Origin of the sequence: Streptomyces sp. ME02-8801-2C (genome assembly GCF_033793965.1) — a bacterium.
Classification (GTDB): domain Bacteria; phylum Actinomycetota; class Actinomycetes; order Streptomycetales; family Streptomycetaceae; genus Streptomyces.
Map to the genome: position 1 here is coordinate 1 of NZ_JARAXP010000003.1, position 112675 is coordinate 112675.

Genomic DNA, 112675 nt, shown 5'->3' on the forward strand with positions numbered 1-112675 from the left:
GGACGACACGGCGTACGCGATCTCACGCGAACTCGACTCCTCACGATCGAACATCGAGGTAACGCTCCGCGACGGCGCCCCAAGATCTGTGCCAGAACCCAGGAAGGAGGAGTAGGGGCGGTCGGAGACACGGGGGGGGTGACAGCTCTAAGGGCTTGCCGGGAAACAAGTCGTGGCTTCCAGCTGCGGGGATCGTTGTTCTGGTATGGGGAGACCGGAGGGGATCGAGGCGGTCCTGGCTGCGAAGTTCCAGGCGTTGTTGCCGCATTTGGACGAGCGTCAGCGCCGGCTGGCCATAGGGGCGGAAGCACGGTCACTGGGGCATGGCGGGATCAGGCTCGTTGCCGCTGCGGCCGGGGTCCGGGAGGGCACGGTCTCGCGTGGGGTGGCTGAACTGGATTCCGGGCAGGCCCCGTTGGGGCGGGTCCGTCGTCCGGGTGGAGGCCGGAAGAAGGCGACCGAGTTGGATGCGGGGCTGCTGCCTGCGCTGCTTGCGTTGGTGGAGCCCGACGAACGGGGCGATCCGATGTCGCCGCTGCGGTGGACGACGAAGTCGACCCGGAAGCTGGCAGCGGAGCTGACCCGGCAGGGCCACCGGGTCTCGGCCGACACGGTCGCCGGCCTTCTGCGGGAGGAAGGCTTCAGTCTGCAGGCCAACGCCAAGACCATCGAAGGCGCCCAGCACCCGGACCGGGACGCCCAGTTCCGCTACCTCAACGAGCAGGCACGCGACCACAGGGACGCCGGAGACCCGGTGATCAGCGTGGACACCAAGAAGAAGGAACTGATCGGCGACTACAAAAACGCCGGGCACGAATGGCGGCCCGCAGGGCAGCCCGTGAGGGTCAACACGCACGACTTTCCCGGCCAGGCCGAGAAGGCGATTCCGTACGGGGTCTATGACATGGCCGCGAACACCGGCTGGGTCACCATCGGCACTGATCACGACACGGCGGCGTTCGCCGTCGCCTCGATCCGCCGCTGGTGGCAGGCTCGCGGGCGGCACGACTACCGCCGGGCACATCGGCTGCTGATCACTGCCGACGGTGGGGGCTCCAACGGCTACCGCACCCGCTGCTGGAAGACCCACCTGGCCGACCTCGCCGCCGAGACCGGCCTGGAGATCACCGTGTGTCACCTGCCGCCAGGCACATCGAAGTGGAACAAGATCGAGCACAGGCTGTTCTCCCACATCACCATGAACTGGCGTGGCAGGCCCCTGACCAGCCATGAAGTCATGCTCCAAACCATCGCCGCGACGACCAGCCGCACCGGTCTGACGGTGCATGCCGAACTCGACCGCGGTGAGTACCCCACCGGCATCCGCGTGAGCGACGAGGCCATCGCCGCCCTGCCGATCACACGCCACCGCTTCCACGGAGACTGGAACTACACCTTTCACCCCGCAGATCACCGACCGCCCCCGGACCTTCCCCGGCACGGCGGGCGGTCAGCCTGCGGCTCTCACTCCCTCACGGACCACGACCTGAGGCACCCCGAGTTGACCGGCATGTCCCGCAAGCAGCTCAGCGACCTGACCCACACCTTGATTCCCGGGCTGGAAGAGCGCCGCGAGCAGGCCCGTCACGCAGCCCGCGGCCGGCCACGCCGCGTCGCCCGCGGAACAGGCCGCAAACCCACACTCACTCCCGCCGACCAGATCCTGGTCACCATCCTCTACCTGCGGAAACACGCTCTTCAGGAGCTCCTCGGCCAGCTCTTCAACACCACCGCCATAACCATCAGCCGTGCGGTGAAGGACGTCCGCCCGCTTCTCGAAGCCCACGGCGTCTGCATCCCCGCCTCAACCGCCCGTTTCCGCACGCCGGACGACATCACCCGATTCCTCGCCCCCGACAAAACCAAGATCAAACCAACGTGTTGATTTCCGGCAAGCCCTAAGGGCTTGCCGGGAAACAAGTCGTGGCTTCCAGCTGCGGGGATCGTTGTTCTGGTATGGGGAGACCGGAGGGGATCGAGGCGGTCCTGGCTGCGAAGTTCCAGGCGTTGTTGCCGCATTTGGACGAGCGTCAGCGCCGGCTGGCCATAGGGGCGGAAGCACGGTCACTGGGGCATGGCGGGATCAGGCTCGTTGCCGCTGCGGCCGGGGTCCGGGAGGGCACGGTCTCGCGTGGGGTGGCTGAACTGGATTCCGGGCAGGCCCCGTTGGGGCGGGTCCGTCGTCCGGGTGGAGGCCGGAAGAAGGCGACCGAGTTGGATGCGGGGCTGCTGCCTGCGCTGCTTGCGTTGGTGGAGCCCGACGAACGGGGCGATCCGATGTCGCCGCTGCGGTGGACGACGAAGTCGACCCGGAAGCTGGCAGCGGAGCTGACCCGGCAGGGCCACCGGGTCTCGGCCGACACGGTCGCCGGCCTTCTGCGGGAGGAAGGCTTCAGTCTGCAGGCCAACGCCAAGACCATCGAAGGCGCCCAGCACCCGGACCGGGACGCCCAGTTCCGCTACCTCAACGAGCAGGCACGCGACCACAGGGACGCCGGAGACCCGGTGATCAGCGTGGACACCAAGAAGAAGGAACTGATCGGCGACTACAAAAACGCCGGGCACGAATGGCGGCCCGCAGGGCAGCCCGTGAGGGTCAACACGCACGACTTCCCCGGCCAGGCCGAGAAGGCGATTCCGTACGGGGTCTATGACATGGCCGCGAACACCGGCTGGGTCACCATCGGCACTGATCACGACACGGCGGCGTTCGCCGTCGCCTCGATCCGCCGCTGGTGGCAGGCTCGCGGGCGGCACGACTACCGCCGGGCACATCGGCTGCTGATCACTGCCGACGGTGGGGGCTCCAACGGCTACCGCACCCGCTGCTGGAAGACCCACCTGGCCGACCTCGCCGCCGAGACCGGCCTGGAGATCACCGTGTGTCACCTGCCGCCAGGCACATCGAAGTGGAACAAGATCGAGCACAGGCTGTTCTCCCACATCACCATGAACTGGCGTGGCAGGCCCCTGACCAGCCATGAAGTCATGCTCCAAACCATCGCCGCGACGACCAGCCGCACCGGTCTGACGGTGCATGCCGAACTCGACCGCGGTGAGTACCCCACCGGCATCCGCGTGAGCGACGAGGCCATCGCCGCCCTGCCGATCACACGCCACCGCTTCCACGGAGACTGGAACTACACCTTTCACCCCGCAGATCACCGACCGCCCCCGGACCTTCCCCGGCACGGCGGGCGGTCAGCCTGCGGCTCTCACTCCCTCACGGACCACGACCTGAGGCACCCCGAGTTGACCGGCATGTCCCGCAAGCAGCTCAGCGACCTGACCCACACCTTGATTCCCGGGCTGGAAGAGCGCCGCGAGCAGGCCCGTCACGCAGCCCGCGGCCGGCCACGCCGCGTCGCCCGCGGAACAGGCCGCAAACCCACACTCACTCCCGCCGACCAGATCCTGGTCACCATCCTCTACCTGCGGAAACACGCTCTTCAGGAGCTCCTCGGCCAGCTCTTCAACACCACCGCCATAACCATCAGCCGTGCGGTGAAGGACGTCCGCCCGCTTCTCGAAGCCCACGGCGTCTGCATCCCCGCCTCAACCGCCCGTTTCCGCACGCCGGACGACATCACCCGATTCCTCGCCCCCGACAAAACCAAGATCAAACCAACGTGTTGATTTCCGGCAAGCCCTAAGAACCACTAACGAAATGAGTGACGGGGAACCCTAGGCTCATTGGCATGAGTCAGAGCGGTTCGTCAGAGCGGAGTGGTCTGGTTTGTTCGGGATGACGAGGGAAGCCCGGCTCCCTGCTCCACGGACAGCACGCGAAGTCTTCCCTACTGGTCGACCTCAGCCCGGGCCCAGAGGGCGGCGAAGATCTGGGGGCATGGGCTACGTGTTGAATCCATGTCCCTTGATGCCTGGCGCGATCGCGATCTGTCTGAAGCCGCCCGAGAGGGATACATGATCGGCATCAACTGGAGCGGACCGCGCCTCGTCGGCTGGAGCTTCACCCCGATGGAAGTTCTCAACCGACTGGCAGCGGGTGACTAGCCCACGGCGTCGCTCCCCAGGGAGCGCAGTCGCCGTCAGCAGATGAGTGCGCATCCGAGGGTGAGGAAGGCTTCGTGGATGTCGTCGCGTATCTCCCAGCGGATCCGCAGGCGGCGGAACCAGTGCAGGTGGGCGAACGCGCGCTCCACGACCCAGCGTTGGGTGCCGAGCCCGGAACCGTGAACCCGCACCGATGAGAGGGCGCAAGCGTCCTGCGAGCAACGGCGCGGTCCGGCCAGGGACTGAGAGTCCGGTGTTTATACCTTGTTCGCGACCACCAGGTAGTTCTCGGCTTCAAGATCGAACGTGCTCAGTTCCGTCTGGAGTCCGACCCGGTGCAGCTCGACTTCGAGTTCCTCGTACCGGTAGGGCCAGCAAGACAGCAGTTCCGAGCGGACAAGAACCAACCCGGTCGCATCAACTTGTGCGATCGCAATCTCGATGTGGTGCTCCTCCTCCCAATGCGGCGCAATCTCCCAGCGGTAGACCACGACGGCATCGCGACCGTTCCGGCGGACGAGTCGGTCACTGATCTCCAGCCGGGACCCTCTGGCCCTCACGAGTTCCCAAGTGCGGGATGTGAGAACCAAGGCCCCGCCGGGGCGCAGAAGCCGTGACATCGACTCCAGAGCAGCACCCCTGCCTGTCGCGCCCGTGGCATGGTGGAGCGAGTTGCCGACGCAGAACACCATGTCGAACGTGTTGTCCTGGAAATGGTCGGGCAACTCCTCCCAGTTCGCCCGTACGGCCCGGACGGACGCCCCGAACTCCTCGGACAACTCTGCAGTCCGACGAACCATCGCCTCGCTGGCGTCAGTTGCGACAACCTGCATGCCACGACCGGCGAGGCCAACCGCCAACTGTCCGGTTCCGCACGAACAGTCGAGGACGTGAGCGTTCGACGGCAGGAGGTTGAGGACGTCGTCGAACGACGCAGCGAACTCGGCTGGCGGCAACTTGGCATCCGAGATGAGCCATTCGTACACCTCGGCAAGCACGTCATAACCTGTCATAATCACCACCTCCGTCACGCGGCAGACTCACGGTAGGACGCCAGTCCATCAGCGGAGCAAGCCGGGCACCAATGATTTTCGCAAGGATGGCTCTGATGGTGTTTGTGGGTTGTCAGTTGTCCTTCTGAGTGGATGTCATCGGCTGGTCAGCTGGGAAGTTGTTCGTGAGAAGTAGTGTCACTCGCGGGGTTGCGGTGGCAAGGTGAATGTGCTCAGTGAAGGAGCACGCCGATGCCGCCTGGCCAGTCGAAGGTCAAGTTGCATGCCGCGCTGCGGCGTGACGCTCGCGAGGGCACGTCGAACCGGGCGCTGGAGCGCAAGTACCGGGTGGGCTGGCGGACTGTTCAGAAGGCGCTGAGTTCAGCATGGCCGCAACCTCGGGAACTGTATGCGCCTCGCCGTTCCAAGCTGGATCCGTTCAAGCCGGTGATCGACCAGTTGCTGCTGGCTGATCTGGATGCGCCGAGGAAGCAGCGTCACACGGTGGTCCGGATCTATCGCCGGTTGATCAACGAGCACGCGATGCACGACGTGTCCTGCCAGGTCGTGCGCGCCTACGTCGCCAAGCGGAAGCCGGATATTCGGGTCAAGACCGGCCGTGGTCCGGCGCAGGTATTCATCAAGCAGTCGCACCTGGCCGGCGCCGAAGCCGAGGTCGACTTCAGCGAGGTCGCGGTCCGTATGCGGGGCGAGCTGGTGAACCTGTCAACGAGGGAGATAACCAAGGACTGACCCCCGGTCAGAGTTCGTAGGGGTAGACAGCGATCTTCTCGCGCTCGATGAAGAGCTCGACCCAGGTGCCGACAACACCGTCGGGCAGCGGATCGGCGAGACCCAACAGGATGGTTGCGCCGTTCAGGTCCAGCATGGCAGCACCGTCCTCTGTGAGGCTCAACTGGCCCCGCACCACAACGCAGTGCCCGCCAGTCCAGAGCCCAGGACCTATACCAGCAGCCGACTTGGCGTTCCGCCCCCAGGCGATGTCCTCGTCGATGGTCCACTCGACGTGGTACTCGCCAGGCTTTGCCGTGCGGTCCCCGCACCAGCGGACTGCAGTGTGACCAAACGCGGTTCGGACGTCGGCCAGCCAGGAGGTTCCGGGAAACATCGCGACCTTCACCAGTTCGATCAACACGGGTCGATCATGCAGTATTCGAGGTGCCATCGGAACCTGTACCCCTGTGAAGTCTCGCCGCTGCCTGGCACAGGTTCGCCGGAACATGTGCGCTTTGCCGAACGACTCGTCGGAGGCGATGGCGATGGCCTTGTTCTGCCCCCGTTCCGTCAGCACCTGGAACATCTACTCGGCGCCGTGAAGGGCGAGTTTCGTGTAGCCCAGCTCCTCAACGCACAAAAGATCGACGCGCCCGTAGCGGGCGAAGCTCCTGGTCAGCTGCTTCTCGTCAGCGTCCTCGACCGGTTCGTTCGGGGCCCGTTGCCGTTCCTGGACGCCGCCAAGGAAGTGCTCGGCATCCCCGAAACCTCGCATTGCCGCGTGGTTGCTGACAACTGGTGCGCCTGTCATCCTGTCGCCACATCGCGCTCAGGGGGAGAGCCAATGGCGTCAACACCTTCTTCACCAACGCCCAATACGCAGCCGCCTTCACCCGGACCCAACCCCGACCGTGGGGCTCTACTTCAAGGATGGGCAGCTGTCGCGGCGGTGGTCCTGGCTGCGCTGGGTACAGTGCTGGGTTTCTTTGGTCTACCCGCCGCCGGACTGAAATCACCGACGGGAACGGAGGCCACCGTTACTGCCACCGTTACTGCCACCGTTACTGCCACGGTCACCGCTACCGAAACGGTTGCTGCCACTGGCGAGACGGACGATGGGGCAAGTGGTAGTCCGGGATCGGCGGACGCTGATCCCGCGGTGCGTTGGCAAGGACCGCTACTCATAAATTACAACTTCGACCTCGACAGGAAACCTCCCGAAAAGGGGACGATTAATGAAAGGGATATCCTCATGAACGAAAAGACCAATGATGGCAGCGCTGACCTCTACGGCCCCCTGGCGATGATGCCTGCGGGCAGGACGCCAAGCGAATCCGAGTGCAAACTGGCGGCCAAAACACAATCGCAGGACGAAGTCTTTGTACCGCCGGGTGGTTCGGTCTGCCTGATCACGGACGAGGACCGGACGGCGCTGGTAGTAGTCACGGCAGTGCAGGACAACGACTATGTACAAACTGAGGCAACAGTCTGGGAGAAAGCTGGGAGATAACTGCGCTTCGTTATCGCGCTACGGATCGGAAATCCTGCCCGCAGCAGGCCGCAACGCAAGTCTCATCCATTATGCGGGCGAAGGCGTGCTCGACGCACGCGAACCTTGCGGCGGGAGACATTGTGAATCCTGTCGTAAGATTTCTGTGCCCCTCACCTCCGAAATCACTGCGGCAGGCCAATCTCGGCCGCCCGGCGGAAAACGTGCCCGCACGCGGGTAACCGTATCGGCGCGCGTTCGGCGAGGACGAGCAGTGCATGGCGCAGTTCTGTGCTCAGCTGGGTGAGCCGGTGGCTGTACTGGCCGCCCCTGTAGATGTGAAGGCGGAAGACGTTGACGGCGTTTCCGTCACGGTCGTCGGCGAAGGTTTTCGGGAGGCCGGCGAGCAGTTCGTAGTCGCGCCTACCAGTCGCCGCCTCGGCTACGGCCTTGAGGGACAGATCATCCAATTCTGCTGCGGAGAATGAAGTGTCGACTGCGACAGCATGGGTCACCAGGGCCGCGAAGATCTCGATCAGTCGCTCGCCTGCTGTCGTGTCGATGCCCCAGGCCTGCAGGTTCTCGTGGCGACGAGCCTGCCGCCAAGGCTCCTGGTCCACCAACGGCAGCAGGACACGACCCAGATGAGCGCAACGAGGCCACAGCATGTCGTCGTCGGGGGTCACGGTGGATCCTCTCGACAGCGAGTTGAAGGCCTGGAGCAGAGGACCAATTCGACGACCACCAGGCCCTCTAATTTCACACTACGTGCAGGGCGCGTAAAGAGCGTCGCTGTATGCGGTGCCGCTCGCGGCCACGAAGGTCCCGTACGTGGTGGTGCGCAAGGCACGGTTTGGGTCACCGGTGTGGTTCACGCGGGTTGCTGCGCTGCAGGTGCTGGCCGGACTGCCGCAGCCCGAGGCCGCCGACGGGCGCCTGGTCCTCGCGGCCGACGTCAGCAACTGGGTCCGCCCCGATGTGCCGACCAGCGCCGACCGCCGCGTCTACGGCCGCAGCGGCCGGTCCTCGGACCAGTTCATCCCCGGCTGGCCGTTCTCCTTCGTCGCCGCCCTCGAATCGGGCCGGACCTCCTGGTGCCAGTTCCTGGACGCCGTCCGTCTCGGACCCGAGGACGAAGTCACCGAGGTCACCGCCACCCAACTCCGCCGTGTGGTCACGGACCTGATCGAGATGGACCGCTGGCACTTCGGCGACCGCGACATCCTCATCGTCTTCGACGTCGGCTACGACGCCCCGCGCATGGCCCACCTCTTGTCTGCCTCCCGGTCGAGGTGCTGGGCCGGATGCGCTCCGACCACGTCATGCGACGGCAGACGCCCACGCTCAGCCGGCGAGGTCCTTCAGCGCGGCCTGCGCGGCTTTGACGCCTCCGGGATTGAGGATCTGGCTCAAGAAGGTCGTAGTCCATGAGTGGGGTAAAGCGATCAGCCCATGGATCAGGTCCGGGTTTTGGAGCGGACACTGCATGTCACCTCGTACATCGCGCTCCCTCTCCTACGCGGTCATGCCGCGCCGGATGATCGCCTGATGGACGGTGGCGGCGGGTCCCATAGGGCAGAGATTCGGTGGGTGCCGGGCATCATCAGCATGTCCTTGTGGGTGTGTTCAGGCGATCAGCCGCAGCGAGTCAGTGGAGGCCGGGGTGTCGAGGGGATGGATAAGGACATCGACAGAGGTGGTGCACGAAGGGCCGTTCATCTCGCTGCACCGGGACGAAGTGCTACGTCCGGACGGCGCCGCCGGCGTCTACGAGCACGTAGTCGTCAAGGACAGCGTGCGTGTGGTTGCCCTGGATGACGAGGGCCGGGTCGTTCTGGTCGAGGACGACTTCTACCTCCAGCAGCGGCGTGTCCTCCACCTGCCGGGCGGCGGCTGTGCGGGACAGGACCCGCTTGACGCGGCCCGGCGGGAGCTGGAGGAGGAGACCGGGCAGGTCGCCGGCGACCTGCGTCTGCTGGCGAGTGTCGATCCGCTGCCCGCGACGACGCGTGCGAAAACGCATCTGGTCGTGGCCACGCACCTGCGGCCAGGAACAGTTCAACGGGAGGGCACAGAGACCGGTATGACGGTGGAGTGGTGGACGCTGGACGACGCCGTCGCGGCGGCCCGAACCGGCCGGATCACCGAGGCCGCAAGCGTCATCGCGCTTCTCCTGACGGAACACGCACAGGCATAAGGTGACAGGCGTGGACGAGGATCCGGAGGTACGCCGTTCTGCGTTCGACCTGTACCTGGCGCTGCACCATCTGTTGGAGAGCCAGACCCTCGGCCTGGTGATCACCTCTGTCCGGGACACGAAGTCCGGTGCCACCCACGACGCCCTCGCGCAACTGGACCAGCGCCAGGACGTAGTAAAGCGGCGACATCCCGACCTGCTGAAGACGGCCCACGACGCTGTCATCTCACCGCCTGGGGTGACGATCGGTCCGACCGGCTCGTACAGCTCCCGCTCCTCGATGCGTCGGCCGCAATTTCCAGATCGCTCCTTCCGCTCCAGTGCTCTGACCGGGAAGGTTCACCGGGTCGTTGGCGTGATGAAGGGCGGGCCTGGCGAAGAGACTGGTTGCGGGGGCTGGGGCATGCCTGGCACGGTGCGGGTTTCCGTAACACCCGTGAGGTTCGTGTGACGATTTACTTCTATGGCGCCGGTGAAGTCCCTTATGGGTGCTTCTCGAACTTCTCCGATCACGGCTTTGACCTCGACGGGCTCTGGTGGTCAACATCGGAGCACTACTTCCAGGCGCAGAAGTTCAAGGGCACCCGCCATGCGGATCTCATCCGGCGGGCGCGCACGCCGCTGCGGGCAGCGGAACTGGGGCGTGACTCGTCCAAACCTCTGCGGAGGGACTGGGAGCGGGCCAAAGACGACGTGATGCGCCGTGCGGTGGCAGCCAAGTTCCGGGCGCATGCCGATATCTGTGACATTCTGCTGTCCACCGGTGACGAAGAGATCGTCGAAGACACCACCACCGATCACTACTGGGGTCGGGGCAGGACCGGGAACGGCAAGAACATGCTCGGGCGGATTCTGGTGCGCACCCGTAGCCAGTTGCGCGCCGAACTCGCCGAAACTCCCTGCGGCGACGGCCGCCGTCCGAGGCGGTGATCCGGGAACCGTGCGTGTCGGTGCCGCATGCGCAGGACGGCTCAGGCCGCCAACTCGAGGATGGGGTGCTCCCCAGCTGATGCCTTTCTCACTGCGGGTGCGGGCGGGTTCCCGGCGTTGTGCGGCGAGTATGTCGGGGTGGCGGGCGTTGGCGTTGCGCCGGCGCAGGTAGGCGTGCGGGGCCCGGCCTGGACGGTGTGGTTGGGGTGGTGAGAGTTGGCGATGGCGAACTGCCTCAGTGGTCCGAAGTGCGCCTCGATCGGGTTGGCCCAGGAGGCGCAGGTCGGGGTGAAGCACAGTTCGACTTTGTGTTTCGGGCCCAGCGGCGCATATCGGTGCCCTTGCGGCGGAGAGGTTGTCCATGATCACGTAGATCGGGGCGCCGTCGGCCGGGCGGCACGGATTGATGTCAGCGCGGCCAGCGTGTCGGCGGCACCCTTCCTGCGGCGGTTGACGCCCCACAGACGGTCCTACCCGACCGAGTAGCAGCCGTGGAAGTACCGGACTCCGTGCGTGCGGTGGTTGGTGGCTGGCAACCGGTCGGGGCGTCGCTCGCTCGTCGCCCCGGCCCAGGAAGCCGGCGTCCCGCGCAACGCACTCACCCAGCGCCACCCGGACCTCAGAAACGAGCTTCTACGCGCAGGTCAGGGCGCGCGGGCAGACGCCGGACTCCGAGGTCCGTCTGCGGCAACAGTATCGTCACACTCTCCCCTCAGCGGCCCACGCCGACGTGTACGGCGGTCTCATCAGGGGTGGTTCGACCGCCGGACGCGCGCCGGATGAGCGGTCCGTGGATCGGGCCCTTGCCGCGGGACAGGGGCAGGCCGGTGGTGTCGTTGGCGTGGGAGATGATCTCCGGGGTGATGGAGACGGCTGTCTCCTCGGGTGTGCGGGCGCCGAGGTCGAGCCCGATCGGTGAGCGCAGCCGGGCCAGTCGGGCGGGCACACCGGCCTCGCGCAGACGGTGCCGCCGTTCCTCGTGGGTGCGCCGGGATCCCATCGCGCCGACGTAGCCGACGGGCAGGTAGAGGGCCAGTCACAGGAAGGGGATGTCGAACCTGGCCTCGTGGGTGAGGACGCGGATCGCGGTGCGGGCGTCGACCTCGGTTCGTTCCAGGTACCGGTGAGGCCAGTGGACCACGACCTCGTCCGCCTCCGGGAAGCGGGCGGCCGTGGCGAAGACGGGGCGTGCGTCGCACACGGTGACCCGGTAGCCCAGGAAGTGTCCGATGCGGCTGAGGGTGGCGGCGAAGTCGACGGCGCCGAAGATCAGCATGCGCGGGCAAGAACCAGCAGATCCGGGACTACATCACCCGGTTCTGGCCCAACTCCCTCAACAGCAGGAACCAGGCGCCCCCCGGGGCGACCAGCACCGTCGTCCTGAGCATGCAGCGCGACGCCGAAGGCGACAGCACGGTGGGCCGGCTGTCGGACAGCGTGAAGTCGGTTCACGCCTCGTACAGCACGGACAACGGAGCCCACTGGCACGCCTCCGCGACGAAGCTGTCGGGCGGCCGTTGGACCACCACCGTCCACAACCCGGCGTTCGGCGGCCGAGTCGGCCTGCGCTCAACGGTCGCCGACACCCACGGCGACCGTGCGACGACCACCGTGTACACCGCGTACGCGGTGAGCTGACAACGGCCTCACGCCTCGGCGAGAAGACGCTCGGACAGTCCTTCTCCCCCGGCCTCCCTTCTCGTCGGTCGTGAAGGGGGGTTCCAGTGCCGCGTACTTCGTGCTTGCCTGCCGACGCCACGCAGCGGGCGAGGAGCACGACGTGGTGGAGGGCGGCGGCATCGTGCTTGCCGGTGGCAGGCGCCGACATCGTCCGGACGTCGCCGCGCCGTCACCTGCACGTGAGCAACAGCCCCCGCGATCCGCCGCTTCTGGCCTGCGGAATATCGCCGTCACCCACAGGCTCACGGTCCGTCGCTTTCCACCACCGTCTCGGACTCGTCGGGCAGCGCCTCCACAAGCGCGGCCGGCCGCCGCACCACGAGGTGCTGGACCTCGTACGACATCTCCTTAACCTGGGGAGCCGGTGGCGGGTGATAACGGCCCGCACACACCGAAAGGTTGACGATGAGGTAGGCGTGCCAGGCGCGCCCCACCCCTCGGCGGTCGGCGAACACCCGGTTGCCGTTCACCCACCAGACCACGGACCTCGGGCCGAACTCAACACGAAGGTCGACCCACGCGCCCGGGCCGATCGCGGCGTCGCGGTAGTAGAGGTTGCCGCCACGGACGTGGTTGGTCAGTTCCAGGAGGTCGGGGTTGTCGGGGTGGTACTCGAAGACATCGATCTCCTGGCCGCCGTCCCGCCAGGTCCAGATGGCCGGCCAGGCCCCGGTCTCGTACGGCAGTCTGACCCGCGCCTCGAGCACATCCCCCGCCCGGACGGTGAAGGCCTCCTCGCTCCCCTCCGTGGTGAGCAGGCCCGTGTCCCACCGGCCGTCTCTGCGGAGGGTGGCACGAAAGGTGCCCGAGCGGCTGTACGCGGGGTCCGCCGTCAGGTGATCCAGTTTGTTGTCGCCCGGGTTGACGGGTCCACCGTTCGGATATGCCCACGAACGCCCTGCCACCCATTGACCGGTAGACGCGAAGTCCGCCGTGAAGACGACCTCCGGTCCAGACAAAATCCCCTCCGCCGACGGTGTCCCGTCGCATGCAGCATTCTCCATGCACGGATACTGCTCCGCATACGGCTTCGGCATGCAAATGCCGGTTAACCGACAGAAGGGACAACTCGGACGAGTGAATCCCTGTTGCCAAACCCGGTCCCAGTTACGGAGCCTTCCCACCTGGACATGCTGGGTGTCTTCACCCGACGCCTCGGTGGACGGATGGGTGAACACCTCGGCGGTCAGGTCCTCGATCACCTGTTACGAGACGGTCCGCTGAGGCCGACGAAGTCGCTCCCGGTCAGACCGTGTTCCGCACAGGTGCGCGGCCACGGCTCGTCGGGGCTCCGGTCCGGCGGAAGGCCGCAGCAGCCGCCAGAGCTGCGATCAGTCGCCGCCAGGATGCTGCTGCCTGCCGGTCGATACACATTCGCTTCTCCTGGCCGCTCGTGGTGACGCGGATCCTGCCCGATCCGCAGATCAGACAGGGCAGCCGGCAATCCCCTACCTGATCAGACGCCCGTTTCGGTGCTCCGGCGACATCCGCCCGCCCACCTGCCGTATCGCACCAACCTTGCGCCGCCGTCCAGCCGCCCTCTGCGGTCGCGGCCGGGCCGATCGCGTCGGTTGCGTCCTGGGAAGTGGTGTACAGGTTCGACCTGATCCGGGGGTTCGCGCGCGTCAGGCGGGCAAGGAGGCAAGCCAGTGGGTCAGGGACCGGTTGATCTCCTCGGGGCGTTCCTGCTGAATCCAGTGGCCGCAGCCATCCAGAATGCACGAAGAGACCAGGCCGGGCAGAGTGGTGGGGTACGCCTTGATCGCGTCGGCCATCCAGGTGGTCGTAGCATCCAGGGCTCCGCCCACGAACAGCGACGGCTGGGTGATGGGGGTGCCGTTGTACTCGGCCAGGTCCTCCCAGTCCCGGTCCATGTTCCGATAGCGAGCCAGTGCCCCTGCCATACCGGTCCGTTCGAACTCAGCGGCGTAGACATCGAGGTCGTGCTCGCCCAGCCAGGACGGCAGCCGACCGGCCGGGAACCGGTCACGCAGCCTGCCGCCGTGGCCGACGAAATGAGGATCCGGCGCGCCCGGTGCGGGCATGGTGTCGGCAGACAGGGCGGCGTAAAAGCCCGCGAGCCAGCCGCGCACATCGGGCTCGATCTCCGCCTCGGCGCGGCCCGGATGCTGAAAGTAGGAGACGTAGAACTCCTCCGCCCCGCCCATCTGCGCGAATGCCTCGCTGGGCCTCGGTCCGCCGGGCGGAGCGTAGGGCACGCTGAGCAGCCCGACCGCCCGGAAGACATCGGGCCGGATCAGCGCGGAGTTCGCGGCTATGGTCGCTCCCCAGTCGTGCCCGACGATCACCGCCGTCCGCTCCCCCAGAGCGTGCACCACGGCAACGCCGTCCTCCACCAGGTTGAGCATCCGGTACGCGTCCACCGCTCCAGGCCGGGAGGAGCGACCATAACCGCGTACGTCCACAGCCACCGCGCGATAGCCCGCCGCGGCCAGGGCCGACAGCTGATGGCGCCATGAGTACCAGGACTCCGGGAACCCGTGCACAAGGAGAACCAGCGGCCCGCTGCCCTGCTCCACCAGGTGGATTCGGCCGGCAGGTGAGGGCACCAGACGGTGGGTGAGGCCGGCGGCGGTCTGTGGCATGGATCCTCCTGGGCACAGCACGGATGGACGGTGCCGGCGGCCGGACCACACCACTGCTGCCAGGCTCCGGGCAAGGACACCGACAACGATCCTTCAGTGGGCACCACACCATGCGCGACTCCCGTTGCCGGTTCGGCAAAAGCCGATGGTCCCCGACCCGGCATCCTGTGCTGCCTCGGCCGGACGGGTACAGCGAGGCAACCGACAGGTTCTTGGCGGCTCACCAACGGTGCCATCGGTGTGACGTGGTTCACATTGGTGACCTGTCACGTCCGGGGCGGGTTGCTTGTCCCATGGGCGTCACCGACACAGAAGTCGGTGCCCGACCTTGGGAGATGCCATGAACAGCGGCCACCGCACAGTCGTCATCGGCGCCGGCTACACGGGCTTGTTCACCGCCATCCGACTGGCCCACCGCACTCGCCGGACCGGCGTGAAGATCACCCTGGTCAACCCCTCCAGCCGGTTCGTCGAGCGGCTGCGGATGCACCAGATCGCCGCCGGGCAGGAGCTGGCCGACCACCGGATCCCCGATCTGCTCGCCGGGACCGGCGTCACGTTCGTCCGGGGCGCTGCCACCGCCATCGACCCCGAGGCCCGGCAGATCACCGTCGACGGCGCCCAGACACTCGGGTACGACACGCTCGTCTACGCGCTGGGCAGCTCGGCCGACACCCGCAAGGTCCCCGGCGCCGACACCCAGGCGTTCACCCTCGACAACCCGGAGATCGCCGGCCGGTTCGCGGTGCGGCTCACCGAGATCGCCGCGGCCGACGGCACGGTCACCGTCTGTGGCGGCGGCTTGACCGGCGTCGAGGCGGCCACCGAGATCGCGGACAGCCACCCCGGCCTGGACGTCAGGCTGATCAGCGTGGACGAGCCCGGCGGCATGATGGGTGCCAAGGCCCGCGCCTACCTCTACGGCGCGCTGGAGCGCCTCGGTGTCACTCTTGAGACCGGCACCCGTGTCACCAAGGTGCTGCCCGACGCCGTGGAACTGGCCGACGGCCGGCTCGTCCGCTCCGACGCCTGCCTGTGGACCACCGGCGTCAAGGTGTCGCCGCTCGCCGCAGACGCCGGAATCGCCACCGACGACCGCGGCCTCATCCTGGTCGACGCCACCCTGCGTTCGGTCTCCCACCCGGAGATCCACGCCATCGGCGACGCCGCCGCCGTCCGTCTGGCCTGGGGACAGATCCACGGCACCTGCCAGAGCGGCCTGCCCACCGCCCAGTACACCGCCGACACCATCGCGCGGCTCGTGCGCGGCAAGCCCGTCAAGCCGTTCCGCTTCGGCTACTTCCACCAGCCGGTCAGCCTCGGCCGCCGTGACGCCGTCATCCAGTTCACCAAGGCCGACGACACCCCCCGCCGCATGCACCTCACCGGCCGGATCGCCGTCGCGTACAAGGAGACGGTCAGCGGCAGCCCGCTCACGACCTACCGGCTCAGCAAGCGTATGAACGTCACCACCATCGTCTCCAAGGGCGGCCACGCCACCCGCAAGCCCGCGGCATGACGGGCGCATCGGCTGGCGGCGCCATGATCCCGGGCCTTGCCGCCCTGGTCACGGTGCTGGCAGCATGACCCGATGGTCGACGCCAGGGACGAGCAGGACCCGTACATCGAACACCGCAGGCTGCTGTTCGCCACCGCCTACCGCATGCTGGGCAGCGTCACCGACGCCGAGGACGTCCTTCAGGACACCTGGCTGAGCTGGAGCACCACGGACCACGATGCGATTCGCCACCCCAAGGCCTACCTGGTGCGCACGGTCACCAACATCTCCTTGAACCGCCTCACCTCCGCACGGGCGACCCGCGAAACCTACGTCGGGCCGTGGCTCCCCGAGCCCCTGCTGACCTCCCCCGACATCGCCGCGGATGCCGAACTGGCCGACAGCGTCTCCACCGCGATGCTGGTCGTCCTGGAAACCCTCAGCCCCGTCGAACGCGCCGTCTTCCTGCTCCGCGAAGTCTTCGGCTACTCGCACGCCGAGATCGCCGAGACCCTCGAACGCCCCGAGCCGACGGTCCGCCAGATCGCCCACCGCGCACGCGAGCACGTCCAGGCCCGCCGCCCCCGCTTCGACGCCGACCAGGCCCGGCGCCGGCAGGTCACCGCCCAGTTCATGAAGGCGTGCGCAGGCGGCGACCTGAACGCCGTCATGGAACTGCTCGCCCCCGAGGTCACCGCCTGGTCCGACGGCGGCGGCAAGGTCACCGCCGCCCGCCGCCCCCTCCACGGCACCGACCACGTCGCGCGCTGGCTCGTGGGTTTCCTGGCCAAGCCCGAACTGGCCGCCCTGACCATGGAGCCGGCCGTCATCAACGGCGAGCTCGGTGTCCTGGCCACCCTCGGCGGACACACAGTCGGCGCCCTCTCGTTCGACCTCGTCGACGGCCGCATCCAGAACCTGCGCTTCCAGGTCAACCCCGAGAAGCTCAGCGGCCTGACCCTCGACAACAGCTTGGCGCTGCCCCGAAGCGGTCAGTTCTGAGGCATTACCGAGGGCCCCCTGGGCCGAGACGAGCCGCCGGAAAGGGCGCTACCCGTCGCTTACGACGCCGAAAGCGCCCTTGACGGAGCCGAGTTGCCCCGAACCCCTTCACCTGCGGGCGAATCGGCCCCAGTTGACCAAGGCAACGCGGCCTGGGCAGTGAAGGGCCGCCAGTTCGGCGTAAGCCCGGTGCGGGAGCGGGCCGTGGAGCGTCGTGGCCGTAGACGCGGCCGCGCAACCGCTGATCGTCTCCGCCCATCTGATCAGCGTCGCGGCCTCCCCTGACAACGCGGGCCCGCCCAACATCACCGTGGGCTGCCTGCGCCGCCCACGGAAAGCCGGCCCGGGTCAGGTGCGCCAGCATCCGAGCCAGCCGCCAGCCTTCCGCGCGGCCTGCTCGGCTTCCTCCTCATGGTGGAGCGATCCTGCTCCTGATGCTCAACCAGCGCACACGCCTCGTCCCATTTCCCAGCCGACCTCGTCTCGTCGATCAATGAATCTGGATAGCGGCGGCGACCACGAAGGCGTTGAGAGTGTCCTGCAACTCTTGTTCGCGTTCAGCCAGTTCGGTTCTCGTTGCTGCCGTACGGATCGGGCCAATGGCCTCGGAGGCCGATGCAGCAAGCCTGACAAGCGAGTCGTCTTCGGCGAGGAGCCGGACTCTGAACTGAGCGTTTTCTGCGGCGGCGCCAAGCCGGTCGCACTCGGTGAAGGCTTGTCGGGCCTCAGGGCTGTCGGCGTCTCTTCGCAGGCTGAACCACAGGGCAACTGTCCCCTGCTTGAGTGCCGTTACCGCTCCTGCGTAGGCACTGTAGGTCGTCAAACGTTCCTGGCGCAGTTGCAGGGAGCGGGCGAAAACCTCCGCTTGCGCACTGGAGCGGCGCTGGAAGGTAAAAGTGATGACGGATCCGAGCAGCGTTCCAGCAACAGCGATCAAGCTCGCCAGCACAGACTCCATATCCGCATCTCACCACCCAGGCGCACCCGCGTACAGCCATGGTTCCCGCGAGCGCCTCCCCGGCTGCCGCGGCAACTTCCCTCCGACAGTGCCCTCTTGCCTCATGAGTCCCGCACGGCACCGGTCGGCCGGGGCTCTCCGCTACCGTCGAAGTGGTGTCGGCTCAAGACCGGGGGAACACATGATCGGACCGAAGGTCAATCCACAAACCCCGTCCACGAAACCTGAGCCGGCATCCTCCCGGCCACCCTCTGCGACTCGACGGACGACGGACTCCTCGTCTCCTCGTGGGCAGGCACCAGTGGCACAACCACGCCCGGACCCGCCTGCGCGCGGGGCCAGTGCCCCGGCTCGGCCGGTGGCCGCAGAGACCGTCCGCGGCGGAGCCCTGAAACCTGTCAGGCCGCCTGTCGACCTGCGCGGCATGCGCAACGCGGGGCCGGGTCCGGAGCCGGGGCAGGAACGGAGCCGGGTGCAGCAGGCACGACCAAGGACGGCGGCCCCAGAACCCGGCGGACGTGTCGATGCTGCGCCGCCGGCACCGGACGTCCGCATGTACTTTTTCGGCGCGATCTCCCACAGCCAGGTGGTGATCGGCAGCGGAACGGTCACACAGACGCAGGTGAACCAGTTCAAGGAAACCTACATACGGGGCACGGCGCGCACACCCGCTGAACCAGAATGTGCCTCCCCTACCGGAACGCCCGCCCCACCTCGCCGTTCGGCCGCGCAGCCGGTGGCGGCAACGCTCCCGCAGCAGCCCTGCATCAGCGCCGAAGTCTTCTGTCGCGTCTATCTGCCGCTGACGCTTGCCGAACTCCGGGCGCAAGTAGCAGCGCTGGGTCTGAGCCGCAAGGCCAGAAAAGCCCTACTGCAAGACATCGACGATCTGAGCCGCGCAGCGCACAGCATTCCTGTCGACATGACGGCCATCAACGCGGGGCTGAGTCGCGTCGAGAAGATCCTGTCGCCGACGCCACAGGTTGATGTCCCGCCTCCGGGCACGGGGCAGAGTACGCCGAAGCGGGGTGAGGACTCGTGACGGGAATGAACGGGCCGCAGTTCCACGGATCCATCCACGGAAGCCAGATCGCCATCGGCAACCACGACGTCTCACAGAGCCAGTACCTGCCCGCGAGCCCCGGGGTCGGCGACCTGGCCGAAGCGGTCGGCGCCCTCCTGGACGCGCTGGGACTCCTGGGCCTGCGTGCCGATGACGAGAGAGGTGTGCGTCAGGACGCGGAGGCGGCGCTGGACGAAGCGGCTCAGCAGGAGCCGGACGCCGGCCGCCTGCGCGGCCTGCTCGAGCGGATCCGGACAGTCCTGGTGCCCCTCGCGGCGGGCGCCACGGCGGGTGCCGCCGCCGGAGTGAACAGCGGGACCGCACAGTTGGCCCAGAGCCTCCTCGCCAGTCTCCAACAAGCCTTGCCCTGAGTGACGCTGTCGGCGACATCCCTTTTCTGGACGCCTCCGGCAAATGAGCCTCGGCAGCTGTGTACACGCTGCCGAGGCCCATATATCGAGCGTTGCCCGGCCCTGCGCTAGAAGGTCAGGTTCCAGGCGTCGATCTTGCCCGTGTCGGAGGCGGCGTTGTCGTTGACGCGCAGCTTCCAGGTGCCGTTCGCGACCTCCGAGGAGGCGTCCACGGTGTACGTCTGGGCGATGTTGTCGGCGCTGCCGCCGGCGTGGTTGTGCAGCGTGTAGACGGTGCCGTCCGGTGCCACCAGGTCGACCTTCAGGTCACCGATGTAGGTGTGCTTGATGTCCACACCCACCTTGAGGGTGGCCGGAGCGTTGCCGGTCACGCCGGTGACGGCGATCGGGCTCTCGACGGTCGCGTTGTCGTTGACGGCGAAGTCCGCGAGGTTCTCGAAGTACTTGCCGGGCGGCGGGGTGGCTCCGACGGCCTTGAGGGCGTCGACCTGTCCCTCGCCGAAGAACGCGTTGTTGGCCGTCGTACCCGTGCAGCGGCTGTCCGAGGGGCAGGCGATGTCGTTGGCCTGCGTGGCCAGCTTGGCGCGGATCTGCGCCGGGGTGATGCCCGGGTTGGCGCTGGCGATGAGCGCCGCCACGCCGACCACGTGCGGGGTGGCCATCGAGGTGCCGCTCTTGCTGCCGTAGCCGCCGCCGGGGACGGTGGAGTACACGTTGCTGCCCGGAGCCGCGACGTCGATGACGCCCTGCCCGTAGTTGGAGAACGAGGCCTTGGTGACGCCCGTACCGTTGGCCGCGACGGTGACCACGCCCGGCAGCTCGGTCGGGATGTCGAGGCAGGCGTTGGTGATGGTACGGGTGACCGGCGTCGAGTCGTTCGGGCTCGCGGAGTCGGTCGTCTTGTGGGCGAGGTCGTAGTTCTCGTTGCCCGCGGCGGCGATCTGGAGGGAGCCCTTGCTCTCGGCGTACTCCTGGGCGCGCTTGACGCCCTCGATGATGGCGGCCTGGTCGATGTTGTCCGGGCAGTTGAACTGCCACGGGTCCGTGTAATAGCTGTTGTTGGTGACCTTGAAGCCGTGGTCACCGGCCCAGACGAACCCGCAGATGGTGTTCTCGGCGAAGAAGAAGGAGTTGCCCGGCTCGGCGACCCGCACCGCGGCGATCGTCACCCCTGGGGCCACGCCGACGACACCCTTGCCGTTCTTGGCCGCGGCGACGGTGCCCGCCACGTGGGTGCCGTGCGTGTCGACGTCCCGCCAGGCGCCGGCCCGGGTGTCGGGCTTGCCGTAGGCGCAGGAGACCGAGTCGGCCGCGTCGAAGTTGGGCGCCAGGTCCTGGTGCTGGTCGTCCACACCGGTGTCCAGGATGCCGACCTTGACGGAGGCGGAGCCCGGGTTCACGGCCCAGGCCTGGTCGGCCTTGATCTGGCTCATGTCGGCCCGGACCGGTTCCCCGGCCGGGGTCGAGGCCTGAGTCGGATTGGCCGGGAGCGCCGGGTCGTAGGCGGCGGCCGGGACGTCCGAGGTGCGCGTGGCGCCGACCTGCTGCACGCCGGCGACGCCGCGCATGGTGGCGGCGAAACCGCTGGACGCGGAGTGCGCGACGATCACGCCGATCGCGTCGAAGCTCGAGAAGACGGTGCCGCCGTTGGCCTCGATCGCGGAGCGGACCGCGGAACTGTCACCGGGGGCGGTGATCACGAGGTAGGCACGGGTGCCGGCCACCCAGGTCGCACTCCGGGCAGCCGCCACTGCGGCCGAAGCGGGGGCCTTGGCGGCCGGCGCGGGGGCCTTCGCGGCCGGCGCGGAGGGGGCGACGGGGAGCGTGCCCGCGAGGGCGCCCGGGGCACCCAACGCGAGGGTGGCGCCGAGGGTGGCCGCCAGCACCAGCGTGCGTCGGGATCGGCTGGATCTGTGGGGTATCAATGCGTCCTCCGAAGACGGCCCGGCCGTGCTGGTGGCACCGGCCGGACCGTACGTAACGAGTGGTGGATGCAAGATGTCAGGTGCATGCTCCTGTACGGAAGTACCTTTCCGTGCAGGGAAGTCATAAGGGCATGGCTGAAAAGTGACCTACCCCGGCTATCGGGGGGTCGGTTTACACCGGGAGGTCGGCGACGCCGAGCGCTCAGCCGGCCCGAAGACCGACCGCCAGCGTCAGTTCAAGGACCCGCTGCGGCGACCCGAGATCCGGAAACAGCTCCCGCAGCTGCGACATGCGGTACCGGACGGTCTGGGGATGGACGAACAGCGCCGCCGCCACCTCGTCCCGCCTGCCGTGGTGCAGCAGCCACGCGCGCAACGTCTCCTCCAGCCGCCGCGCGGTCGCCACCGGCAAGGCCCGCAACGGTGCGAGGGCTCGGGCACGCAGATCTGCGAACGCGTCCATGTCGGCGCTCAGCACCAGCTCGGGCAGGTGGTCCTCGGTGTCGCGGATATCCGAGGAGAGGGAGCGCGCGCGCAGGGCTCGTGCGTACGAGGCGGACGCACGCGTCCATGGCCGGGCCGGGCCGACCACGGCGTTGCGGTCGGTCAGCTGCCTCAGGAGATGTGGTCGGTCGGCATCGGGAACGAGCAGTACGCCGACGGCGTCGGGCAGATCGTCGAGGACGAGGGTGCCCGGGTCGAGCGTGCGGTAGGCAGGCCGGGCCTGGGCGGCGGGCAGCAGGACCGCGGTCAGTGAGACCGGAGGCTGCCACCCCGCCAGTTGAACAGAGGCCAGCAGCACGTCCGGGCTCGCGCCGGTGAGGAGATCACGGACCAGTTGTTCCAGGTGGCGCTCATGAGCCCGCCCCCGGGCGCCCAGTTCGTCGGCGTGGCCCGCGGCGCTCGCGGCGGAGAGCTCGTCGATGTAGGCGAAGGTCAGCTCGGCGAACTTGGCGACCTCGGCGGCGGGCAGACCCGCGGGGACGGCACCCGCTGCCAGGCATCGCCAGGCCACGCGGGCCCCGACGCGGTAGGCGCTGAGCAGGGCGTCCATCGAACGGCCGTCACGCACCTCGCCGCGACCAAGCTCGTACGCCGCGTCACCGGCGTCGCCGCCCGTGGCGTTCCCGCTTGCGAGGTCCAGGTAGTGGCCCAGGGCGGTGCGGACGGCCCGGCGGATAGTGGCGCCCATGCGGCCCGAAAGGGCGTTGGCGTAGGGAGGGACCTCGTCGATGATCGCCTGGACGATCTCGTCGGCGGTGGACCTCAGCGCGGCCCGAAGTACGGTGACCGTCGTCTCATCCAGGGCCAGTTCGGTGGCTCTTCGCATCACATGGCTCATTTTTTGTTCCCTGCGAACAATTCTGCCGACCAGATTCACGTCCTGCGGACAGGACTTTACGCCCTGAGGCGCAGCAAGCTGGACTCATGACGAGTACAGCCCTCCGCACCAGGGCGTGGAAACTGCTGGAGATGGTCACGACGCCGCTGCTGCCGTCGGACTACCTCGACCTGGTCAGCCCGCTGCGTGCGGGCGCCGACCTGCGGGGGCGCATCGAGGCCGTTCACCCCGAGACACGTGACGCCGCGACCGTCGTGATCAGACCGGGACGGGGCTGGCGCGGCCACACGGCCGGTCAGTACGTGCGGATCGGGGTCGACGTAGACGGCGTGCGCCTGTGGCGTGCCTACTCGCTCACTTCGCCGACGAACCGCCGGGACGGCCGCGTCACGATCACCGTGAAGGCGATCCCGGACGGCAAGGTCAGCAACCACCTGGTTCGCAGGGCGGAACCGGGCACGCTGATCCACCTCGACCAGGCCACCGGGGACTTCGTACTGCCGCAGGCGAAGCCCGCCAAGGTGCTCTACCTGACGGCCGGCAGCGGCATCACGCCGGTGATGGGCATGCTGCGCGACAACGAGTTCGACGACGTGGTCTTGGTCCACTCCGCGCCCCAGCCGCAGGACGTGATCTTCCGCAGCGATCTGCACGACCTGGTCGCGGACGGGAAGCTGCGTCTCGTCGAGCTGCACACCGACACCGACGGCATGCTCGACATCGCCCGTCTCGACGAACTCGTGCCCGACTGGGCCGAGCGCGAGACCTGGGCCTGCGGGCCCGCGGGCCTCCTCGACGCCGCCGAAAAACACTGGAGCGGTCACGGCGTACCGGAGCGCCTGCACACCGAACGCTTCCGCGCCGGCATCGCCGTCGACGGTGGCGGTAGCGGTGGCGAGGTCACGTTCAGTACCACCGGCAAGACCGTCGACGCGGACGGCGCCACGCCGTTGCTGGACGTCGGCGAGGAGGCCGGCGTGCTCATGCCGTCCGGGTGCCGCATGGGCATCTGCTTCGGCTGCGTCACACCGCTCAAGGCGGGCGCCGTCCGCGATCTGCGCACCGGCGAGATCACCGAGGCCGAGCCGGGCGTCCTCATCCAGACCTGCGTGTCCGCCGCGGCGGGCCCCTGCGACATCGAACGGTAGGAACACCTTGACCGCCATCGACCCCACCGCCCACCTGACCGCGGAGCAGATCGAGGAGCTCGGCCGCGAACTGGACGCGATCCGCGACGAGGTGATCGCCGACCGCGGCGAGAAGGACGCCGCCTACATCCGCAAGGTCATCTCGGCGCAGCGCAAACTCGAGCTGGTCAGCAGGGGTGTCCTGTTGTTCTCGATCTTCCCGCCCGCGTGGTTGATCGGCACCGCCGGTCTGTCCGTGGCGAAGATCATGGACAACATGGAGATCGGCCACAACATCCTGCACGGCCAGTGGGACTGGATGCGGGACCCGAAGATCCACTCCACCACCTGGGAGTGGGACCACGTCTCGCCGGCCGACCAGTGGAAGCACTCGCACAACGAGCTGCACCACACGTACACCAACGTGATCGGCAAGGACAACGACCTCGGCTACGGCATCATGCGCGTCGACGAGGACCAGAGGTGGTACCCGTTCCACCTCGGCCAGCCACTGTGGAACTTCATCAACGCCTGCTTCTTCGAGTACGGCATCGCCGCGTACGACCTGGAACTCGGCAAGAACCTGCGCAAGCGCCGCCGCAACAACCCGGAGTTCCGCGCGCGGGCCAGGGCCGTGGGCCGCAAGATCCGCAAGCAGGTGCTCAAGGACTACGTGATCCACCCGCTGCTGTCGGGCCCGTCGTTCCTCCCCACGCTCGCCGCCACGTTCACGGCGAACCTGGTCCGCAACATCTGGACCCACTCGGTGATCATGTGCGGGCACTTCCCCGAGGGCGTGCAGGTCTTCGAGCGCCGGTCGATCAAGGGCGAGACGCGCGGTCAGTGGTACCTGCGCCAGATGATGGGCTCGGCGAACATCAGCGGCAGCAAGGCCATGCACTTCATGAGCGGCAACCTGTCCCACCAGATCGAGCACCACCTCTTCCCGGACCTGCCGAGCAACCGGTACGCCGAGGTCGCGGTGAAGGTGCGCGCGTTGTTCGAGAAGTACGAGCTGGAGTACGTCACCGGGCCGCTGCCCAAGCAGGTGTTCTCCGCGTGGCACAAGGTCTTCCGGCTCTCCCTGCCGAACAAGAAGCCCAAGGACACGACGCCGGACCGCGAGCAGGAGCTCGTCGCGGCCTGATACCCAGACCGCGACAAGTTCACCGGGGTGAGCCGGCGGCGGCACAAGCCGCCGCCCGCGGCGACACCCCGGTCTCCGCCGTCGTCACCGTCCGGCTGCTCAGCTCAGTTGCTCGGCCAGTCCGACGATGACTCCCTCCGGGCCGCGGACGTAACAGAGCAGATGACTGTCCTCGAACCGGGCGATCCCGCCGAGGAGTTCGGCGCCATGAGGGCGCAGTCGGGCAACGGTGTCCTCGATGTCGTCGACGGCGAACATGACCCGGTGCGTGCCCAGAACGTTGTGCGGCCGGTTGCGCGGCCCGGCGCTGATCGCCGCGGGGCTGCGGTACTTCGCCAGTTCGAGCCGGCTGTGACCATCCGGGGTCCGGACCATCGCGATGTCACAGCGGACGCCGTCGAGTCCGGTGCACTGGTCGGCGAAGAGACCCTCGATCTGTGCCCTGCCCTCCAGCTCCATACCGAGTTCCACGAAGAACGCGATGGCGGCATCCAGGTCCTCGACGACGATACCTACGTTGTCCATCCGCTCAATCGCCATGCGATTTCCTCCTTCTTCGCCGCTGTTGTCCCCGGGACGGAACCGGTGGCACGTTCTCGACATCCTGGGACCGTTCGACTCCGAAAAACCTGAACCACGCCTCAGCGTCCCTGGATCAGACGGCTTTATTCGGTTGCCGTTCCTTGTGTCCGCCCCTCACCATGGGCGCGACACCGGGAGCCGCCCGGTGCTCCACGAGAGGAGGCACGACCGTGACCACGACTGTCCTCGGCCTGCCCGCAGACCGCTTCCGTCTCACCTCATGGAGCACCTCCAGCGATGTCTCACGACAATCTCTCGCAGCACCCGCAGCACCTTCAGCGCCCTGAACACCCGGCATTTCCTGGCGCCTTCGGCGACGACGGCCACCGGCACATCGCGCCGTCGGACGACCTGAGCGACGTCGACCCACGGTTCGTCTTCGACTTCCGTTCCTACGACGAGCTCGAGGACGGCCAACGCTGGTCGACCTGGCTCAGCGTCGAACCCCTCTGCCGAGGCCCCGAGCCTCTCCCGGACTGGGTGGTGACCTCGCAGGGCGCGATCGACACCGAGCTCGGCGTCCTCAAGACCGGCAAGGAGGCCGACGTCCACCTCGTCGAGCGCTCCGACCCGCTCGACGCCGCTGCCGGCGTGGTCATGGCGGCCAAGCGGTACCGGTCCCCCGAGCACCGCAGCTTCCACCGCGCCGCGTCCTACACCGAGGGCCGCTCGATGAAGCGCTCACGGGACGAGCGGGCCGTCAAGCGCAAGAGCACCTTCGGCCGACAGGTCGCGGCCGGTGAGTGGGCGGTGTCCGAGTGGGGTGCGCTGGTGCGGTTCTGGAATCTCGGGCTGCCGGTCCCCTACCCGGTCCAGATCGACGGCACCGAGATCCTGATGGAGTGGATCACCGTCGTCGACGAGGACGGCACCGTCGGGACCGCGCCCCGACTCGCCCAGACCCGGCCCTCACCCGAGCTGCTGGCGGCGTATTTCGAGCAGCTCACCGACGCGCTCGCGACGATGGTGCAGAACGGTGTCGTGCACGGCGACCTCTCGGCGTACAACATCCTGGCGGCGGGTGAGCGGCTGGTCATCATCGACCTGCCGCAGATCGTCGACCTGGTCGGCAATCTCAACGGGATGGGCTTCCTCCAGCGTGACTGCGCCAACATCTGCGGCTGGTTCCGCTCGCGGGGCCTCGATGTCGACGAGCAGGCGCTGTTCGCGGAGCTGATGGCGCACGCCTTCTGAACCGGGGCGTGGTGCGGGTCGGGTGGCCGACCGGCCTCGACTGCGGGTCGAGGCCGGCGCCACACCACGAGTCCGCCAATTCGCTTCCCACGAACGTGGGTTCAGCGAGTCGAACGCTGGATCAGTTCGTACATGGCCGACGTGGACTCTCCGGTGATCATTGAGTAGGAGCCGACCGACCAGAACTTTCCGGCGCGGCCTGTCGGCGCCAGGGCCTCGACGTCGTACGCCTGGGTCTGGCCGCCGGGGACGGCGTCACCCTCCACTGAGGTCCAGACGCCGTCGCGCAGGCGCCAGTAGAGGGCAGTGCCCTCGTAGCCGTACGGGTCGCCCGAGACCCAGACGGTGCCCTTGCCGTCGCCGGTGACGGCATTGGCCCACAGTCCGTCGACCGGGCCGGTGACGTCCCGCCAGGTGCGGCCGTTCCAGTGGAGCACCCGGGTCTTCTGCGGTTCGTCCTCGACGTACGGGGCCAGGGCGGTGACCCAGACGCTGCGGGCGGACTCCTGGTACACGGCCGTGACCAAGAGGTCATTGCCGGCGGGCGCGGTCTCGGTCCACGAACGGCCGTCCCAGTGCATGAGCACGGACCGGCTGGGCTGGCCCACGTACGCGAACTGCCCGACCGCCCAGGCGTCGTCGGAGGTGCGCGCCTCGATGGCGTTAATGAAGAGGCCGTCCGGGAGAGGTGTGCTCTGCCAGACGCCGTGCGCGTAGGAGTTGATCGCGGTGTCGCTCACCAGCCAGACCCGGCCGGGGGCGGCGGCCAGTTTCGCGTTGCCGTAGCCCTTCTCCTCGGGCAGCGGCGCCTCCTTCCACTGCTTGCCGTCGAAGTGCGCCAGCGTCTCGCCCTGCTGGTCCCAGCCGTAGGCCCACACATCGCGCGCGGACACTCCGTCCACGGCATGCCATACGCCGGTCTCTCCCACGCCGGGGGTCGACTGCCGCTGCCAGGAGCTGCCGTTCCAGCGCAGGATCACGCCCTTGCCGACTGAGCTGACGTACTGGATTCCCACCGCCCAGGCGTCGTTCGGGCCGACGGAGGCGATGTCGAAGAGCGCGGACTCCTTGAGTGTCCCTGCCAGAGAGGTGTGCCAGGCCGGAGCCGAGGTCCGGCCGGCGGCGGGTGGTGCCGCGGATTCCGGAACGTCCGCCGCCGAGACGGCGGCTGGGGCGACGGTCACGGTCGCCCCCGTGAGCGCCGAGACGACCGCGATCTTCAGATAGGTGCCTGTCTTCATGACTGCTCCCCGTTGTCAGCGAGGGTGCCCCCGTGAACCCTGTGAGCCGCCCCCGTCACTGCCCGCTCACTCATGAGACCGTCCACTCCGGCGGACGGTTGTATCAGCGGCACGCGTAAATCGGCACGGCAGCTGGAAAGCACGAAGCGTCGGTGGAAGTGGAAATTGTGGGATCATCGGTCGCATGATTGAAACTTCACCGCGGAAGGGCGACCAGCGCCCCACCCGATGACGTGGCCGGACGAGGCCGTGGCCGACGGTACCGCCACGACGCCCGCCCACCCCGCCCGTGTCGCGCTCTTCGAGGCCGTACGCGCCGAACGCACCGGCTCCGTCGCCACCCGGCTGCTCCAACTCGCGCACGCGGACAGCCCCTTCGTCCGCCGCGAGGCCTTGGATCTCCTCGATTCCATGGCCCACGAGCGGCCCTGGCCAGAGGCGGTCAACGCCGCAGAGGCCCGGCTCAGCGACCCCGACGACGAGGTGCGGCGCCGAGCCGCGTACCTCTTCGGCCGCTGCGGGCAGGCCGGCCTGGTTCTGTCGGCCCTCGTCGAACTCGCCGATCCTGTCGTACGGACCATCCTGGCCAGGGCGCTTGGTCCGGCCGCCGCCCACCTGACGGACGATGACCTCGCGTCGGTCCGCTTCCTCGCGCACCTGGAAACGCTGCGGTCGGCACCACCCACGCGATGGCGTGCCCTGGACGCCGCGCTCCTCCACGACGCCAAGGAGGCAGCCCACCACCTGGAGGACGCCGGGCACCTCTGGGGGGAGGCCCTGTACCGGCTGAGGCGCGAGCATGCCACGTACGCCCTCGTGCCCCGGCTCCTCGCCGATCCCGCCACCCGGGACATCGGCGCCGATCTGGCCCGCGAGGCGTGCCACGACTGGCGGGCGGCCCCGGTCAGGCTGCTGCCGCTCCTCGTCCGCCACTACCGCCATCGGCCCACGCCGGCTCTTGACGCGGCGCTCGTGACAGCCGAGATCTCCGAGGCAGCGAGGCGGACGCACGGCGCGCTCCTCACCGAAGTCCACCGCACGCCCTCCCCGAGGGCCCGCCGCAGGCCGTCCACCACACCGGCGTACGACAGTGTGTCCGCCGCCGCGCTCCTCGCCGCCAAGCCTGTGGGCACTACCCGCCGCGCTTCTCGCCGCCAAGCCTGTGGGCACTACCCGCCTCGCTCACGCCCCGGAGATTTTCGCTGCCCTGCTGGACGCCGGTCCGCTGTCCTTCCGGCAGGCGGCGCAGTTGTACAACCTGACCTTTCGTCACCCCGGGCGCTCGCAGGCGGAGTGCGCCCCGTTGTGGCTGCGGCACGCCGGTCCGTCCGCGGTGTCCCGGGTCCTCGCGCTCATGACGCCGCATCTGGCCGACTACGGGTTCGGCGAGTACTACCTGGCGGGTCTCGCCCGGATGGGCGCTCACGCACGACCCGCGCTGCCGGCCGTGACGGCGCTGATCGACCGGCGTACCCGCATCCCCGTCAACGACTCCACCCGCGACGCGGAGATGAGACTGGACGAAAGCCTGCTGGCCGCCGCTCTCGACACGCGCTGTGCGATCCTCGGCCGGGCCTCTCCCTAGTGGCCGCCGCCTCAGGTGGGTTCCCACGGACCGGTGGCGGCACTCACGCGTCGCGGGTGAGCGCCGCCGCGGCGCTGTTCACAGCGCGCGCTATCCCCTCGCCTTCTCGTACTTGAGGGACCTTCCCTCGTTCAGGCGCTGGATCAGGTCGTAGGCGGCGAGGGCGAGAGGCATGAGGTCAGCGGTGTGCAGGTCCGCCTTCATCCTTCGCAGCTCGGCGACCAGGGCGACCTCCTCCTTGCCCGACCTGCCCACCCTGTCGTCCACCGAACCGAGCGCGCCGAGTGAGCCGTGGATGTGGTCCCAGTCGTCCTTGCGGTCGCCGACCTGGTTCTTCTCCGCCTCGGTCAGGTGCTTGTAGTTCCGCAGCAGGTCCTTGCCGACCGGTATGCCCTTGAGCCATTCGGCGCGGGTCAGCGGGATCTCCCGCTGCTCGCGATGGCCGGCGTCCCCGTGTTCGACGGCCCTGGAGTACAGCTGGTCGTTCCCGTCCTCCGGGAGACCGGTCGCCTTCAGGGCGAACGCGGCGAACCTGTTCGGGTCCTCGCGGAAGTACATCCGCAGTGAATGGGGCAGCAGCGTGAAGTTGTGGGCGAAGGAGGTCCGGGACATGAGCCCGCCCGCGATCGACTTGGAGTTCGGATTGATCTCCAGATCGGAGCCGTAGGAGAGATAGCTGCCGATCAGGGTGATCAGTCCGACCAGCCCGTCCGTCGACTCGCCCCTGATGCTTTCCTGCGGAAGCCTCTTGGCCTGTGCCTCGGCCGACTGACGGATGCTGTTGGCGGTGCCGACGGTGGTTCGGTGCAGATCCTGCTTGGCCTCCCTGCGCTGTTCGTGGGCGGACCGTCCCAAGATGTGGGGAGCCTTGTTCGGCACCTGGAGGTACTCCAGCAGCCGGGGCAGCTCGTCCAGCTTGAAACCGCCGGTCATCTGAGGCTCGTAGAGGAGCGCGCCGCGCAGCGGGAACACCATGAACCCGGGGCTCCCCTCGAAGCCTTCGACCTGGACGTCCTCGAGCAGGAAGGACTCCTCGTTCTGCCGGGCGTCCATGGCGGCCGAGACCCGGGTGATCGCGTCCATCACCTCGACGACATCGTCCCTCGTGCTCAGCGGATCGGTCACCCATTCCAGTCCCGAGCCGCCTGTCGGGCTGACGTCCGAGGTGAGCCGGTAGTTCTTGCCGCCGCCGACACTGCCCATCTTGGGAACGTCGCGGCCGCGGATGGGGGTTTCCCTGATCAGCTTCTTGCCGAGCAACGGGAGTTCGACGGTGGCCATGAGCTCGTCGTAATCGTGAGAGGCCTCCTGCCGCAGCCGCCCGAGCCGCGCCCTGCCCTCGGCGGTGAGCTGGTACTCGTCGGGGTTGCCTCCGGCCACGGGGGCGAGCCACCTGCTTTTCAGATCCGCTGCCGACATGGCCTTTTCGGTATCGTCCCGGAGTTCGACGCGATACCGCCGTTCGGCGATCGTCGCCAGCACCTGCGTGCCCCGGACGGCATCGCGCTCGGAGACCTCGTTCTGGTAGTTCTGCTCGTCCTCCGCGGTCAGGTTGTTGTGATCGCGCACACGCCACTGCGACTCGAACTCGAAGCCCACTCGGCGCTGGATCGCCGCGCGGTGGACGCCGTCGCCCTCGTGCTCCTCGCCGTCCGCGGCACAGCGGTGAACGCTCTGGCCGCGGGCCACCCGGGCGCCGACGTCGGACGCCTCGCGCTCCCATCTGCCGTCCGGGTTGCTGAGGCCGGCAGGGGCGTCGCGCTGAGTGGTGTGGTGGATCTCGTGGGCCATCGTCTCGACATCGCGCAGGACGCTCGCGCTCTGGACGACGATGTTGCTGCCGACGGTGTACGCCTTGGCGTCGATGCTCGCGGCGGCCTGCTCGTCGACCGAGACCCTGACATGGTCGAGCGTGGTACCGAAGGCCTTCTCCATGGTCGTACGGACACCGTCCGGCAGCCGACTGCCGCCACGCCCGGCCGTTCTCGCTGCCTCCCGCACGGTACCGGGCCTGCTCGCGTCACCGCCCCCGAAGGCCTGCACGGCGCTGCGGCCCTGGCCGGCGCACACGCCGTCCTCTCCGCGCTCGATCATCCGTGCGACGGCCGCGTTCCCGATCGCTGGCTGCAGGGCACCGGGCGAACCGGCCAGCAGCGGTCTGCGGCGCCCGGCGACGGCCGTGCCGGGGCTGCGGACGGGGTTCTGTGGCTTGACCTGTTCGCGGTCGGGGGCCGTGTTCCGTCGAGACTCCGTGGTGCGCCGCATGGAAGATTCCGTTCGAACGAGATCTCTTACATCGCCTCAGAACGCGACTCTGCCCCAGGAACCGCCGGGAGGGAAGGGCAAAGTGACCGGACCACGGGCCAACGCGCGTTGCCCGAACGGTCATTCAGGCCACCGCGTCGATGCAGACGGTCGTCATGTCGCGAGTTCCTTGCTGATGCGGTCGAGGTCGAAGTCCCGTTCGCGCAGGGTGGCGAAGAAGGTGTTCCCGTCGCCCTCGTCCTGGCCGATGTCCAGGTGCTGGTGGATACGGGCCGTGGTGCCGGGCGGTCGAGGATGTAGCGCAGACCCGAGGAGTCCTTGCGGTTGACGGAGTCGGCGATGTGCACGTGCTGGAGCTTGCCACCCCCGACCCGCCTCGGCCACGTCCTCGCCGCCGCCGCGCCCAACCCCATCCGCCTCGCGGATCAGCCGAGGTCGGCCATACCCAGGCGCTCGGCGAGTTCGTGGGCGCTGATGCCGTACGTCTCCCGGATGCGCATGCCGTCGGGGCCGACGTCGAAGACACCCCAGTCCGTGTAGACACGGCTGACGCAGCCCACGCCGGTGAGCGGATAGGTGCAGTGGGGGACGAGCTTGGGCTCACCGGAGCGGGTGAAGAGCGTCATCATCACGTAGACGTCCTTGGCGCCGATGGCGAGGTCCATGGCCCCGCCGACGGCGGGGATGTCGTCGGGCCTGCCGGTGTGCCAGTTGGCGAGGTCGCCGTTGACAGCGACCTGGTACGCCCCGAGGACGCAGACGTCGAGGTGTCCGCCGCGCATCATCGCGAAGGAGTCCGCGTGGTGGAAGTACGACGCCCCCGGCAGCTCGGTCACCGGTACCTTGCCGGCGTTCGTCAGGTCGGGGTCGACCGCGTCGCCCTCGGCCTTCGGGCCCATGTTGAGCATGCCGTTCTCGGTGTGCAGCACCACCCCGGAACCGGCCGGCAGATGGTCGGCGATCTTGGTGGGCTGCCCGATGCCGAGGTTGACGAAGGAACCGGACGGGATGTCGCGTGCGATGACGGCGGCCAGTTCGTCCATGGAGAGCTGATGGTCGGCGCTCGTCGGTGCCCCGGCGTGCGTGCGACCGCTCGACGTGGTGGTCATCGTGCCCCCTGGACGGTGTAGTGACGGGCCTTCACCTGGACGACCCGGTCGACGTAGATGGACGGGGTGACGACGGCCTCGGGGTCGAGCATCCCGGGCTCGACGACCTTGTCGACCTGGACGATGGTCGTCGTCGCGGCCGTGGCCATGACCGGGCCGAAGTTGCGGGCGGTCCTGCGGTAGACGAGGTTGCCCAGCGTGTCCGCCGCATGCGCGCCGATCAGCGCGTAGTCGCCCTTGATGGGGTACTCCAGCAGATACTTACGGCCGTCGATCTCCCGCTCCTCCTTGCCCTCGGCCAGCGGTGTGCCGACCGCGGTCGGGCAGTAGAACGCGCCGATGCCGGCGCCGGCCGCGCGCAGCCGTTCGGCGAGGTTGCCCTGTGGCACGACTTCGAGCTCGACCTTTCCCTCGCGGTAGAGGCCGTCGAAGACCCAGGAGTCGGCCTGGCGCGGGAAGGAGCAGAGCACCTTGCGCACCCGGCCGGCGGCCAGCAGTGCGGCCAGTCCGACCTCGCCGTTGCCGGCGTTGTTGGACACGATGGTGAGGTCCTTCGCGCCCTGCCGGATGAGCGCGTCGATCAGATCGAACGGCATTCCGGCCAGGCCGAAGCCCCCGACGAGGACGGTGGAGCCGTCCTGGATCCCGGCGACCGCCGCATCGGCGCTCTCGACGAACTCCGCCCTGCTCATCGGTCCGCCCCGGTGACGTCGCAGTTCTCGAGTACGACGGCCAGGCCCTGACCGACCCCGATGCAGATCGCGGCGACTCCGTAGCGCTGCCTCGTCTCCCGCAGCACCTTGGCGAGGGTGGCGAGGATGCGGCCGCCCGAGGCGCCCAGCGGGTGGCCGATCGCGATGGCGCCGCCCTTCTGGTTCACGATGCCCGGGTCGATCTTCCACGCGTCGACGCAGGCCAGCGACTGGACGGCGAAGGCCTCGTTGAGCTCGACCGCGCCCACCTGGTCCCAGCCGATCCCGGCCCGGGCCAGCGCACGGTTCGCGGCCTCGACCGGGGCGTAGCCGAAGGTCTGCGGCTCCAGTGCCATGACGCCGCGACCGGCGATACGGGCGACCGGCTCGGCCCCGATCGTGGCCGCGGCCCGTTCACTGCCCAACAGCACGGCCGAGGCACCGTCGTTGAGCGGGCTGGCGTTGCCCGCCGTGATCGTGCCGCCCTGCTCCGGCGTACGGAAGGAGGTCCTGAGACCGGCCAGCACCTCGGGGGTGGATCCTGCTCGGATGCTCTCGTCGTGGGCCAGGTCGACGCCTTCGACCGGTGTCACCAGATCGTCGTAGAAGCCCGATTCCCATGCCTCGTGGGCGAGTCGGTGGGAGCGGGCGGCGAACTCGTCCTGCCGCTCGCGGGAGATCCCGAAGCGTTCCCGGAGCTGTTCGTTGGCCTCGCCGAGGGCGACCGTCCACTCCTTCGGCATGCGCGGGTTGACCAGGCGCCAGCCGAGCGTGGTCGAGACCGCGGTGACATCGCCTGCCGGGAACGGCTTCGCCGACTTGGGCAGCACCCATGGCGCCCGCGTCATCGACTCCACACCGCCGGTCAGCACCACCTCGGCGTCGCCGGACTCGATCGTCCGGCTCGCCGCCATCGCCGCGTCGAGGCTCGATCCGCACAGCCGGTTGACCGTGGTGCCCGGCACGCTCACCGGGAGCCCGGCGAGCAGCGCGGCCATGCGGCCGACGTTGCGGTTCTCCTCACCGGCGCCGTTGGCGTTGCCCCACACCACGTCGTCGATCGCGGCGGGGTCGAGATCCGGCACCCCCGCGAGCGTCGAGGTGATCGCGGAAGCGGCGAGGTCGTCGGGTCGGACACCGGCCAGTGCGCCGTTGAAACGGCCGAACGGGGTCCGCGTCGCGGCGTAGATGAAAGCACTCATGACAACGACGCTAGCCCCGGGTCACAATATTCTGAAGTACACATATCCGAGCCGATTGATACGGACGACATATGGATCTGCGTCACCTGCGGTACTTCGTGGCGGTGGCCGAGGAGCTCCACTTCGGTCGCGCCGCCGAGCGGCTCCACATGGCCCAGCCGCCGCTCTCCCAGCAGATCCGCCAGCTGGAGGCCGAGCTCGGCGTCGATCTGCTCCATCGCACCACCCGGCGCGTCGACCTCACCGAGGCCGGGCGGGCGTACCTGGAGCGGGCACGCGCGATCCTCGCCGACATCGACGAGGCCACCCATCACGCACGCCGTGTCGCCGCCGGTACGGTCGGCCACCTCGCGATCGGGTGCGTGGGATCGGCGACGTACAGCCTCCTGCCCGCACTCTCCCGACGGCTCTCGGAGGAGCTTCCCGGCGTCGACTTCGCCTTCCGTGGCGAGATGCTGGCGCCCGACCAGGTCGAGGCGCTGCGCTCCGGCGCGATCGACGTCGCGCTGCTGCGTCCGCCCGCGGCCGACCTCTCCCTCACCGTGCACACCCTGCGGCGGGACCGGCTCGTCGTCGCCGTACCGGTGGACCATCCCCTGGCCCGCCGGAAACGACTGCGCGCCGCGGACCTCGCCGGTGCGGATCTGATCGTGCACTCCGCCGACCGCCGGTCGGTGATGTACGACGTCGTCCTGGGCCTCCTGCGTGACGCCGGTGTCGAGCCGCACATCCGGCACGAGGTCGGCGAGACGTCGACGCTGGTCACGCTCGTGGCCGGCGGTCTCGGCGTCGCGGTCGTACCCGAACCCGTGACCGCACTCGCGCTCGACGGGGTCGCCTACCTACCGCTGACCGGGGCGGACGCCCGCGTGGAACTGGCCGTCGCCCACCGCGCCGACCGTTCGGAACCCCACCTGGCCCGAACCGTGGGGATCATCCAGGCGACGGTGTGAGACATCGCCGTCAGTGAGGAGGCACCGGGGCCCTGGCCCCGTGCGCACGGGGCCAGGGCCCCGCGCTACATGTTGATCATGTGGCCGGCGAGGCCGTGGAGCGCTTCCTTGACCGCTTCGCCGAGGGTGGGGTGGGCGTGGACGTTGCGGGCGAGTTCGTGGACCGTGAGGTCCCACTGCTGGGCCAGGGTCAGCTCGGGGAGGAGTTCGGTGACGTCCGGGCCGATGAGGTGTCCGCCGAGAAGCTCGCCGTACTTGGCGTCGCTGATCAGCTTCACGAAGCCAGTCGCGTCGCCCAGGCCGTGGGCCTTGGCGTTCGCGGTGAAGGGGAACTTGGCGACCTGGACGTCGTAGCCCTTCTCCCTCGCCTGCGCCTCGGTGTAGCCGAAGCTGGCGATCTGCGGCTGGCAGAAGGTGGAGCGCGGGATCATCACGTAGTCCAGTTCCATGGTCTCCGCGTCCGCGATGGTCTCGGCGGCGACCATGCCCATCGCCTCGGCGGCGTGCGCGAGCATCAGCTTCGCGGTGACGTCGCCGATGGCGTAGATGTGCGGGACGGACGTACGGCAGCGGCCGTCGACGTCGATCGCGCCGCGCTCGGTGACCCGTACACCGGTGTTCTCCAGGCCGTAACCGGTGACGTTCGGGGCGAAGCCGATCGCCTGCAGGACCTTGTCGGCCTCCAGGACCTGCTGGGCACCGTCCTTGCCGGTGACCGTGACCCGGACCTGCGGGCCGGACTCGTCGATCGACTCGACGCGGGTCGAGGTGAGGACGTCGATACCCAACTTCCGGTACTGCTTGGCCAGTTCGGCGGAGACCTCGGCGTCCTCCAGCGGGGCGATCCGGTCCAGGAACTCGACGATGGTGACCTTCACGCCGTAGTTGCGCAGGATGTAGGCGAACTCGACGCCGATGGCCCCGGCGCCCGCGATCACGATCGACTGGGGCAGGTCCTCGGCGAGGATCTGCTCCTCGAACGTCACCACACGCGATGTGCGGCGGGTGCCGGGCAGCAGCTTGGGAGTCGCACCGGCGGCGATGATGCAGTGGTCGAAGCCGATGGTGCGGGTGTTGCCCTCGTAGTCGGCCACCTGGATTGTGTGCGCGTCGAGGAAGGTGCCGCGACCGCTGACTTCCGTGATCTTGTTCTTCTTCATCAGGTAGTGGACGCCCTTGACCCGGCCGTCCGCGACCTTCCGGCTGCGGCTGAAGGCCTCCCCGTAGTCGAAGGAGACCTCCCCGTCCACCTTGATGCCGAAGGTCTTCGCCTCGCGCGTGAAGATGTGCGCGAGCTCGGCGTTGCGCAGCAGGGCCTTGGTGGGGATACAGCCCACGTTCAGACAGACGCCTCCCCAGTACTTCTCCTCGACGACCGCGACGCGCTTGCCCAGTTGGGCGGCCCGGATGGCGGCTACGTACCCGCCGGGACCCGCACCGAGAACGACGACGTCGAAGCGCTCACCCTGCTCGTCCATGGACGGCTTCCTTTCCGCTGGGGCGGCCGGTCCCGGCGAGGGGCCGATCCGCTCCCGATCGAACAACTGGTCAATTAACCGGACAACGGTTCTCCGGGCGTACGTTTTCAGCGTCCCGGCGTCGTGATCTATGCCCGCCCGGTCATCATCGACGGTGGGCCGCCGCCCCGTCGACTTCGCGCAGTCCGGCTTCGGCGGCTCCGAGCCTGAGGGTCTCGAGACCGAAGGCGGCGACGGGGCCGTGCGCACCAGGCTCGAGGACGGCGTCCGGCTGCGCCGCGTGGACGGCGCCCCAGGCCAGGAGCGCTCCCGTCATCTCGTACGGATCGGGTCCGGTGAGTGCTGTCACGGCCAGGGGCCGGCCGTGGCCGTCGCGGGCGACGGCGATCACCAGGGAGCGGCCGTCGGTGTCGGGCTCGCGCTGCGATCCCGGGAGCTTCTCGGACCAGCGTGCCAGCGCCGCCCGTACCGTCGGCGAGCGCAGCAGGGGTGCCTGGATCGTGGCGGCGAGCTGTACCGGGCGCGTCCACCGTCCGAACCAGCCCAGGCCCACCTCGACGCTCTCCAGCTGCGGGAAGACCTCCGGCAGTCCCAGATGTTCCGTGCCCGGGACGGTCATCGCCGTTCGTTTCACGCCGCCGTAGTGGAAGGTACGCACCCGCTTGCCCGTGCGCTCGTCGACCACCCGGGCGGCGGCCCAGGGGCGCGGGCTGCGGAAGGCGAACCCGTCCTCGGCCGCCGCACCGACGAGCGTCTGACGAGTGCCTCCCGTGGTCAGGGTGAAGGAGTCGCGCAGGGTGCTCTGGTAGAGCAGCTCGTCCCCGTGTCCGGAACGGGTGATGAAATAGCCGGTCTCCACGTGGCGTGCCCGCTCGCCCGCCCGGGTCAGGGCGAGGGCTCCGGCGAGGTTGCCCGGCACGTAGTCGTACCCGAACGCGGGCACGAGGGTCGCGCCACGGACGGACGCGACGGCGTCCAGTTCGAAAAGCACACGCCGGGCGAAGGTCCCCTCCCCCGTCGAGTCGAAGTAGTGTGCCCCCGCCCGCGCGGCGGCCGTGGCCGTGGCCATGCCGAGCCGCATGAAGGGCCCGATCGTGGAGAGCACGACATCGGTGGGCTCCAGGAGGCGCGTGAGGTCGGCCGCCGAGGTGACGTCGGTCTCGGCCACCGGCAGTTCCGTCTCCAGGCGGTCGGCCAGGGCCAGCATCCTGGTCCGGCTGCGCCCGACGAGGGTCGGTTTCTCTCCGCGTGCGAGCAGTTCCCGGAGCACACGCTGCCCGGTGTACCCCGTCGCGCCCAGCAGCACGATCCTGCGCTTTTCCACGGCTCCGCCTGTCTTCCGGAGGACACTGTCGGACGTCCATCGAATGACTTCGAGTCATTCACTGACCTCAGGTCAACGAATATACGATGGTGCGCATGCGAGGGCCAAACCGACGACAGATGTACGCGGAGCAGACCCGGGCGGACCTGGTGACGGCCGCTCGGAAGCTGTTCGTGGACAACGGGTTCGCCGAGACGTCGGTCGAGGCGATCACCGGGGCGGCGCTGGTGAGCAAGGGCACCTTCTACCACCATTTCCCGGACAAGAAGGCGATGTTCGCCGAGCTCTACACCGAGCTGCTTCAGCAGGTCGGCGTCCTGGGCGACGCGACGTGCGAAGCGATCCGTGCGGCGGCACCCGACCTGCCCGCCATGGACTCGGTGGCCGACCTCACGCACGCCTTCCTCAGGCGGACCATCGACGACCCTCTGCACCGGGAACTGATGGTTCAGGCCCCCTCGGTCCTGGGCGGGCAGTACCGGCACATCAACGACACCGTCGCCCAGCCACCGATCGAACGGCTGCTGACCGCGCTGGCCGAACGCGGTGAACTGCGACCCGAGGTGCCCATCACCACGGTCGCCCGACTGCTGCTGGCCGGCCTGTGCGAGGGCAACCAGATCATCGCCGCCGCGCCGGACAGGGAGGACGCCCTGGCCAGGACGTTCCGTGCGATCACCCTGATGATGTCGGGCCTGGTGGCGGAGGGCGGCGGCAGCCGACGCGGCTGAGCCGGCCCGGGGCGCGGCCGCCCGCGCCCGGTTTGGCCGTTCGCCTCGGCGGCCACCGCCTGCCGCTACCGCGCCGCCTCGTCCTCGATGTCCCGGACCAGGTCGATCGCCCGGCCCAGGGTGGTGAGTCTGGCGTCCAGGGTCTCGCCTGCGGGATAGAAGCGAACAGTGTCGACACCGACGTCACGCCACACGCGCAGCCGCTCGCGCACCATGTCCTCGGTTCCGATCAGCGTGGTCGCCAGCACCATCTCGTCGGTGACCAGTCCGGCCGCGCCGTCCCGGTCCCCGGCCTGCCAGCGGGTCCGGACCTCGGCGGCCACCTCGGCCCAACCCTGGCGGCTGTAGGCGTTGTTGTAGAAGTTCTTGGTCGCCGATCCCATGCCGCCGAGGCTGAAGGCCAGTTCCTTCTTGCGTCCGGCCACCATCGCGCGCAGCGCGTCCTCGTCGTCCGCGAAGGCGACCTCGGCGCCCTGGCAGATGTCCAGGTCGGACCGCTTGCGACCGGCGTCCGCCAGGCCTCGGTCCAGGTGGTCGAAGTACGCCGCCCTCGCACCCTCGGGTACGAAACTGGTGCCGAGCCAGCCGTCGGCGATCTCGCCGGTCAGGTGCAGCATCTTCGGCGAGAGGGTGGCCAGATAGACGGGGATGTCGTGCTCGGCACGCATGGACAGGCGCATGGGTCTGGCGTCGCCGCCCGGCAGCGGGATTTGGAACTCGCGCCCGGCATGGGCGACCTTCTCCCCCGAGGCGGCCTGTCGCACGATCTCGACGGTCTCGCGCATCCGGGACAACGGGCGGTCGAACGGCACGCCGTGCAGCCCTTCGATCACCTGCGGGCCTGAAGGTCCCAGCCCCAGGAGGAAGCGCCCCTCGGAGATCTGCGACAGCGTGATCGCGGCGCGGGCGATGGCCATCGGAGTGCGCGTGCCGAGCTGGATGATTCCTGAGCCGAGAAGCATGCGCTCGGTCCTCGCGGCGAGATAGCCCAACGGCGAGGGCGCCTCGGAGCCCCACGCCTCCGCCACCCAGCAGATGTCCAGTCCGAGCCGCTCCGCCTCGGTGACGTAGTCGACGATCTCCCGCCAGTCGCCACCGGAGGCCTCGATCGTGGTGGAAGTACGCATCACAGGCTCGCCTCGCCCGGGGTCCGGTCGCTCTCGGCCAGCTTCTTGAGCCCTTCGAGGGTGATGGTCATATTGGCCTCGAACTCCCGCATGCGCACGAAGACGATCTTCTGTTCCTTCTCCGGCATGCGGTCGATGGCGAAGGAGAGACCCGAACGGCCCGGTCCCATCTGCATCCACTCCCGCAGCAGAGTGCCCCCGTCCTGCGGCTCCAGCGTGAACCGCCAGATCGCCGTCGGGTGCTGGGGATCCTCGACCGCCCAGGCGAGTCTCCTCGGCGGCTCGTACTCGACGATGTGGGACGTGGTCGACCACTCCCCGAACGCGTCGTGCTTGCTCCGGCCGACGAATCGGGCCCCGAGGGCAGGGCCGCTGCCGCCGTCCAGCCATTCGACCGACCGCAGCTCGGAGCTCATGCGCGGCATCAGCTCGATGTCGGACACCAGCTTCCACACCTCGGCCGGCGCGGCGGCGATCCAGGTGTGGACCTCGGCCGTCGGCGTGTCCGCGTAGCGCGCGCCCGTCCACTCCATGATTTCACCGCTCCCAGTCCGTGAAGAACAACCGCCTGAGCATCTGAGCAGTAAAGTTGCGTAGATGGACTCACCTGTCAAGGGTGCCCGCGACTGCCCGGGGCAACCGGATCAGCCCGCGAACCGCTCCCGTACATCCGCCCGTTGGGCCAGATGGGGCGGATAGCCGGGGCCCATGACGGAACGGGTGTTGTCCGCATCCATGGGTTCGCCGCAGGCGGCGCACACCACCTCGGCATGGGTCTCCTGACCGCACACCTCGTGACGCGTCGCCACCGGCGGACCCGCTTCGCCGGCCAGCCAGCGGTCTCCCCAGCGGTTCATCACCAGGAGCACGCCGTAGAAGTCGCGGCCCTTCTCGGTGAGCAGGTAGTCGTAGCGAACCGGCTCCGTCTGGTACGGCCGCTTCTCCAGCAGCCCTTCCTCCACCAGCCGACGCAGCCGGTCCGTCAGTGTGTTGCGGGCGATCCCCAGCGACTCCTGGAACGCGTCGAACCGCCGGATCCCGTAGAACGCCTCTCGCAGTACCAGCGGCGTCCACCAGTCCCCGAGCAGGTCCATGGTCCGCGCGATCGAGCAGGGCCACTGCGCAAAGGATGTCCGTCTCATGGCAGGAAAGCATAGGTTCGCCGGGTCGAGAGACCCAGCGGACGGTATGGGACAACAGGCAGTGCGCGGACTCTTGTGCTCGCTCTATAACGAAGTTATGTTGCGGCCATGAAACGTGACCTGCTGGGCAGAAAACTGGTTGTCACCGGAGCGGCACGCGGCATCGGCGAGAAGGTGGCCCGACTGGCCGCGGCCCGAGGTGCTGTCGTGACTGTCATAGTCCTCGAACCCGATCGGCTGCGCTCCCTCGCCAAGGACCTGGGCCCCACCGCCGCGTGGCGCGAGGCCGACGTACGCGACGGCGCCGCTCTACGGACGGCGATCGACGAGGCAGCCGACATCATGGGCGGTATCGACCTCGTCGTCGCCAACGCCGGTGTCGTGGCGTACGGGACGGTACGGCAGACCGACGAGGCGGCGTTCGAACGGGTCATGGACGTCAACCTGAACGGCGTCTTCCGCACCCTGAAGTACGCGACACCCCACCTTGAGCGCAGCCGGGGCCACGTGCTGGTCGTGGCGTCCGCGCTGTCGTTCACACCGCTGGCCGCGATGGCCTCGTACGGCGCGAGCAAGGCCGCGGCCGAGCTGCTCACCCTGACCTACCGCCAGGAGGTGGCACACCTCGGGATCACGGCCGGCCTCGTACACCCTTCCTGGATCAACACGGATCTCGTCCGGGGTGCCGAGGCGGACCTTCCCTCCTTCGCGGAGCTGCGCCGACGGCTGCCCTATCCGGGCAACGTGACCACGAGCGCCGACCGGGCGGCTGCCGCGATCGTCGACGGGCTCGTGCGCCGACGCAGCCGCGTGTACGTCCCGCGTGCGGTCGTCGTGGCCAACTGGGCCAAGGCGGCGCTCAATTCACCGTTGGCCTGGCCCTGGACGAGGCGCTTCGCGGCCCGCGCGGTTCCGCCGCTCGAGTGGGAGGTGACGGCCTTGGGGAGGCATGGCCAACTCACACCGGGGACCAACACCCCGGCCACGGAGCCCAACTCGCCCCAGCCGCGCACCAGGTAGCACCCAACCGCCCGTCCTCTCACCCGCCTTGGACGATCGAGTCGTACAGGCGCATACCGGCCTCGTGCGAGACCTCGGCTCGTCCCCGTTCGTCACCCAGCCCAACTGCGAAGTTGACGCCCATGGTCCGGAGCACCTGCGCAACGGCGTCGTCGAACTCGAGGAAATGGTCCGCGAGTTCAAGGGTGACGTAACCGTGTACGAAGCTCCACAGCTGGGCGGCGACGACCTCGGCTTCCTGCCTCTGGACCCGGCCGGAGTCCATGAGCCGTTCACACGCCGCGACGACATGGGCATAGGCGTCCCGGAAGGCCGGGGAACGCCCACTCAGGCGAAGGTCCGTATCCGACACAGGCCGATAGGTCGCCCTTGTGGACAGTCCGAACATCAGGTCGTAGAGGTGCGGGTTCTCGCGGGCCAGCCGACGAGAGGTCAGGGCCATGACGAAGAGATCGGCGACCGGGTCCTCCGTCACCGGCACCTGGGCGAACGCCCGGCCGAGTTCCTTGAATCCATGGTCGGCGACCGCGCTCATCAGTTCCGGGATCCCGCCGAAGTGGCTGTAGACCACCATCGTCGACAGTCCGCTCGCGGACGCCACCGTCCGCACCTTCAGGGCCGACGGCCCCTGCTCGGCCAGCAGACCGACGGCCGCCCGCACAAGTCGTTCCGGCGCGTCATCGACTCTTGTCCGCCCTGCCATGTCTCGTACGCCTCCACCGTTGACACGCCGGTAATAACTTGGTTATCTAACTCTTCACGGCAATAGTACACATCGCAGGTGACGTGTACTCCCGGATGCGCGCGTCCGTCCTCGGACCCGTCATCACGCGCCGGACCAGTCTCTCGCCGCCGGTGCGGACAGAGCCCATCGGGGCGCACCCGGCCCCAGCACCGCGACGCGTCACGCGTTCGCGACTCTCCCCTCGCATTTCCCACCCCATGAACTCAGCACGGGAGCAGAATTCATGACGTACAAAGACAAGGGCCAACTGGAGATCGAAGATCGCGGGGCCGTCCTGGTGGTCCGGATCGACGGGGGCCCGCATCAGGTGTTCGGCCTCGATCTCGCCCATCAGCTGGACAGACTGGTCACCCGTGTCGACCGCGATCCGAAGATCCGCGCCGTCGTCTTCACCGGGGCGCACCCCGAGCGGTTCGTCAGCCATGCCGCGGTGCGATGGCTGCAGGAAGAGGGCGCCGCGAGCCCCACGGTCGGGCGACGCGGTGCCGCCGCCGTCGTCCGCCTGGCGAAGTATGTGGACGGGTCCCGCCTCCTCGGGCCTCTGATGCGCAGGACTCCGATGCGGGGCGCCCTCCAGCTCGAGCGTCTGCACACGATCTTCCTCCGGATGAACGCCAGCGGTGTGCTCTTCGTCGCCGCCCTCAACGGTTCGGCTCTCGGCCTCGGTGCCGAGTTCGCCTGGGCGTGCGATCTGCGGGTCATGGCCGACGGGGACTACTTCATCGGCCAGCCGGAAATCCTCCTCGGCATCATCCCGGGGGGAGGCGGCACCCAGCGGCTGACCCGCCTGATCGGCACGCACCGGTCCCTGGCCGCGATCCTCGAAGGCAAGCCGTTCACGCCTGCGGAGGCTCTGGCCAACGGGGCGGTCGACGAGGTCGTCGCGCAGGACAAGGTGCTCGAGCAGGCGGTGGAACTCGCGGAACGCTTCGACAAGCGGGCGAAGGGGTCGGTCGCGGCCGCCAAGAGGTCGGTGTACTTCGGCGGCTCCAGGTCACTGGAGGACGGCCTGCACATCGAACGCGCCGAGTTCTTCGTGCGGATCATGTCGAAGGAGGGTCAGGCTCTGATGCAGGACTACATGGAGACGACGGACGCCACGGGCGAACTCCCGCTCTACGAACCCGACACCTACGCGCGGTCACTCGCGTCGGGGAGCGTGCCCGGCCGCCGCTCGGCGAACGGACGGTGAACCCGATGACCACTCCCCCGCCCTTCACCCGTCAGGACATCACCTTCACCTCCGGCGACAGCAACTGTGCCGGATGGCTCTACCTCCCCACCGGCGTCACCTCCCCGCCCGTCGTCATCCTCGGCCACGGTCTCGGCGCTATCCGCGAGATGCGCCTGGACGCCTTCGCCGAACGTTTCGCACAAGCCGGCATAGCCGCCGTCGCCTTCACCTACCGGCACTTCGGCGACAGCGGCGGCCACCCCCGCCAGCTCCTGTCGATCAAGCGTCAGCTCGCCGACTGGGATGCCGCCCTCGACTATGTCAAGGCCCGCCCCGACCTCGACCGCACCCGCGTCGCCGTGTGGGGCAGCTCCTTCGGCGGCGGCCACGCCATCACCGTCGCCTCCCGCCATCCGGAACTGAGCGCGGCCGTGGCCCAGTGCCCGTTCACCGACGGTCTCGCCTCCGCGGTCGCGCTCGGTCCGCTCGCCTCGCTCAGGATGATGCCCTTGGTCGCCCGGGATCTGGCCGCCGGGGTGCGCGGCAAGGCGCCCGCGCTGGTTCCCATCGCCGCCGCCCCCGGCTCGCCGGCCCTCATGAACGCCCCGGACGCCCTGCCCGGATACCAGGCGCTGCAGCCGCCCGGGACGACATTCCGCAACGAGGTGGCGGCGCGGGTGATCCCGACCATCGCGCGCTACAGGCCCGGACGTGCGGCGAAAAAGGTCGCCATGCCGATCCTGTTCTGCGTCAGCGACACCGACTCGGTCACGCCCCCCGCCCAGACCCTCCGGTACGCGGCCACCGCTCCCAAGGGGGAGATCAAGCGATACGACGCCGGTCACTTCGACTTCTACACCGGCGAGACCTTCGAGACGCTGGTACGGGACCAGATCGAGTTCCTCGTCCGTCAACTGCGCCCGGCTCCAGCCGTGTCGACTCCTTGACTCCTCACTACTCGACTCCCTGCTACTCGACTCCCTGACCTCTTGCCTTCTTGACTCCTTGCGGGATCGCAGCACCCCGAGACAGGTACGCCTCGCCATGAACTTCGCTTCTCTGCCCGACCGCCGCGCCGAGTTCGACCCCCATGGGGCCGCGGTCTCGGACAGGCACCAGTCCCTCACCAACGCGCAGTTGCTGAGCCGCGTCCGGACGACGGCTCGTCAGCTGCACGGCCTCGGAATCGGTCCCGGTGACGTCGTCGCCCTCAAGCTGACCAACCGCGTCGAGTTCGTACTCCTGCTGTTCGCCGCCTGGCGGCTCGGCGCCACCATCACCCCCGTCAACCCGAGCATGACCGACTTCGAAGTGGTCCGGCAGCTCAAGGACTCCGGTGCGCGCCTGCTGGTGGTCGAGGACGGTGCGGCCGTCGCGCCGGACGGCGTAGCCCTGCTCGCCGCCGGCGACCTGCACGAGGAGGCGGCGGGGTCGGATCAGCCGCCGTACACGGACTCGTCCGCGCCGGCCCTCCTCATCTACACCAGCGGCACCACCGGTGCGCCCAAGGGCGTGATGCTCGACCACGTCAACATCGACGCCATGGCGGAGATGGGGCGCCGGTCGCTGAGCGTCGGCCCGACCGACCGATGCCTGCTGATCCTGCCGCTCTTCCACGTCAACGGCATCGTGGTCAGCATCCTCGTACCGCTGCTGGCCGGCGCGAGCGTCGTCATCGCCGACCGGTTCAGTCCCCAGACGTTCTTCGACATGGTCGAGCGCGAACGCCCCACCTTCTTCAGTGCCGTGCCGACGATCTACGGCATGCTCGCGGCGCTCCCGGACGAGGTCGCCCCCGACACCTCGTCCCTGCGCTTCGGGGTCTGCGGCGCGGCGCCCGCCTCCGCCGAACTGCTGACCCGGTTCGAGACCCGGTACGGGTTCCCGCTCGTCGAGGGGTACGGCCTGTCCGAAGGAACCTGCGGCTCCACCATCAACCCCGTCGACGGTCCTCGACGCGCCGGAACCGTGGGGCTCCCCTTCCCCGGCCAGGAGATCCGGATCGTCGACGCCGAAGGTCGCGAGGTGGCACCCGGCGGTGACGGTGAGGTCCTCGTACGGGGGGCCAATGTCATGCGTGGCTATCTGGGGCGTCCCGAGGAAACGGCGAAGGTCATCGTCGACGGCTGGCTGCACACGGGCGATGTCGGCCACCTCGACGCCGACGGCTATCTGACCCTGGTCGGGCGTTCGAAGGACATGATCATCCGGGGTGGGGAGAACATCTACCCCAAGGAGATCGAGGACGTTCTGGTGGGCGACCCGTCAGTGCTCGAGGCCGCCGTGATCGGCGTACCCGACGAGAAGTGGGGCGAGGTGGTCGTCGCCTACGTCCAGCCGCGACCGGGCGTGAGCGTCGACGCGGCGGCGCTGGAAGTCCTCTGCGCGCGCAGCCTCACCGGCTACAAGCGCCCGACCACGTTCTTCGTGGTGGACGCCATCCCGAAGAACGCGGTCGGCAAGATCGACAAGACCTCGTTGCGGGCCAACCACGCCGCATAGGTCTGGGGTTCGGGTCGGCGCGAGCCGCCGACCAGCCGGGATTCCTCGGTGTCGATGCCGCCCGCGGTGCGAACGGCTTGGAAATCACGGTGTCGTACTGTTCTCGCTCCACGCGGCCGGGGCGGAGCTGCCTACGGGTTTGCCCGCCCGGCCGAGGGTGTCTGTGCGTCCCCCCGGCCGGGCGGCGGCTGCTCACGTCGGCCGGCGCCGCGCTCGGCTCACTCGGCGGGCCGCAGACGAAAGGCGGGGCCGGGGATGCTCTCGATGTCCTCCGGCTGTACGACGTGACCCTGGTCGCAGCGGATCTGGGCGTCGACGTGCGCGCCGCAGCCACGGTGCCGGGACAGCATGGCCGGACCCTCGGGGTCGGCTCGGTAGCGGTCGCCCCACTGCAGGAGCCCCATCACGGCCGGGACCAGGTCCTGACCCTTGGGTGTGATCACGTACTTCGGCCGACTGCGCGAGCCCGGCTCCTTGTAGGTCTCGGTGGCCAGGATGCCTTCCTCGACGAGCATCTTGAGCCGGGCCGCGAGAAGGTTGCGAGGACAGCCCAGGACCCGTTCGAAGTCACCGAAGCGGGAGGAGCCGTACCAGACCTCGCGCAGGATCAGGATCGTCCACTTCTCACCCACGACCTCAAGGGTCCGGGCGATCGAGCAGTTCGACGTGTCACGGTCGAGACGGGGGTCCCGGCCGGCGTCCTGAAGGGTTTCGGTCCGTGCATCCATGCAGTGATACTAACCTCTCCTGAGTTTACTTTTCCATACTCAGCAAGTAGCGTCGCGGCCAGCACCTCAAACCCCGAGACCCGCACACCGGAAGGCGGCCGTCATGAAGGCATTCGTCGTCGAGAAGTACGGCAAGGACGGCGTCCGCGCCGCAGACGTACCCGAGCCCACCGTCGGAGACCGCGACGTCCTGGTCAGAGTGAGCGCCGCGAGCATCAACCCGCTGGACAAGATGGTCCGCAACGGGGAGTTCAAGCAGATCCTGAAGTACAAGACCCCGTTCGCCCTCGGCCACGACGTGGCCGGCGTCGTGACGAGGGTCGGTTCCGCCGTACACGGTTTCAAGGTCGGTGACGAGGTCTACGCCCGTCCGCGCGACCTGCGGATCGGAAGCTTCGCGGAGTTCATCGCGATCGACGTCGACGATGTCGCCCCCAAGCCGGCGTCCCTCACCCTCGAAGAGGCCGCCGCCGTGCCGCTGGTGGCCCTGGCCGCCTGGCAGGTCCTCGTCGAGCGCGCGCACGTGAAGCCGGGGCAGAAGGTGCTCGTCCACGCCGGTGCCGGCGGCCTCGGGTCGACGGTCATCCAGCTCGCCAAGCACCTGGGCGCCACGGTGGCGACGACCACCAACACCGCGACCGAGGAACTGGTCAAGAACCTCGGCGCCGACCTCGTCATCGACTACACCAAGGAAGACTTCTCCAAGGTGCTCTCCGGCTACGACCTGGTGCTGGACGCCGTGGGCGGGACGAACCTGGAGAAGTCGCTGACCGTGCTGAAGCCCGGAGGCCTGGCCGTCAGCGTCGTCGGCCCGCCGGACGCCGGTTTCGCCAAGCAGGTCGGCGCCCCCTCCGTGCTGAACCTGGTGATGAACACCCTCAGCCGCAAGATCCGCAAGCAGGCCAGGGCGCTGGGCGTGCGCTACGAATTCTTCTTCATGGAGGCCAACGGCTCCCAGCTGCGTAAACTGGGCGCCCTCTACGACAGCGGGAAGCTCCGCCCGGTCATCGACAGCACCTTCCCGTTCGACCAGACGCTCGAAGCGATGGCGCATGTCGAGCAGGGCCGCACCAAGGCAGGCAAGGTCGTGGTCTCGATGGCGCTCGACAACGACTGAGCCGCATCGGCGCCCCCACCGCCCGGCCGACCGTGCTGGTCGGCTTCGACCTGAACCGCGCGGCGGAGGCAGGCCGGAATTCCAACCGAATACGCGGCTTGCTCGCCCGGTTCCGCCTCAGCCCGCAGCGCGTCCCACGCCTGCGCCACCGTGCCATGCCCTGGCCTCTGGAACGCCGCGGATCTCCGGCCGCCGTGCGCAATGCCGGACGCCTCAGAATCGTCGAGGTGATCCACCGAAGGCCCCGACATGGCCCAACTGCCGTACGAGTTGCGCCGCGAGGAGTACGAACTGATCCTGGACGACGTACGGCATCTGATCGCACCGGAGTTGGGCCGGTGCCCCACCTCGCTGACAGCGGAGCGGTCGCTTCGACAGTCCCGCTGTGCACCTTGAGGTGCACTCCCGGGAACCGTTCGCCGCCGGCCACCACTTCGCCGGCCCGGGTGCCTACGAGATGATCACCGCCACCGCCCAGCATCACCTCGGGCATACGGCCCCACCCCGTCTCCCCCGCTCGACAGGCCACGGGGCTCCCGGCCGCCGTACGGACATGCTCAGGCCGGCAGTGTCCCTCCCGCGAGCGACGTCCCTTGCCAGTGGGGTGTGCGGTCCTTGTCGACCAGGGCCGCCCGGACGCCCTCCAGGAAGTCCGGCGTACGGATGGTCGTGCGGGTCAGGGCCAGTTCGGCGGCCAGGCACTCGCGCAAGCTGCGCTGCCTACCGCGGGCCAGCAGGGCGTGGGTGATCTCCAGGCTCTGGGGCGAGGCAGCCTCCAGATCCGCCAACGCGCCTGCCGCCCAAGGGGTGTCGAGGTGGCGCAGACGTTTCTCGATCTCACCGAGGGTCGGCGCGCCGAACACCTGGTCCACCTCCGCGCGTACCGCCGCCAGCCCGCTCTCCGCCACCGGGGAACGGTCGGCGAGCCGGTTCAGGACGACGTCCACCGGGTCGTCGGGGTGGTCGGCCAGGGCGTCCGCGACCGCGTCGAGCGTGTCCGCGGGGACGAAGTGCGTGGCCAGCCCCGTGTACAGGGCGTCGGCCGCATCGATGCGGTGCCCGGTCAGCCCCAGGTACATGCCGATCGCACCCGGCAGCCTCGGCAGGAAGTAGCTGGCCCCGATGTCCGGGAAGAACCCGATGCCGGTCTCGGGCATCGCCAGCACCGCGCGTTCGGTGACGACACGGAAGCTCCCGTGGACGGACAGACCGAGACCGCCGCCCATGCACAGGCCGTCGATGAGTGACACGACCGGCGCGGAGTACTCGGCGATCCGGGCGTTGAGCCGGTACTCGGTGGCGAAGAACCGTTCACTCGCCTCGGCATCCCCGGCGAGGCTGTGCTCGCGGATCGTGCGGATGTCCCCACCCGCGCAGAACGCCTTCGCGCTGGTACTGGCGAGCACCACCGCGGACAACGGAGTGTGCTGCCACGCGGCGAGCACACGGTCGATCTCGGCGACCATGCCCGTCGTCAGGGCGTTGAGCGCCTTGGGCCGGTTCAGCAGAATGCGGCCGACACCTCGTCGGACGTCGGTGAGGATCTCGTCCGCGGCGGAATCAGTCATGGGTCGTCATCTCGTCGTACGCGTGGACGGTCATCGTGGGCACCTCGAGATCCTCGCACAGGGCGCGGAACGCCTCGCCGCCTCGCCGTCTCACCGGCGATCCCGGCCACGTCTGAGTTTACTTTTCTATACTCAGTCAGTAGCGTCATGACCAGCACACAGACCCGGCTGCCGCGGGGACCCCGCACGGCGCCCGTCCGAGAAGGAGCATCACCATGGGAATCAGCCCAGAGGCACACGAGTTCGCGGAGTTTCTCGCGAGTGTGAGCGCGAAGACGTCGACACCGGGCCTCGACCTGGCCGTCATCCGTGACATCATCGACTCGAGCCACAAGGCGTCGACCGAGCCGGAAGGCGTCACCTACGCCGAGGTCGACGCGAACGGCGTCCCCGCGCTGTGGGCCATCCCCGAGGGCGCCGATCCCGACCGCGCGCTGCTGCACTTCCACTTCGGCGGGTCCGTCGCGGCCTCCATGCACTCCGACCGCAAGGCCGCGGGCCACATCGCGAAGGCGGCCGGCGCCCGCTCGCTGGTCGTGGACTTCCGCCTGGCGCCCGAACACCCGTACCCGGCACAGCTCGACGACGCCGAGACCGCCTACCGTTGGCTGCTCTCCCAGGGCTACGAGCCGCGGAACATCGGCAGCACCGGCCACTCGATCGGCGGCACCCTCGCGGTGATGCTGCCGCTGCGCCTGCTCGCCAAGGGCGAGGCCACGCCCGGCGCGATCGTCAGCGTCTCCCCCTGGAGCGACCTCACCATGCAGAACCCGGCAGTGGACGCCAACGAGACGAACGACAAGATGCTCAGCAGGGGGTCCCTGGAGTTCTTCCGCCAAGCCTGGCTGCAGGATCCCGCCGTGGACTTCTCCGACCCGCAGATCAGCCTCGTGCACGCCGACCTGACCGGCCTGCCGCCCACGCTCGTTCACTACGGTGAGTACGAGACCCTCGCCGACGACGGCGCCCAGCTCGGCCGCCGCCTCGCGGACTTCAAGGTCACCACCGAGACCCACGCGATGCCCGAAGGGCAGCATTCGTTCATCATGGGCGCCGGACGCGTACCCGAGGTGGACCAGGCCATCGGGCAGATGGGCGACTGGCTCCGCAAGCACCTCGGCGCGTGAGCGGAAGCAGCGCCTGACGGCGGGGGCCGGCCCCCGCCCCGCATCTGCTCGACCACGCCGTCGGCATGCGGTACTTGTGTCCGACAAGCTTTCGCACACCCGCCACGCCACCGTCCCTCGATGCCACAAAGGAGTGCGCGATGGGAACGTACGAGGATGTCTTCCGCGCCAGTACCGAGGACCCGGAGAGCTTCTGGCTCGAGGCGGCGAAGGGCATCGACTGGGATGTCGCTCCGCGACGCGCCCTGGACTCCTCGGGTGCGCCCTTCTACCGCTGGTTCCCCGACGGACGCCTCAACGTCTGCCACAACGCGCTTGACCGGCATGTCGAGACCGGCCGGGGCGAGCAGCCCGCGCTCGTCCACGACTCCCCCGTCACCGGCACCCGGCGCACCTACACCTACGCGCAGTTGAGGGACGAGGTGGCGGCCTTCGCCGGGGCGCTCGCGCAGCTCGGCGTGGGGCACGGCGACCGTGTCGTCATCTACATGCCGATGGTCCCCGAAGCCGTGGTCGCGATGCTGGCCTGTGCGCGGATCGGCGCGGTCCACTCCGTCGTCTTCGGCGGATTCGCCCCGCGCGAACTCGCCCTGCGCATCGACGACGCGGAGCCCAAGGTGGTGGTCTCCGCGTCCTGCGGCATCGAGGGCAAGCGCGTCATCGCGTACAAGCCCCTGCTCGACCGGGCGATCGAACTCGCGGCCCACAAGCCCCAGAAGAGTGTGATCCTGCAACGCCCCCAGGAGCGGGCCGAGTTGGGGCCCGACGATCTCGACTGGGCCGCACTGGTCGCCGCCGCGACGCCGGCCGACTGCGTTTCCGTCGCCGCCACCGATCCGCTCTACATCCTCTACACGTCCGGAACCACCGGGAAACCCAAGGGAGTTGTCCGCGACTGCGGCGGCTACGCGGTCGCCCTGCACTGGTCGATGGGCGCCGTCTACGACGTGGGCCCGGGCGAGACGATGTTCACCGGCTCCGATGTCGGCTGGGTCGTCGGGCACTCCTACATCGTCTACGGGCCCCTGCTGGCCGGCGCCACCACCGTCCTGTACGAAGGCAAACCGGTCGGCACCCCGGACGCGGGCCAGTTCTGGCGCGTGGCCGCCGAGCACCGCGCCAAAACCATGTTCACCGCGCCCACCGCCTTCCGGGCCATCCGCAAGGAGGACCCGAAGGGGACACTCACCGCCGGTTACGACCTGACCGGCCTGCGTCACCTCTTTCTCGCAGGCGAGCGTCTCGACCCCGAGACCTACCACTGGGCGAGCGCGCTGCTGGGCATTCCGGTGATCGACCACTGGTGGCAGACCGAGACGGGCTGGCCCATTGTCGCCAACCCGGTCGGGATCGAGGCGGCCCCGGTCAAACCCGGCTCGCCCACCCGTCCGCTGCCGGGCTGGGACGTACGCGTCCTGGACTCCTCGGGCCGGCCGGTGCCCGCGGGCGTCGACGGTGCGATCGTCGTGAAGCTTCCCCTTCCGCCCGGCGCGCTCCCCACCCTCTGGAGGGACGACGAGCGCTATGTCGCGTCGTACCTCTCCGCCTACGACGGGTACTACCTCACCGGCGACAGCGGCCACATCGACGCCGACGGCTACGTCTTCGTCATGGGCCGCACCGACGACGTCATCAACGTCGCCGGGCACCGGCTGTCCACCGGCAGCATGGAGGAGGCTCTGGCCGCCCACCCCGATGTCGCCGAATGCGCCGTCATCGGCGTCGCGGACGCCTTGAAGGGTCAGGTGCCGCGCGGTTTCGTCGTTCTCAAGGCCGGCGTCGACCGCGAACCGGGCGCGGTCGAGGCCGAACTCGTCCAGCTCGTACGCGAGCGGATCGGCGCCGTCGCCTCCCTCAAGGACGTCGCGGTCGTGGCCGCCCTGCCGAAGACCCGCTCGGGAAAGATCCTGCGCAAGACGATGCGCGGCATCGCCGACGGCCACGACGAGCCCATCCCCTCCACGGTGGACGACCCCGGCGTCATCGAGACCCTGCGCCCTGTCCTCCGCCGTACCAGGCACACCTCGTGAACCCCGGCGTAGGGTCCCGCGTTCGCCGAGCTGCGCGTGGGGCGGTTTCCTCGGCGTCGTCGATCAACGGCCATGGCGGCGTCTCGGGTCGTCCGGGCCGCCATCCAGGTCGCGAAAGGTGACGTCGTCGTGCCCGCGATGACCACCCCCCGCCTCCCAGGGCCGCCCCTGGGCAGGCCCACCCCGGGGTGGCGCGCGGCAAGGCCGGTCGATCCGGTCGGCGGTACCTTGTGACTATGGGTACCGACACCCATGCCTTCCTCAGCGATCTCGCTCGGGGCCTCGCCCCCCGAGCAGATCAAATGACCGATGTGATTTTGCAGCATCTGCGCAGCGAGCTTCCCGACATCTGGAAGTACGCGGATCTCGCCGCCGTGGCGCGTGCGGCACTGGCCGAACACATCGCAGCCGGTCTGGATTTTTTCGAGTACGACCGGGACATGTGTGAGGTCAGGACGCCGCCCGCCGCCATCGAGTTCGCCTGCCGGCTCGCTGAGCACGGGGTGCCGATCAGCCAACTCCTTCGCGTCTACCGGCTCGTCCACGCGGATTTCCTGGAGCAGCTCTATACCGAGACCGCACGTGTCGCACAATCTCAGGAGCTGATCCACGCGACGACACTCGCCCTGAGTGCGATCGCCTTCGAGTACGTCGATCGCATTTCGGAGCAGACGGTCGCCGCGTACCAGCGGCAGCGCGACCGCTGGCTGCAGCGGCGCCTGACCACGATCAACGAGGCCGGGACCCGGATCGGGACCACTCTGGACACGCACCGCACCGCGCAGGAGCTGGCGGACGTCGGCGCCGACCACCTCGCGGACCTCGTCGTCGTCGACCTCCTGCCCTTCGCCCTCCAGGAGGAGGGCACGTACTCGGCGGCCGGTCCCGCGACGCTCTGCCGGATCGCCCAGGCAGCCTCGGACGGCTGCCTCGACCAGGCAGTGGTCACTGATCGGCCGTGCATCTACCCCGAAGGCTCGGAGCCGGCTCGGGTACTCACCGACGGACAGCCGCTGCGGATCCGTATCTCCGCCGACGACATCCCGCCCTGGCTGTCGACATCGCCGGAGCACGCCCGCGCCCTGCGCGATCTGGAGCTCCACTCCCTGCTCCTGGTCCCGCTGTGGGCCCGCGGCAGCCCGCTGGGCCTGGCACAGTTCGTCCGTCGTCAAACGGCGGAACCCTTCGACGACGACGAGATGCTGCTGGCCCAGGAGATCGCGTCCAGAGCGGCGGTGAACATCGACAACGCCCGCCGTTACACCCAGGAACGCTCCACCGCGCTCACCCTGCAGCACAGTCTGCTGCCGCGGCGCGTACCGGAGGAGACCGCCGTCGAGACCGCCTCGCGCTATCTGCCCAGCGGATCAAGGGCGGGCGTGGGAGGCGACTGGTTCGACGTGATAGCGCTCTCCGGGGCCCGCGTAGCCCTCGTGGTGGGCGACGTGATCGGTCATGGCCTGCATGCGGCGGCCACGATGGGCCGGCTACGGACGGCTGTCCGCACCCTGGCGGACATCGACCTCACGCCCGACGAACTGCTGACCCACCTCGACGACGTGGTCATCCGGCTGCAGCGCGAGGAGGAAGAGGGCACGGACGAGATCAGCGCCACCTGCCTGTACGCGGTGTACGACCCTGTCTCCCGCATGTGCTCGCTGGCCAGCGCCGGACATCTTCCGCCGGCCGTGGTGAGCGCCCCGGGCTCGGGTGACGTCGGGCCCGCCTCGCGCACGGTCGGCTTCCCCGGTCTGCCGATCGGCCCGCCCCTGGGCCTGGGCGGACTCCCTTTTGAAACGGCACAGTTCGAACTGCCACCAGGCAGTCGGGGCTGGTCCTGTACACCGACGGCCTCGTCCAGAGCCGCTCGCGTGACGTGGAGAGTGCCCTCACCCTGCTGTGCGACGTTCTCGCCCGGGCACCGGCATCCCTCGAGGAGACCTGCGACGAACTGCTGTCCGCCCTGCTGCCCAGCCGGCCCGCCGACGATGTCGCCCTCCTCGTGGCACAGACCGGGGCACTCGACGCCGACCACGTCGCCACCTGGGACCTTCTCAGCGATCCGGCCGTTGTCTCCGCGGCCCGCCTTCACGCGTCCGATCAGCTGACCGCCTGGGGTCTGGAAGAACTGGCCTTCACCACTGAACTCGTGGTCAGCGAACTGGTGACCAACGCCATCCGCTACGGCAAGGGCCCCATCCAACTGCGGATGATCCTTCAGTCCGCGCTGACGTGCGAAGTGTCCGACGCCAGCAGCACCGCCCCGCATTTGCGCCGCGCCCGCGTCTTCGACGAGGGCGGCCGCGGCCTGCTGCTCGTCGCCCAGCTCACCGAACGCTGGGGCACCCGGCACAACCGCGAGGGCAAGGTCATCTGGGCGGAGCAGCAGATCCCGGCCTCGCACGACGAGGCCTCATCCGTTCTGGTGTGAGGTGGTGCCGGGCCGAGGCATCCGTATCGCGCGTCGGCCTGTGTGCCGTACGGCGAGAGGGGCGCGGCAACGGGCCCCTCGGGTTCACCCGTGCGAGGGCGGTATCGGGAAGAGCATGCAACTGCTGGTGGCGTGGGCGAGGAGACGGTCGTTCGCGTCGACCAACTGAGCCTGGGCGAGGGCGGTTTGACGGCCCTTGTTGACGACCGTACCGATGGCACGCACCGTGCCCGTGTCCACGGTGATGCGCCGCAGGAACTTCACCGTCAGGTCGAGCGAGGTGTACGCCATGCCCTGCGGAAGGGTGGACTGGACGGCGCAGCCCGCCGCCGAGTCGAGCAGGGTGGCGAAGATACCGCCGTGCACGCTGCCGATCGGGTTGTAGTGCTCCTCCCCCGGCGTCAGGGAGAAGACCGCACGACCGGGCTCCACCTCGTCCAGGGTGAAGTCGATGGCGTGGTTGATGGGCGGCCTCGGCAGCCGCCCCGCCTGCAGTTCACGCAGGAAGTCGATGCCTGCCAGACGACCGGCGGATTCCGCCAGGATCGCGGGGTCTTCCCACTCATACGTACGTGTTCGCCCCACGGCCGAGCACCCCTTCAGCTGACTTTTGAATACGAAGCTAGCCCCTCGTTCACCTGACTGTCAATAACGAAGCCAGGCCCCTACGATGGGCGCATGGAGTGGCTTGAGGCGAGCACGGAGAACTGCCCCGTCCAGCGCACGCTCGACGTGGTCGGAGAGAAATGGACGCTGCTGATCCTGCGTGACGCGATCAACGGCGTCCGCCGCTTCGACGACTTCCACCGCCACATCGGCCTCTCCCAGGCCGTCCTCAGCGACCGTCTGCGGAAGCTGATCGCGTCGGGCATCCTGACGACGGCCCCCTACCAGGAGCCGGGCAGCCGCTCCCGCAACGAGTACCGGCTGACCAGAAAGGGCTGGGACCTGTGGCCCGTCCTGATGGCGCTGACCCAGTGGGGCGAGACATACGCCCTCGGTTCCGAGGGGCCGGCACTGGACATCCGCCACGCCGGCTGCGACGCGCCGGTGCGCGTGGTCGTCGAGTGTTCCGCCGAGCACACCACTCTCACCCCGAGGGACGTCACCGCCCGGCCGGGGCTCGGCGCCCACCCGCGGACCTGAGCCGACGACCTGCGACTCACCGTCCTGACTACGAGGCGATGGCCTCAGCGAAGCCGTTGGAGGAAGTAAGTGGCACGCTACGCCAAAGAGCACAAGCAAGTCACCCGGCAGCGAATCATCGACACGGCCGGCCGACGGTTCAAGCGGGACGGCATCGACGGCTCGGGCATCTCGACACTGATGTCGGACGCCGGGCTCACCAACGGAGCCTTCTACGCCCACTTCACATCCAAGGACGACCTCGTCGCCCACGTCGTCGCCGACCAACTCCGCACACAGATCGCCGGATTCGACGCCGTTCCGCCCAGCCACTCGGGCCTCGACGGCCTCATCCGCGAGTATCTGTCACCCAAGCACCGGGACCACCCCGGCACCGGATGCCCCTCCGCCGCCCTGCTCGACGAGATCGGCCGCTGCGGCGCCGAGACCAAGCAGGCGTACACCGAGGGCGCCCAGGGCATCCTGGACGAGTTCGCCGCCCGCCTGACACCCGAGAACCCGCAGTCCGCTCGCGGCAAGGCCCTCGGCCTCTACACCATCCTGGTGGGAACGTTGCAACTGTCCCGCGCCGTCTCCGACCAGAGGTTCGCCGACGAGGTCCTGGAGCAGGGCATCGAGAACGCGCTCGCCTTCATACGCTGACGACACAGGCAGAACGCACCGGAACTTCGGAACACCTTCACTGCCGCCGGCCCCCACTTGCCACCCGTCAGTCGGCCCACTTAAGATTATGAATGTAATTTAATGCGGTTGCCCGCGAACGCGAGCGGACGAGTTACGGAGACGACCATGAGGGCCTTCACTGTGGAGCGCTACGGCGGCAAGGCCGGCGTGCGTGTCGGGGAGGTACCGGACCCCGAGGTGGGCGCGAACGACGTGCTGATCCTCGTCCGGGCCGCGAGCGTCAATCCGCTCGACCGCATGATCCGGGACGGGGAGATGAAGACGATCCTGCCGTACCGCGTCCCGTTCGTCCTGGGCAACGATCTCGCCGGAGTGGTGGTCGAGGTGGGTGCGGCCGTCACGCGGTTCGCCGTGGGCGACGAGGTTTTCGCACGGCCCGACAAGGATCGGATCGGCACGTTCGCCGAGCTCATCGCGGTGCACCAGGACGACGTGGCGATCAAGCCGGCCACGCTGACCATGGAGGAGGCGGCGTCCCTCCCCCTGGTGGCCCTGACCTCGTGGCAGGCGCTGGTCGAGCGGGCACAGGTCAAGCCGGGTCAGAAGGTCCTCGTCCACGCCGGTTCCGGCGGCCTGGGCACCATCGCCGTCCAACTGGCCAAGCACCTGGGCGCGTACGTGGCGACCACCACGAGTACGGCCAACGTCGACCTGGTGAAAGGCCTGGGCGCCGACGTCGTGGTCGACTACAAAAAGGAGGCGTTCGAGACTGTCCTGCGCGACTACGACGTCGTCCTTGACTCGCTGGGCGGCGACACGCTTGCGAAGTCCCTGGACGTGCTCAAGCCCGGCGGGAAGCTCATCAGTGTCGCGGGCCCGCCCGACGCCGCTCTCGCCAGGGAACTGGGGGCCAATGTCGTCATCCGCCTGGTGATGTCCGCGCTGAGCCTTCGTATCCGACGAAGCGCACGGCGCCGCGGCGTGACGTACTCGTTCCTGTTCATGAAGGCCAGTGGCGACCAACTGCGCGAACTCACCCCCCTTTTCGAGGCCGGCACGATCCAGCCCGTCGTCGACACCGTCTTCCCCTTCGTGTCGGCCCGCGAGGCTCTGGAGTACCTCGAAGCGGGGCGCGCGAAGGCGGGCAAGGTCGTCGTCAGCATGGCGTGACGTCGCCGAACCCTCCAGCCAGTCAAGGACCTTGACCGACGCCCGAGCGGCGTCATCCGCGGCAACGAGAAACGCCCTGAGACCCGCTATCCGAAGGACCGGCACATGAACACACCGCGGAACTCCCCCGCCCACTCCGCTTCCTCGCCCGCTTCGTACCAGAACGCGACCACCCGCTCCGTGTCCGTCGGCGGCGACGAGTTCGCCTACCGGGAACTCGGCCCTGAGGACGGCGTACCGCTGATTCTTCTGGTCCATCTGGCCGGGGTGCTGGACAACTGGGATCCGCGCGTCGTCGACGGACTCGCGGCCCAACGCCGGGTCATCGCCTTCGACAACCGCGGGGTGGGCGCGTCGGGCGGTACCACGCCCGACACGATCGAGGGGATGGCCCGTGACGCGGTGCAGTTCATCCGAGCACTCGGGTTCGACCAGGTCGATCTGCTCGGGCTGTCGATGGGCGGCTTCGTCGCCCAGGTCGTCGCGGCGGAGGAGCCGCGCCTCATCCGCAAGGTCATCCTCGCGGGCACCGGTCCCGCCGGGGGCGACGGCATCGACAAGGTCCCGGCGCTCACCATCCAGGCCACACTCAAAGGCGCGTTGACCCGCCAGGACCCCAAGTTGTCCCTCTTCTTCACCGACACCGCAGACGGCCGACGAGCCGGACGTGACTTCCTGGCACGGCTTGAGGAGCGCACACACCAGCGTGACAAGGACATCGCGCTGCCGTCACTCCGCGCCCAGCTGAAGGCCGTCAAACGCTGGGGCCGCCAGGCGCCGTCGGACCTGTCGGCCATCCGTCAGCCGGTCCTCGTGGCAAACGGTGAGAACGACCGGATGGTGCCCAGCCGCAACACCCTGGACCTGGCAGCACGCCTGCCCCACAGCGAACTCGTCCCGCTCTACCCGGATGCCGGACACGGTGGGATCTTCCAGTACCACGATGACTTCGTGGCACGGGCTCTCGAGTTCCTCGCGCCATGAAGGTAGCCGGAGCAGGTCGTCCAGAAGCAGGCGCCGATCACGATGCGACCGCACGCCGTCCTCGTTCGTGGCCCGTTGGACGGCCGGGGAGGCCCGGGCCAGCGGCCCAGGCCCCCTAAGGCCCGTAGACAGACCGTCTCTCAAGCCCGGCCCGGCGCCCTGCCGGTCACCCTGTGCTTGACCTTCGCCGAGGCCGACGCGACCGCCGACAGTGGCCTCGCGATGTCCTCCAGCGAGCGGCGTTCCGCGTTCACCGCGAGGAACGCTGCGACGATTCCGGCCGCGCACATCAGGCCCGCGCCGATCTGGAAGGCGAGCACCGTGTCCCCGACCACGCCGGACGACGTGAGGTCCGCGAAGACCAGCGGGCCCGTGATGCCACCCGCGGCGGTGCCGATGGCGTAGAAGAAGGCGATGGACATGGCCCGCGTCTCCATCGGGAAGATCTCGGAGACGGTCAGATAGGCGCTGGACGCGCCGGCCGAGGCGAAGAACAGCACCGCGCACCAGCAGGCCGTCAGTGTGGTCGCGGTGAGTGAGCCGCGGTCGAAGAGCCAGGCCGTACCGAACAGCAGCACGCCCGAGAGCAGGTAGGTCGAGGAGATCATCACCCGCCGGCCCACCGTGTCGAACAGCTTGCCGAGCAGCAGTGGGCCGAAGAAGTTGCCGACCGCGATCACGGCGAAGTAGTAGCCCGTGTTGCCGCTCGGGACGTCGAAGAACGTCGTCAGGATCGCGCCGAAGCCGAAGGTGATCGCGTTGTAGAGGAACGCCTGACCGATGAACAGGGAGAAGCCGAGGACGCTGCGCTTGCGGTAGGCCGCGAAGACGGTGCGGGCTATCTCGCCGAACCCGACCGCTTTGCGCTGCTGGATGGTGATCTCGTTCTCGGGCTCCGGCAGCGGTTCGCCCTTTTCTGCCTCGACCTTCCGTTCGATGGCGTTGACGATCTCCTCGGCCTCGCGTTCCCTGCCGTGGATCAGCAGCCAGCGTGGACTCTCGGGGACGTGACGCCGTACGACGAGGATGACCAGGCCGAGGACCACGCCCAGGGCGAAGGTCAGCCGCCAGCCGACGTCCTTCGGCAGGATGTCCGTGTTCAGCGCGACGATCGACAGCAGCGAACCGCCGACCGCGCCGATCCAGAAGCTGCCGTTGATGATGAGGTCGACACGGCCGCGGTAGAACGACGGGATCAGCTCGTCGATCGCGGAGTTGATGGCCGCGTACTCCCCTCCGATGCCGAAGCCGGTGAGGAAGCGGAACGCGAAGAACCACCAGGTCGAGAAGGACACCGCGGTCAGCGCGGTGGCGGCCAGATAGACCGCCAGGGTGATCATGAACAGTTTCTTGCGGCCGAAGCGGTCGGTCATGCGGCCCCAGAAGAGGGCGCCGACGCAGGCGCCGGCCACGTACAGGGCGGCCGCGATCCCGGTGATCTGACCGGAGGTGATCGGCAGCCCGCTGCCGGGCTCCGAGAGCCGGGCGGAGATGTTGCCGACGACCGTGACCTCAAGGCCGTCGAGGATCCATACGGTGCCGAGACCGATCACGATCGTCCAGTGCCAGCGTGACCACGGGAGACGGTCGAGGCGGGCAGGGATCGAGCTGGTGATGGTGCGGCCGGTGCCGGCCGGAGCGGTGGCGCTGGACATGGGCTCCCTCCTCATCGAGCGAACCACCTTCGTGTGCCCCTGCCCTGCCGCATTACGCCGCGCCGCGCCGCATCAGCTCCCCCATGGGTTGGCCGAAACCACAACTGCCGTCGCCTGAAACATGGTTGCCGCAGGTACTCACGGTTGGCAGACTCACTCATCTGACGCATGAAGAACGGTCGCGCAAGCAAACGAGTACTTCATCTTCAGGGGGAAACCAATGAGACTCAGCACGCCCAAACGTGCCCTGGCCCGTGCAACGGCCGTCCTCATACTGGCGCTGGGCATGGCAACCGGCACAACCGGTCTGCTGTCAGGCACCGCCGCGTACGCTCTGCCCGTCACCGAAGGATCCTTCGCCTTCAGCGGCGACGAGGGTGACTGGCCCAGCGGTGGTCAGTCCTACGCCTACTCGACGGCGGCTCAGGACCGCCTGAACATCTCCGCCGACAACGCCCACAACTCGGTCCATTTCTGGCTCGACGGGGCGAACGGCGACTGGTGGTCCCTGGATCTCGCGGCGCCCGCCGGCAAGACCCTCACACCGGGTACGTACACCGGCGCCACCCGGCACCCGTTCAACGAGCCGACCCAGCCGGGACTTGACCTCGGCGGAAACGGGCGGGGCTGCAACACGCTCACCGGCGAATTCACCATCTCCGACGTGGAGTTCGGCCCTCAGGGTTACGTGAAGAAGCTGGACGCCGTCTTCGAGCAGCACTGTGAGGGAAGCACCCCCGCGGCGCGCGGGGAGATCCACATCAACAACCCGGAGCCGCCGGCCGAACTCGACCTCGGCCTCGCCGTGGCCCTGGAGGGCACCGCGAGCACCCTGAACGGAAAGGCGACCCTGCACGGGACGGTGAGCTGCAACAAGCCGGTGAAGGTGGATGTCTGGGGCGACGTCACGCAGGTGAAGAGCCAGCGGCTCATCCGCGGCTCCTTCAGCGGGTCGGTGTCCTGCACACCGGGCGCTCCGGTGCCCTGGACCGCGACGGCCGTACCCACCGGGGACATCCCCTTCCAGCGCGGAGACGTGGAGGTCGAGGCCCGCGCGACGGCGACGGACCCGGACTACGACCAGGCCGTGACCGTCAGCGAGACGGTGGCGGTACGCCTGAAGCGAGGCTGATCCGTCGAGGCCTCTCCCTGAGGCCCGACGCACATCACTCACACAGTTCGCATCTGCGCTGAAGCACTTTTGCAAATATCACCCGGGTGCGGGCGGACAGCATCGGCGCGGCAGCTGTGTGCTGCCGCGCCAACTGTGCGTTACCGGTATCGCAGAGTGCGGCTGCGTCGGGAGGCGCCGCCTAAGGTGCCACGGCTCGTCCGGTCGTCGGGGAGATCTTCCCGGCGCACAGGCCGCGGCCGGCCAGGCCCTGCGCGATGCGTGGAATCGCGGCGACCGTGTTGGCGGGCCAGTCGTGCATGAGGATGACCTGCCCGTTGGTGAGCCGGGCGGCGGCCTGCACGATCGCGTCGGTACTGGCGCTGTTCCAGTCCTGGGAGTCGACGTCCCAGATGATCTGGGTCAGACCGTACTTGGCCGCGACCGCCTTCACCGTCGCGTTGGTCTCGCCGTACGGCGGGCGGAACAGCACCGGAGTGCCACCGCCCGCGTTGGCTATGGCCTGTTGGGTCCGGGAGATCTCCGAGTCGATCTGCGCCTGGCCGAGTTGGGTGAGGTGCGGGTGGGTGTAGCTGTGGTTGGCGACCCACATGCCCGCGTTCACCTGGGCGCGGACCAGGGCCGGGTTGGCGGCGGCGTACTGGCCCTGGTTGAACATCGTGGCCCGCAGCCCGTTGCGTGTGAGGGCGTTGAGCAAAGTCGTCGTGCTGGTGGACGGGCCGTCGTCGAAGGTGAGCCCGACGTACCCGTTGCAGGCGGCGGCCCGTGCCGGGGCGCCGGCGTGTCCGGTGAGGGCGACGGTATGCCCGGTGAGGCCGGTGGTGGCGGCCAGGGTTGCGGCGGCGAGTAACGGGAGACGCCTTGCCTTCATCGAGGTCTTGGCCGACCCGACGTGATGTGAGGTCATGGTCAGCCCACCGTGATGTTCGAGTTGCCGCTGCTCCGGTACCCCTCGGTGGCGAGGATCATGTAGTAGTTGAAGCTGCCCATGGGCATTCCGGCCCGGGCCCAGGCGTCGAAGTGGTTGCCGGTGGTGATGGTGCCGCCGGTCCGCTTCGACTGGCGGACGCTCCAGTACTGGTTGAAGGTGCGGGTGCCTTCCACGGACGGGGCGTTGTAGCGGGTGGTCTGGTAGATGTCGTACGTGCCGCCGTCGCTGGTGACCGTGCCCTTGTACGTTCCGGTGGGCCGGTAGGTGCCCCAGTTGTCGACGACGTAGTACTCGACCAGCGGGTTGGACGTCCAGCCGTACAGCGCCAGGTAGGCGTTGCCGGACGGGTTGAAGCTGCCCGAGTAGGAGACGGTCCTGCGGGAGCCGTTGCTCCAGCCCTTTCCGGCCACGAAGTTGCCGGAGTTGCTCCATGAAGTGCTGTAGTTGCCACCGTTGTTCAGGGTCATGGAGACCGTGCCCGGCGCGTCGGTCCAGAACGAGTAGTAGTAACCGTTGTTGGTGCCGGTCTGGTTGGTGGTGATGACCGTGGCGGCCTGGGCGGTGCCGGGCAGGGTCAGGGCGGCGACAGCCACCAGCAGCATGGTGCAGACGCCGCTGATGAGCAGCCGGAGCCGGGATGCACGTGCGGGTGCGTTGTTCATGTGCGTGTTTCCTCCTCGTCCTCATGGGACCGATGGGGGCTGAACACGCGACAGTGTTGGCCGGAGCACGTCAGGTGTCAATGGTTTCGGTATTCACTCCGAAACATTCGAAAACCATGACAGCGTGCACCGGTCGGACATTCTTCCAGTTCAACGGCATAACATGCTCGGTCGAGCAGGTGGTTGGGGAGTCAAATCAATAGGTCTCCCAAGTTGGAAGCAAATGCTCCAGGCCCATTTTCTCGAATGTTTCGAAGCTTTTCCGCTCTCGGTTTGCGTGCCTCAGCGCCTGCGGCCGGACCAGCCGGTGCCGATTCCCGCGACGTGCAGTGCGAGGAGCATCAGGCCGAGAAGCATGACGTTCGTGGAGGAGAAGACGTCGTTCGTGCTGATCTCGGCGGCGTTGATGAGGAAGGAGATGAAGAAAAGTACTGCCGCGGCTATCCCAAGCATGGAGCGGCTCCTCTCGTCAGGGTGAGAGCCGTGTGCCCCCGTATTCCCGGGGCACGCCTCCGACACGGCGCCACTGGCGTCCACCGTCGCGAGAGGTCCAGACTCCTTCGCCCTTCACCAGGTCGTACGTCGCCGTCGTCGCGTCCGCGATGCCGTACAGGGTCGTGCCGACGACGGTGAACGACGTGAATCTCGCCGGCGTCCGAAGCTCCTGAAAGGCGCTGTTGGTGCGGTCGTCGGCAAGCCAGTAGCGGCCGCTCTCCTCGCCGACGAGCAGCCGTCCGTCGGCCAGCAACTCCAGCACCAGCGCGTCCGGGTCGGGCTTCAGGTCCGCCCAGGCGATGCCGCCCGCGAGGACCGTCCGCCAGTGCTCGCCGTCGTCCGTGGTCACCAGCAGGCCCCGCACACCCTCGTCCCGGATGAGGGAGAGCGCCGCGGTGCCGCCTCGCGCGGCGACAACTCCCCCCAGGTACGGCCTGGGAACGGTCGTCGACCCCAGAGTGCGGCCGTCGCGCTGCCACACAACGCGGTTGGGGTCGTCGGACAGGGGTTGGTCCAGGCTCCAGACGGTGCCCCGCTCGTGGACGGCGAGGCGGACAGCGTCGTCCGGCAGTCCGGCCGGGGGCGCGACCGTGCGCGTGGAGGGACGGTAGATGAGGGCCGGCTCGGGTTCGGCGAGGAGGACGTCTCCGGGGCGGGAGCGCAACGGGGTCCCCGTGCTGACGACCTTGTGCCGCTTGCCGCGTACGTCGAGGGCGTACGCTCCGTCGGCCACACCGGGCGGAGGCACCCGCACGAAGCCTCCGCGCACTCCCTTGAACGCGGGCGGCACGTCCTCGGCGTCGGCGTGCTCCGCGTGCTGGGCCACCGTACGGCCGTCGGGGGCGACGATGCGCCATGCGGTGGCGGCCGGCCCCTCGTCGTCCTCGACGTTGCCGGCGTCGTACGTCAGGAGCAGCGAACCGTCGTCCGCGCGCACCACGTCGCTGGGTGCGCCGGCCGCGTCGATGACGTCGGCGGGGTCGGGGTGCGGGTCTTCGATGACGCGCTGGTACATCTCCTCGCGGCCCTCGGGCTCCCCGTCGGCGGCACCGCCGACGCCGTCCGCGCCGCAGGCGGTCGGAGCGAGCGCGGTGATCCCCACCGCCACGAGTACGACCGCCCGCCGCCCACACCCACTCAGCCACCGCATCGCCACATCCTCACACAGCGTGCTCGGGCGTTCTTCAGGTGCGGCGCGGAAGGAGAGGTCCCAGGGGGCCGAGGTCGAGGTTGAGGTCCTCCAGGGTGTAGCCGTGCTCGGCGCACAGGTCGGCCAGTCGGTCGTGCAGCGCCAGGAGGGTGGCTCCCAGTTCCTCTTCCTGTTCGTCCGTGAGGTCTCCCCCGTCCACGCGGCGCAGTGCCTGACGCTCGATGAGCTGACGCAGGAGTTCGACCAGGGTGAGGACGAGTTTGAGAAGGTCCTCCTCCACCGAGTCGCGGTCGGTGTACATACGGTGGGCCGCACGGGGGGCCTTGCCGGGCGGAGTGGGCGGTGCCTGAACGAGGCGGAAGGCCTGCGTCATCGACTCGCTGACGCCTTTGAGGCCGGGATCCGGGTGCGGTGGCGGACGGCCGTGCCGGTCGGGGCGTTCCGCGCTCATGGCCGGACTCCTGGGTCGCCCTCGGCCGGACGGTTCTCGGAGCTGACGGACACGATGAGGGCACGCAGTGAGATGCGGACGAGATCGATGTCGGCGATCGACAGGACGATGTCTCCGGTGACGACCACCCCGCCGCTGAGCAGCCGGTCGAGGAGATCCACCAGCGCGACCTGGCGGCCGGGCAGCGGTTCTCGGTACTCCGCGGGAGTCATCGGCCGCTCTCCTCGTCGTCGGCTGCCGAGTTCCGGCCCTCGGCCGGCGGCATGGCGAAGGAGTAGGGCGCCCAGGGCCCGGTCACTTCGACACTGATGCCGTCGAACCGGCCGACGGCCTCTTCGATGGCGGCCCGGAAGGGCTTCGCGTGCGCGTCGGGGACGAGGTAGGCGTCGTTGAGGACGTTCTCGGCGGGCCCGGTCAGAGCACCGCGCTGGGCGGGGTGCCGCACATGTTGCGAGGCGTATCGGGAGGCGACGGCTTCGACGATGTCGGCGGCCTCCCGGGCCTGGCCGTACATGGCTTCCTGGGCGTTGTGCTGGGCCCTGCGTCGTCGGAGATACGCCTTTCCCGGAGTGACGGAAGCGTCGGCAACGGATTCGGTGTCGGTGTCGGTGTGGGCAGCGGGGGCGGTCAGATAGATTTTCACGCCGAATTCGGTGTGCGCGGCGAGCTGGGCGAGTCGGTCGGCGAATGCCTCGTACTGCTCGGCGAGGGCCCGCCCCGCGCGGTCGTCGTCCTGGTAGACGGTGGCCAGGCGCAGCGGAAGGACCGTGGTGTGGGCGCAGAGCGCCTGTACTACGTCGTGGTGGGCGCGGGCGACCTCCTCGAGCCACTCCAGGTCCTCGAAGTGGTCCTTCAGCGCGCTTTCGTTGAACTCGCGCCGGGGTACGTGGCTCGTGGCGAAGACCAGGGGCGGCGACGCGCCGCCGGTGCCGGGAGCCGGGCTGGTGCTGGCGCCGGTCCCGGTCGGGGCGGTGACGCTCAGGACAGGGGATCCGTGGATGCCCCTGAGGTCCTTCAGGGCGTCGCGGAGGGCTGTCGTGAGGGGGACCGCGGCGTAGACGTAGGTGAGGGCGTCGTCGGTCGTGGTCATGGCCGGCGCTCCCGTGCCGTCCCACCGTCAGTGCCCCTTTCGGGTTCCTCTTCGGCTGTGCCCGCGGAGATCTCCTGACCGTCGGAGCGTTCGCGGCGCAGGGCCTCCAACTCGGCGCGCAGTCGGCGGTTCTCCTGCTCGAGGGGGCTGCCGGTGTGGCGCGAGGAGAGCGAGGGGTCGTGCTCCCACCAGTCGATGCCCATCTCCTTCGCCTTGTCCACGGAGGCGACCAGGATGCGGAGCTTGATCGTCAGCAGCTCGATGTCGAGCAGGTTGATGCGGATGTCGCCGGCGATGACGATGCCCTTGTCCAGAACCCTTTCCAGGATGTCGGCGAGGCTGGAGGTGCTCTGCCCGTACGGCGCCGGGGCGGCTCGGGACGGGAAGGATCCGAGTCGGCCGGGTAGTGGCTCAGACACGATGTCGGCCTCGCTTCCCTGTCAGGGAACTGCTGCGTCAAGGAGTCTGCTGCGTCAGGGAATCTGCTGGCGGAATTCTGCGATCTCGGTAAGGCGGTCGATCAGCTCGTCCTCCCGGCGGTCGAAGGTGTCCTCGTCGATCTCGCCCTTCAACAGGCGCCGCTCCAGGTCGGCGAGCTCGCGCCACACCGGGGCCGGGTCGTAGTACTCGTCCTTGGCCTTCTCCTCGACCCGCTGGGCGGCCCAGACGACGGCCCGTACGGGGGCGACCGGCAGGGTGAGCAGGCTGGTCAGCAGTCCCATGGTTGCTCCTTCCTGGTTTCGAGGTCGCACCGGGTTCGCGGCGGCACCGGGTCACGCGACGAAGCTGTACGGGGGCAGAGGGCCGGTGAGCCGGAGGTCCACACCGCCCTGGATCTGGCGAGCGAGGCCGGCCTGCGCCGCCAGGAAGTCCTCCGTACGGTCCTGGGGCACGAGCAGTGACAGATTGAGGAAGTCGGGGCTGGAGGGCGGATGGGTGGTGTGCTCCCGGCCGTAGGGGAGCAGCGTCTGAGCGATGTCCGCCGCCAGCGCGTCCTGGCGTTCCTGCACCTCGCGGGCGACCAGTTCCCCGAGCGCCAGAGGCAGCTGCGGGTCCTGCGCGCCGGCCCGGATCTGCTCGTTGAGTTCCCTCGCTTCGGATGAATCCCGCAGGATCTCGCGCAACAGCTCGTCCTCGTCGGCCTGGGATGCCCTCACGTGGTACTCGGCGCAGCCGTCGAGCCGCGCGAGGGTCGCCAGGTAGCGGTCGACGTTCGCTTCCAGTGCCTGTTTGACGTCCTGGTCGTCGGGGGCGAAGTAGCCGAACTGGAGCGGCAGTATCACGGCGTCGGACATGAGCCCTTCCAGCACCTCCTGATGCACCTGGAGGTCCCTGCGCTTGGGCCGGATCTCCTCGGAGATCTCGCTGACCACCGCGCACAGGGGGCCCGCGGTGACCGTACGCAAGGGTGCGGGGTGGGAGCCCACGCCCGTCAGGTCGTCAACGCGCTGGGGGTGGTCCTTGGCCGTGATCGCGTACACGTAGAGTGCCATCGCCTACTCCCTTTCCCGGCGGGCCGGGCGCCGGGCGGGACGCCTCTTCCTGGGCGCGGCTTCCTCCTCGGCTTCCTCCTCGTCGGGTTCGTCGCGCTTGGAGGAGCGGCCGGTGAGGGATTCGGACACGGCGTCGACCGCCCCGCTGAGCGCGCCCTTGGATTTTCCGCGGGCGCCCCCTTCCATCATGTCCCCGACGACCTCGGGGAGCTGGGCGGGTGACTTGCGGCCCGCTTCGAGGTCGAGCCGGTTGCACGCTTCGGCGAACCGCAGGTAGGTGTCGACGCTGGCCACCACGATGCGGGCGTCGATCTTGATGAGTTCGATGCCCACCACCGAGATACGGACGAAGACGTCGATGACCAGCCCTCGGTCGAGAATGAGCTCCAACACGTCGTAGAGGCTGCTGCCGCCCGTACCGCCTCCACCTCGGCTTACGCTGCCGCCGCTCTGCGGCACCATGGTCATGGCGCCTCCTTTCCCGGACCACCCTCCTCAGGTCGGCCGGTCGATCATGCCTCGGCTGTACCGGCGGGTCCGTTCGTAGGAGACCAGCCGTCCCTGGGGATCCAGGGCGACCCGGTAGCTGGCCATCACGCTGGTCGTGTCGGGGACGCGTTCCAGTTCCACCACCTCCACCTGCGCCTCCCAGCCGTCGTCGGTCGGCTTGAGCGACGAGACGGAGTCGGGGGATCTGCCCAGCAGTTGAGCCAGTTGCCCGGCTGCGGAGCGCATCGCCGTGGGCGCGTCCGGAACCTCTGGCCGGCTCTTGGGGGAAGTGCGGCGCGCCGGACGGGTCGGTTCTGCTGCGGCCATGTGGTCACTCCCCTGGGAGAACCTCGCTCGCTGACACTACATTTTCATCATATAGGGAGATATCTCCCGGATTGGGGGTAGCCGGTGTAGCGCGGAACATCCAGCCGCGGCAGACAAGCGCGCTGGTGAAGGGAGAGCAGCTCATGCAGGACACGACCAAGATCGCGCTTGCGGCCGCCATGGCCGGGGGCTACCTACTGGGACGCGCCAAGAAGGGCCGCCTCGCGTTCACTGCGGCGACATACCTTGCCGGCCGCCGTTTCGGCCTTCAGCCGGGCCAGCTCATGACACAGGGCCTCAGCAAGCTCAAGGAGATGCCCCAGTTCGCCGAGTTCGGCGACCAGCTTCGCGGCGAGGCCCTGGACGCGGGCAAGAAGGCGCTGGGGGCGGCGGCGAATCGCAAGCTCGCAGGCCTCGCCGACTCGCTCCACGACCGGACCCTCGAACTGACCGGCGAAAACGAGCGGGAGGACGAGGAGGAGCCCTACGAGGACGAGGAAGAGGACGGGTACGACACGGAAGACGAGGACCAGGACGAGGACGAAGAGGGCTCCACGGAGCCGGAGGCCGAAGAGGAGGGGGAAGCGGAAGAAGAGGAGCCGGAGGAGGACGAGGCGGAGGAATCGTACGGGCCGGATGAGGAAGAGGAAGGCGAGGAGGACGAGGAGGACCAGGAAGAGGAAAAGCCGCCGTCCCGCAGTCGTGGACGGTCGCCGACCCGCTCCCGGACTCGCACTCGTACCCGCACCGCCGCTCCCGCCCGAGGGACTTCCCGGCGATCGAGCACCTCCACATCCAGGACGCCCGCCAAGAAGACCGCGGCAAAGAAGACGGCCGCGAAGAAGGCCGCACCCAAGAAGGCCGCGCCGAAGAAGAGCTCCGCGGGAAAGACCTCGACGCGATCCGCAGCCGCCAAGAAGGCACCACCGTCCAGGACCGCCGCCAAGAAGACGGCGAAGAAGGCACCGGCGAAGAAGACCGCCGCGCGTGCCCCCGCACGCAAGACGGCAGCCAGGAAACCGGCGGCGAAGAAGACGTCGGGCCGCAAGCCGGCCACACGGAGGTAGGTCATGGCACAGTCAAGACGCTCCGGGGCGCAGGACTCGCAGTCGGGACTGGACCAGCTCCTCTCCGAGCTGACCTCGTTCCTGCAGGCCCAGGCCGAGCAACTGGCGGACAAGGCGTCCGACAAACTCGGGGAAGTCACCGATCAGCTCCAGGATGTGGCGCAGGGGGACGGGAAACTCTCCGATGTCGCCGGTATCGGGGGGCGGATACTGCGGGGCGACTCGCCCACCAAGGCGATGGCGGGCCAGGGCCTCAGCAGCATCAAGGACAAGATCACCGGTGCCGCCTCCCAGATCTTCGGCAAGGGCAAGAAGGGCCGCAAGAGCGGCGGCAAGGTCGTCAACATCGTCGAGTTCATCGATGTGGGCCTGCCGCTGCGCACCGTGTACGACCACTGGACGCAGTACGAGGAGTTCAGCGGCTTCGCCAAGGGTGTTCGTGACGTCTCTCGCGACGACGACACCACCAGCGACTGGAAGGTCAAGGTCGGCCCTTCGACACGCGGCTGGAAGGCGACCGTCCAGGAGCAGATACCCGACGAGCGGATCATCTGGACCTCCGAGGGTGCCAAGGGAACCACCCGCGGCTGCGTCAGCTTCCACGAACTCGCTCCGACACTGACCCGTGTCGTGGTCGTGGTGGAGTACTACCCCTCCGGCTTCTTCGAGAAGACCGGCAACCTGTGGCGCGCCCAGGGGCGCCGCCTGCGTCTGGACCTCAAGCACTTCCTGCGGCACGTCTCACTCACCACCGACGAGCCGGAAGGCTGGCGCGGCGAGATCCGGGACGGCGAAGTGGTTCTCAGCCACGAAGATGCCCTGGAAGAGGAGGGCGAGGACGAAGGTGACGAAGAGGGGGACGAGTTCGAGGATGGCGAAGAGGCCGACGAGGCCGACGAGGACGAGCCCGAGGAGGACGAAGAGGGCCCTGACGCGAGGTACGACGACGGCGACGAGGAGTACGCGGAGGAGGACGAACTCGAGGAGGACGAGGCCGACGACAGGGCCCGTCCGCGCCGCCGGTAGTGAGAAGCCCGCCGGTAGTGACGAGCAGACGGCCGGAAGGACGGGAAGGACGGGCTGGTCCCAGAGGTCCCGGAAAAGGGCAGAGGTCCCGGAGAAGGGCGGACGTGGATGTCCGCCCTTCTCCGCCGCTCAGTGCTTCAGCGTGTCCTTGGCCTTCTGAGCCGTCTGCTTCGCGTCGCCCGCCATCTGCTCGCGGGCGCCCTTCGCCTGCAGGCTCTCGTTGCCGACAGCCTCGCCGGACGTTTCCTTCACCTTGCCCTTGGCCTTCTTGGCCATGTTCTTGGCCTTCTTGCCTGCCGCCATCGCTCTCACCTCTCACACCACCGCGCGGCACGGTCCGTGGACAAGCTCACCTGTCCCGGTTTGGTCGCTAAGCGAATTATCCCCCCATATGGGAAATCGCTCACCTGCCGATCCGCACTGTTCAGAACTGCAGGCCCCACGAGCCCAGAGTTCCTCCGTTGAAGAGGTTCCGGTCGGTCACCCGGAGTGTCCAGGTACCGGCCGCCGCTTCGGCGGAGGCGTCCAGGACATAGGTGGCGTTGACGTCGTGGTCACTGCCGCCGGTGGTGCGTGCCTTCAGGTCGTAGACGGTGCCGTCCGGCGCGGCCAGCCTGATCTCCAGGTCGGCGACGAAGGTGTGCTGGATGGCCACCTGGACCTGGAGCTGCGAAGGCGCGTTGCCGGGGACTCCGGTGACGGTGATCGGCGACTCGAGGGTGGCGAAGTCCTTGATCGCGTAGTCGGTCGGGTTCTCGAAGCGCGGGCCGGCGGGCGGGGTCACGGCGGTGCCGGGGCCGATGCGCAGGAGCCGGTTGGGCGAGCCGGAGCCCGGGCCGGCTACCACGCCGGTGGTGGCGGTGGCGACCAGGTTGCTCTGCACCTCGGCCGGGGTGGCCGCGGGGTGGTCGGCCAGATAGAGGGCGGCGGCTCCGGCGACGTGCGGGGTCGCCATCGACGTACCGGAGAGCGCGTTGGCCGCGCTGTCACCGGTGAACCAGTCGGAGACGACGGCGGTGCCCGGTGCGAACAGGTCGAGGACGCCGCCGTAGTTCGAATAGGAGGCTCTGGCGTCGGTGGCGGTGGTGGCGCCGACCGTGAGGGCCTCGGCCACCCGGGCGGGTGAGCGGGTGCCGGCGTCCATCGAGTCGTTGCCGGCGGCCACCGCGTAGGTGACGCCGGAGGCGATGGAGTTGCGCAGGGCGGTGTCCATCGCGGCGTCCCCCGGGCCGACGATGCTCATGTTGGCGACCGCCGGTTTGACGGCGTTCGCGGTCACCCAGTCGATGCCCGCGACGATCTGCGCGGTCGTGCCCGACCCCTGGCTGTTGAGCACCCGTACGGCGACGATCTTCGCCTTCTTGGCGACGCCGTACACGCTGCCCGCGATCGTCCCGGCGACGTGGGTACCGTGACCGTGGGCGTCCTGGGCGACGTTGTCCTTGTCGATGGCGTCGTAGCCGTAGGACGCACGTCCGGCGAAGTCGGCGTGGGTGATGCGGACGCCGGTGTCCAGGACGTACGCGGTGACACCTTCCCCGTCGGTGTCGTCCCGGGTGTAGCCGCGATCCAGCGGGACGGTCGCCTGGTCGATGCGGTCCAGTCCCCAGGAGGGCGGAACCGGCTGGGTCGTGGCGATCGTGAAGGTCCGATTCTGCACCACGGCCGCGACGGCCGGGTCGGCGGCGAGCTTCCTTGCCTGCTTCTCGGAAAGGTTTACGGCATAGCCGTTGAGGGCCGCCTGGTACGTCCGCTCGATCTTCGCGCCGTACCCCTCGACGACCTCCCTGCTCGCCGGGGACAAAGAGCGGGCGGCGTTCTTGTCGAGGACGACGATGTAACTGCCCGGGATGGCGCCTTCGGCCTCGGCGCCCTGAATGAGCCCGTCAGGCGCACCGCCGGCAGTGGCCGGTGCCGTGCCGAGGGACCCCAGCGCGAGCGCCGTCGCGGCGATCACACCGACGCCGGCCAGCCCGCGCCTCACCCTGTCTGCCGTTCTCCTCGCACGTCTCACCGGCACACCCCTTGTTTTTCATGCCCATGACAAACTCCGACATGCAGAGGCTGACGCACGGCCACCTGGGGCACAAGAGCACCGCGACGAGATCCGGACAGGGGGCCGCGTGGGCAAAACGGATCAGACGCTACGCAATCAAGGGAAACGATCCGCGGATGTGTCCTACAGCGGTCACGACCTGGACGCATCTGCGCAGGAGTGTCACACAGGCTGCACACACCCTTTCGAAAGCCTCGCTACCTTTGCTCGCGGATCGCCTCCTCCGTGCATAAAAGTGAACACAGGAAGACCGTAGATGGACTACTGCTCCACATGTCGTCGGCATCTCAACGGCGCCCTCATGTGCCCCGGTTGCGGCGCCTACGCCCCCGACATCGCTCCCCTCGCCGACGGCACGCCCGCACCGGCCGCGACAGCGCGGCACGTCCGTGCGCAGCTGTGGAACGAAGCGGATTCCCACGCCGAGGAACTACTCAGCGGAACGCCGCAGGAACACCCGTACGACGGCCCGGACGCCCCCTCCCCCGCGCCGACGGGCCGCGCGGCGCGCCGTCGCCAACGGGAACGCTGGAAGAAGACGCAGCGCAAAGCACTGGTCGCCACCGCGGTCGCGCTGGTCGGCGGAGGCATGACCGTCGCCTCGCTGAACCGCCAGACCCCGGACCGAACCCAGGCCGCCTCCGCGCCGGACAGAGAAGTCATGGGGATGTCGGAGGAGGAGGTCACGGACCCCACTCCGGTCTCCTCACCACCTGCGGACACGCGCCGGGCGGAGCACACCTCGCCGGCAACCCGCTCCTCCACCGCTCACACGACGACCACGACGAACAGGCCGCACGAGCAGCGAGCCGGCACGCCCTTCGCCACGCCTGCGTCCCCGGCAAACCCGGCGAATCAGCAGTACAGCATCACGATCCCCCTGACGAAGGCGGCGGCCCCGGTCGAGGCACAGGCGGCATCCACCGTCTCCGATGCCACGAACACCACCGTGGACACACCGGCCTCCCCCGCACCCGCGTCCCAGACCACCGACACCACCAGCACCAGCACCAGTTCGGGTACAGGTACGGGTACGGACACATCAGGCACGGACGCCTCAGGCACGGGCACCACGTCGACGACTCCCACGCCGTCGGAGTCCGCCACGCCGGCCACGTCCCCGCAGATCTGCGTACTCGGACTGGTCTGTCTCTGACGACGCTTCAGCGGAGCGCGAAGCACCCGTAGGGCGGAAATGGGGGGATACCCCGATGGTGCGGCCGCCTCGCGGCTTGCACCATGGGGTCGTATGACGGAGGAACATTCGATCCAGCAACGCAGCAGCCGGCGTGACGTCCTGCGGGCCACGGGCGCCTGGGCGGCCGTCACGACCGGCGCCCTGACCTCCACCCTGCCCGCACCGAGGTCGCGCCCGCCACGTCCTCGACCCGGTTGAGCCTGCCCCTCCCCCTGGCAGGCGTTTCGCGCCAACACCCCTGGCAGGACACGCCAGTTGAGGCTGCGTGGATCGGAGCACGCCTCGTTCACGGACGCTGAGGCACTGCTCCCGCAGCTGGGACTGGCGCCGGCCCCCCAGACGCAGAACATCGGCACGATCGATCCGGCCACCGCGATCCGCACCAACGAGGCCTACGTTTCCGCGTACTTCGACCACTGGTTGCGCGGGCGGTCCGGCCGACTGCTGGACGGGCCGGCAGACCGTTACCCCGCGATGCAGGTCGTCGACTGACCCCGCAGGGGTCGATCAGCTGCCGAAGTGTCGGCGCGCGCCCTCGATGTGGCCGAGATACCGGTTGGTCCATTCGCACAGGGCGTCGACCGTGGCGCGCAGGGCGCGGCCCGGCTCGGTGAGCGTGTACTCCACCCGCGGCGGCACAGTGGGGTACACCTTCCGGTCGACCAGGCCGTTGCGCTCCAGCATGCGCAGGTTCTGGGTGAGCATCTTGTGGCTGACTCCCTCGACCTCGTTCCGCAGTTCGCTGAAGCGCAGGGTGCGCTCTCCGAGCGCCTCGATGATCAGGAGCGCCCACTTGTTGGCGACGTCCGAGAAGATCTCCCGGGCCAGTGAGTCGGCGCGCCTCAGGTCCGCGTCCTCAGGCAGGCCTTCGAGCAGTTGCTTGGTCGCCATCAGCTTCCCCAGTCACCGAAAACGTCGCGTTCTTCGAGGTCGACGTCACTCTCCTACAGTTCCTGAGTAACCACAAGAGAGTCAGCCGGTTCGTTCCAGCCTGCTTCGCGACGACAGGCCTAGCCCACCTTGCGGCCCCGAAGTGGTTCGGTGTTCGCGCCGGCTCCCTGACGCATGCCCTGCAGAAACTCCTCCAGCACCTCCACGGCCGTACGCTCCGGTCGCCAGCGCAGTTCCGTTCGGGCCCGCGAGCAGTCCATCAGCGGCAGTCGCAGCACGGCGTCGAAGAGGTGCGGCGAGGCGGGCAGCAGGTGCAGGCCCCAGGCGGCGGCGATCGCCTTGCGGGCGGCGGGGCGTGGCAACGGCACCGGGCGCGCGCCGAGCATCTCGCCCAGCGTCTGTGCGTCGACGGGTGGCTCGCCCGCCAGGTTGAAGGCGCCGCGGACGTCGCTGTGCAGCGCGAGTTGGTACGCCCTGGCCGCGTCGTCGGTGTGCAGTGCCTGCACACGCAGACCGGGGATGTCGGGCAGGACGGGGAGCAGTTCCGGACGAGCCAGCGGTCCCGGAAGAAAGCGGCCGCCGAATATCCGGCGTTGCTCGCTCGCCGACTCCCGCTTGAAGAGGAACGCGGGCCGCATCCGCACGACCCGGACAGCGGGGTGTTCGTGTTCGAAGGCGTCCAGTGACCGCTCCAGGTAGGCCTTCTCCCGGCAGTACGCGGCATCGGGCCAGCCGTGGGTCGGCCAGGACTCGTCAACGGCGTGTTCCTTGGGGCCCGGCGAGTACGCGCCGACCGACGAGGCGTACACCAGTGCGGGTACCCTCGCGGCGGCCACCGCCTCGAACACCCGGATGCTGCCGAGGACGTTGGTGCGCCACGTGGCGACCGGGTCGTGCGTGGGCTGGAACGCCCAGGCGAGGTGTACGACGGCGTCGGCTCCCTCGAACTCCTCGACCAGATCCGAGTCCTCGTCCGCCAGATCCACCGCGGACCACTCGGTCCTGGCCGGCGACCAGTCCGGGATCCGCCGGGCCAGCCCCCGCACCGAGCCCACCCCCGCGTCCTCGGCCAGCAGCCGCACCAGACTGGTGCCCACATTGCCGGTGGCTCCCGTGACGACGATCCTGACGCCGGATTCACTGCTCACTGTCGGCTCCTCAGGGAGGGTCTGACCCACGCGCGTAGCGGGGAAGGTGTCCGGGAGCCGGGTACCCAGTGCCTGCGGATGCACGCGGACACACCGGCCCCGTACGCCGTCCCGAGAGCTTCCGGGCCGTGCCGCCGGAATCGCACGGACAGCGGTCCCGAAGGGTCGTTCAGTTTTTCGATGGCGGCCGAGATCCGGCACCCCGGTTTGCCATGCCTGAGCGGAGGCGAGGCTGGATTCATCAGGAAACGGGGCAGTCGGGAAGCACAGACACCGCCAACCAGGCCGTGCCGCGACGCAGTCAGGGAGATCAGGCAATGGCAGGACCAGAGCATCCGGAGACCCACGGGAAACGGCCCGTGGCAACGCCACCGGCCGCCGGGCTCACCGAGGCACTGGAAGCCATCGGGACCGGGGCGTACCTCGTGGACGAGCAGGGTCGCATCGTCGCCGTCAACTCCCGCGCCGAGAAGTATCTGGACAGGCCGGCCACGGATCTCTACGGGCATGACGCACACGACCTGCTGCACCGCGACGGCCACGGCCAGCCCCTGCCGAGGACCCGATGCCGTATGCGGCAAGCCTTCCACGCCGGGTACGCGGCCATGGGCGAGGAGGAGCACTTCGCCCGTGGGGACGGCTCCCTGCTGCCCGTCTCGTGGCTGATCGCACCGTTCAGCCCCGGCGGGCACGAGCCCAGCACGCTCGTCCTCTTCCACGCCGCCCGGCCCGCGCGGGAAACGGCCCCGCTGCCCGAGCCGGAGGCGACGTTGCTGCCGGAGATCGAGCGGCTCGCGCTGCTGGCCGCGACCACCTCGCAGCTGACCTCCACTCTCGATGTCGAAGAGGCTTTGCGGCGGCTGGTGACCCTGGTGGTGCCCCGGCTGGCCGACTGGGCCATCATCGACCTGATCACCGAGCGGGACGAGGTGTGGCGCACTGTCGTCGTCGAGGCGAACGACTACGGTCTGGTGCACCACGAGGAGCTGCAGGGCCCCATGCCACCGGTCCCCGAGGGATCCCCGATGCCCTTGTCCAGGGCGCTGCGTGGGGTCGCCTCGACACTGGCCGGTCCGCAGACCTACCAGGGGCCGCCGGATTCCGGCATCGCGGTCGAACAGCGCCGCCTGTTCGACGCCACCGGCATCCATTCCGCGGCCATCGCCCCCATCCGCAGTACACGAGCGGTCCTCGGGGCGATGACCCTGGGGCGCGCCAAACAGCCCGGCGACTTCGGCGCCGTCGATCTTCCCCTGATCGAGGACATCGCCCGCCGGGCCGGCCTCGCGCTGGACAACGCTCGTCTCTACCAGCGCCAGCGCAAGGTCGCGGAGACCATGCAGAACCATCTGCTGCCCCAGATGCCGCGCGTGCCCCGGCTGCAGATGGCGGTCCGCTATCTGCCCGCGCCCGACGCCTCACAGGTCGGGGGCGACTGGTACGACGCCTTCTCCCTGTCCGACGGCGCCACCGCGCTGGCCATCGGTGATGTCGTCGGCCACGACCTGGAGGCGGCGGCCGGCATGGCGCAGGTGCGCAACATGCTCCGCGCCTACGCCTGGGCCCTGCAGTCGCCGCCCAGCCGGATCGTCGAACGCCTCGACGAGGCGGTGCTGCACATCACGGACGTCGCCATGGCAACCATGATCCTCGCGCGGATCGAAGAGGCCCACGACGGCCAGTGGAAACTGACCTGGACCAACGCCGGCCACCCGCCGCCCCTGTTGATCAGCCACGACGGCCTGGCCGACTATCTCACCGAGGGTCATGGCATTCTGCTGGGCACCGGAGCCCAGAAGCCCCGCACCGACGCCTCCACCCTGCTGCCGCGGGGTTCCACCCTTCTCTTCTACACCGACGGTCTGATCGAGGAGCCCGGTCACACCCTCGACGAGGGTCTCCACCGACTGCGCCGGCATGCCGCCGCCCTCGCCCACCGCCCTCTGGACTCCTTCACCGATCAGCTGCTGGACCGGGTCCGGCCGGGCGCCAACGATGACGACGTCGCCCTCCTCGCCCTGCGGATGCCGATGTCCACGTAGGCCCCGCGCGTCGAGGGCACGGCGACGACGGCTTATCACTTGTGGTGGGGCGGCTTATCAGTTGTGGTGGGACGGCGGAGGGGCGGTCGAGCCGCGGACGACGAGTTCGATCGGCGGTTCGCTCGCCGCGGGCAGGTCGGTATCGGGCGCCTCGATGGCCTGTACGAGGAGCCTGATCCCTTCCCGTGCCGCTTCGTCGAAGGGCTGACGCACGGTGGTCAAAGGAGGATGGACGTAGGCGAAGACGGGGTTGCCGTCGAAGCCCACCACGCTGATGTCCTCCGGCACCCGGCGGCCGGCTTCCCGCAGGGCATGCACAAGGCCGATGGCCATTTCGTCGCCCGCGGCGAACACCCCGGTCACGGAGGGGTCCGCGGCCAACGCGCGGCCCGCTTCGAAGCCGGACTCGGGTGACCAGTCCCCCTCGATCACCGGAGGTTCGTACGCCCCCCGTGCCGCCAGCGCCGCCCGCCAGCCCTCGGTACGGTCCTTCGAGGCGTACCACTGGCGCGGACCGGCGAGGTGATGGACCGTGGTGTGTCCCAGATCCAGCAGGTGATCCGTGGCCGCCCTCGCCAGTTCGAACGCGCCCACGCCTGCGGTCAGGGTCCGGGCGGAGGTGAAGGCCGGGGGTGCGCCGAGGAAGAGGAGCGGCACGTCGATCCTGACGGAGACCTCGCCCTCCACGATGGGTTCGGAGACGACGATGCCGTCCACGCCCTGCTCGACGAGTGAGTTCACGGCGCCGGCGATGCCTTCGGGCTGGCCGTCGACCGTGTTGACCATGCGTAGCGCGTAACCGGCGTCGCGTACGGCCCTTTCGATGCCGACGAGAAGTGAGGCGGTGCCGTATCCGGCGGTGCCGAGGGCTACGACGCCGATGGACCGACTGCGGCCTGAGGCCAGCGCCCGGGCGGCGTGGTTCAGCCGGTAACCGAGTTGCTCCGCGGCTTCCAGGACGCGTCGGCGAGCCTCTTCGGAGACGTACGGCTCGTTGTTGAGGACCCGCGACACCGTCTTGCGCGACACCCCGGCCACCCGTGCCACATCCGCGCTGCGCGGCGCCGCCGGAGCCGTACCGTGCGCCACTGCTCGTGTCATCGAATCTCCCGATCGACGCATGCCTCTGCTGAACGAGGCCCATGATATGACCGCGCGATCACTGAGCGCGCGGTCATCTCTACGGAGCCGAGGAGCCTGCGTCAAGTGCGCCGACGGAATTTCCTGCCGCGTCGGGCTGTCCCACGGCCTGTCGTCAGCGCAGTGCCCCCTTGGTCGCGTCGGCGATGAACCCGCGGGCGAAGAAGGTGAACACCAGCACCAGCGGGATGACCGACAGCAGCACCCCCGCCATCACCATGCTGTAGTCGGTGGAGTGGCCGGCGTACAGCTGGGCCAGCGCCACCTGGAGGGTGAGGCGGTCGGGGTTGACCAGCATCACCAGCGGCAGGATGTAGTCGTTCCAGGCCGCGATGAAGGTGTAGATACCGAGGAACGCCAGGGCCGGGCGGACGCACGGCAGGACGACGTGCCAGTACAGCCGGAAGAACCCGGCGCCCTCGATGCGGGCCGCGTCCAGCAGTTCGTCGGGGACGCTGGTGGTGGTGTACTGGCGCATCCAGAAGATGCCGAAGGCGTTGGCCGCGGCCGGCACGATGAGCGCCTTGAGGGTGCCCAGCCAGCCCAGCTGCACCATGATCTCGTACTGCGGGATGATCGCCAGCTGCGTCGGCAGCAGATACATCGACAGCAGCACGCCGAAGAAGAACTTCTTGCCGGGGAAGTCGTACTTGGCGAAGGCGAAGGCCGCCAGCGAGTCGAAGAACAGCACCAGGGCCGTCGTACAGACCGCGACGGTCACCGTGTTGAACAGCGATCCGAAGAAGTCCATCTTGTCGAAGAGGTGCTGGACGTTGTTCAGCAGGTTGCCGCCGAGCCACAGCTTCGGCGGGTAGCTGTAGATGTCCTGCGAGGTGTTCGTCGCCATGACGACGATCCAGTAGAACGGGAACACCGAGATGACCACGCCGAGCATCAGGATGACGTGGACGCTCAGCCCCCGGACGCGCTTGCGGTTGATGCCGTTCACGGCCGTCGCTCCTTACGCTGCACCAGACGCCAGTTGACGAGGACGATGAGCAGGATCAGCAGGAAGAAGGCCCAGACGATCGCGGCGCCGTAGCCGAAGTCGTTGTTGTCGAAGGCCTGGTGGTAGAAGTACAGCAACGTGGTCAGACCGGCCTGGCCCGGTCCGCCGGAGTTGGGGTTGGTGGCCGCCTCGCTGCCGAACAGCACCTGGGGTTCGGTGAAGCTCTGCAGACCGGTGACGGTGGAGACCACCACGGTGAACAGGATGATGGGCCGCAGCAGCGGGATCGTGATGGAGAAGAAGATCCGGGCCGGCCCGGCACCGTCCATCCGGGCGGCCTCGTAGACCTCCGAGGGGATCGCCTGGAGGCCGGCAAGATAGATGATGGCGTTGTAGCCGGTCCACTGCCAGGTCATCAGCGCCGCGATCACCAGTTTGATGGTCCACTCGTTGCTCATCCAGGGCACGGCCGACACATGCAGCGACCGGAGGATGGCGTTGATGAGGCCGAAGTTGTTGCTGAAGATCGCTCCGAAGAAGATCGCGATGGCCACCAGCGAGGTGATGCTGGGGATGAACAGGGCGACCCGGTAGAAGGCCGTGAACCGCTTGGTGGAGTTCACCAGTACCGCGAGCACGAGCGCCAGGAAGAGCATCGGCACGGTCGACAGCACCCAGATGACGAGGGTGTTGCGCACGGACAGCCAGAAGATCGGGTCGTCCCAGAGGAAGCGGAACTGCTGGAACCCGACGAAGTGCATGTCTCCGATGCCGTCCCACTTCTGGAACGCCAGGTACACGGTGTAGAGCACCGGGAAGAGCATGAAGACCGAGAAGATCAGGTAGTACGGCGAGATGGCCAGGTACTGCGGCCAGTGCCTGGCGACCCGCCGCGGCGGGCCCTGCCGGGGCCCGGCCGACACCGGCCGGATCCGGCGGCCCGGCCGGCCCGGACCGCCGCGCGGGCGGTCCGGAGCCGGTCGGCGGGCACCGCCGGTGTCGGATCCGGAGGTCGGTCCGGTGGGCGCCGGGCCGACTACCGGGGTTGGCGACATGTCACTTCACTCCCTGACGCTCGGCGATCTGCTTGGCCTGGCTCACCGCGTCCTTCCAGGCCTCGTCGGGGTCCTTGCCCTTGGCCTCGATGCTGGTCAGCTCACTGAAGTAGGGCGCGGAGACCGCCGCGTCGGCCGGTGCCTCGTAGGCCGCGGGAATCCGCTCGGCCGCCGGACCGAAGATCTCGATGGTCTTCTGGCCACCGAAGAAGGCGTCGCCGCCGGTCAGCGCCGGCAGTTTGTACGCGGCCGGGGCGGTCGGGAACAGGGCCGCGTCGGTGAAGCCGCGGGCCTGGTTCTCCGGGCTGAGGATCCAGCTGATGATCTTGAAGGCCTCCTCGGGGTTGCCGCTGGTCGCGGGGATCGCCAGGAAGGACCCGCCGAGGTTGGACGGCCCTCCCGGCAGGCTCGCCACCCGCCAGTTGCCCTTGGTGCCCGGCGCGGCGTTGCTGATGTCGAGGGCGTGCCAGGCGGCGCCGATCTCGGTGCCGAGGGCGCCGTTGCTGATCGCGGCGTTCCAGGTGTTGTCGTTGATCTTGGCGTCGATGCCGAGGGTGTAGGGCTTCACGGCGGTGGTCCAGGCGGTGCGGATGTGGTCCTGGTCGCCGATGAACTTGTTGTCCGCGTCGATGAACCGCTGGGTGCCCTGGCCGATCATCATCGAGAACACCGAGCCGATGTTGTTGATCAGGAAGGTCTTCGGGAGCGCCTTGTGCAGCTCGACGCCGGCCTTGAAGTAGTCGTCCCAGGTGGACAGTTCGGCGGAGACCTTGGCGGGGTCGGTGGGCAGACCCGCCTTCGCGAAGAGGTCCTCGCGGTAGAAGGTGGCGCAGGGGCCGATGTCGATCGGGAAGCCGATGAGCTTGCCGTCCTGGGTGGTGGCCTGCTTCAGCTTCCACGACAGGTACTGCGGGACCAGCTTGTCCGCGCCGACGGTCTTCAGGTCGACGAAACGGTCCGCGTTCGGCAGGAAGGAGGCGATGTCCTCGCCCTTGATGCCGGTGATGTCCGGCGCGGACTGTGCGGCTCTGAGGCCGGTGAGCAGCTTGGTCTTGAAGTCGCCGCCGACTACGGACGTCTTGAGGCTGATGTCGGAGAAGTGCTTCTTGGCGTCCGCGACGACCTTGTCGCTGAGGCCTCCCGACCAGTACCAGAGGGCCAGGTTCTTGCTGTCCTTGCTGCCGCTCGATCCGGAGCCGCCGCCGCACGCCGCGGTGGCTCCTGCGGCGGCGGCCGTCAGTACGGCGGCCTGAAGGAATCGTCTGCGGGAAAGGTCCACGTTCTTCTCCTGGCTTCGGTGTGCTCGGTGGTTTCGGGGTGTCCGGCATGTCCGGCGGGACCTGCGTGTCAGAGCCGCGGTGGGGGCGCGGCGGAAGGCCGGGTGGCTGAAGAGCATCGGCGTGGGTGGTTAACCCTTCAGCCACCCGGGGTGTGCGACCTGGTCCTCTCAGACGGTGCCGACGCGTCCATGACGGCGGAATATGCCGTTCGTCCGCTTCGGCCGACCGGAGTGGGGTCCGGACCTGGGCTCCGAATTACGCAAGAGAGTGCACCCGGTGCGCGGGTTTGACAAGGGTCAAGCGGGTATCGAGACATTCATGCGCGACTTTGCTTGAGTTTGGAGAGTTCGCGAGTATGGTCTGCCGCATGCTCCCTGACCGAAGACATCTGCTGATCCTGCGTGCCCTGCGCGCGGACGGGCCCACGTCGGTGGTCTCCCTCGCCGAGAAGATCGGGGCGAGCGAGGCCACGATCCGGCGCGATCTCGCGCAACTGGAGGACGAGGGACTACTGAAGAGGGTCTACGGCGGTGCCGCGCCCGTCGTGGGCGAGGACGACCCGTTCGCCGATGTGGCCGGTGAACGGGTCGAGGCGAAGGACGCACTGGCCGCGTGGTGCGCAAACCTCGTCAGGGACGGTGAGACCGTGCTGCTCGACATTGGCACCACCGCTCACCGGGTGGCCCGCCAACTGCACGGCCGCTCCCTGACCGTGATCACCAGCAACCTGGCCGTCTACGAGGAGCTCCAGGACGACAAGGACATCCAGCTGATCCTGCTGGGCGGTGTGGTGCGGCGTGACTACCGCTCGCTGGTCGGTTTCCTCACCGAGGACAATCTGCGCCAGGTCCACGCCGACCGGCTGTTCCTGGGCACCAGCGGGGTGCGGCCCGACGGGCAGGTGCTGGACACCACCGCCGTCGAGGTGCCTGTCAAACGGGCGATGATCGCCGCCAGCGCGCAGGTGGTCCTCGTCGCCGACACGGGCAAGTTCCCCGGCACCGGAATGGCCCGCGTGTGCGGCCCGGACGAGCTGGACATCGTGGTGACCAACGCACCGGGGGACGAGAAGACCTGCGGTCGGCTCCGTGAGGCGGGGGTCGAGGTGGTCGAGGTATGAGAGCCACGGTCCTGGGCGGCCGGGGCTTACGTGTTTCGCCGGCTACCGGGCGCTGCTCGGCGACCACGGCGGGGGACGCGTCACCGATGTGCCCCTGGACGGCGTGCGGCTGACGGCCCGCCCGGCAGGTCCGGGGCGGTCGGCCGAGCACGCGTTCACTGGACAGCCGTAAACCCGGTCGGCCGCACCGCGCCGAACACCCCGGAGGAACTCATGTGCGCCAAGGCCGTGTTCGGCCGACAGGCACTCGATCGTCGCGGGCGGTCCGGCGCGGTCGGTGGGCTCAGCGGTGGCTCGCCCGGTGCGCGGTGATCAGGTTCCGGTACCAGTGGTAGCTGTCCTTGGGGGTGCGGGTCTGGGTGTCGTAGTCGACGCGGATCAGTCCGAACCGCTGGTCGTAGCCGCGGGCCCACTCGAAGTTGTCGAGCAGCGACCAGACGTAGTAGCCGCGGACGTCCACTCCGGCGGCGATCGCGTCGGCGACCGCCTGGAGGTGGTCGGCGAGGTAGCGGGTGCGGTCGCCGTCGTGGACGTGGCCGTCGGGGGTGACGGTGTCGGCCTCGGCGGAGCCGTTCTCGGTGATCCAGATCGGGGGCAACCGCGGGTAGCGGTCGTGGAGTTGGGCCAGCAGTTCGGTGAACGCCGAGGGGACGACCGGCCAGCCCATGGTGGTGTGCCGGGTGCCGTACGGGTCGGTCTCGGCCACGCCGATGTCGACCGCGGTGCGCTGTTCGGGATCGGGCTCCCGGTGGGGTGCGGCGGTCACGCAGATCGGCCGGTAGTAGTTGAGGCCGACGAAGTCCAGGGGTACGCCGATCACTGCCAGATCGCCCGGCTGTCGCCAGGGGCCGTCGGCGAGTCCGGCCCAGGTCTCGGCCTCGTGGGCGGGGTAGCGTCCGGCGAACAGCGGCTCGGCCCAGACGTCGTTGTGCAGGGTCTCGGCGCGGCGGCGGGCGGCGAGGTCGTCGGACCGGTCGGAGGCGGCGTGGACCCGGTCCAGGTTGAGGGTGATGCCGACCTCCTGGTCACCCGCCGCGCGCAGGGCGCGTACGGCCAGGCCGTGGCCGACGAGCAGATGGTGGGCGGCGGCCAGGGCACCGCGGCCCTCCCGGGTGCCCGGCGCGTGGCGGCCCTCGGCGTGGCCGACGAAAGCGGAGCAGTACGGCTCGTTGAGGGTGATCCAGCGGCGCACCCGGTCGCCGTAGCGCTCGGCGACGAGCGCCGCGTACGCCGCGAACGCCTCCGCCGTCTCCCGGACACGCCAGCCGCCACGGTCCTCCAGGGCCTGCGGCAGGTCCCAGTGGTAGAGGGTGACGGCGGGGGCGATGCCCGCGGTCAGCAACTCATCGAGCAGACGGTCGTAGAAGTCCAGGCCCTTGGCGTTGACCGCGCCGGTGCCCTCGGGCAGCAGACGGGACCAGGAGATCGAGAAGCGGTAGTCGTGGACGCCGAGTTCGCGCAGCAGCGCGATGTCCTCGCGGTAGCGGTGGTAGTGGTCGGCGGCCGTGTCACCGGTGGCGCCGTCGAGCGTTCGGCCCGGGGTGTGGCTGAAGGTGTCCCAGATGGAGGGGCCTCGGCCGTCCTCGTCGTGGGCGCCCTCGATCTGGTAGGCGGCGGTGGCGGCACCGAAGCGGAAGGCGGGGGGCAGTACCGGGAAGGCGGGGCTGCTCATGCGGTTCCGTTCTCGGAGGAGGCGAAGGACGCGCCGCTGGTCACGGCCTGGAGGCAAGTTGAAGCGCTTCGACGCTGCCATCGGTTCGACGTGCTGTCAATGACACGCGGCAAAGTAACTTTCTCGGTGTTACTACCTCTTGTTTCGTGAGAAACATGTCATTAGCGTTCCCCGCCAGGTGAAGCGCTTCGATGGATCAGCGGGCGGAAGCCATGCCGTACCTCGCCCACCGCACCCCCCGAAAGGACTCGACCTCGTGTCGGACAAGCAGCAGGCGGACGCCACCCTCCCCAATCCCGTCATCCCCGGTTTCCACCCCGACCCCAGCATCTGCCGTGTGGGCGACGACTACTACGTGGTGTGCTCCAGCTTCGAGTACTTCCCCGGCATCCCCGTCTTCCACAGCCGCGACCTGTTCCACTGGACGCAGATCGGCAACGCCCTCGACCGGCCGGAGCAGCTCCGGCTGACCGCCGACACGCCGGCGTCCGGCGGTATCTACGCCCCTACCCTGCGCCACCACGAAGGCCGCTTCTGGCTCATCGTCACCAACGTGACGGAGGGCGAGGGCAACCTGCTGTTCACCGCGACCGACCCGGCCGGACCCTGGTCCGACCCGATCCGTCTGTCCGAGGTCCCCGGCATCGACCCGGACCTCGCGTGGGACGAGGACGGCACGTGCTGGTGCACGATCGCCGGGGTCTCACAGGTCCGCATCGACCCGCACACCGGGGAGGCGTTCGGGCCTCCGCGCAAACTCTGGTCCGGCGCGCCGGGGGCCAAGGCGCCCGAAGCACCGCACCTGTACCGGATCGGCGACTACTGGTACCTGCTCATCGCCGAGGGCGGCACCGAGCGGTGCCACGGCGTCTCGATCGCCAGGGGACGAACACCGGCGGGTCCGTTCGAGCCGTGCCCGGACAACCCGGTCCTCACCCACCGAGGCACCGACGAGCCCATCCAGAACACGGGCCACGCGGATCTGGTCCAGGGGCCCGACGGCTCGTGGTGGCTGGCCCTGCTGGGCGTCCGGCCGCGCGGCGGAACCCCGGGCTGGCACGTGCTGGGCCGCGAGACCTTCCTGGCACCCGTCGAATGGGTGGACGGCTGGCCCGTCGTCGACAAGGTGACATCCGAACTGCCCGCTCCCGCCTGGCCTCTCGTCCCCGGCCCCGCAGAGGCGGTCCGCGACGACTTCGACCTCAGCGAGCTGCGACCGAAGTGGATCTCGCTGCGCGACCGTCCGGCGGAGCTCTGCACCACCAAGGAACGGTCCGGCTGGCTGACGCTGCGCGCCCGGGGCGGCTCCCTGGACGAACCGGACGTCGTGTTCGTCGGCCGCCGCCAGCAGCACCTGGCCTGCGAGGCGCGCACACGGATCGACCCGGCGGAAGGACGCGGCGGCCTCGCGGTACGACTGGACGAGGAGCACCACTACGAGATCGAGGCCTCCGAAGGAGAGGTGCGCGTCCTCAGCCGCGTCGGGCCGCTGCGCACTGTCGTGGGGTCCCTGGCCGTGCCCGCCGGGCCCGTGGTCCTCGGTGTCCGCATCGCCGCCACGCCGCCCCGGGACGCCCGCACCGGCCCGGACACCGTGACGCTCGGCGTGGAGGAGCCGGACGGCACGTTCACCGCGCTCGGCGCCCTCGACGGCCGCTATCTGTCGACGGAGGTGGCGGGCGGCTTCACCGGCCGGGTCATCGGCATGTACGCCGCCGCCGGCACGGTCCACTTCGACTGGTTCGACTACGAACAGTCCAACTCCTGAACCCCTGTCACGACACCGTTCGAGGACGGCCGACCCCATGGCCGGCTGTCCTCGGCATCCCCCCCACGGGCGGAACCCCCGCTCGTCCCACAGGGAAGGACCGAAAATGAAAGGGACCCAACAGCCCGCCCCGCGCCGCAGTCGCGGCCCCGGCCGTCTGTTCCGCCTCGTCCTGGCGCTGGTCGCCGCGATCGGGCTGACCAGCACCACCGCGTTCGCACTGCCGAGCCACGAGGATCTCTCCCCCGCCCGGCTCACGCTGCCCCGGCTCGCCGCCGCCCCGATGGACACGGTGGCCGCGATGCAACCCAGCTGGAACCTGGGCAACACCCTCGACGCGATCCCCGACGAGACGTCGTGGGGCAACCCGCCGGTCACCAAAGCCCTGTTGGACACCATCAAGGCTCAGGGCTTCCGCAGTGTCCGGCTCCCCGTCACCTGGGGCGGCCACCAGTCCGCCACCGCCCCCTACACGATCGACGCGACATGGATGAACCGCGTCAAGCAGGTCGTCGACTGGGCACTGGCCGACGGCCTCCACGTCGTGCTCAACGTCCATCACGACTCATGGCAGTGGATCGCCACCATGCCCACCGACCATGACAACGTGCTGGCCCGCTTCAAGGCCACTTGGGCCCAGATAGCGGCCAAGTTCCGCGACTCCCCGCAGTCGCTGCTGTTCGAGAGCAACAACGAACCGCAGTTCAACAACACCACCGACGCCCAGGGCAACCAGTACAACAACGAGCTCAACACCGCCTTCCACACCCTGGTGAGGCAGTCCGGCGGCAACAACGCGACCCGGCTGCTGGTGCTGCCCACCCTCCACACCAACGCCGGCCAGGACTTCCTGGACATCCTGGCCGCGGAGATGAAGTCGCTGAACGACCCCAACCTCGTCGCCACGGTGCACTACTACGGCTACTGGCCCTTCAGCGTGAACATCGCGGGCGGCACCCGGTTCGACGCCACCTCTCAGCAGGACATGACGGACACCTTCACCCGGATCCGCAACACGCTCACCTCCAAGGGCATCCCCGTCTACCTGGGGGAGTACGGCCTGCTGAACTTCCCCGACTACAACCACCCCGCCCGCGTCGAACTGGGCGAGTCGCTCAAGTACTTCGAGCAGTTCGGTTACGAGGCCCGCGCGGCCGGAGTGACCACGGCTCTGTGGGACGCCTTCAACTTCCTGAACCGCACCACGATGCAGTGGCGCGACCCCGCCATCATCGACCAGATCAAGTCGAGCTGGACGACCCGCTCCGGCACCGCCTCGTTCGACCGGATCTTCCTGGCGAAGTCGAGTGCGATCACCGCCCAGACGCTCACCCTGAACCCGAACGGCGGTAGCTTCCGGGGGCTGTGGCAGGGCAGCACCATGCTCGCCCAGGGCCGGGACTACACCGTCTCCGGCAACCAGCTCACCCTCACGGCAGCCGCCCTCACCCGGCTCGCGGGCAACCGCGCCTACGGAGTCAACGCGACCGTCGAGGCCCGTTTCAGCCGGGGAATCCCCTGGAAGATCCATGTGACCACGTACGACAGGCCGGTGCTCTCGAACGCGACGGGCAACACCAACGGTGTCAGCATCCCCACCCAGTTCCGCGGTGACCAGTTGGCGACCGTGGAGGCCAAGTACGCCGACGGCAGCAACGCCGGCCCGACGGACTGGACCCCCTACCAGGAGTTCAACGAGGCCTTCTCCCCCGACTATCCGGGCAGCGCCCTCCTGCTCACCTCCAGGTTCGTCAACTCGCTGCGGGACAACACGCAGGCGACGCTCACCTTCCACTTCTGGAGCGGAGCCACCGTGACGTACCGCGTGACGAAGTCCGGAAGCACGGTCACCGGCACCGTCGGCTGACGGCCGGTCGTTCTTGCCCGGGTGCCTGCTTGGGCACCCGGGCTCCCGGCTGCCGGGCCGCTCCGCTCAGCCCTTCGGCGGGGCCGTGCTCTCCCGGACCGTGAGGGTGGTGGCGATCTCCACCCCCACCTGGGGCACGTCCTCACCCCTGCCCAGCGCCAGTGCCATCTCGGTGGCGGCCGCCGCCATCTCCGCGAGCGGCTGGTGGACCGTCGTCAGCGGCGGATCCACCCAGGCCACGGCCGGTACGTCGTCGAAGCCCACCACGCTCAGATCCTGCGGGATGCCCAGCCCGAGCTCGCGGGCGGCCTGGTAGACGCCCAGGGCCTGCATGTCGTTGGCGGTGAAGACGGCGGTGGGGCGGTCGGGGCGGGACAGCAGATCGTGTGCCGCCGTACGGCCGTCCTCCCGGGTGAGGAGGGTCCTGACCACCAGATCGGGGTCCACCGGCAGGCCGGCCTCGGTGAGTGCGGAGGTGTAGCCGGCCAGGCGTGCCAGGCAGAAGGGATGATCGGGCCCGCTGATCATGGCGATGCGCCGGTGCCCGAGTCCGATCAGGTGCCGGGTCGCGGCCTGGCCGCCCCTCCAGTTGGTGGCGCCCACGAACGGTACGTCGTCGGGGAGTTCCTCGTTCGGGTCGAAGACGACGAACGGGATGCCCTTCGCGGTCAGTTGGGCGCGTTCCTCCTCCGAGAGCTGCGCCACCGAGAGGACACACTGCGGGCGCCGGTCCACGGTTTCGTCGATGGTCCTGGCCGGGGTGTCCTGGAGGCCGAACTCCGACACCAGAACGCCGACCTTGTTCTTCCTGGCCACCCGTTCGACACCGCGAATGATCTCCACGGCCCACATGTTCTCCAGCTCGCGGAAGACCAGTTCGACGAGTTTGCTGCGGTTCTTCGGGGGCTTGCGGTAGCCGTACCGGTGGATCAGCTCCTCGACGCGCGCCCGGGTCTCGTCCGACACACCCGACCGGCCGTTGAGGACCTTCGACACCGTGGGAACCGACACTCCGGCGGACTCGGCGATGTACGCGATGGTGACCGCTGCCGGCCCTCCCCCGGCTTCTCCCCCACCCCTTCGCGTGCCTGTGCCCGTACGCCGCTCTTCGGTCGCGTCCACGGAAGGCGTGTCTGATCGGCTGTCCGGCACGGCTGTCGGTCCCCATCCCCTGGCCCAGTGAAGCGGTCAGTCTGACATCCCTGGCAGCGGGAACCCCACCGGAGCGGAACCCCGCAGTCGACGCCGTCAGACTTCCTGGCCTAGACCACTGGGTCAAGTTTCCATTTCTCCTGACCGAGCCGGCGACAGAAGCGTGTTACCAGCGGTAAGTTCCCGCTGCCCCCTCCACTTCACAGGAGTTCCGCACTATGCGCCGTCTTCTCACCTGCCTCACGGCCGCGGCCGTCACCTGCGGCGGGTTCGTCGCGACCGCCTCCCCGGCAGCCGCCGCCGACCCGGCCTCCGGATCCTTCAGCACCCTCACCTACAACGTCGCCGGCCTGCCGGCGATCCTCTCCAGCGCGTCCACGCCGCGCGACACCAGCACCACGGCCATCGGCCAGCGCATCGCGCCGTACGACATCGTGCATGTCGAGGAGGACTTCAACTACCACGCCAACCTCTACGCGGCGGACACGGCGCACGCCTACCGCACGCCCACCAGCGGTGGCGCCGGTATCGGCAGCGGACTCAACACGCTGTCCAAACTCCCCTACGACGCGGACGACTTCGAGCGCGTGCGCTGGAACTCCTGCCAGTGGGACTCCGGCGACTGCCTGACGCCCAAGGGGTTCACCTTCATACGTGAGCGCCTCGCGGAGGGCGTCTACGTCGACTTCTACAACCTGCACACCAACGCCGGCACCAACGACGGCGACCAGGCGTCACGCGCCGACAATCTCAACCAGCTCACCGACTTCATCAAGACCCACTCCGCCGGCAACGCCGTCGTGGTCATGGGCGACACCAACACCCGCTACACCCGCGCCGCCGACACCATCGCCGAGTTCGGCGCGGCCAACGGGCTCACCGACGCCTGGGTGAAGCTCGTCCGCGGTGGCACTCCGCCCGCCAAGGGCAGCGACGCCCTGGTCTGCGACCAGACCGGGACCACTGTCCCCAACACCTGCGAGGTCGTCGACAAGGTCCTCTACCGCGGCAGCAAACTCGTGTCGCTCGACGCCACGTCGTACAACAACGAGCACGCCAAGTTCCTCACGGACGCCGGTCTCATGCTGTCCGACCACGACCCGATCGCGGTCGGCTTCTCCTGGTCCCGCAATGCCGCCTTCCAGCTCAGCGACCAGTACGGCGGGCCGCACGGCGACTACTACAACGACATCGACGCCGTGCCGGCGGGCGCCCGCCCGGTCAGCATCTCGCTGCGCAGCGGCTCCCGCGTCGACGGCGTCGGCCTGACCCTCGACAACGGCAAGGTCCTCAGCCACGGCGGCTCCGGCGGGACGGTCTCGTCCCTGACGCTGGGCAGCGGGGAGTACGTCACCTCCGCCCAGCTGTGCCAGGCGGAGAAGAGCGGCCACACCCGGATCTTCTACGCCAAGTTCGACACGAACCTCGGCAGAAGCCTGTCCGGCGGCACCACCACGTCCGACTGTGTGACACGCACCGCGCCCTCGGGGTGGCAGCTCGCCGGGTTCCACGGACGCTCCGGTGACGAGATCGACAAGCTGGGCTTCATCTTCACGAAGCGCTGAAGCGTCTTCCTGGTCGGAAGCACGGAAGCATGCGGCGGCGGCCTCAGGGCCGTCGCCGCTTTGTGGTCAGCGGATCACGAACGTCATCACTCTTCTGGCGGGGAGCGCGACGGTGAACGAGCCGTTGGACACACCGGTCGTACCCTGCGACGCGACGTTCCTGGTCGCGTCGGTCAGCCAGGACGCGACGCTGGACGCGCCAGTGTTGACGAGCGTGAACTGCTGACTCACCGCGGCGGTGGCCTTGTTGACGGCGACGACGACTGTGGAGCCGCCGCCCAGGTGCGCCGAGACATAGACGTTCGTCGCCAGCACGGCGTAGTCGTCACGCCAGCATCATTGTTGACGTACAGCTGCCGGAGGTTCAAGGTGCTCACCGGCGCCTTGTGCTCGCCGTTCGCGGCCGCGGTCCAGCCGGTGATCGCCTTGCCGCCGCTGATCACGGGCGCCTCACCGTTGTACGCCTGGTAGACCACCTGATGGCCGTTCGTGCCCGAGTCGCTGGTAACGAAGGTGACCGGGGCGATGAGGGGGTAGGTGCCTCCGCGCAGGTTCACGACGATGTCATCGGACATGTTCGCGTTGCCTGGCCCCCACGGCAGCCCGGGCGGCCAGGATGGTCTTGAACGCCGTAGCGGCGCTGGTTCCCGAGTCGCTGTCACTGCCGTTGACGGGGTCGACGTGGAAATTCGCACCCCGGGCTTCAAAATAAGCAGTACTCATTTAGGCGCCCAACTGCTCTCAGTCCGGCGTACGCACCAGCGCGAACCGCGTACGGCGGCGCAGGGTGAACCCGATCGACTCGTAGAGCCGGATCGCGTTGGTGTTGCTCGCCGCCGCGTGGAGGAAGGGGGTGTCGCCGCGTTCCCTGATGCCGGCCGCGATCGCGCGGACCAGCCGGGTGGCCAGGCCCCGGCCGCGGTGGTCGGGGTGGGTGCAGACGGCGCTGATCTCGGTCCAGCCCGGTGGCCGCAGGCGTTCACCGGCCAGGGCGATGAGCCGTCCGCCGTCCCGGATGCCGAGGTAGGTGCCGAGTTCGACGGTCCGGGGCAGGAAGGGACCCGGCTGGGTGAGGGCGACCAGGTCGAGCATCTCGGGTACGTCGGCGGGCCCGAGCCGGACCGCCTCGGGTGCGGGTTCGGCGTACAGCGCGGTGTCGACCAGTTGGACGCCCTCGCCGAACTGCTCGATCTGCCAGCCGATGGGTACCGCCTGGACCGCGGTGACCGGGGTGACGGTGCCGGGTCCGACCAGTGCGGCCAGGTCGTCCCAGGCGCGGAGGTCGGCGGGGTCCTCCAGCGCGGCGAACGGGGAGACGTCGGTCGGGTAGCGGGCGGCCCGGCCGGTGCGCTCGGCGAGATGGGCGTGCGGGCCCGTCAGCGCGGCCCAGGCGGCGTTGTCCAGGACGTGCGGTTCCGTCGGGCTCGGGGACGTGGCGTGGTGGACGCTGGTGGACATGTCGGTGCGAGTCTCCGTATCTGGAACGTGTGTCTCAAGGCGGGGCTGAAGGCCTGGCGGGAACGCGGGGCGGGAACGCCGGTCGAGCGCGGCAGGGACTCCACCGTGGCACGGCGGAGTCCCTGGGACGGGCGACGCGTGACAGGGCGCGGGTCAGGAGTTGTCGAGCGGCAGCCCGGGCGGGTTGACCTGGGAGGTGCTGACGGCCTCGTTGGAGAGGTTCCAGGCGGCGAGCAGCTTGGCGTACTGGCCGTCCTTGATCAGCTGGTTGATCGCGTCCGCGATCGGCTCGGCCAGTCCGCTGTCCTTCTTCGCGGTGGCCGCGATGAGACCCTGCAGAGTCGCTCCCGCGCCGGAGAACTTGCCCGCGTTACGGGTCGGGTTGGGCGTCTTCGCGACCTGGGTGATGTGGTAGGCGATACCGGGGTTGGGACCGAAGTAGGCGTCGATCTTCCCGCTGGACAGCGCCAGGTAGAGGCTGTTGTTGTCCTGGAAGTACTTGATATTGAGCTTCTCGCCCTCCTTCTCCAGCTTCCCCTTCCATTCCAGCAGGATCTTCTCCTGGTTGGTGCCGGCGCCCACGGAGACGGTCTGGCCCGCGAGATTCTCGTAGTTGTCGTCGAAGTTCCAGGTGCTCTTGTCCAGCACCTCGAAGGCGAGGTTGTCCTGCCGGTACGAGGCGAACTCGTACTTCTTCTTGCGCTCCTCGGTGTCGGTGACGTTGGAGAACGCCACGTCGACCTTGCCGCTGTCGATGCCGACGAACAGGTTGTCCCAGGTCGAGTTCTTCACCTCCGGCTTCAGCCCGAGAACCGCGGCCACCAGTCGGCCGAGGTCGGGTTCGGCACCGGTGAGGGTCTTCTGGTCCTCGCCCACGTACGCGAGCGGCGGGAACCCGGAGGGAAGCGCGCCGACGCCGATGACCAGCTTGCCGCTGTCGGCGACCTTCTTGGGCAGCTCGGCGCTGATCGACTTCACCTCGGTGACCTTCAACTGGGTCTCCTTGGCGGCGCCGTTGGAGAAGCTGCCGACGGTGACCGTGCCGGCCGGCGCGCTGTCAGTCCTGGTGGCGGCGTCGCTGTCGCCCCCGCACGCGGCGAGTCCTGCGGCGAGAGAGGCGACGGCTGCGGACGCGGTGATCCCACAGAGGAGACTGCTGCGGAGGCTGAGGGTGCGCATGGCTGTCCTTGTTTTTCCTTGTCGGTTGTGCGGCGAGGGTGTGGGGGGCGGTCCGGGTGGACCGCGGGCTTGGGGGAGGAGCTCGGGTGGGGTCAGAGGACCTTGCTCAGGAAGTCCCTGGTCCGCTCCCGTTTCGGCTGGTCCAACACCTCGGCGGGCGGGCCCTGTTCGATGATCAGGCCGCCGTCCATGAAGACCACCCGGTCGGCGATCTCACGGGCGAAGCCGATCTCGTGGGTGACGATGACGAGGGTGGTGCCGCTGCCGGCCAGGTCCTTGATGACGGCCTGCACCTCGCCGACCAGTTCGGGATCGAGGGCGGAGGTCGGCTCGTCGAAGAGGATGACGCCGGGGCGCAGGGCGAGGGCGCGGGCGATGGCCACACGCTGCTGCTGGCCACCCGACAACTGCCGTGGGTAGGCGGCCACCTTGTCGGCCAGCCCGACGCGGCCCAGGAGTTCGCGGGCGAGTTCGGCGGCCTCCTCCTTGTCGAGCTTTCCGGTCGCCACCGGGGCCGCGGCCACGTTGTCCAGCACGGTCAGGTGCGGGAAGAGGTTGAAGTTCTGGAAGACGAATCCGATACGGCTGCGCTGGGTGAGGATCGTCCGCTCGCTCAGCTCCTTCAGACGGTCGCCGTGCCGGCGTACGCCGATCAGCTCGCCGTTGACGCTGACATGGCCGATCTCGGGCTTCTCCAGGTGGTTGATCACCCTGAGCAGGGTGGACTTGCCCGAGCCGGACGGGCCGAGGATCACGGTGACCTCGCCAGGCCGCACGGTCAGGTCGACGCCGTTCAGCACCCGGTGGGTGCCGTACCACTTGTGCACGTCGTGCACCTCGACGGTGGCGGCCGTGTCGGCCACTGTTCCGGCGGTCATACGGCGGCCTCCTTGCGGATGCGGGCGCGGAGGTCGGTGACCCCGGCCCGGAGTTTCTGCAGCGGCGTCGGCGGCAGGGTGCGGGTGGCGCCCCGGGCGTAGTACCGCTCGACGTAGAACTGGATGACGGACACGACGCTGGTGAGGATCAGGTACCAGACGGTGGCGACCAGCAGCAGCGGCACGATGTCGCCGGGGTAGGTGCTGCCCATGCTCTGCACGGTGCCGAAGAGGTCGAGCAGGGACACGTAGAAGACCAGCGAGGTGGCCTTGATCAGGCCGATCAGCTGGTTGACGTAGTTCGGGGTGATGGAGCGCAGCGCCTGCGGGAAGACGATCTTCGCGAACTGGTACCGCTTCGGCAGGCCGAGTGCGGAGGCCGCCTCGTGCTGGCCCTGGTCGACGGAGAGAATGCCGCCGCGGACGACCTCGGCCGCATAGGCCGCCTCGTTGAGGCTGAGTCCGACGACGGCGACGACCATGTCGGTGGCCAGGCGCGACTCGTCGAAGGTGAAGAACGCCGGGCCGAAGGGGACGCCCAGGCTCAGCGTCTGGTACAGCGCGCTGAAGTTGTACAGGAAGAGCAGGACGACGATGAGCGGTACCGAGCGGAACAGCCAGATGTAGATCCAGCTCACCGCACGCAGTACGGGGCTCCCGGAGAGGCGGGCCAGGGCGAGCAGGATGCCGCCGAGCAGGCCCAACACCGCGCTGAACAACGTCACTTCGAGGGTGATGAGGAGACCGTCGAGGACTGTCGGGCGCAGGAACCAGTACGAGAACCGGTCCCACTGGTAGAAGGGGTTGGTCGCGAGCCCGTGGATGATCTGCGCGACCAGCACGAGGACGACGGTCGTGAGGATCCAGCGGCCGGGACGCCGGATGGGCAGGACCCGCTGTGCGGCCAGGGGCTTCGGTGCGACCGGGGTGTCAGCGGTCTCGGGGAGGTCTGGGGCATCCGGGACAGCGGGACGGGGTGTCGCCTCGGCGGGTGGCGCTGATCCGGAGGACACAGCGATGCCGGGAGATTCGCTCATGGAGGGCTCCAGCGGTGTTGGCCACCCAGAGCCGCGAAAGGCGGCAGCATCGCGCCACCCGGGAGCGGCTCGGCACGAGTCGCCACATGGGGGTGCGCGCGGAACGGGAACTGGGCGGGAAGAGGGCACACCGCGAGAGCGGTGGTCGTCGACGAGTCGAAGACTCGGAAACGTCAGGCTCGGCAGAGCCTCAGAAAGCCGTCAGCCTCGACAGAGGGTGCGGGAAGTGGCGCTACAGAGAGCGCTGTTGACACGCAGCAGGTCGACGGAGCGGTCCGTGCACAGCAGAACGCGGCCGAGGCGCCGCGGTGCGGCCGTCCCGTCAGCTGCGTACATCGCTGTCACCATCACTTCTCCGGCCCTGGGGGCAACTTGGTCTGCGCCGCAAGTTAGGCATGCCCCGCCGAGGGATGTCAATGCGACGGACCATCAGGTGAGACGACCCGGACGCCCCACCCGGCTGTCCGTCATTGACGGAATACGACGGCGATCCATAAAGTTTCAACGAGTATTGGGCGTCAGCGTCGAGCGTGGACCGGCATACGGAGGGGTGAGCGTGCGGCACAGCAGCGTCTCCTCTCCCGTCGGCACGACCGCGGCGGCGCGTTCCCGTTTCTCCCGTCGCCGCCACATCGACCTGCAGCGCGTCAGCAGCTGCCTGTGTCTCGGCTGACCTGCGACAACCCGACTTTCGCAACGTCCTCTCGTCCTTCCTCCCCGTCCGCGCCCATTCGTGCGTGACGGCGTTTCGAGGTACCGCCGACGAGCCCTTCATCCGCCGAGAAGGAGCACGCATGACCGTTCAGGACACCACCACAGACCTGTCCGCGTTCACCCGCGAGTGGCAGGAGTGGCACACCGCACAGGAGGCACGGCTCGCCGACCCGCATGGGTTCCTCGCGATCACCGGCCTGCACTGGCTCAGCGACGAACCGCAGCGCTTCCCCGACGCGCCGGGTGCCTGGTCGACCGGCGCCGACGGGGTCGTGGTGGTCCTCGACGAGGGCGAGGAACTGGTCGTCGACGGCACCCCCGTGCACGGCGAGCACCGCTTCGGGGTGCTCCCCGAGCGCGGCGGAGTCAACGCGGTCTGGGGCGACGCCGTGATCGAGGTGGCCAAGCGCGGTGGGCAGGACATCGTTCGTCCCCGGCACCCGGACACCCCGTTGCGCACCGGCTTCACCGGCACGCCCGCGTACGCCCCGCATCGCCGCTGGGTGGTGACGGGCCGCTACACGGCCTTTGACGAGCCGCGGCCCACGACCGTGGGCGCGGCGGTCGAGGGCCTTGAGCATGTGTACGACGCCCCGGGCCGGGTGGAGTTCGAGCTGGACGGCCGCCCCCTTTCGTTGACCGCGTTCCCCGGGCACGGCCCCGGAAGCCTGATGGTGCTGTTCACCGACGCGACCTCCGGGGTCACCACGTACGCGGCCAACCGGTCTCTCTCCCTCGCCCCGCCCGCCGCCGACGGCACGCTCGTCCTGGACTTCAACCGGGCGACGAACCTGCCGTGCGCCTACACCGACCTGGCCACCTGCCCGCTGCCGCCGGCCGAGAACCGCCTGCCCGTGGCGATCGAGGCCGGGGAGAAGCTCCCCCGCGAGCGGGGCGGGTCCTGAGGACCCGCCCCGCCGCTTCCCCCGATCTGTGCCCTCAGAGCAGGTCGAGGGCGTCGAAGCCGTAGCTGGGGCTGAGGTATCCCCCGCCGCCCGCCGAGCCGCTGGCGGCGTCGATGCGCAGGGTGTTGGTGCCGGCGAGCAACTGGGCGGCGGGGATGACGTATTCGTACGTGTGGTTGTTCCCGCGGTAGCTGCCGACGGTCAGGGTGCGGGTGGACGGCTCGGTGGCGGCGGCCGGGATCGCGGAGGTCCAGGTGTTGTTGACGGTGATCTGGGGGCGTCCGCCTTGGCGGTGGTGATGCCGATGCGCAGGGTGCGGTCGGCGGCGGCCTGGGCGGCGGTGAGGGTGAAGGAGATCTGCAGGCCCTGGTTGATCTCCTTGAACTGGTACGCGGGCCAGGCCGAGGCCGCCGTACTGCCGACGACGTAGGTGCCGGCGGTCCAGGCGGCGGCGCGTGAGTCGGAGGGGTGGGCGTAGGTGATCAGGGAGGCGTTCTTGAAGCCGGCCGGGGTGCCGTTCCAGTCGCCGATGCGCCAGATGGCGGGGGCGGCTGCGGGGTCGCCGGTGATCGTGATGGTGTGCAGGGTCGTGGCCGCGCCCGCGGTGACCGTGACGTCCTCGGTGTGGACGGCGAGTTCGCCCTTGTAGACGGTGAGGGTGTAGGTGCCGGGCAGGATGCCCTTGACCGAGTACTTGCCGGTGCTCGCGTCCACTTTCGCCCAGTACTGGGCAGCGGAGTTGGAGACGCCCACGACGTAGGGGTACGAGGTGTCGCGCCCCGCGAGCCCGTTGCCGACGATCCGTCCCCGACCGCCGGCGCCTGTCCAGCCGGTGAGGCCGAGGGCGTCCACCCAGGCGGTGTTGTCGCGCCCCGACACGGCGGAGGTCGGCGCCGATCCGTCGGTGAAGGCGAGGACGTACGGGCCGTGCAGGCCGAAGCGCTCGGCCTCCGTCTGCCCCTCGGCGTAATAGAGGTGTTCGTAGAGACCTGCACCCGACTCGTTGCCGTGGCGCAGGAGTTGGCGGACGAACGGGCCGCCGGAGTCCTTCTCCTTGTTGGAACGCACGACCCAGATCGAGGCGGCGGAGGCACTGAAGCCGAAGTAGTCGTAGTCGATGGTCCGCAGGTTGGCGAAGTGCTTGGACCTGGTGGTGCCGTCGGCCTTGGCGAAGACGTCGGCGGACTCGATGACGGTGTCCGAGTTGGACCAGGTGTCGGGGTATGTGGTGGGGAAGATGCCCGGCTTGAGGCGAGCGATGTAGCGGCTGGCGGTGACTGAGGTGTCGGGCTTGTAGGTGAAGAGGTAGATGTTGTTCTCGCCGCTGCGCGCCGCGTAGTAGTGGATCAGGGTGCCGTGGACGACCTTGATGAGGACGACTCCGGTCGCGGGCGTGGAGATGGTGACCGTCGAGGCGCCGAGGCCGCTCTCGATGTGGGAGTTCTTGCCGTCGTAGCCCTGGTACTCGGTGCCGTTGCAGACGAAGGACGAGAGGTCGCCGTTGTTGTGGTCGACCTTGAAGACGAGGCCGGCGCCGGTGTCCACGACGTAGTTGGTTCCGTCGTCGGTGTAGCCGAAGCCCGCGGCCGAGGCGGCGTGGGGAGTGGCGAGGGCCAGGGCGAGACCGGCCGCCGAGGCGAGGACGGTACGGCGGGAGATCGGGCTGTCGAACGACATGCGGACAACTCCTGTGCTGCTAGGGGGGTTTGGGCAGGGATGTGCGCCAGCCTGCCCGCCCGAGGGGCGCCGCGCGGAGGCGCCGCCGCCGCTCCGAACGGTCAAGGCCCGCATCACCACCGCCAGTTGCTGGCCCGCGACGACTTCCGGCACGGCACCGGCCAGTGGTCGGCCGAGCTGGAGAAGGGCGGCAGCGTCACCGCGAGGCACGGCGTACTCGACGTCGACGTGCCCGGCGGGGCCTCGGTGTGGTTCAAGCGGCCGTTCTCCGGCCAGTACGAGATCGACTTCACGGCGACCCCGGTCTCGGCCGGCGGCGCCAACGACCGGGTCAGCGACCTCAACTCCTTCTGGAACGCCCGCGATCCGCGCTCCCCACGCGACCTGTTCGCCACCACCCGCAGCGGCGCCCTCGCCGACTACGACCAGCTCACCACGTACTACGCGGGACTCGGCGCGAACTCCAACACCACCACCCGTCTTCGCCGTTACGTCGGTGTGCCGGGCTCCCGGCCGCTGATCTACGACTACACCTCGCCGCTGCTCACCGCGAACGAGCCCAACCGCGTCCGGCTGGTCTCCGACGGCAAGCGCGTCCAGTACTGGGACAACGGTGAGCTGGTCTTCGACTACACCGACGAGGACCCGTACACGAGCGGCTGGTTCGCCTTCCGCACCACCTGGAGTCACTTCCACATCAGCGACTTCCGTGTCTGGCGGCTCGGGGGCGGTCACCGTGGCTGAGATATCGCGCAGAAACGCCCTAAAGGCGGCAGCGGCGGCTGTCGCGGCCACCCAGCTCTCCTGGACGCTCGCCGCCGACCCGGCCGCGGCGGCACCGACCGAAGCCGCCTCCGCCGACCCGGTGCAGCTGACCTGGCTGGAGGGCGGCACCCCCGCCGAGACCCCCGGCACCACCTTCGGCGTGGCCTGGCCGCAGGGCGCGGTCCGCGCCGGCGAGGCCTTCGCCCTCACCGCCGGCGACGGCACCGCCGTACCCGTGCAGTCCTGGCCCACCGCCTACTGGCCCGACGGCACCCTGAAGTGGACCGCCCACGCGGTCGGCACCACCGCTGCGCCCGCCGAGGGCTACACCCTGGCCCCGGGCACACCAGCGGCAGCGGACACCGCGCTCACCGTGGACACCGAGGGCGGCACGATCGACGTCGACACCGGCGTCATCCAGGTCAGCATCGCCAAGTCCGGCGCACACGACGTCATACGCAGCATCAGGCGCGGCGACGCCAGGATCGCGAGCAAGGCCGAACTGGTCGTCCTGCGCCAGCCGGAGATCGACGACGACTTCGACGGGAGCGGCTCCAGTACCCGGTGGGAGCGTTTCACCGGCCGCGTCGGCTCCGTCACCGTCGAGCAGTCGGGACCGGTGCGTGCCGTCATCCGCCTCGAGGGCGAGCACGAGCGCGGCGGCCGTTCCTGGCTGCCCTTCGTCATCCGGCTCTACCTGTACGCGGGGTCCGAGGCGATCCGTGTCGTCCACACCGTCACGTACGACGGCAGACAGGAGGCGGGCAAGGCCGGCGGCGACTTCATCAAGGGGCTGGGCCTGCGCATCCGCGTCCCGCTCTCCGACGAGCTCTACAACCGCCATGTCCGCCTCGCCGGCGCCGACGACGGTTTCCTCACCGAGGCCGTCCAGGGCATCACCGGTCTGCGCCGCGACCCGGGCGCGGCCGTGCGTACCGCGCAGGTCAGGGGCGAGCGGCTGCCGGACATCTCCACCTGGGACACCCGGGTCTCCTCGGCCCTCCAGTACGTCCCGGCGTGGGGCGACTACTCGCTGGCCCAGTTGTCGGCCGACGGCTTCACCGTCCGCAAGCGCACCAAGGCGGGCCACGGCTGGATCCACACCACCGGCGGCACCCGCGCCCCCGGTTTCGGCTACGTCGGGGGGGGCAGCGGCGGACTCTCCTTCGGCCTGCGGGACTTCTGGCAGAAGCACCCCGCCCAGCTCGACATCCGGGGTGCCGACTCCGACGAGGCGACCGTCACCCTGTGGCTCTGGTCGCCCGAGGCCCAGCCGCTCGACCTGCGCTTCTACCACGACGGCCTCGGCCAGGACACCTACGAGGAGCAGACCGCCGGGCTCAACATCACCTACGAGGACTACGAACCCGGCTTCGCCACGCCCTACGGCATCGCCCGCACCTCCGAGCTCTACCTGTGGGCCGACGCCGCCACCCCCACCGCCGACGCGCTGGTCGCGCAGAAGGACGCGCTGACCGCCCCGCCGCAGCTCGTCGCGGCCCCCGAGACCCTGCACAAGGCCGGTGTCTTCGCCGGGCTCTGGTCCCCCGTGGACCGCTCGACCGCCGCCAGGAAGACCGTCGAGGACCGCCTCGACCTGCTCTTCGCCTACTACCAGGACCAGCGCGAACAGCGCCGCTGGTACGGCTTCCTGGACTACGGCGACGTCCAGCACACCTACGACCCCGCCCGCCACACCTGGTGCTACGACGTCGGCGGCTACGCCTGGGACAACTCCGAGCTCTCCACCGACCTGTGGCTGTGGCTGGCCTATCTGCGTTCCGGGCGCGCCGACATCTACCGCTTCGCCGAGGCCATGACCCGACACACCGGTGAGGTCGACGTCTACCACCTCGGCAAATGGGCGGGGCTCGGCACCCGGCACGGCGTCGAGCACTTCGGCGACAGCACCAAACAGGTCCGCATCTCGACGCCCGTCTACCGCCGGCTCTTCTACTACCTCACCGGCGACGAGCGCACCGGCGACCTGATGCACGCCCAGGTCGACGCGGACCAGACCTTCCTGGCCCTCGATCCCAACCGCAAGGTCCGCACCGACGGCTACACCCCGGGCGACCGCCACGCCCTGTCCATCGGCTTCGGCACCGACTGGAGCGGCCTCGGCTGGGCATGGTGGACCGAGTGGGAGCGGCGCGGCCCCAAGTGGCGTACGGCGAGGAAGAAACTGCTGGCCAGCGCCTCGACGATCGCCGCCCAGCCGAACGGTTTCGTCCAGGGCAGCGGGCTGTACGACCTCGACACGGGCGCCTTCGCCATCCAGACCTCGCCGGTGGTCGCCGTATCCCATCTGTCCGCGAGCTTCGGACTGCCCGAACTGGCCACCGAGCTGATCGGCGCCCTCGACGAGAGCGACATCCCCGGCTTCCGGGCCGCCTGGCTGGACTACTGCCGCTACTACAACGCCACCTCCGCCGAGCAGAAGGCCCGCTACGGCGCGAGCTTCAAGGTGAGCCTGGTCCAGGGTCACTCCCGCCTGGACGCGTACGCGGCGAGCCGGACCGGCGAGGCCGCGCTCGCCGCCCGGGCCTGGAACAAGTTCGGCGTGGGCGACGGCTACCCGGACGCGACAACCTCATGGGCGACCACGAAAATCAGCGGTCCGACCGTCCTCAACGCGGGCCAGCGACGCCCCCTGGATCAGCACCAACTCCACGGCGCTGTACGGGATCGCGGCCATCGAGAACCTCGCCCTGGTCGGTGACGCCCTGAAGTGAGCCACCGCAACCGGTGTGACGTGCCCGCCGGGTCAGCCGCCGAGGTGGCGTTCCAGCCAGTCCGCGGCGGCCCGGCGGAACAGGCGCCGGTTGTCCGCGCGCAGGAAGTCGTGGCCCTCGTCGCGCAGGGCGAGCAGCTCGGCGGGGAGGCCGCGTTCCCGGGCGGCCCTGACGAACTGTTCGGACTCCCCCACCGGCACGTTGGTGTCGTGTTCGCCGTGGACGGCGAGCAGCGGGACACGCAGTGCGTCGATGCGGTTCATCGGGGAGAGAGCGCGCAGCAGCGGGCGGTCGCGCTCGGGATGGCCGTACTTGTGGGCCGCCGACTCCGCGAGCCAGGGCTCCGTACCGGCGAAGAAGGTCAGGAGGTCTGACATGCCGCAGACGGCGACCCCGGTACGGAACAGGTCCGGATGCCATACGAGGGAGGCGAAGGTCAGATAGCCGCCGTACGAGCGGCCCATGACCGCCAGTCGGGTCGGGTCGGCCGGGCCCGCCGTCACCGCGTGGGCGGTGCAGTCCGCGACGTCGTCCAGGGCGGCGAAGCGTCCGCTGCCCAGGTCGGCGTCGACGAAGGACCGGCCGTGTCCCGAGGAGCCGCGGACGTCGGGGGCGAAGATGTCCAGCCCCCGGCCGAGCAGTTCGTGGTAGAGCGGATTGAAGACGGGCCGTTCCTGTTCCTCCGGGCCGCCGTGCAGATGGATCACGCAGGGAGCCGGCTCGGCCGGGGCGCGTCCCGGCGCCCTGTAGTACCAGCCGCTCAGGGGCAGCCCGTCCCGCGCGGTGAGGCGCAGCGGGACCGGGCTGACGGGTGGGCGGCCCGGCGGTACGGCGTCCTCGTCGCGGGAGGACCACGGGGTGCGCAGCAGGGACACGCCCTCGTGGGCCCACCAGACGCCCGGGCGGCGTCGTGAACCGGACAGCGCGAGCAGCATGCGCCCCGGGCCGGCCGCCACGACACGCGTGACGACCTCGTGCGGCAGGGAGACGGGCCGGGCCGGGCCCACCTTGTCGGCGCTGGGCCGGGCCGGGAAGGTCTCGACGACCTCGAGTTCTCCGGCACCCTGAGCGTTCCACACCAGTACGGCTGTGCGGCCGTCGTGGGCCAGCGCCAGCAGCTCCAGTTCCTGGGCCTCGCGCTGGGCCACGACCGACCTCTCGCGTGGCCGGCCGTCCGCGTCGAGGGTGACCGCGAACAGCGCCGCGTACTCCCGGTCGGCGTCGCTGCGCAGCCAGAGGGTCGACCCGTCCGGGGAGAACCGGCCGATCCACGGGTCACCGTCCGCGACCGGCACCGTGCAGGTGGTGGCCGAGTCGGCCGTGCGTCGTACGACGGCCTCGCGGCGTCCGCGCGGCCCCCGGCGCAGCAGCGCGAGCGTGCCGTCGCGGCTGAGGTCGCACACCCGGAGTGTGGCGGCATGCGTCTCCGTGGCGAGGAGCACCGGGGAGGCCAGTCCGTCGGGGTCGATCAGGTAGGCGGACAGGCCGCCGCCGGGCCGGACAGCCGGCGCCTGTGCGGCTCTGAGGTCGACATGCGGGGGCGCCGTACGCCGCCCGGTGTCGTAGCGGGCGCCGCCGAGGAGCGTCGCGCGGCCGTCCCGGTCGGTCCAGTCGGGCGGGAGCGGGTTACCGGCGGGATCGGTGTCCGTCGAGGGGGGTGCCGCGCGCTCCAGGTAACCGGGGGCGGTGGGCGCGGCGACGGTGACGGCGACGGTCGACCCGTCGTGCGTCCAGCACCCCAGGTAGGCGGTACTGGACGCATCCGCCGCCGCGAGGATGCGGCGGCCGGTGCCGTCGGGCCGTACGCACAGCACCCGGGTGTGCTCGCCGCCGCCGGGCGCTGTGGTGTACGCGATCCAGCGGCCGTCCGGCGACCAGGACACCTCCTTGACGGGGTCGGGCGAGGAGTCGAGCAGCCGCACCTCGCCTCCGTCCACCGGTCCGGCCCACAGTTGCGGGACACCGCCCCGGTCGCAGATGAAGGCCGCCTCGGTGCCGTCGGCGTTGGCGGAGGGGTACCAGCAGCCGTGCGCGTGCAGCCGGGTCACGGCGTCCCGGGGGCCTGCCGCGTCGGGCAACAGCACCAGGACGGGCGCGGCGGCAGCGGGCTCGTGCCTGTCCGGGGAACCGCCCGCCGGGGGCGTTGGCGCCGAGGACGCGAGGTCGGGCACCCCGGGGCTGGGCATGGCTGACGGCCGGGCGGCCGCCGCTGTGCGCACGGCCCGCGTGCCCGGCTCGTCGGTCACTTGATTCCGTGCGTCTGCAGCCATATCTCCAGGAGAGCCACCTGCCACAGGGCGTTGGCTCCGCGCTTGGTCCGGTGTTCGTCGGGTGCCGCCAGGAGGTCGGCCACGTACGACGCCTGGAAGACGCCGCGTTCCTTCGCCTCGGGTGCCTCGAGCGCCGCACGCACCCGGTCCAGGACGGGGCCCGCCATGTGCTTGACGGCGGGGACCGGGAAGTAGCCCTTGGGCCGGTCGACGATCTCCGGGGGCAGGAGCTTTCGGCCGACCGCCTTGAGCACTCCCTTGCCTCCGTCGGCCAGTTTGAGTTCCGGCGGGCAGGCCGCGGCGAGTTCCACCAGTTCATGGTCGAGGAACGGCACCCGGGCCTCCAGACCCCAGGCCATGGTCATGTTGTCGACGCGTTTGACGGGGTCGTCGACGAGCATGACGTGGGTGTCCAGCCGCAGGGCCGCGTCCAGGGCCGTCTCCGCGCCGGGCACGGCCATGTGTTCCCTGACGAAGCGGGTGGAGGGGTCGTCGTCGGTCAGCATGTGGGGCTCGAGGATCCGGGCGAGGTCGGCGTGCGGGCGGTCGAAGTACGTCTCGGCGTACCTCTCCGGCTCGTCCTCCCGGGCGACCTCCGCCAGCCGGGGGTACCAGTGGTAGCCGGCGAACACCTCGTCGGCGCCCTGTCCGCTCTGGACGACCTTCACGTCCTTGGCCACCTCCTCGGACAGCAGGTAGAAGGCGACCGCGTCATGGCTGGTCATCGGCTCACTCATCGCCGCGACGGCGCCGTCCAGGGCCGCCGACACGCGCTCGGAGGGGATCATCAGCCGCCGGTGGTCGGTGGTGAACTCCCGGGCGACCAGGTCCGAGTACATGAACTCGTCGCCGTCCTCACCTCCCGCCGCCTCGAAACCCACGCTGAACGTTCTCAGGTCGTGCTGCCCCTCGTCGGCGAGCAGGGCGACGACCAGGCTGGAGTCCAGTCCGCCGGAGAGCAGGACACCGACCGGGACATCGGCGACCGTCCGACGGCGTACGGCGGTGCGCAGGGCGTCGAGTACCGCGTCGCGCCATTCGTCCGGGGCCATGTCGGCGTGCTCGGGCCGCCGGGTGTACGACGGCTGCCAGTAGCAGTGGTCGCGGTGAGTGCCGTCCGGTTCCACGACGCGGACGGTGGCCGGCGGGAGCTTGCGGACGCCTTCCAGGACGGTGTGCGGCGCCGCCACAGTGGCGTGCCAGCTCAGGTACTGGTGGAGCGCCACCGGATCGAGGGAGGTGTCCACGTCCCCGGCGGCGAGCAGGGCCGGCAGCGAGGAGGCGAACCGCAGCCGGCCCGGCGTCCGTGCCAGATACAGGGGCTTGATCCCGAGGCGGTCACGGCCGAGGACCAGCCGACCGGTGCGGTGCTCGACGATGGCGAAGGCGAACATGCCGTAGAAGTGTTCGACGCAGGCGGTTCCCCACTGCTGGTAGGCCTTGAGGATCACCTCGGTGTCGGACGTCGACTCGAAGCGGTGGCCCAGCCCCCGCAGTTCCTCGCGCAGCTCCTGGTAGTTGTACACGCAGCCGTTGAAGACCCCGGTGAGCAGGCCCCGGGCGTCGGTCATCGGCTGTGCTCCGAGCTCGGACAGATCGATGATCTTCAGACGGCGATGTCCCAGCGCGACCGCGCCCCGTGTCCAGATGCCCTGCCCGTCGGGCCCACGGGCGGCCAGCCGGTCGCTCATACGCTCGACGGCGGTGAGGTCGGGCCGTCGGCCGTCGAAGCGGATCTCCCCACTCAGACCGCACATGGCCTACCCCTTCCCTGATGAACACCTTCGCCGGTGTCGCTGGACATGACGAAACAACTCCTGAACAGATGGGTGACGTACAGGACGCACACGGCGGCCGTGGTGACCACGGGCCGGGCCGTCCTCATGACGTTCTCCGGCATCTCAGCGGCCGATGACCTCCGTTGCGCCGGAGCCGAACGGCGGGCCCGGTGCGTCGGCGCCCGCGAGGGGAAGGTTGACGCGCCCGAGCGGTGCCGTCCTGCGGTTTCTGTGTTCGCCGCGGGTTTCGCCGATCAGCAGGTCGACGCAGGCCAGCAGGTCCTCCTGCCGCGCCGTACGGCGGATGCGCGCGGCGGCGCTGCCCTCGGCGAGGGCCTCCTCCGTCAGGGCCCGTACGGTGCGCCAGTCGCCGTGGGCCTCGAGTGCGGGGCGCAGCCGTGTCAGCAGGCCGCGGACGACCTGCCGCGCGGGCTCGTCCCGGTGGGTCGCGGGGTCGACCAGGGTGCCTTCGAGGCCGGATCGGGCGGCCCGCCAGGCGGCGCCGCGCAGCCATTCGTGCCGGCCCCGGCAGGGGGTGTCGTCCTTGCGCAGCCGCTCCCGGGCGTCGGTGACCAGTGCGCGGAACAGTCCGGCGATGAGCACGACGGTCTCCGCTCGCGGGCAGGCGTCGCAGATCCGCAGTTCCAGGGTGCGCAGATGGTCGGAGGGACGTATGTCGTAGTAGATCATTCCGGGGTCGCTGATGATCCCGGCCCGCACCAGGTCGCGCACCGCGGCGTCGTACTCGGCCGCGTTCGGGAAGCAGCCGATCGGACCGGCGGTGGGCCAGCGCTGCCAGAGCATCGTGCGCCAGCTGGCGTAGCCGGTGTCGCTGCCCTGCCAGAAGGGCGAGCTGGCGGACAGTGCGAGCAGCACGGGCAGCCAGGGCGAGACCTCGCACATCACCCGTACCGCGGTGTCGCGGTCGGGTACGTCCACGTGGACCTGGGCGCCGCAGATGAGCTGTTCGTCGGCGACCTGCCGGTATTCCTCGACCATGTGGCGGTAGCGAGCGTCGGGGGTGGGGGGCCCGGAGGAAGCGGGTGCGAGGGGGGCCGTGCCCGCGGCCACGACCGCGAGCCCCAGCGAGGCGGCGGCAATGTCGAGCCGCTGTCTGGTTTCGGAGAGGTCCGTGTACAGCTCGTGCAGGGTCCCGTGCACTTCGCTGTTCGATTCCACGGCGGACTGGTGCAGTTCGCTGGTGAAGGTCCGCCTGGGCAACCGTCGCAGGACCCGATCGGCGCGCGGCACGAGCAGGCCGCTCTCCACCTCCAGGACGTGGAACTCTTCTTCCACTCCGATGCAGATACTCACGGTCAGCTCCTTGAGTGCCTCAATGCCTTCCGTCCCGGAGTGCGGTTCCCCACCGGGAGAATGCGACGGCTGTGACGAGCACCGAGTTCCCCGAGCATCCATACATAAGCTCACATGTGCACCTTTGGCTCGATACCACCACAGATGAGCGCATCTCGCACATCGCGGACGAGGCCGGCCGGACCCCTGTTCAGCCGTGCGGGCGGATGACCGCGCGGACGCAGCCGTCCGTCTTCTGCTTGAACATGTCGTAGGCCAGCGGCGCCTCGTCCAGGGACAGGCTGTGGGTCGCCAGGTGCGCGGTGCCCAACTCCCCTGCGGCCAGCCGGTCGAGCAGCATCGGGATGTAGCGCTGCCCGTGCTGCTGGGCTCCCCGTACGGTCAGCCCCTTGTTGATCACCGCACCCAGCGGGAACTTGTCGACGGCGCCGGCGAACACGCCCAGGACGAACACCGTCCCGCCCTTGCGGCAGGCGTGGATGGCCTCACGGACGGCGGTGGGACGGTCCGTCTGCAGTCGCAGCTGCTGTTTCACCTGGTCGTAGGCGTGCACCAGAGTGTTGTCGCTGTGCGCCTCCATCCCGACCGCCTCGATGCACACGTCCGGTCCCCGGCCACCGGTGCGTTCCCGCAGCTCGGCGCCGACATCGGTCGCGGTGTAGTCGATGACCTCGCTGCCGATGTGCCGCTCGGTCATCGCCAGCCGTTCCGGGATCCGGTCGATGGAGATCACCCGTTCCGCGCCCAGCAGGATGGCGGCGCGCGCCGCCATCTGACCGACGGCTCCGCAGCCCCAGACGGCCACGACGTCCCCCGGCTTCACTCCCGCCAGGTCGGCGCCCATCCAGCCGGTCGGCGCCGAGTCGGACACGAACAGCGCGCTCGTGTCGTCGACGCCCTCCGGCACCTTGAACGCCCCGTAATCCGCGTACGGGACGCGCACGTACTCGGCGTGGCTGCCGCGCAGTCCGCCCATGGCGTGGGAGTAGCCGAAGATCCCGGCGGTGTCGGCCCCGAAGAGGGCCTGTCCGATCCCGGGGTTGGTGTTGGTGTTGTCGCACAGCGACCACAGGTCGTGGGTGCAGTACCAGCAGCGTCCGCAGCCGACGAACGAGGAGACCACCACCCGGTCACCCACCGAGTGCCGTCGCACGCCGGGCCCCGCTTCCACGACCTCGCCGAGGAACTCGTGGCCGATGACGTCCCCGGCCCGCATGAAGGGGATGTAGCCGCCGATGAGATGGAGATCGGAGCCGCAGGTGGTGCCCGCGATCATGCGGACGATCACGTCCTGGTCGTTGTGCAGAACGGGATCGGACACCTCTTCGACCGCGAGCTTGTTCACGCCTTCCCAGCACAGGGCCTTCACAGCACTCCCTCCCCCCGCGCGCGTCGGGTCAGCACCCCGACGAGCCTGCCGCCGGGCGTGTCGTGCGTGGTGGGCTCGTCGGGTTCAAGGACCTCGCCGCCCTCGAGGAGTGCCTTGGCGTCACGCAGGGCGCGGCGCAGGTCCTGGCGCGGGTCCAGGCCGGCGAGCCTGGCCGGCACGGAGCCCATGACGTCCGGGAGCGGTTCCCTGAGCCGTACGGCCAGTTCCGTGCCGCGGTCCCCGGGCGCCGCGCTGACGCGCGTCTCGATCCGGTCGCCGTAGTCCTGGAGCGGTGAGGGCAGCTTGTCGGCCGGCATGTCACCCGGTTCACGGTTGACCGTGACCTTCAGCCAGCGTTCGTCGGCCGGTACCAGCGGCTGCGTCTGCGACCGGCGTACGACGACGGCCGCCGCGGCGAGTCCGGCACCCATCGTCCAGAGAGACTTCTTGGAGAGCATGGCGATCACCTCGGTACGGCGGTGGTACGGGGACGGGTCAGCAGCGCGCCCAGGCAGATCATGCCGATGCCCAGGACGAAGTGCAGCCGGTTGTCGGCCGTGTCCAGGGGCACGAAGTTGGCCGCGCTGTCGTGGCCGACGAACAGTCCGTACAGCCACAGCAACAGATAGACGGCTCCGCCGGCCAGCAGATACGTGCGGGCCCCGGAGGCCGTGCGGGCCATGGCCACACCTGCCACGCCGAAGGCCAGGTGGACCAGGTTGTGCAGGATGGAGACCTGGAAGATCCCCAGCAGTTGGGCGCCGGAGTCGTGGGAGGCGAACTTCATCGTGTCGTAGTCCGTGGTGATCCCCGGGATGAAGCCCAGGATTCCCACCAGCAGGAACACCGCGCCCACCAGCAGCGCGGCCTGTTGTACCGGAGTTCGGGTGGTGCTCGAAGTACGGGCGTGCGTGGTCATGGGAGCCCAGACCTTCCCTCGGGGCGCCCAGCGGACGCCGTCACCGGGCGAGTACCCCGGGACCGCGACACAACCCTGTCGCGAGAGCGTGTCCACGGCCCGGCGCACTCGCTCCGGGTGATCGGAACCCGCCGCGCCCGGCGCCCTGCCTCCCTAGCGCGTCACGACGTGTCGCTCGTCGGGCACGCAGTGCGTCATGGTGAGTCCCTCCACGTCGCGCGGCGGGTTCTCGCCGAGGCTGGCGAGGCGCTTGCGATCGTCGTCGCTCAGGTCCTGGCTCGCCAGCGGCTCCAGGTCCGCCACGTCGCCCGCACCGATGCCGAGGCCCTGCCCGATCCGGTTGCCGAGGTCGTTCTCGGCGAGCAGGAAGTGCCACACCATGCGCTCCTGGACCGGCCGGTCGCACTGCGCCAGCGCGGCGGTGAGGTTCTTGACCAAGTCGTCGCGCTCCCACTGCTCCATCAGCAGATAGCGCTGACCGGCCTGCAGGTAGTCGTTGGTGCGGGGGATGCGCTTGCGTGTCAGCCTGCCGTGGATCTCGGGCCCCCGCTCGTCGTGCGTGGGGTACTGGCCCTCGCGCAGGCCGCCGGTGATCGACGGCTCGTAGTTGACGCTCGGGTTCTCCCCTCCGCCGTCCTGGTGGTAGGCCATCAGGCCGTCGCGCTGGTTGGTGCGCACGTCGGCGTTCTTGGCCTGGTTGACGGGCAGCCGGAGATAGTTGGGCCCGACCCGGTAGCGC

The 112675-nt window shown here is 69.0% G+C and carries 104 protein-coding genes and 9 pseudogenes (1 of these 113 cut by a window edge); 49 read left to right on the forward strand and 64 right to left on the reverse strand.

Features of this window, described 5'->3' with window-relative positions; translation table 11 throughout:
* Window positions 1-205 precede the first annotated feature (205 nt).
* The 3 genes and pseudogenes from PV396_RS09085 to PV396_RS09095 form a co-directional block, all read left to right on the forward strand.
* Window positions 206-1885: an ISAzo13 family transposase gene (locus PV396_RS09085; RefSeq protein WP_319202354.1), complete on the forward strand. Its 1680-nt coding sequence runs from the start codon at window positions 206-208 to the stop codon at window positions 1883-1885.
* A gap of 71 nt (window positions 1886-1956) precedes the next feature.
* Window positions 1957-3636, forward strand: a complete 1680-nt coding sequence (locus PV396_RS09090; RefSeq protein WP_319202354.1) for an ISAzo13 family transposase — start codon at window positions 1957-1959, stop codon at window positions 3634-3636.
* A gap of 78 nt (window positions 3637-3714) precedes the next feature.
* Window positions 3715-4014: pseudogene (locus tag PV396_RS09095) on the forward strand (DUF2750 domain-containing protein); the annotation flags it as partial.
* A gap of 35 nt (window positions 4015-4049) precedes the next feature.
* Here the strand turns inward: PV396_RS09095 and PV396_RS09100 are convergent.
* Together PV396_RS09100 and PV396_RS09105 are read right to left on the reverse strand one after the other, a co-directional pair.
* Window positions 4050-4196: pseudogene (locus PV396_RS09100) on the reverse strand (transposase); the annotation flags it as partial.
* 75 nt (window positions 4197-4271) lie between these two features.
* Window positions 4272-5027, reverse strand: a complete 756-nt coding sequence (locus tag PV396_RS09105; RefSeq protein ID WP_319204028.1) for a class I SAM-dependent methyltransferase — start codon at window positions 5025-5027, stop codon at window positions 4272-4274.
* 231 nt (window positions 5028-5258) lie between these two features.
* Between PV396_RS09105 and PV396_RS09110 the strand changes: the two genes are divergently transcribed.
* Window positions 5259-5759, forward strand: coding sequence for a hypothetical protein (locus tag PV396_RS09110; RefSeq protein WP_319202356.1), 501 nt, complete (start codon window positions 5259-5261; stop codon window positions 5757-5759).
* A gap of 7 nt (window positions 5760-5766) precedes the next feature.
* Here PV396_RS09110 and PV396_RS45060 read toward each other — a convergent pair whose 3' ends face one another.
* Complete coding sequence (locus PV396_RS45060; protein ID WP_416071366.1) at window positions 5767-6327, reverse strand: hypothetical protein; 561 nt, start codon at window positions 6325-6327, stop codon at window positions 5767-5769.
* Between the two features lie 12 nt (window positions 6328-6339).
* Between PV396_RS45060 and PV396_RS45065 the strand changes: the two genes are divergently transcribed.
* Window positions 6340-7251: a hypothetical protein gene (locus PV396_RS45065; RefSeq protein ID WP_416071367.1), complete on the forward strand. Its 912-nt coding sequence runs from the start codon at window positions 6340-6342 to the stop codon at window positions 7249-7251.
* A 164-nt stretch (window positions 7252-7415) separates the two neighbouring features.
* Here PV396_RS45065 and PV396_RS09125 read toward each other — a convergent pair whose 3' ends face one another.
* On the reverse strand, window positions 7416-7916 hold the full coding sequence (locus PV396_RS09125; RefSeq protein ID WP_319202360.1) for a hypothetical protein: 501 nt from the start codon (window positions 7914-7916) through the stop codon (window positions 7416-7418).
* A 205-nt stretch (window positions 7917-8121) separates the two neighbouring features.
* Here PV396_RS09125 and PV396_RS09130 point away from each other — a divergent pair.
* From PV396_RS09130 to PV396_RS09145, 4 genes and pseudogenes are all read left to right on the forward strand, one after another.
* Window positions 8122-8576: pseudogene (locus PV396_RS09130) on the forward strand (transposase); the annotation flags it as partial.
* 350 nt (window positions 8577-8926) lie between these two features.
* Window positions 8927-9427, forward strand: coding sequence for an NUDIX hydrolase (locus tag PV396_RS09135; RefSeq protein ID WP_319202362.1), 501 nt, complete (start codon window positions 8927-8929; stop codon window positions 9425-9427).
* A gap of 10 nt (window positions 9428-9437) precedes the next feature.
* Window positions 9438-9878, forward strand: coding sequence for a hypothetical protein (locus tag PV396_RS09140; RefSeq protein WP_319202364.1), 441 nt, complete (start codon window positions 9438-9440; stop codon window positions 9876-9878).
* The gene (locus PV396_RS09145; RefSeq protein ID WP_319202366.1) at window positions 9875-10357 is read left to right on the forward strand and encodes an NADAR family protein; all 483 of its coding nucleotides are present in this window, start codon (window positions 9875-9877) and stop codon (window positions 10355-10357) included. The genes PV396_RS09140 and PV396_RS09145 overlap by 4 nt, the downstream gene beginning before the upstream one ends.
* Before the next feature lie 69 nt (window positions 10358-10426).
* Here the strand turns inward: PV396_RS09145 and PV396_RS09150 are convergent.
* Window positions 10427-10905 (reverse strand): annotated as a pseudogene (locus PV396_RS09150) (transposase); the annotation flags it as partial.
* Window positions 10906-11069: 164 nt separating this feature from the next.
* Window positions 11070-11639 (reverse strand): annotated as a pseudogene (locus PV396_RS09155) (XdhC family protein); the annotation flags it as partial.
* Between the two features lie 104 nt (window positions 11640-11743).
* Here PV396_RS09155 and PV396_RS09160 point away from each other — a divergent pair.
* The gene (locus PV396_RS09160) at window positions 11744-11995 is read left to right on the forward strand and encodes a hypothetical protein (RefSeq protein WP_319202367.1); all 252 of its coding nucleotides are present in this window, start codon (window positions 11744-11746) and stop codon (window positions 11993-11995) included.
* Between the two features lie 284 nt (window positions 11996-12279).
* Here PV396_RS09160 and PV396_RS09165 read toward each other — a convergent pair whose 3' ends face one another.
* Together PV396_RS09165 and PV396_RS09170 are read right to left on the reverse strand one after the other, a co-directional pair.
* Window positions 12280-13041, reverse strand: coding sequence for a family 16 glycosylhydrolase (locus PV396_RS09165; RefSeq protein ID WP_319202369.1), 762 nt, complete (start codon window positions 13039-13041; stop codon window positions 12280-12282).
* Window positions 13042-13662: 621 nt separating this feature from the next.
* The gene (locus PV396_RS09170; protein WP_319202371.1) at window positions 13663-14643 is read right to left on the reverse strand and encodes an alpha/beta hydrolase; all 981 of its coding nucleotides are present in this window, start codon (window positions 14641-14643) and stop codon (window positions 13663-13665) included.
* A 340-nt stretch (window positions 14644-14983) separates the two neighbouring features.
* Here PV396_RS09170 and PV396_RS09175 point away from each other — a divergent pair, with 340 nt between their 5' ends.
* Together PV396_RS09175 and PV396_RS09180 are read left to right on the forward strand one after the other, a co-directional pair.
* A complete protein-coding gene (locus PV396_RS09175) occupies window positions 14984-16162 on the forward strand; it encodes an NAD(P)/FAD-dependent oxidoreductase (RefSeq protein ID WP_319202372.1) in 1179 nt (392 codons plus the stop codon).
* Window positions 16163-16234: 72 nt separating this feature from the next.
* Window positions 16235-17143: an RNA polymerase sigma-70 factor gene (locus PV396_RS09180; RefSeq protein WP_319202374.1), complete on the forward strand. Its 909-nt coding sequence runs from the start codon at window positions 16235-16237 to the stop codon at window positions 17141-17143.
* 490 nt (window positions 17144-17633) lie between these two features.
* Here the strand turns inward: PV396_RS09180 and PV396_RS09185 are convergent, their stop codons facing one another.
* Window positions 17634-18101, reverse strand: a complete 468-nt coding sequence (locus PV396_RS09185; protein ID WP_319202376.1) for a hypothetical protein — start codon at window positions 18099-18101, stop codon at window positions 17634-17636.
* Window positions 18102-18654: 553 nt separating this feature from the next.
* On the opposite strand from PV396_RS09185, the gene PV396_RS09190 reads away from it, so the two are divergent.
* Together PV396_RS09190 and PV396_RS09195 are read left to right on the forward strand one after the other, a co-directional pair.
* Window positions 18655-19143, forward strand: a complete 489-nt coding sequence (locus tag PV396_RS09190; RefSeq protein WP_319202378.1) for a hypothetical protein — start codon at window positions 18655-18657, stop codon at window positions 19141-19143.
* Between the two features lie 5 nt (window positions 19144-19148).
* Window positions 19149-19535 carry a hypothetical protein gene (locus tag PV396_RS09195; RefSeq protein ID WP_319202380.1) on the forward strand — a complete coding sequence of 129 codons (387 nt, stop codon included), beginning with the start codon at window positions 19149-19151 and terminating at the stop codon, window positions 19533-19535.
* A gap of 107 nt (window positions 19536-19642) precedes the next feature.
* Here the strand turns inward: PV396_RS09195 and PV396_RS09200 are convergent, their stop codons facing one another.
* Window positions 19643-21421 carry a S8 family peptidase gene (locus PV396_RS09200; RefSeq protein WP_319202382.1) on the reverse strand — a complete coding sequence of 593 codons (1779 nt, stop codon included), beginning with the start codon at window positions 21419-21421 and terminating at the stop codon, window positions 19643-19645.
* A 241-nt stretch (window positions 21422-21662) separates the two neighbouring features.
* Window positions 21663-22802 (reverse strand): helix-turn-helix domain-containing protein, encoded by a 1140-nt coding sequence (locus PV396_RS09205; protein WP_319202384.1) that lies wholly within the window; start codon window positions 22800-22802, stop codon window positions 21663-21665.
* Window positions 22803-22888: 86 nt separating this feature from the next.
* Here PV396_RS09205 and PV396_RS09210 point away from each other — a divergent pair, with 86 nt between their 5' ends.
* Both PV396_RS09210 and PV396_RS09215 read left to right on the forward strand, forming a co-directional pair.
* On the forward strand, window positions 22889-23950 hold the full coding sequence (locus tag PV396_RS09210; protein ID WP_319202385.1) for a ferredoxin reductase: 1062 nt from the start codon (window positions 22889-22891) through the stop codon (window positions 23948-23950).
* A gap of 7 nt (window positions 23951-23957) precedes the next feature.
* Window positions 23958-25076, forward strand: a complete 1119-nt coding sequence (locus PV396_RS09215; protein WP_319202387.1) for an acyl-CoA desaturase — start codon at window positions 23958-23960, stop codon at window positions 25074-25076.
* A 99-nt stretch (window positions 25077-25175) separates the two neighbouring features.
* Here PV396_RS09215 and PV396_RS09220 read toward each other — a convergent pair whose 3' ends face one another.
* On the reverse strand, window positions 25176-25616 hold the full coding sequence (locus PV396_RS09220; protein ID WP_319202389.1) for a VOC family protein: 441 nt from the start codon (window positions 25614-25616) through the stop codon (window positions 25176-25178).
* A 279-nt stretch (window positions 25617-25895) separates the two neighbouring features.
* Here PV396_RS09220 and PV396_RS09225 point away from each other — a divergent pair, with 279 nt between their 5' ends.
* Window positions 25896-26852 carry a serine protein kinase RIO gene (locus tag PV396_RS09225; protein ID WP_319202391.1) on the forward strand — a complete coding sequence of 319 codons (957 nt, stop codon included), beginning with the start codon at window positions 25896-25898 and terminating at the stop codon, window positions 26850-26852.
* 101 nt (window positions 26853-26953) lie between these two features.
* On the opposite strand, the gene PV396_RS09230 is transcribed toward PV396_RS09225, so the two are convergent.
* The gene (locus PV396_RS09230; RefSeq protein WP_319202392.1) at window positions 26954-28093 is read right to left on the reverse strand and encodes a hypothetical protein; all 1140 of its coding nucleotides are present in this window, start codon (window positions 28091-28093) and stop codon (window positions 26954-26956) included.
* 66 nt (window positions 28094-28159) lie between these two features.
* Window positions 28160-29128 (reverse strand): hypothetical protein, encoded by a 969-nt coding sequence (locus PV396_RS09235; RefSeq protein ID WP_319202394.1) that lies wholly within the window; start codon window positions 29126-29128, stop codon window positions 28160-28162.
* 127 nt (window positions 29129-29255) lie between these two features.
* Here PV396_RS09235 and PV396_RS09240 point away from each other — a divergent pair, with 127 nt between their 5' ends.
* Window positions 29256-29678, forward strand: coding sequence for a hypothetical protein (locus PV396_RS09240; RefSeq protein WP_319202396.1), 423 nt, complete (start codon window positions 29256-29258; stop codon window positions 29676-29678).
* Between the two features lie 90 nt (window positions 29679-29768).
* Here PV396_RS09240 and PV396_RS09245 read toward each other — a convergent pair whose 3' ends face one another.
* From PV396_RS09245 to PV396_RS09265, 5 genes and pseudogenes are all read right to left on the reverse strand, one after another.
* Window positions 29769-31943, reverse strand: coding sequence for a DUF4157 domain-containing protein (locus tag PV396_RS09245; protein WP_319202398.1), 2175 nt, complete (start codon window positions 31941-31943; stop codon window positions 29769-29771).
* 153 nt (window positions 31944-32096) lie between these two features.
* Window positions 32097-32317 (reverse strand): annotated as a pseudogene (locus PV396_RS09250) (sugar phosphate isomerase/epimerase); the annotation flags it as partial.
* A gap of 51 nt (window positions 32318-32368) precedes the next feature.
* Window positions 32369-33052 carry a 3-oxoacid CoA-transferase subunit B gene (locus PV396_RS09255; protein WP_319202400.1) on the reverse strand — a complete coding sequence of 228 codons (684 nt, stop codon included), beginning with the start codon at window positions 33050-33052 and terminating at the stop codon, window positions 32369-32371.
* Complete coding sequence (locus PV396_RS09260; protein WP_319202402.1) at window positions 33049-33744, reverse strand: 3-oxoacid CoA-transferase subunit A; 696 nt, start codon at window positions 33742-33744, stop codon at window positions 33049-33051. Before PV396_RS09260 ends, PV396_RS09255 begins: the two co-directional genes overlap by 4 nt.
* Entirely contained in the window at window positions 33741-34946 is a 1206-nt protein-coding gene (locus PV396_RS09265) for a thiolase family protein (protein ID WP_319202404.1), read from the reverse strand. Before PV396_RS09265 ends, PV396_RS09260 begins: the two co-directional genes overlap by 4 nt.
* Window positions 34947-35017: 71 nt before the next feature.
* On the opposite strand from PV396_RS09265, the gene PV396_RS09270 reads away from it, so the two are divergent.
* The gene (locus tag PV396_RS09270) at window positions 35018-35899 is read left to right on the forward strand and encodes a LysR substrate-binding domain-containing protein (protein ID WP_319202406.1); all 882 of its coding nucleotides are present in this window, start codon (window positions 35018-35020) and stop codon (window positions 35897-35899) included.
* A 65-nt stretch (window positions 35900-35964) separates the two neighbouring features.
* Here the strand turns inward: PV396_RS09270 and lpdA are convergent, their stop codons facing one another.
* Complete coding sequence (gene lpdA, locus PV396_RS09275) at window positions 35965-37377, reverse strand: dihydrolipoyl dehydrogenase (RefSeq protein WP_319202408.1); 1413 nt, start codon at window positions 37375-37377, stop codon at window positions 35965-35967.
* 145 nt (window positions 37378-37522) lie between these two features.
* Complete coding sequence (locus tag PV396_RS09280; protein ID WP_319202410.1) at window positions 37523-38701, reverse strand: saccharopine dehydrogenase NADP-binding domain-containing protein; 1179 nt, start codon at window positions 38699-38701, stop codon at window positions 37523-37525.
* Window positions 38702-38796: 95 nt separating this feature from the next.
* On the opposite strand from PV396_RS09280, the gene PV396_RS09285 reads away from it, so the two are divergent.
* On the forward strand, window positions 38797-39432 hold the full coding sequence (locus tag PV396_RS09285; RefSeq protein WP_319202412.1) for a helix-turn-helix domain-containing protein: 636 nt from the start codon (window positions 38797-38799) through the stop codon (window positions 39430-39432).
* Window positions 39433-39497: 65 nt separating this feature from the next.
* Here the strand turns inward: PV396_RS09285 and PV396_RS09290 are convergent, their stop codons facing one another.
* The 3 genes from PV396_RS09290 to PV396_RS09300 form a co-directional block, all read right to left on the reverse strand.
* A complete protein-coding gene (locus PV396_RS09290; RefSeq protein WP_319202414.1) occupies window positions 39498-40559 on the reverse strand; it encodes an LLM class flavin-dependent oxidoreductase in 1062 nt (353 codons plus the stop codon).
* Window positions 40559-41092: an SRPBCC family protein gene (locus PV396_RS09295; protein WP_319202416.1), complete on the reverse strand. Its 534-nt coding sequence runs from the start codon at window positions 41090-41092 to the stop codon at window positions 40559-40561. The genes PV396_RS09290 and PV396_RS09295 overlap by 1 nt, the downstream gene beginning before the upstream one ends.
* 111 nt (window positions 41093-41203) lie before the next feature.
* On the reverse strand, window positions 41204-41701 hold the full coding sequence (locus PV396_RS09300) for a helix-turn-helix domain-containing protein (protein WP_319202418.1): 498 nt from the start codon (window positions 41699-41701) through the stop codon (window positions 41204-41206).
* Window positions 41702-41809: 108 nt separating this feature from the next.
* On the opposite strand from PV396_RS09300, the gene PV396_RS09305 reads away from it, so the two are divergent.
* Window positions 41810-42721 carry a short-chain dehydrogenase/reductase gene (locus PV396_RS09305; RefSeq protein WP_319202420.1) on the forward strand — a complete coding sequence of 304 codons (912 nt, stop codon included), beginning with the start codon at window positions 41810-41812 and terminating at the stop codon, window positions 42719-42721.
* A 19-nt stretch (window positions 42722-42740) separates the two neighbouring features.
* Here PV396_RS09305 and PV396_RS09310 read toward each other — a convergent pair whose 3' ends face one another.
* Entirely contained in the window at window positions 42741-43424 is a 684-nt protein-coding gene (locus PV396_RS09310; protein WP_319202422.1) for a TetR/AcrR family transcriptional regulator, read from the reverse strand.
* A 265-nt stretch (window positions 43425-43689) separates the two neighbouring features.
* Here PV396_RS09310 and PV396_RS09315 point away from each other — a divergent pair, with 265 nt between their 5' ends.
* The 3 genes from PV396_RS09315 to PV396_RS09325 all read left to right on the forward strand — a co-directional run bounded on the left by PV396_RS09315 (window position 43690) and on the right by PV396_RS09325 (window position 47142).
* Window positions 43690-44658, forward strand: a complete 969-nt coding sequence (locus PV396_RS09315) for an enoyl-CoA hydratase/isomerase family protein (protein ID WP_319202425.1) — start codon at window positions 43690-43692, stop codon at window positions 44656-44658.
* 5 nt (window positions 44659-44663) lie between these two features.
* Complete coding sequence (locus PV396_RS09320) at window positions 44664-45587, forward strand: alpha/beta hydrolase (protein ID WP_319202427.1); 924 nt, start codon at window positions 44664-44666, stop codon at window positions 45585-45587.
* A 97-nt stretch (window positions 45588-45684) separates the two neighbouring features.
* Entirely contained in the window at window positions 45685-47142 is a 1458-nt protein-coding gene (locus PV396_RS09325) for a class I adenylate-forming enzyme family protein (RefSeq protein WP_319202429.1), read from the forward strand.
* A 218-nt stretch (window positions 47143-47360) separates the two neighbouring features.
* Here the strand turns inward: PV396_RS09325 and PV396_RS09330 are convergent, their stop codons facing one another.
* Window positions 47361-47870 (reverse strand): helix-turn-helix domain-containing protein, encoded by a 510-nt coding sequence (locus PV396_RS09330; RefSeq protein WP_319202431.1) that lies wholly within the window; start codon window positions 47868-47870, stop codon window positions 47361-47363.
* A 103-nt stretch (window positions 47871-47973) separates the two neighbouring features.
* Here PV396_RS09330 and PV396_RS09335 point away from each other — a divergent pair, with 103 nt between their 5' ends.
* Together PV396_RS09335 and PV396_RS09345 are read left to right on the forward strand one after the other, a co-directional pair.
* Window positions 47974-48987 (forward strand): NADP-dependent oxidoreductase, encoded by a 1014-nt coding sequence (locus PV396_RS09335; protein ID WP_319202433.1) that lies wholly within the window; start codon window positions 47974-47976, stop codon window positions 48985-48987.
* Window positions 48988-49236: 249 nt separating this feature from the next.
* Window positions 49237-49383, forward strand: coding sequence for a hypothetical protein (locus PV396_RS09345; protein ID WP_319202435.1), 147 nt, complete (start codon window positions 49237-49239; stop codon window positions 49381-49383).
* A gap of 161 nt (window positions 49384-49544) precedes the next feature.
* Here the strand turns inward: PV396_RS09345 and PV396_RS09350 are convergent, their stop codons facing one another.
* Window positions 49545-50555 (reverse strand): enoyl-CoA hydratase/isomerase family protein, encoded by a 1011-nt coding sequence (locus tag PV396_RS09350; RefSeq protein WP_319202437.1) that lies wholly within the window; start codon window positions 50553-50555, stop codon window positions 49545-49547.
* A gap of 215 nt (window positions 50556-50770) precedes the next feature.
* On the opposite strand from PV396_RS09350, the gene PV396_RS09355 reads away from it, so the two are divergent.
* From PV396_RS09355 to PV396_RS09370, 4 genes and pseudogenes are all read left to right on the forward strand, one after another.
* Window positions 50771-51682 (forward strand): alpha/beta hydrolase, encoded by a 912-nt coding sequence (locus tag PV396_RS09355; protein WP_319202439.1) that lies wholly within the window; start codon window positions 50771-50773, stop codon window positions 51680-51682.
* A gap of 140 nt (window positions 51683-51822) precedes the next feature.
* Window positions 51823-53712, forward strand: coding sequence for a propionyl-CoA synthetase (locus tag PV396_RS09360; protein ID WP_319202441.1), 1890 nt, complete (start codon window positions 51823-51825; stop codon window positions 53710-53712).
* Window positions 53713-54152: 440 nt separating this feature from the next.
* A pseudogene (locus PV396_RS09365) lies at window positions 54153-55475 on the forward strand (PP2C family protein-serine/threonine phosphatase); the annotation flags it as partial.
* A 113-nt stretch (window positions 55476-55588) separates the two neighbouring features.
* A complete protein-coding gene (locus PV396_RS09370) occupies window positions 55589-56143 on the forward strand; it encodes an ATP-binding protein (protein WP_319202443.1) in 555 nt (184 codons plus the stop codon).
* Window positions 56144-56227: 84 nt separating this feature from the next.
* Here the strand turns inward: PV396_RS09370 and PV396_RS09375 are convergent, their stop codons facing one another.
* Window positions 56228-56728: a PaaI family thioesterase gene (locus PV396_RS09375; protein WP_319202445.1), complete on the reverse strand. Its 501-nt coding sequence runs from the start codon at window positions 56726-56728 to the stop codon at window positions 56228-56230.
* Window positions 56729-56821: 93 nt separating this feature from the next.
* Between PV396_RS09375 and PV396_RS09380 the strand changes: the two genes are divergently transcribed.
* The 4 genes from PV396_RS09380 (at window position 56822) to PV396_RS09395 (ending at window position 60067) form a co-directional block, all read left to right on the forward strand.
* A complete protein-coding gene (locus PV396_RS09380) occupies window positions 56822-57289 on the forward strand; it encodes a helix-turn-helix domain-containing protein (RefSeq protein ID WP_319202447.1) in 468 nt (155 codons plus the stop codon).
* A 69-nt stretch (window positions 57290-57358) separates the two neighbouring features.
* Window positions 57359-57931, forward strand: a complete 573-nt coding sequence (locus PV396_RS09385) for a TetR/AcrR family transcriptional regulator (protein WP_319202449.1) — start codon at window positions 57359-57361, stop codon at window positions 57929-57931.
* Between the two features lie 147 nt (window positions 57932-58078).
* Window positions 58079-59083, forward strand: coding sequence for an NADP-dependent oxidoreductase (locus PV396_RS09390; protein WP_319202451.1), 1005 nt, complete (start codon window positions 58079-58081; stop codon window positions 59081-59083).
* 105 nt (window positions 59084-59188) lie between these two features.
* A complete protein-coding gene (locus PV396_RS09395) occupies window positions 59189-60067 on the forward strand; it encodes an alpha/beta hydrolase (protein WP_319202453.1) in 879 nt (292 codons plus the stop codon).
* A gap of 140 nt (window positions 60068-60207) precedes the next feature.
* Here PV396_RS09395 and PV396_RS09400 read toward each other — a convergent pair whose 3' ends face one another.
* Entirely contained in the window at window positions 60208-61722 is a 1515-nt protein-coding gene (locus PV396_RS09400; RefSeq protein WP_319202455.1) for an MFS transporter, read from the reverse strand.
* 286 nt (window positions 61723-62008) lie between these two features.
* On the opposite strand from PV396_RS09400, the gene PV396_RS09405 reads away from it, so the two are divergent.
* Window positions 62009-62854 carry a hypothetical protein gene (locus PV396_RS09405; protein ID WP_319202457.1) on the forward strand — a complete coding sequence of 282 codons (846 nt, stop codon included), beginning with the start codon at window positions 62009-62011 and terminating at the stop codon, window positions 62852-62854.
* Between the two features lie 181 nt (window positions 62855-63035).
* On the opposite strand, the gene PV396_RS09410 is transcribed toward PV396_RS09405, so the two are convergent.
* The 12 genes from PV396_RS09410 to PV396_RS09465 all read right to left on the reverse strand — a co-directional run bounded on the left by PV396_RS09410 (window position 63036) and on the right by PV396_RS09465 (window position 69942).
* Complete coding sequence (locus PV396_RS09410) at window positions 63036-63725, reverse strand: polysaccharide deacetylase family protein (RefSeq protein WP_416071389.1); 690 nt, start codon at window positions 63723-63725, stop codon at window positions 63036-63038.
* Window positions 63726-63763: 38 nt separating this feature from the next.
* Window positions 63764-64447, reverse strand: coding sequence for a glycoside hydrolase family 11 protein (locus PV396_RS09415; protein ID WP_319202462.1), 684 nt, complete (start codon window positions 64445-64447; stop codon window positions 63764-63766).
* Between the two features lie 282 nt (window positions 64448-64729).
* On the reverse strand, window positions 64730-64900 hold the full coding sequence (locus PV396_RS09420) for a hypothetical protein (protein ID WP_319202465.1): 171 nt from the start codon (window positions 64898-64900) through the stop codon (window positions 64730-64732).
* Between the two features lie 16 nt (window positions 64901-64916).
* The gene (locus tag PV396_RS09425; protein WP_319202467.1) at window positions 64917-66092 is read right to left on the reverse strand and encodes a hypothetical protein; all 1176 of its coding nucleotides are present in this window, start codon (window positions 66090-66092) and stop codon (window positions 64917-64919) included.
* A gap of 34 nt (window positions 66093-66126) precedes the next feature.
* Window positions 66127-66543 (reverse strand): gas vesicle protein K, encoded by a 417-nt coding sequence (locus PV396_RS09430; protein ID WP_319202469.1) that lies wholly within the window; start codon window positions 66541-66543, stop codon window positions 66127-66129.
* The gene (locus PV396_RS09435) at window positions 66540-66755 is read right to left on the reverse strand and encodes a gas vesicle protein (protein ID WP_319202471.1); all 216 of its coding nucleotides are present in this window, start codon (window positions 66753-66755) and stop codon (window positions 66540-66542) included. Before PV396_RS09435 ends, PV396_RS09430 begins: the two co-directional genes overlap by 4 nt.
* Window positions 66752-67633 (reverse strand): GvpL/GvpF family gas vesicle protein, encoded by an 882-nt coding sequence (locus tag PV396_RS09440; protein WP_319202473.1) that lies wholly within the window; start codon window positions 67631-67633, stop codon window positions 66752-66754. Before PV396_RS09440 ends, PV396_RS09435 begins: the two co-directional genes overlap by 4 nt.
* Window positions 67630-68052 (reverse strand): gas vesicle protein, encoded by a 423-nt coding sequence (locus tag PV396_RS09445; RefSeq protein WP_319202475.1) that lies wholly within the window; start codon window positions 68050-68052, stop codon window positions 67630-67632. The genes PV396_RS09440 and PV396_RS09445 overlap by 4 nt, the downstream gene beginning before the upstream one ends.
* A gap of 54 nt (window positions 68053-68106) precedes the next feature.
* On the reverse strand, window positions 68107-68355 hold the full coding sequence (locus PV396_RS09450; protein WP_319202477.1) for a gas vesicle protein GvpG: 249 nt from the start codon (window positions 68353-68355) through the stop codon (window positions 68107-68109).
* Window positions 68356-68406: 51 nt separating this feature from the next.
* Window positions 68407-69126 carry a GvpL/GvpF family gas vesicle protein gene (locus tag PV396_RS09455; protein WP_319202479.1) on the reverse strand — a complete coding sequence of 240 codons (720 nt, stop codon included), beginning with the start codon at window positions 69124-69126 and terminating at the stop codon, window positions 68407-68409.
* 3 nt (window positions 69127-69129) lie between these two features.
* Window positions 69130-69594 carry a gas vesicle protein GvpJ gene (gene gvpJ, locus PV396_RS09460; protein ID WP_319202481.1) on the reverse strand — a complete coding sequence of 155 codons (465 nt, stop codon included), beginning with the start codon at window positions 69592-69594 and terminating at the stop codon, window positions 69130-69132.
* Between the two features lie 27 nt (window positions 69595-69621).
* Window positions 69622-69942 (reverse strand): gas vesicle protein, encoded by a 321-nt coding sequence (locus PV396_RS09465; protein ID WP_319202483.1) that lies wholly within the window; start codon window positions 69940-69942, stop codon window positions 69622-69624.
* Window positions 69943-70085: 143 nt separating this feature from the next.
* On the opposite strand from PV396_RS09465, the gene PV396_RS09470 reads away from it, so the two are divergent.
* A complete protein-coding gene (locus PV396_RS09470) occupies window positions 70086-71009 on the forward strand; it encodes a histone protein (RefSeq protein WP_319202485.1) in 924 nt (307 codons plus the stop codon).
* Between the two features lie 3 nt (window positions 71010-71012).
* A complete protein-coding gene (locus tag PV396_RS09475) occupies window positions 71013-72035 on the forward strand; it encodes an SRPBCC family protein (RefSeq protein WP_319202486.1) in 1023 nt (340 codons plus the stop codon).
* A gap of 129 nt (window positions 72036-72164) precedes the next feature.
* On the opposite strand, the gene PV396_RS09480 is transcribed toward PV396_RS09475, so the two are convergent.
* Both PV396_RS09480 and PV396_RS09485 read right to left on the reverse strand, forming a co-directional pair.
* Entirely contained in the window at window positions 72165-72338 is a 174-nt protein-coding gene (locus PV396_RS09480) for a CsbD family protein (RefSeq protein ID WP_319202488.1), read from the reverse strand.
* Window positions 72339-72459: 121 nt separating this feature from the next.
* Complete coding sequence (locus PV396_RS09485; RefSeq protein WP_319202491.1) at window positions 72460-74019, reverse strand: S8 family peptidase; 1560 nt, start codon at window positions 74017-74019, stop codon at window positions 72460-72462.
* A gap of 328 nt (window positions 74020-74347) precedes the next feature.
* On the opposite strand from PV396_RS09485, the gene PV396_RS09490 reads away from it, so the two are divergent.
* The 3 genes from PV396_RS09490 to PV396_RS09500 all read left to right on the forward strand — a co-directional run bounded on the left by PV396_RS09490 (window position 74348) and on the right by PV396_RS09500 (window position 75781).
* Window positions 74348-75247: a hypothetical protein gene (locus tag PV396_RS09490; RefSeq protein WP_319202493.1), complete on the forward strand. Its 900-nt coding sequence runs from the start codon at window positions 74348-74350 to the stop codon at window positions 75245-75247.
* Between the two features lie 93 nt (window positions 75248-75340).
* Window positions 75341-75487, forward strand: coding sequence for a hypothetical protein (locus PV396_RS09495; RefSeq protein WP_319202495.1), 147 nt, complete (start codon window positions 75341-75343; stop codon window positions 75485-75487).
* Between the two features lie 57 nt (window positions 75488-75544).
* A complete protein-coding gene (locus PV396_RS09500) occupies window positions 75545-75781 on the forward strand; it encodes a hypothetical protein (protein WP_319202497.1) in 237 nt (78 codons plus the stop codon).
* A gap of 15 nt (window positions 75782-75796) precedes the next feature.
* On the opposite strand, the gene PV396_RS09505 is transcribed toward PV396_RS09500, so the two are convergent.
* Window positions 75797-76180 (reverse strand): winged helix-turn-helix transcriptional regulator, encoded by a 384-nt coding sequence (locus PV396_RS09505; protein ID WP_319202499.1) that lies wholly within the window; start codon window positions 76178-76180, stop codon window positions 75797-75799.
* Window positions 76181-76299: 119 nt separating this feature from the next.
* The gene (locus tag PV396_RS09510) at window positions 76300-77328 is read right to left on the reverse strand and encodes an SDR family oxidoreductase (protein WP_319202502.1); all 1029 of its coding nucleotides are present in this window, start codon (window positions 77326-77328) and stop codon (window positions 76300-76302) included.
* A gap of 317 nt (window positions 77329-77645) precedes the next feature.
* On the opposite strand from PV396_RS09510, the gene PV396_RS09515 reads away from it, so the two are divergent.
* The gene (locus tag PV396_RS09515) at window positions 77646-79370 is read left to right on the forward strand and encodes a SpoIIE family protein phosphatase (protein ID WP_319202504.1); all 1725 of its coding nucleotides are present in this window, start codon (window positions 77646-77648) and stop codon (window positions 79368-79370) included.
* 57 nt (window positions 79371-79427) lie between these two features.
* On the opposite strand, the gene PV396_RS09520 is transcribed toward PV396_RS09515, so the two are convergent.
* The 4 genes from PV396_RS09520 to PV396_RS09535 all read right to left on the reverse strand — a co-directional run bounded on the left by PV396_RS09520 (window position 79428) and on the right by PV396_RS09535 (window position 83793).
* Window positions 79428-80471, reverse strand: coding sequence for a LacI family DNA-binding transcriptional regulator (locus PV396_RS09520; protein WP_319202507.1), 1044 nt, complete (start codon window positions 80469-80471; stop codon window positions 79428-79430).
* 154 nt (window positions 80472-80625) lie between these two features.
* Complete coding sequence (locus PV396_RS09525) at window positions 80626-81405, reverse strand: carbohydrate ABC transporter permease (RefSeq protein WP_319204030.1); 780 nt, start codon at window positions 81403-81405, stop codon at window positions 80626-80628.
* Between the two features lie 50 nt (window positions 81406-81455).
* Window positions 81456-82514, reverse strand: coding sequence for a sugar ABC transporter permease (locus PV396_RS09530; protein ID WP_319202510.1), 1059 nt, complete (start codon window positions 82512-82514; stop codon window positions 81456-81458).
* Between the two features lies 1 nt (window position 82515).
* Complete coding sequence (locus PV396_RS09535; protein WP_319202512.1) at window positions 82516-83793, reverse strand: extracellular solute-binding protein; 1278 nt, start codon at window positions 83791-83793, stop codon at window positions 82516-82518.
* A 368-nt stretch (window positions 83794-84161) separates the two neighbouring features.
* Here PV396_RS09535 and PV396_RS09540 point away from each other — a divergent pair, with 368 nt between their 5' ends.
* On the forward strand, window positions 84162-84914 hold the full coding sequence (locus PV396_RS09540) for a DeoR/GlpR family DNA-binding transcription regulator (RefSeq protein ID WP_319202514.1): 753 nt from the start codon (window positions 84162-84164) through the stop codon (window positions 84912-84914).
* A gap of 283 nt (window positions 84915-85197) precedes the next feature.
* On the opposite strand, the gene PV396_RS09545 is transcribed toward PV396_RS09540, so the two are convergent.
* A complete protein-coding gene (locus PV396_RS09545; protein ID WP_319202516.1) occupies window positions 85198-86586 on the reverse strand; it encodes a GH1 family beta-glucosidase in 1389 nt (462 codons plus the stop codon).
* A gap of 256 nt (window positions 86587-86842) precedes the next feature.
* On the opposite strand from PV396_RS09545, the gene PV396_RS09550 reads away from it, so the two are divergent.
* Window positions 86843-88354: a glycoside hydrolase family 43 protein gene (locus PV396_RS09550; RefSeq protein ID WP_319202518.1), complete on the forward strand. Its 1512-nt coding sequence runs from the start codon at window positions 86843-86845 to the stop codon at window positions 88352-88354.
* 106 nt (window positions 88355-88460) lie between these two features.
* Window positions 88461-90221 carry a cellulase family glycosylhydrolase gene (locus PV396_RS09555; protein ID WP_319202520.1) on the forward strand — a complete coding sequence of 587 codons (1761 nt, stop codon included), beginning with the start codon at window positions 88461-88463 and terminating at the stop codon, window positions 90219-90221.
* A 66-nt stretch (window positions 90222-90287) separates the two neighbouring features.
* Here PV396_RS09555 and PV396_RS09560 read toward each other — a convergent pair whose 3' ends face one another.
* Window positions 90288-91343, reverse strand: coding sequence for a LacI family DNA-binding transcriptional regulator (locus tag PV396_RS09560; protein WP_416071368.1), 1056 nt, complete (start codon window positions 91341-91343; stop codon window positions 90288-90290).
* 248 nt (window positions 91344-91591) lie between these two features.
* On the opposite strand from PV396_RS09560, the gene PV396_RS09565 reads away from it, so the two are divergent.
* Complete coding sequence (locus tag PV396_RS09565; protein ID WP_319202523.1) at window positions 91592-92938, forward strand: jacalin-like lectin; 1347 nt, start codon at window positions 91592-91594, stop codon at window positions 92936-92938.
* 66 nt (window positions 92939-93004) lie between these two features.
* Here the strand turns inward: PV396_RS09565 and PV396_RS09570 are convergent, their stop codons facing one another.
* From PV396_RS09570 to PV396_RS09590, 5 genes are all read right to left on the reverse strand, one after another.
* Entirely contained in the window at window positions 93005-93253 is a 249-nt protein-coding gene (locus PV396_RS09570) for a hypothetical protein (protein ID WP_319202525.1), read from the reverse strand.
* A gap of 426 nt (window positions 93254-93679) precedes the next feature.
* Entirely contained in the window at window positions 93680-94396 is a 717-nt protein-coding gene (locus PV396_RS09575; protein WP_319202527.1) for a GNAT family N-acetyltransferase, read from the reverse strand.
* A gap of 153 nt (window positions 94397-94549) precedes the next feature.
* Window positions 94550-95575, reverse strand: coding sequence for an ABC transporter substrate-binding protein (locus tag PV396_RS09580; protein WP_319202530.1), 1026 nt, complete (start codon window positions 95573-95575; stop codon window positions 94550-94552).
* A 92-nt stretch (window positions 95576-95667) separates the two neighbouring features.
* Window positions 95668-96453: an amino acid ABC transporter ATP-binding protein gene (locus tag PV396_RS09585; protein ID WP_319202532.1), complete on the reverse strand. Its 786-nt coding sequence runs from the start codon at window positions 96451-96453 to the stop codon at window positions 95668-95670.
* A complete protein-coding gene (locus PV396_RS09590; RefSeq protein WP_319202534.1) occupies window positions 96450-97490 on the reverse strand; it encodes an amino acid ABC transporter permease in 1041 nt (346 codons plus the stop codon). Before PV396_RS09590 ends, PV396_RS09585 begins: the two co-directional genes overlap by 4 nt.
* 556 nt (window positions 97491-98046) lie before the next feature.
* Here PV396_RS09590 and PV396_RS09595 point away from each other — a divergent pair.
* Together PV396_RS09595 and PV396_RS09600 are read left to right on the forward strand one after the other, a co-directional pair.
* Window positions 98047-98163 carry a putative leader peptide gene (locus tag PV396_RS09595; protein WP_319202536.1) on the forward strand — a complete coding sequence of 39 codons (117 nt, stop codon included), beginning with the start codon at window positions 98047-98049 and terminating at the stop codon, window positions 98161-98163.
* Between the two features lie 121 nt (window positions 98164-98284).
* A complete protein-coding gene (locus PV396_RS09600) occupies window positions 98285-99109 on the forward strand; it encodes a DUF1684 domain-containing protein (protein ID WP_319202538.1) in 825 nt (274 codons plus the stop codon).
* A 34-nt stretch (window positions 99110-99143) separates the two neighbouring features.
* Here PV396_RS09600 and PV396_RS09605 read toward each other — a convergent pair.
* Window positions 99144-100786, reverse strand: a pseudogene (locus PV396_RS09605) (rhamnogalacturonan lyase B N-terminal domain-containing protein).
* Window positions 100787-100825: 39 nt separating this feature from the next.
* On the opposite strand from PV396_RS09605, the gene PV396_RS09610 reads away from it, so the two are divergent.
* Both PV396_RS09610 and PV396_RS09615 read left to right on the forward strand, forming a co-directional pair.
* Entirely contained in the window at window positions 100826-101530 is a 705-nt protein-coding gene (locus PV396_RS09610) for a DUF6250 domain-containing protein (protein ID WP_319202540.1), read from the forward strand.
* Window positions 101523-104286: pseudogene (locus tag PV396_RS09615) on the forward strand (Tat pathway signal sequence domain protein). Before PV396_RS09610 ends, PV396_RS09615 begins: the two are co-directional and overlap by 8 nt.
* Window positions 104287-104318: 32 nt before the next feature.
* Here the strand turns inward: PV396_RS09615 and PV396_RS09620 are convergent.
* The 7 genes from PV396_RS09620 to PV396_RS09650 form a co-directional block, all read right to left on the reverse strand.
* The gene (locus tag PV396_RS09620) at window positions 104319-106556 is read right to left on the reverse strand and encodes a S9 family peptidase (protein WP_319202542.1); all 2238 of its coding nucleotides are present in this window, start codon (window positions 106554-106556) and stop codon (window positions 104319-104321) included.
* On the reverse strand, window positions 106529-108313 hold the full coding sequence (locus PV396_RS09625; protein ID WP_319202544.1) for an N-acetylglutaminylglutamine amidotransferase: 1785 nt from the start codon (window positions 108311-108313) through the stop codon (window positions 106529-106531). The genes PV396_RS09620 and PV396_RS09625 overlap by 28 nt, the downstream gene beginning before the upstream one ends.
* A gap of 144 nt (window positions 108314-108457) precedes the next feature.
* Complete coding sequence (locus PV396_RS09630; protein WP_319202546.1) at window positions 108458-109648, reverse strand: glutamate--cysteine ligase; 1191 nt, start codon at window positions 109646-109648, stop codon at window positions 108458-108460.
* A gap of 190 nt (window positions 109649-109838) precedes the next feature.
* Complete coding sequence (locus PV396_RS09635; protein ID WP_319202549.1) at window positions 109839-110993, reverse strand: zinc-dependent alcohol dehydrogenase; 1155 nt, start codon at window positions 110991-110993, stop codon at window positions 109839-109841.
* A gap of 20 nt (window positions 110994-111013) precedes the next feature.
* Window positions 111014-111475 (reverse strand): hypothetical protein, encoded by a 462-nt coding sequence (locus tag PV396_RS09640; RefSeq protein WP_319202551.1) that lies wholly within the window; start codon window positions 111473-111475, stop codon window positions 111014-111016.
* Between the two features lie 5 nt (window positions 111476-111480).
* On the reverse strand, window positions 111481-111936 hold the full coding sequence (locus PV396_RS09645) for a DUF4383 domain-containing protein (protein WP_319202553.1): 456 nt from the start codon (window positions 111934-111936) through the stop codon (window positions 111481-111483).
* A 153-nt stretch (window positions 111937-112089) separates the two neighbouring features.
* Window positions 112090-112675, reverse strand: partial view of a catalase gene (locus tag PV396_RS09650; RefSeq protein WP_319202555.1) — the 3' end only. Its footprint extends 1073 nt past the window's final position; the window shows 586 of its 1659 coding nt (coding positions 1074-1659); its start codon lies beyond the right edge, outside the window; the stop codon is at window positions 112090-112092.

What these genes read in the sequence shown, in the direction of transcription:
- PV396_RS09085 (WP_319202354.1), top strand. Translation starts at nt 206, where the DNA reads ATGGGGAGACCGGAGGGGATCGAGGCGGTCCTGGCTGCGAAGTTCCAG.
- PV396_RS09090 (WP_319202354.1), top strand. Translation starts at nt 1,957, where the DNA reads ATGGGGAGACCGGAGGGGATCGAGGCGGTCCTGGCTGCGAAGTTCCAG.
- PV396_RS09105 (WP_319204028.1), bottom strand. Translation starts at nt 5,027, where the DNA reads ATGACAGGTTATGACGTGCTTGCCGAGGTGTACGAATGGCTCATCTCG.
- PV396_RS09110 (WP_319202356.1), top strand. Translation starts at nt 5,259, where the DNA reads ATGCCGCCTGGCCAGTCGAAGGTCAAGTTGCATGCCGCGCTGCGGCGT.
- PV396_RS45060 (WP_416071366.1), bottom strand. Translation starts at nt 6,327, where the DNA reads ATGTTCCAGGTGCTGACGGAACGGGGGCAGAACAAGGCCATCGCCATC.
- PV396_RS09160 (WP_319202367.1), top strand. Translation starts at nt 11,744, where the DNA reads ATGCAGCGCGACGCCGAAGGCGACAGCACGGTGGGCCGGCTGTCGGAC.
- PV396_RS09165 (WP_319202369.1), bottom strand. Translation starts at nt 13,041, where the DNA reads ATGGAGAATGCTGCATGCGACGGGACACCGTCGGCGGAGGGGATTTTG.
- PV396_RS09170 (WP_319202371.1), bottom strand. Translation starts at nt 14,643, where the DNA reads ATGCCACAGACCGCCGCCGGCCTCACCCACCGTCTGGTGCCCTCACCT.
- PV396_RS09175 (WP_319202372.1), top strand. Translation starts at nt 14,984, where the DNA reads ATGAACAGCGGCCACCGCACAGTCGTCATCGGCGCCGGCTACACGGGC.
- PV396_RS09180 (WP_319202374.1), top strand. Translation starts at nt 16,235, where the DNA reads ATGGTCGACGCCAGGGACGAGCAGGACCCGTACATCGAACACCGCAGG.
- PV396_RS09185 (WP_319202376.1), bottom strand. Translation starts at nt 18,101, where the DNA reads ATGGAGTCTGTGCTGGCGAGCTTGATCGCTGTTGCTGGAACGCTGCTC.
- PV396_RS09190 (WP_319202378.1), top strand. Translation starts at nt 18,655, where the DNA reads ATGTACTTTTTCGGCGCGATCTCCCACAGCCAGGTGGTGATCGGCAGC.
- PV396_RS09195 (WP_319202380.1), top strand. Translation starts at nt 19,149, where the DNA reads ATGAACGGGCCGCAGTTCCACGGATCCATCCACGGAAGCCAGATCGCC.
- PV396_RS09205 (WP_319202384.1), bottom strand. Translation starts at nt 22,802, where the DNA reads ATGAGCCATGTGATGCGAAGAGCCACCGAACTGGCCCTGGATGAGACG.
- PV396_RS09210 (WP_319202385.1), top strand. Translation starts at nt 22,889, where the DNA reads ATGACGAGTACAGCCCTCCGCACCAGGGCGTGGAAACTGCTGGAGATG.
- PV396_RS09220 (WP_319202389.1), bottom strand. Translation starts at nt 25,616, where the DNA reads ATGGCGATTGAGCGGATGGACAACGTAGGTATCGTCGTCGAGGACCTG.
- PV396_RS09225 (WP_319202391.1), top strand. Translation starts at nt 25,896, where the DNA reads ATGTCTCACGACAATCTCTCGCAGCACCCGCAGCACCTTCAGCGCCCT.
- PV396_RS09230 (WP_319202392.1), bottom strand. Translation starts at nt 28,093, where the DNA reads ATGAAGACAGGCACCTATCTGAAGATCGCGGTCGTCTCGGCGCTCACG.
- PV396_RS09245 (WP_319202398.1), bottom strand. Translation starts at nt 31,943, where the DNA reads ATGCGGCGCACCACGGAGTCTCGACGGAACACGGCCCCCGACCGCGAA.
- PV396_RS09255 (WP_319202400.1), bottom strand. Translation starts at nt 33,052, where the DNA reads ATGACCACCACGTCGAGCGGTCGCACGCACGCCGGGGCACCGACGAGC.
- PV396_RS09260 (WP_319202402.1), bottom strand. Translation starts at nt 33,744, where the DNA reads ATGAGCAGGGCGGAGTTCGTCGAGAGCGCCGATGCGGCGGTCGCCGGG.
- PV396_RS09265 (WP_319202404.1), bottom strand. Translation starts at nt 34,946, where the DNA reads ATGAGTGCTTTCATCTACGCCGCGACGCGGACCCCGTTCGGCCGTTTC.
- PV396_RS09270 (WP_319202406.1), top strand. Translation starts at nt 35,018, where the DNA reads ATGGATCTGCGTCACCTGCGGTACTTCGTGGCGGTGGCCGAGGAGCTC.
- lpdA (WP_319202408.1), bottom strand. Translation starts at nt 37,377, where the DNA reads ATGGACGAGCAGGGTGAGCGCTTCGACGTCGTCGTTCTCGGTGCGGGT.
- PV396_RS09285 (WP_319202412.1), top strand. Translation starts at nt 38,797, where the DNA reads ATGCGAGGGCCAAACCGACGACAGATGTACGCGGAGCAGACCCGGGCG.
- PV396_RS09290 (WP_319202414.1), bottom strand. Translation starts at nt 40,559, where the DNA reads ATGCGTACTTCCACCACGATCGAGGCCTCCGGTGGCGACTGGCGGGAG.
- PV396_RS09295 (WP_319202416.1), bottom strand. Translation starts at nt 41,092, where the DNA reads ATGGAGTGGACGGGCGCGCGCTACGCGGACACGCCGACGGCCGAGGTC.
- PV396_RS09300 (WP_319202418.1), bottom strand. Translation starts at nt 41,701, where the DNA reads ATGAGACGGACATCCTTTGCGCAGTGGCCCTGCTCGATCGCGCGGACC.
- PV396_RS09305 (WP_319202420.1), top strand. Translation starts at nt 41,810, where the DNA reads ATGAAACGTGACCTGCTGGGCAGAAAACTGGTTGTCACCGGAGCGGCA.
- PV396_RS09310 (WP_319202422.1), bottom strand. Translation starts at nt 43,424, where the DNA reads ATGGCAGGGCGGACAAGAGTCGATGACGCGCCGGAACGACTTGTGCGG.
- PV396_RS09315 (WP_319202425.1), top strand. Translation starts at nt 43,690, where the DNA reads ATGACGTACAAAGACAAGGGCCAACTGGAGATCGAAGATCGCGGGGCC.
- PV396_RS09320 (WP_319202427.1), top strand. Translation starts at nt 44,664, where the DNA reads ATGACCACTCCCCCGCCCTTCACCCGTCAGGACATCACCTTCACCTCC.
- PV396_RS09325 (WP_319202429.1), top strand. Translation starts at nt 45,685, where the DNA reads ATGAACTTCGCTTCTCTGCCCGACCGCCGCGCCGAGTTCGACCCCCAT.
- PV396_RS09330 (WP_319202431.1), bottom strand. Translation starts at nt 47,870, where the DNA reads ATGGATGCACGGACCGAAACCCTTCAGGACGCCGGCCGGGACCCCCGT.
- PV396_RS09335 (WP_319202433.1), top strand. Translation starts at nt 47,974, where the DNA reads ATGAAGGCATTCGTCGTCGAGAAGTACGGCAAGGACGGCGTCCGCGCC.
- PV396_RS09345 (WP_319202435.1), top strand. Translation starts at nt 49,237, where the DNA reads ATGGCCCAACTGCCGTACGAGTTGCGCCGCGAGGAGTACGAACTGATC.
- PV396_RS09350 (WP_319202437.1), bottom strand. Translation starts at nt 50,555, where the DNA reads ATGACTGATTCCGCCGCGGACGAGATCCTCACCGACGTCCGACGAGGT.
- PV396_RS09355 (WP_319202439.1), top strand. Translation starts at nt 50,771, where the DNA reads ATGGGAATCAGCCCAGAGGCACACGAGTTCGCGGAGTTTCTCGCGAGT.
- PV396_RS09360 (WP_319202441.1), top strand. Translation starts at nt 51,823, where the DNA reads ATGGGAACGTACGAGGATGTCTTCCGCGCCAGTACCGAGGACCCGGAG.
- PV396_RS09380 (WP_319202447.1), top strand. Translation starts at nt 56,822, where the DNA reads ATGGAGTGGCTTGAGGCGAGCACGGAGAACTGCCCCGTCCAGCGCACG.
- PV396_RS09390 (WP_319202451.1), top strand. Translation starts at nt 58,079, where the DNA reads ATGAGGGCCTTCACTGTGGAGCGCTACGGCGGCAAGGCCGGCGTGCGT.
- PV396_RS09395 (WP_319202453.1), top strand. Translation starts at nt 59,189, where the DNA reads ATGAACACACCGCGGAACTCCCCCGCCCACTCCGCTTCCTCGCCCGCT.
- PV396_RS09400 (WP_319202455.1), bottom strand. Translation starts at nt 61,722, where the DNA reads ATGTCCAGCGCCACCGCTCCGGCCGGCACCGGCCGCACCATCACCAGC.
- PV396_RS09405 (WP_319202457.1), top strand. Translation starts at nt 62,009, where the DNA reads ATGGCAACCGGCACAACCGGTCTGCTGTCAGGCACCGCCGCGTACGCT.
- PV396_RS09410 (WP_416071389.1), bottom strand. Translation starts at nt 63,725, where the DNA reads ATGAAGGCAAGGCGTCTCCCGTTACTCGCCGCCGCAACCCTGGCCGCC.
- PV396_RS09415 (WP_319202462.1), bottom strand. Translation starts at nt 64,447, where the DNA reads ATGAACAACGCACCCGCACGTGCATCCCGGCTCCGGCTGCTCATCAGC.
- PV396_RS09420 (WP_319202465.1), bottom strand. Translation starts at nt 64,900, where the DNA reads ATGCTTGGGATAGCCGCGGCAGTACTTTTCTTCATCTCCTTCCTCATC.
- PV396_RS09425 (WP_319202467.1), bottom strand. Translation starts at nt 66,092, where the DNA reads ATGCGGTGGCTGAGTGGGTGTGGGCGGCGGGCGGTCGTACTCGTGGCG.
- PV396_RS09430 (WP_319202469.1), bottom strand. Translation starts at nt 66,543, where the DNA reads ATGAGCGCGGAACGCCCCGACCGGCACGGCCGTCCGCCACCGCACCCG.
- PV396_RS09435 (WP_319202471.1), bottom strand. Translation starts at nt 66,755, where the DNA reads ATGACTCCCGCGGAGTACCGAGAACCGCTGCCCGGCCGCCAGGTCGCG.
- PV396_RS09440 (WP_319202473.1), bottom strand. Translation starts at nt 67,633, where the DNA reads ATGACCACGACCGACGACGCCCTCACCTACGTCTACGCCGCGGTCCCC.
- PV396_RS09450 (WP_319202477.1), bottom strand. Translation starts at nt 68,355, where the DNA reads ATGGGACTGCTGACCAGCCTGCTCACCCTGCCGGTCGCCCCCGTACGG.
- PV396_RS09455 (WP_319202479.1), bottom strand. Translation starts at nt 69,126, where the DNA reads ATGGCACTCTACGTGTACGCGATCACGGCCAAGGACCACCCCCAGCGC.
- gvpJ (WP_319202481.1), bottom strand. Translation starts at nt 69,594, where the DNA reads ATGACCATGGTGCCGCAGAGCGGCGGCAGCGTAAGCCGAGGTGGAGGC.
- PV396_RS09465 (WP_319202483.1), bottom strand. Translation starts at nt 69,942, where the DNA reads ATGGCCGCAGCAGAACCGACCCGTCCGGCGCGCCGCACTTCCCCCAAG.
- PV396_RS09470 (WP_319202485.1), top strand. Translation starts at nt 70,086, where the DNA reads ATGCAGGACACGACCAAGATCGCGCTTGCGGCCGCCATGGCCGGGGGC.
- PV396_RS09475 (WP_319202486.1), top strand. Translation starts at nt 71,013, where the DNA reads ATGGCACAGTCAAGACGCTCCGGGGCGCAGGACTCGCAGTCGGGACTG.
- PV396_RS09480 (WP_319202488.1), bottom strand. Translation starts at nt 72,338, where the DNA reads ATGGCGGCAGGCAAGAAGGCCAAGAACATGGCCAAGAAGGCCAAGGGC.
- PV396_RS09490 (WP_319202493.1), top strand. Translation starts at nt 74,348, where the DNA reads ATGGACTACTGCTCCACATGTCGTCGGCATCTCAACGGCGCCCTCATG.
- PV396_RS09495 (WP_319202495.1), top strand. Translation starts at nt 75,341, where the DNA reads ATGACGGAGGAACATTCGATCCAGCAACGCAGCAGCCGGCGTGACGTC.
- PV396_RS09505 (WP_319202499.1), bottom strand. Translation starts at nt 76,180, where the DNA reads ATGGCGACCAAGCAACTGCTCGAAGGCCTGCCTGAGGACGCGGACCTG.
- PV396_RS09515 (WP_319202504.1), top strand. Translation starts at nt 77,646, where the DNA reads ATGGCAGGACCAGAGCATCCGGAGACCCACGGGAAACGGCCCGTGGCA.
- PV396_RS09520 (WP_319202507.1), bottom strand. Translation starts at nt 80,471, where the DNA reads ATGACACGAGCAGTGGCGCACGGTACGGCTCCGGCGGCGCCGCGCAGC.
- PV396_RS09525 (WP_319204030.1), bottom strand. Translation starts at nt 81,405, where the DNA reads ATGCTCGGCGTGGTCATCTCGGTGTTCCCGTTCTACTGGATCGTCGTC.
- PV396_RS09530 (WP_319202510.1), bottom strand. Translation starts at nt 82,514, where the DNA reads ATGTCGCCAACCCCGGTAGTCGGCCCGGCGCCCACCGGACCGACCTCC.
- PV396_RS09540 (WP_319202514.1), top strand. Translation starts at nt 84,162, where the DNA reads ATGCTCCCTGACCGAAGACATCTGCTGATCCTGCGTGCCCTGCGCGCG.
- PV396_RS09545 (WP_319202516.1), bottom strand. Translation starts at nt 86,586, where the DNA reads ATGAGCAGCCCCGCCTTCCCGGTACTGCCCCCCGCCTTCCGCTTCGGT.
- PV396_RS09555 (WP_319202520.1), top strand. Translation starts at nt 88,461, where the DNA reads ATGAAAGGGACCCAACAGCCCGCCCCGCGCCGCAGTCGCGGCCCCGGC.
- PV396_RS09565 (WP_319202523.1), top strand. Translation starts at nt 91,592, where the DNA reads ATGCGCCGTCTTCTCACCTGCCTCACGGCCGCGGCCGTCACCTGCGGC.
- PV396_RS09575 (WP_319202527.1), bottom strand. Translation starts at nt 94,396, where the DNA reads ATGTCCACCAGCGTCCACCACGCCACGTCCCCGAGCCCGACGGAACCG.
- PV396_RS09580 (WP_319202530.1), bottom strand. Translation starts at nt 95,575, where the DNA reads ATGCGCACCCTCAGCCTCCGCAGCAGTCTCCTCTGTGGGATCACCGCG.
- PV396_RS09585 (WP_319202532.1), bottom strand. Translation starts at nt 96,453, where the DNA reads ATGACCGCCGGAACAGTGGCCGACACGGCCGCCACCGTCGAGGTGCAC.
- PV396_RS09590 (WP_319202534.1), bottom strand. Translation starts at nt 97,490, where the DNA reads ATGAGCGAATCTCCCGGCATCGCTGTGTCCTCCGGATCAGCGCCACCC.
- PV396_RS09600 (WP_319202538.1), top strand. Translation starts at nt 98,285, where the DNA reads ATGACCGTTCAGGACACCACCACAGACCTGTCCGCGTTCACCCGCGAG.
- PV396_RS09610 (WP_319202540.1), top strand. Translation starts at nt 100,826, where the DNA reads ATGTGCGCCAGCCTGCCCGCCCGAGGGGCGCCGCGCGGAGGCGCCGCC.
- PV396_RS09620 (WP_319202542.1), bottom strand. Translation starts at nt 106,556, where the DNA reads ATGGCTGCAGACGCACGGAATCAAGTGACCGACGAGCCGGGCACGCGG.
- PV396_RS09625 (WP_319202544.1), bottom strand. Translation starts at nt 108,313, where the DNA reads ATGTGCGGTCTGAGTGGGGAGATCCGCTTCGACGGCCGACGGCCCGAC.
- PV396_RS09640 (WP_319202551.1), bottom strand. Translation starts at nt 111,475, where the DNA reads ATGCTCTCCAAGAAGTCTCTCTGGACGATGGGTGCCGGACTCGCCGCG.
- PV396_RS09645 (WP_319202553.1), bottom strand. Translation starts at nt 111,936, where the DNA reads ATGACCACGCACGCCCGTACTTCGAGCACCACCCGAACTCCGGTACAA.